General features: G+C 57.6%; 112 protein-coding genes and 3 pseudogenes (2 of these 115 cut by a window edge). 59 read left to right on the top strand and 56 right to left on the bottom strand.

Annotated features, from left to right (window positions below):
* The 4 genes in view from C1J02_RS06160 to ruvC are tightly spaced (at most 46 nt apart) and all read right to left on the bottom strand, a layout consistent with a single transcriptional unit that may run on beyond the window.
* Window positions 1-461, bottom strand: partial view of a hypothetical protein gene (locus tag C1J02_RS06160; protein WP_254693221.1) — the 5' portion only. 187 nt of this gene lie to the left of the window's left edge; 461 of the gene's 648 nt are visible here — the first part of the coding sequence; the start codon lies at window positions 459-461; the stop codon falls past the left edge of the window.
* A 10-nt stretch (window positions 462-471) separates the two neighbouring features.
* Entirely contained in the window at window positions 472-1,491 is a 1,020-nt protein-coding gene (gene ruvB, locus C1J02_RS06155; RefSeq protein ID WP_114877792.1) for a Holliday junction branch migration DNA helicase RuvB, read from the bottom strand.
* Window positions 1,492-1,537: 46 nt separating this feature from the next.
* Window positions 1,538-2,200, bottom strand: coding sequence for a Holliday junction branch migration protein RuvA (gene ruvA, locus C1J02_RS06150; protein WP_114877791.1), 663 nt, complete (start codon window positions 2,198-2,200; stop codon window positions 1,538-1,540).
* Window positions 2,197-2,703 carry a crossover junction endodeoxyribonuclease RuvC gene (ruvC, locus tag C1J02_RS06145; protein WP_114877790.1) on the bottom strand — a complete coding sequence of 169 codons (507 nt, stop codon included), beginning with the start codon at window positions 2,701-2,703 and terminating at the stop codon, window positions 2,197-2,199. Before ruvC ends, ruvA begins: the two co-directional genes overlap by 4 nt.
* Before the next feature lie 333 nt (window positions 2,704-3,036).
* On the opposite strand from ruvC, the gene C1J02_RS06140 reads away from it, so the two are divergent.
* Window positions 3,037-3,255, top strand: a complete 219-nt coding sequence (locus C1J02_RS06140; protein WP_114877789.1) for a DUF1127 domain-containing protein — start codon at window positions 3,037-3,039, stop codon at window positions 3,253-3,255.
* Window positions 3,256-3,422: 167 nt separating this feature from the next.
* On the opposite strand, the gene C1J02_RS06135 is transcribed toward C1J02_RS06140, so the two are convergent.
* The 5 genes from C1J02_RS06135 to C1J02_RS06115 all read right to left on the bottom strand — a co-directional run bounded on the left by C1J02_RS06135 (window position 3,423) and on the right by C1J02_RS06115 (window position 9,699).
* Window positions 3,423-3,767: a hypothetical protein gene (locus C1J02_RS06135; protein ID WP_114877788.1), complete on the bottom strand. Its 345-nt coding sequence runs from the start codon at window positions 3,765-3,767 to the stop codon at window positions 3,423-3,425.
* A 115-nt stretch (window positions 3,768-3,882) separates the two neighbouring features.
* Entirely contained in the window at window positions 3,883-4,755 is an 873-nt protein-coding gene (locus C1J02_RS06130; protein WP_114880410.1) for a 50S ribosomal protein L11 methyltransferase, read from the bottom strand.
* On the bottom strand, window positions 4,755-6,101 hold the full coding sequence (locus tag C1J02_RS06125; protein ID WP_254693220.1) for an MATE family efflux transporter: 1,347 nt from the start codon (window positions 6,099-6,101) through the stop codon (window positions 4,755-4,757). The genes C1J02_RS06130 and C1J02_RS06125 overlap by 1 nt, the downstream gene beginning before the upstream one ends.
* A 52-nt stretch (window positions 6,102-6,153) precedes the next feature.
* The gene (locus tag C1J02_RS06120; protein ID WP_114880408.1) at window positions 6,154-7,386 is read right to left on the bottom strand and encodes an MFS transporter; all 1,233 of its coding nucleotides are present in this window, start codon (window positions 7,384-7,386) and stop codon (window positions 6,154-6,156) included.
* A 117-nt stretch (window positions 7,387-7,503) separates the two neighbouring features.
* Window positions 7,504-9,699: a primosomal protein N' gene (locus tag C1J02_RS06115; RefSeq protein WP_114880407.1), complete on the bottom strand. Its 2,196-nt coding sequence runs from the start codon at window positions 9,697-9,699 to the stop codon at window positions 7,504-7,506.
* A 104-nt stretch (window positions 9,700-9,803) separates the two neighbouring features.
* Here C1J02_RS06115 and fsa point away from each other — a divergent pair, with 104 nt between their 5' ends.
* From fsa to C1J02_RS06100, 3 genes are all read left to right on the top strand, one after another.
* Window positions 9,804-10,457 carry a fructose-6-phosphate aldolase gene (gene fsa, locus C1J02_RS06110; RefSeq protein ID WP_114877787.1) on the top strand — a complete coding sequence of 218 codons (654 nt, stop codon included), beginning with the start codon at window positions 9,804-9,806 and terminating at the stop codon, window positions 10,455-10,457.
* Between the two features lie 189 nt (window positions 10,458-10,646).
* Window positions 10,647-11,354 (top strand): DUF484 family protein, encoded by a 708-nt coding sequence (locus tag C1J02_RS06105; RefSeq protein ID WP_114880406.1) that lies wholly within the window; start codon window positions 10,647-10,649, stop codon window positions 11,352-11,354.
* Window positions 11,351-12,304, top strand: coding sequence for a tyrosine recombinase XerC (locus C1J02_RS06100; RefSeq protein WP_254693219.1), 954 nt, complete (start codon window positions 11,351-11,353; stop codon window positions 12,302-12,304). Before C1J02_RS06105 ends, C1J02_RS06100 begins: the two co-directional genes overlap by 4 nt.
* 45 nt (window positions 12,305-12,349) lie before the next feature.
* On the opposite strand, the gene meaB is transcribed toward C1J02_RS06100, so the two are convergent.
* The gene (meaB, locus tag C1J02_RS06095) at window positions 12,350-13,321 is read right to left on the bottom strand and encodes a methylmalonyl Co-A mutase-associated GTPase MeaB (RefSeq protein ID WP_114877786.1); all 972 of its coding nucleotides are present in this window, start codon (window positions 13,319-13,321) and stop codon (window positions 12,350-12,352) included.
* Between the two features lie 81 nt (window positions 13,322-13,402).
* Between meaB and hrpB the strand changes: the two genes are divergently transcribed.
* Window positions 13,403-15,817 carry an ATP-dependent helicase HrpB gene (gene hrpB / locus C1J02_RS06090; RefSeq protein ID WP_114877785.1) on the top strand — a complete coding sequence of 805 codons (2,415 nt, stop codon included), beginning with the start codon at window positions 13,403-13,405 and terminating at the stop codon, window positions 15,815-15,817.
* A 35-nt stretch (window positions 15,818-15,852) separates the two neighbouring features.
* Here the strand turns inward: hrpB and C1J02_RS06085 are convergent, their stop codons facing one another.
* The 4 genes from C1J02_RS06085 to C1J02_RS06070 form a co-directional block, all read right to left on the bottom strand.
* A complete protein-coding gene (locus C1J02_RS06085) occupies window positions 15,853-16,350 on the bottom strand; it encodes a hypothetical protein (protein WP_114877784.1) in 498 nt (165 codons plus the stop codon).
* Window positions 16,347-17,999: a hypothetical protein gene (locus C1J02_RS06080; RefSeq protein ID WP_114877783.1), complete on the bottom strand. Its 1,653-nt coding sequence runs from the start codon at window positions 17,997-17,999 to the stop codon at window positions 16,347-16,349. The genes C1J02_RS06085 and C1J02_RS06080 overlap by 4 nt, the downstream gene beginning before the upstream one ends.
* Before the next feature lie 54 nt (window positions 18,000-18,053).
* Entirely contained in the window at window positions 18,054-19,037 is a 984-nt protein-coding gene (locus C1J02_RS06075) for a membrane dipeptidase (protein ID WP_114880404.1), read from the bottom strand.
* 107 nt (window positions 19,038-19,144) lie between these two features.
* A complete protein-coding gene (locus tag C1J02_RS06070) occupies window positions 19,145-20,374 on the bottom strand; it encodes an acyl-CoA dehydrogenase family protein (protein WP_114877782.1) in 1,230 nt (409 codons plus the stop codon).
* Window positions 20,375-20,475: 101 nt separating this feature from the next.
* Between C1J02_RS06070 and C1J02_RS06065 the strand changes: the two genes are divergently transcribed.
* From C1J02_RS06065 to C1J02_RS06045, 5 genes are read left to right on the top strand one after another with little or no spacing between them, the layout of a single operon-like run.
* Window positions 20,476-21,492, top strand: a complete 1,017-nt coding sequence (locus C1J02_RS06065; RefSeq protein WP_114877781.1) for a phosphotransferase family protein — start codon at window positions 20,476-20,478, stop codon at window positions 21,490-21,492.
* Window positions 21,485-22,162 carry a 2-hydroxychromene-2-carboxylate isomerase gene (locus C1J02_RS06060; RefSeq protein WP_114877780.1) on the top strand — a complete coding sequence of 226 codons (678 nt, stop codon included), beginning with the start codon at window positions 21,485-21,487 and terminating at the stop codon, window positions 22,160-22,162. The genes C1J02_RS06065 and C1J02_RS06060 overlap by 8 nt, the downstream gene beginning before the upstream one ends.
* Complete coding sequence (locus C1J02_RS06055) at window positions 22,159-23,361, top strand: FAD-binding oxidoreductase (protein ID WP_114877779.1); 1,203 nt, start codon at window positions 22,159-22,161, stop codon at window positions 23,359-23,361. The genes C1J02_RS06060 and C1J02_RS06055 overlap by 4 nt, the downstream gene beginning before the upstream one ends.
* Window positions 23,358-24,131, top strand: a complete 774-nt coding sequence (locus C1J02_RS06050) for an HpcH/HpaI aldolase/citrate lyase family protein (RefSeq protein WP_114877778.1) — start codon at window positions 23,358-23,360, stop codon at window positions 24,129-24,131. Before C1J02_RS06055 ends, C1J02_RS06050 begins: the two co-directional genes overlap by 4 nt.
* A gap of 24 nt (window positions 24,132-24,155) precedes the next feature.
* Window positions 24,156-24,998 carry an NAD(P)-dependent oxidoreductase gene (locus C1J02_RS06045; RefSeq protein WP_114877777.1) on the top strand — a complete coding sequence of 281 codons (843 nt, stop codon included), beginning with the start codon at window positions 24,156-24,158 and terminating at the stop codon, window positions 24,996-24,998.
* 27 nt (window positions 24,999-25,025) lie between these two features.
* Here C1J02_RS06045 and C1J02_RS06040 read toward each other — a convergent pair whose 3' ends face one another.
* From C1J02_RS06040 to C1J02_RS06030, 3 genes are all read right to left on the bottom strand, one after another.
* A complete protein-coding gene (locus tag C1J02_RS06040; RefSeq protein WP_114877776.1) occupies window positions 25,026-26,306 on the bottom strand; it encodes a glycerate kinase in 1,281 nt (426 codons plus the stop codon).
* 230 nt (window positions 26,307-26,536) lie between these two features.
* A complete protein-coding gene (locus C1J02_RS06035) occupies window positions 26,537-27,691 on the bottom strand; it encodes a Xaa-Pro peptidase family protein (RefSeq protein ID WP_114880403.1) in 1,155 nt (384 codons plus the stop codon).
* A 10-nt stretch (window positions 27,692-27,701) separates the two neighbouring features.
* Window positions 27,702-28,007 carry a cupin domain-containing protein gene (locus tag C1J02_RS06030; RefSeq protein ID WP_254693271.1) on the bottom strand — a complete coding sequence of 102 codons (306 nt, stop codon included), beginning with the start codon at window positions 28,005-28,007 and terminating at the stop codon, window positions 27,702-27,704.
* A 34-nt stretch (window positions 28,008-28,041) separates the two neighbouring features.
* On the opposite strand from C1J02_RS06030, the pseudogene C1J02_RS21135 reads away from it, so the two are divergent.
* Together C1J02_RS21135 and C1J02_RS06020 are read left to right on the top strand one after the other, a co-directional pair.
* Window positions 28,042-28,155, top strand: a pseudogene (locus C1J02_RS21135) (sugar phosphate isomerase/epimerase); the annotation flags it as partial.
* Window positions 28,155-29,318 carry a Gfo/Idh/MocA family protein gene (locus C1J02_RS06020; protein ID WP_114877774.1) on the top strand — a complete coding sequence of 388 codons (1,164 nt, stop codon included), beginning with the start codon at window positions 28,155-28,157 and terminating at the stop codon, window positions 29,316-29,318. The pseudogene C1J02_RS21135 and the gene C1J02_RS06020, both read left to right, overlap by 1 nt.
* 489 nt (window positions 29,319-29,807) lie before the next feature.
* On the opposite strand, the gene C1J02_RS06010 is transcribed toward C1J02_RS06020, so the two are convergent.
* From C1J02_RS06010 to C1J02_RS05990, 5 genes are all read right to left on the bottom strand, one after another.
* Window positions 29,808-30,047: a DUF1127 domain-containing protein gene (locus tag C1J02_RS06010; RefSeq protein WP_254693218.1), complete on the bottom strand. Its 240-nt coding sequence runs from the start codon at window positions 30,045-30,047 to the stop codon at window positions 29,808-29,810.
* Between the two features lie 279 nt (window positions 30,048-30,326).
* Window positions 30,327-31,487, bottom strand: a complete 1,161-nt coding sequence (locus C1J02_RS06005; protein WP_162798254.1) for a glycosyltransferase — start codon at window positions 31,485-31,487, stop codon at window positions 30,327-30,329.
* A 33-nt stretch (window positions 31,488-31,520) separates the two neighbouring features.
* A complete protein-coding gene (locus tag C1J02_RS06000; RefSeq protein WP_114877770.1) occupies window positions 31,521-32,609 on the bottom strand; it encodes a glycosyltransferase in 1,089 nt (362 codons plus the stop codon).
* A 79-nt stretch (window positions 32,610-32,688) separates the two neighbouring features.
* Window positions 32,689-33,420: a sulfotransferase family 2 domain-containing protein gene (locus C1J02_RS05995; RefSeq protein ID WP_162798253.1), complete on the bottom strand. Its 732-nt coding sequence runs from the start codon at window positions 33,418-33,420 to the stop codon at window positions 32,689-32,691.
* Between the two features lie 76 nt (window positions 33,421-33,496).
* A complete protein-coding gene (locus tag C1J02_RS05990; protein ID WP_114877768.1) occupies window positions 33,497-35,017 on the bottom strand; it encodes a lipopolysaccharide biosynthesis protein in 1,521 nt (506 codons plus the stop codon).
* Between the two features lie 419 nt (window positions 35,018-35,436).
* On the opposite strand from C1J02_RS05990, the gene C1J02_RS21130 reads away from it, so the two are divergent.
* The 3 genes from C1J02_RS21130 (at window position 35,437) to C1J02_RS05965 (ending at window position 40,259) form a co-directional block, all read left to right on the top strand.
* Entirely contained in the window at window positions 35,437-38,571 is a 3,135-nt protein-coding gene (locus C1J02_RS21130; RefSeq protein WP_254693217.1) for a glycosyltransferase, read from the top strand.
* 231 nt (window positions 38,572-38,802) lie between these two features.
* Complete coding sequence (locus C1J02_RS05970) at window positions 38,803-39,051, top strand: hypothetical protein (RefSeq protein WP_114877766.1); 249 nt, start codon at window positions 38,803-38,805, stop codon at window positions 39,049-39,051.
* Window positions 39,052-39,161: 110 nt separating this feature from the next.
* Complete coding sequence (locus tag C1J02_RS05965) at window positions 39,162-40,259, top strand: glycosyltransferase family 2 protein (protein ID WP_114877765.1); 1,098 nt, start codon at window positions 39,162-39,164, stop codon at window positions 40,257-40,259.
* Here the strand turns inward: C1J02_RS05965 and C1J02_RS05960 are convergent, their stop codons facing one another.
* Together C1J02_RS05960 and C1J02_RS05955 are read right to left on the bottom strand one after the other, a co-directional pair.
* Window positions 40,260-41,582: a glycosyltransferase gene (locus tag C1J02_RS05960; protein ID WP_162798252.1), complete on the bottom strand. Its 1,323-nt coding sequence runs from the start codon at window positions 41,580-41,582 to the stop codon at window positions 40,260-40,262. It lies immediately after the preceding gene.
* A gap of 72 nt (window positions 41,583-41,654) precedes the next feature.
* Window positions 41,655-42,371 (bottom strand): sugar transferase, encoded by a 717-nt coding sequence (locus C1J02_RS05955; protein WP_162798251.1) that lies wholly within the window; start codon window positions 42,369-42,371, stop codon window positions 41,655-41,657.
* Window positions 42,372-42,994: 623 nt separating this feature from the next.
* Here C1J02_RS05955 and C1J02_RS05950 point away from each other — a divergent pair.
* Window positions 42,995-44,065 carry a glycosyltransferase gene (locus C1J02_RS05950; protein ID WP_162798250.1) on the top strand — a complete coding sequence of 357 codons (1,071 nt, stop codon included), beginning with the start codon at window positions 42,995-42,997 and terminating at the stop codon, window positions 44,063-44,065.
* Window positions 44,066-44,078: 13 nt separating this feature from the next.
* Here C1J02_RS05950 and C1J02_RS05945 read toward each other — a convergent pair whose 3' ends face one another.
* From C1J02_RS05945 to C1J02_RS05920, 6 genes are all read right to left on the bottom strand, one after another.
* Window positions 44,079-45,455, bottom strand: a complete 1,377-nt coding sequence (locus C1J02_RS05945) for a polysaccharide biosynthesis/export family protein (RefSeq protein ID WP_162798249.1) — start codon at window positions 45,453-45,455, stop codon at window positions 44,079-44,081.
* Between the two features lie 28 nt (window positions 45,456-45,483).
* Window positions 45,484-47,694, bottom strand: a complete 2,211-nt coding sequence (locus C1J02_RS05940; protein ID WP_114877761.1) for a Wzz/FepE/Etk N-terminal domain-containing protein — start codon at window positions 47,692-47,694, stop codon at window positions 45,484-45,486.
* 28 nt (window positions 47,695-47,722) lie between these two features.
* On the bottom strand, window positions 47,723-49,087 hold the full coding sequence (locus C1J02_RS05935) for an O-antigen ligase (protein WP_162798248.1): 1,365 nt from the start codon (window positions 49,085-49,087) through the stop codon (window positions 47,723-47,725).
* A 307-nt stretch (window positions 49,088-49,394) separates the two neighbouring features.
* Window positions 49,395-50,147 (bottom strand): family 16 glycosylhydrolase, encoded by a 753-nt coding sequence (locus C1J02_RS05930; protein ID WP_162798247.1) that lies wholly within the window; start codon window positions 50,145-50,147, stop codon window positions 49,395-49,397.
* A 202-nt stretch (window positions 50,148-50,349) separates the two neighbouring features.
* Window positions 50,350-51,282, bottom strand: coding sequence for a sulfotransferase (locus tag C1J02_RS05925; protein ID WP_162798246.1), 933 nt, complete (start codon window positions 51,280-51,282; stop codon window positions 50,350-50,352).
* 284 nt (window positions 51,283-51,566) lie between these two features.
* Window positions 51,567-52,085: a hypothetical protein gene (locus tag C1J02_RS05920; protein ID WP_254693216.1), complete on the bottom strand. Its 519-nt coding sequence runs from the start codon at window positions 52,083-52,085 to the stop codon at window positions 51,567-51,569.
* A gap of 518 nt (window positions 52,086-52,603) precedes the next feature.
* Between C1J02_RS05920 and C1J02_RS05910 the strand changes: the two genes are divergently transcribed.
* The gene (locus tag C1J02_RS05910) at window positions 52,604-53,032 is read left to right on the top strand and encodes a YqaA family protein (protein ID WP_114877755.1); all 429 of its coding nucleotides are present in this window, start codon (window positions 52,604-52,606) and stop codon (window positions 53,030-53,032) included.
* A 63-nt stretch (window positions 53,033-53,095) separates the two neighbouring features.
* Here the strand turns inward: C1J02_RS05910 and C1J02_RS05905 are convergent, their stop codons facing one another.
* The 3 genes and pseudogenes from C1J02_RS05905 to C1J02_RS05895 all read right to left on the bottom strand — a co-directional run bounded on the left by C1J02_RS05905 (window position 53,096) and on the right by C1J02_RS05895 (window position 54,652).
* Window positions 53,096-53,632, bottom strand: coding sequence for a putative glycolipid-binding domain-containing protein (locus tag C1J02_RS05905; protein ID WP_114877754.1), 537 nt, complete (start codon window positions 53,630-53,632; stop codon window positions 53,096-53,098).
* 376 nt (window positions 53,633-54,008) lie between these two features.
* Window positions 54,009-54,557 (bottom strand): annotated as a pseudogene (locus C1J02_RS05900) (carbohydrate kinase); the annotation flags it as partial.
* The gene (locus C1J02_RS05895) at window positions 54,554-54,652 is read right to left on the bottom strand and encodes an L-rhamnose mutarotase (protein ID WP_368073767.1); all 99 of its coding nucleotides are present in this window, start codon (window positions 54,650-54,652) and stop codon (window positions 54,554-54,556) included. The pseudogene C1J02_RS05900 and the gene C1J02_RS05895, both read right to left, overlap by 4 nt.
* A gap of 36 nt (window positions 54,653-54,688) precedes the next feature.
* Here C1J02_RS05895 and C1J02_RS05890 point away from each other — a divergent pair, with 36 nt between their 5' ends.
* The 7 genes and pseudogenes from C1J02_RS05890 (at window position 54,689) to C1J02_RS05860 (ending at window position 60,313) form a co-directional block, all read left to right on the top strand.
* Entirely contained in the window at window positions 54,689-55,174 is a 486-nt protein-coding gene (locus C1J02_RS05890) for an SDR family oxidoreductase (protein ID WP_254693215.1), read from the top strand.
* A 10-nt stretch (window positions 55,175-55,184) separates the two neighbouring features.
* Window positions 55,185-56,085, top strand: a pseudogene (locus tag C1J02_RS05885) (sugar isomerase).
* A 155-nt stretch (window positions 56,086-56,240) separates the two neighbouring features.
* The gene (pth, locus tag C1J02_RS05880; protein ID WP_114877753.1) at window positions 56,241-56,915 is read left to right on the top strand and encodes an aminoacyl-tRNA hydrolase; all 675 of its coding nucleotides are present in this window, start codon (window positions 56,241-56,243) and stop codon (window positions 56,913-56,915) included.
* Window positions 56,912-57,952: a DUF2332 domain-containing protein gene (locus C1J02_RS05875; protein WP_114877752.1), complete on the top strand. Its 1,041-nt coding sequence runs from the start codon at window positions 56,912-56,914 to the stop codon at window positions 57,950-57,952. The genes pth and C1J02_RS05875 overlap by 4 nt, the downstream gene beginning before the upstream one ends.
* A 102-nt stretch (window positions 57,953-58,054) precedes the next feature.
* Window positions 58,055-59,218 (top strand): serine hydrolase, encoded by a 1,164-nt coding sequence (locus C1J02_RS05870; protein WP_114877751.1) that lies wholly within the window; start codon window positions 58,055-58,057, stop codon window positions 59,216-59,218.
* A 7-nt stretch (window positions 59,219-59,225) separates the two neighbouring features.
* Window positions 59,226-59,612, top strand: a complete 387-nt coding sequence (locus tag C1J02_RS05865; RefSeq protein ID WP_114877750.1) for a DUF2237 family protein — start codon at window positions 59,226-59,228, stop codon at window positions 59,610-59,612.
* 119 nt (window positions 59,613-59,731) lie between these two features.
* Window positions 59,732-60,313, top strand: a complete 582-nt coding sequence (locus C1J02_RS05860) for a DUF4893 domain-containing protein (protein ID WP_114877749.1) — start codon at window positions 59,732-59,734, stop codon at window positions 60,311-60,313.
* 9 nt (window positions 60,314-60,322) lie between these two features.
* Here C1J02_RS05860 and trpB read toward each other — a convergent pair whose 3' ends face one another.
* Both trpB and C1J02_RS05850 read right to left on the bottom strand, forming a co-directional pair.
* Entirely contained in the window at window positions 60,323-61,555 is a 1,233-nt protein-coding gene (gene trpB / locus C1J02_RS05855) for a tryptophan synthase subunit beta (protein ID WP_114877748.1), read from the bottom strand.
* 106 nt (window positions 61,556-61,661) lie between these two features.
* Entirely contained in the window at window positions 61,662-63,620 is a 1,959-nt protein-coding gene (locus C1J02_RS05850; protein ID WP_114877747.1) for an AsmA family protein, read from the bottom strand.
* Between the two features lie 65 nt (window positions 63,621-63,685).
* On the opposite strand from C1J02_RS05850, the gene rimO reads away from it, so the two are divergent.
* From rimO to C1J02_RS05830, 4 genes are all read left to right on the top strand, one after another.
* Window positions 63,686-65,065 (top strand): 30S ribosomal protein S12 methylthiotransferase RimO, encoded by a 1,380-nt coding sequence (gene rimO, locus C1J02_RS05845; RefSeq protein WP_114880399.1) that lies wholly within the window; start codon window positions 63,686-63,688, stop codon window positions 65,063-65,065.
* A 318-nt stretch (window positions 65,066-65,383) separates the two neighbouring features.
* Window positions 65,384-65,851, top strand: a complete 468-nt coding sequence (locus C1J02_RS05840) for a hypothetical protein (protein ID WP_162798245.1) — start codon at window positions 65,384-65,386, stop codon at window positions 65,849-65,851.
* A gap of 265 nt (window positions 65,852-66,116) precedes the next feature.
* On the top strand, window positions 66,117-66,485 hold the full coding sequence (locus C1J02_RS05835; RefSeq protein ID WP_254693213.1) for a hypothetical protein: 369 nt from the start codon (window positions 66,117-66,119) through the stop codon (window positions 66,483-66,485).
* A gap of 71 nt (window positions 66,486-66,556) precedes the next feature.
* Window positions 66,557-67,186 carry a hemolysin III family protein gene (locus tag C1J02_RS05830; RefSeq protein ID WP_114877745.1) on the top strand — a complete coding sequence of 210 codons (630 nt, stop codon included), beginning with the start codon at window positions 66,557-66,559 and terminating at the stop codon, window positions 67,184-67,186.
* Here C1J02_RS05830 and C1J02_RS05825 read toward each other — a convergent pair.
* Both C1J02_RS05825 and C1J02_RS05815 read right to left on the bottom strand, forming a co-directional pair.
* Window positions 67,174-67,527 carry a YigZ family protein gene (locus C1J02_RS05825; RefSeq protein ID WP_114880397.1) on the bottom strand — a complete coding sequence of 118 codons (354 nt, stop codon included), beginning with the start codon at window positions 67,525-67,527 and terminating at the stop codon, window positions 67,174-67,176. The two genes, C1J02_RS05830 and C1J02_RS05825, sit on opposite strands and share 13 nt — an antisense overlap.
* Before the next feature lie 290 nt (window positions 67,528-67,817).
* A complete protein-coding gene (locus C1J02_RS05815; protein ID WP_114880396.1) occupies window positions 67,818-68,546 on the bottom strand; it encodes a M48 family metallopeptidase in 729 nt (242 codons plus the stop codon).
* A gap of 127 nt (window positions 68,547-68,673) precedes the next feature.
* Here C1J02_RS05815 and C1J02_RS05810 point away from each other — a divergent pair, with 127 nt between their 5' ends.
* From C1J02_RS05810 to C1J02_RS05755, 12 genes are all read left to right on the top strand, one after another.
* Entirely contained in the window at window positions 68,674-68,904 is a 231-nt protein-coding gene (locus C1J02_RS05810; RefSeq protein ID WP_114877743.1) for a hypothetical protein, read from the top strand.
* A gap of 12 nt (window positions 68,905-68,916) precedes the next feature.
* On the top strand, window positions 68,917-69,792 hold the full coding sequence (locus tag C1J02_RS05805; protein ID WP_114877742.1) for a branched-chain amino acid aminotransferase: 876 nt from the start codon (window positions 68,917-68,919) through the stop codon (window positions 69,790-69,792).
* Window positions 69,793-69,901: 109 nt separating this feature from the next.
* Window positions 69,902-70,360 carry a universal stress protein gene (locus C1J02_RS05800; protein ID WP_114877741.1) on the top strand — a complete coding sequence of 153 codons (459 nt, stop codon included), beginning with the start codon at window positions 69,902-69,904 and terminating at the stop codon, window positions 70,358-70,360.
* A 179-nt stretch (window positions 70,361-70,539) separates the two neighbouring features.
* Window positions 70,540-71,100, top strand: coding sequence for a NifU family protein (locus tag C1J02_RS05795; RefSeq protein ID WP_114880395.1), 561 nt, complete (start codon window positions 70,540-70,542; stop codon window positions 71,098-71,100).
* Window positions 71,093-71,704 carry a tRNA (adenosine(37)-N6)-threonylcarbamoyltransferase complex dimerization subunit type 1 TsaB gene (gene tsaB, locus C1J02_RS05790; protein WP_114877740.1) on the top strand — a complete coding sequence of 204 codons (612 nt, stop codon included), beginning with the start codon at window positions 71,093-71,095 and terminating at the stop codon, window positions 71,702-71,704. The genes C1J02_RS05795 and tsaB overlap by 8 nt, the downstream gene beginning before the upstream one ends.
* Window positions 71,701-72,129 carry a GNAT family N-acetyltransferase gene (locus tag C1J02_RS05785; protein ID WP_114877739.1) on the top strand — a complete coding sequence of 143 codons (429 nt, stop codon included), beginning with the start codon at window positions 71,701-71,703 and terminating at the stop codon, window positions 72,127-72,129. The genes tsaB and C1J02_RS05785 overlap by 4 nt, the downstream gene beginning before the upstream one ends.
* 125 nt (window positions 72,130-72,254) lie before the next feature.
* Window positions 72,255-73,250 carry a BMP family protein gene (locus C1J02_RS05780; protein WP_114877738.1) on the top strand — a complete coding sequence of 332 codons (996 nt, stop codon included), beginning with the start codon at window positions 72,255-72,257 and terminating at the stop codon, window positions 73,248-73,250.
* Window positions 73,251-73,252: 2 nt separating this feature from the next.
* Window positions 73,253-74,893 carry an ABC transporter ATP-binding protein gene (locus tag C1J02_RS05775; protein ID WP_114877737.1) on the top strand — a complete coding sequence of 547 codons (1,641 nt, stop codon included), beginning with the start codon at window positions 73,253-73,255 and terminating at the stop codon, window positions 74,891-74,893.
* Window position 74,894: 1 nt separating this feature from the next.
* Window positions 74,895-76,004 carry an ABC transporter permease gene (locus C1J02_RS05770; RefSeq protein WP_114877736.1) on the top strand — a complete coding sequence of 370 codons (1,110 nt, stop codon included), beginning with the start codon at window positions 74,895-74,897 and terminating at the stop codon, window positions 76,002-76,004.
* Window positions 76,004-76,972: an ABC transporter permease gene (locus C1J02_RS05765; RefSeq protein WP_114877735.1), complete on the top strand. Its 969-nt coding sequence runs from the start codon at window positions 76,004-76,006 to the stop codon at window positions 76,970-76,972. The genes C1J02_RS05770 and C1J02_RS05765 overlap by 1 nt, the downstream gene beginning before the upstream one ends.
* Window positions 76,973-77,093: 121 nt before the next feature.
* A complete protein-coding gene (locus C1J02_RS05760; RefSeq protein WP_114880394.1) occupies window positions 77,094-78,008 on the top strand; it encodes a sulfite exporter TauE/SafE family protein in 915 nt (304 codons plus the stop codon).
* Window positions 78,008-78,766, top strand: a complete 759-nt coding sequence (locus C1J02_RS05755; RefSeq protein ID WP_114877734.1) for a TIGR02186 family protein — start codon at window positions 78,008-78,010, stop codon at window positions 78,764-78,766. Before C1J02_RS05760 ends, C1J02_RS05755 begins: the two co-directional genes overlap by 1 nt.
* On the opposite strand, the gene C1J02_RS05750 is transcribed toward C1J02_RS05755, so the two are convergent.
* The 6 genes from C1J02_RS05750 to C1J02_RS05720 all read right to left on the bottom strand — a co-directional run bounded on the left by C1J02_RS05750 (window position 78,767) and on the right by C1J02_RS05720 (window position 85,686).
* Entirely contained in the window at window positions 78,767-79,462 is a 696-nt protein-coding gene (locus C1J02_RS05750) for an SDR family oxidoreductase (RefSeq protein WP_114877733.1), read from the bottom strand.
* Window positions 79,459-80,997, bottom strand: a complete 1,539-nt coding sequence (locus C1J02_RS05745) for an ATP-dependent RecD-like DNA helicase (protein ID WP_114877732.1) — start codon at window positions 80,995-80,997, stop codon at window positions 79,459-79,461. The genes C1J02_RS05750 and C1J02_RS05745 overlap by 4 nt, the downstream gene beginning before the upstream one ends.
* 51 nt (window positions 80,998-81,048) lie before the next feature.
* The gene (locus tag C1J02_RS05740; RefSeq protein WP_114880393.1) at window positions 81,049-81,684 is read right to left on the bottom strand and encodes an acyl-homoserine-lactone synthase; all 636 of its coding nucleotides are present in this window, start codon (window positions 81,682-81,684) and stop codon (window positions 81,049-81,051) included.
* 111 nt (window positions 81,685-81,795) lie between these two features.
* Window positions 81,796-82,515: an autoinducer binding domain-containing protein gene (locus C1J02_RS05735; RefSeq protein WP_114877731.1), complete on the bottom strand. Its 720-nt coding sequence runs from the start codon at window positions 82,513-82,515 to the stop codon at window positions 81,796-81,798.
* A gap of 370 nt (window positions 82,516-82,885) precedes the next feature.
* Window positions 82,886-84,166, bottom strand: coding sequence for a crotonyl-CoA carboxylase/reductase (ccrA, locus tag C1J02_RS05725; RefSeq protein WP_114877729.1), 1,281 nt, complete (start codon window positions 84,164-84,166; stop codon window positions 82,886-82,888).
* 149 nt (window positions 84,167-84,315) lie between these two features.
* The gene (locus C1J02_RS05720) at window positions 84,316-85,686 is read right to left on the bottom strand and encodes a 1-acyl-sn-glycerol-3-phosphate acyltransferase (RefSeq protein ID WP_114877728.1); all 1,371 of its coding nucleotides are present in this window, start codon (window positions 85,684-85,686) and stop codon (window positions 84,316-84,318) included.
* Between the two features lie 205 nt (window positions 85,687-85,891).
* Between C1J02_RS05720 and C1J02_RS05715 the strand changes: the two genes are divergently transcribed.
* Both C1J02_RS05715 and C1J02_RS05710 read left to right on the top strand, forming a co-directional pair.
* Window positions 85,892-87,859, top strand: a complete 1,968-nt coding sequence (locus C1J02_RS05715) for a protein meaA (protein WP_114877727.1) — start codon at window positions 85,892-85,894, stop codon at window positions 87,857-87,859.
* Between the two features lie 83 nt (window positions 87,860-87,942).
* Window positions 87,943-88,287 (top strand): H-NS family nucleoid-associated regulatory protein, encoded by a 345-nt coding sequence (locus C1J02_RS05710; protein WP_114877726.1) that lies wholly within the window; start codon window positions 87,943-87,945, stop codon window positions 88,285-88,287.
* A 77-nt stretch (window positions 88,288-88,364) separates the two neighbouring features.
* Here the strand turns inward: C1J02_RS05710 and C1J02_RS05705 are convergent, their stop codons facing one another.
* Window positions 88,365-88,718, bottom strand: a complete 354-nt coding sequence (locus C1J02_RS05705; protein ID WP_162798244.1) for a hypothetical protein — start codon at window positions 88,716-88,718, stop codon at window positions 88,365-88,367.
* 140 nt (window positions 88,719-88,858) lie between these two features.
* On the opposite strand from C1J02_RS05705, the gene deoD reads away from it, so the two are divergent.
* Complete coding sequence (deoD, locus tag C1J02_RS05700; RefSeq protein ID WP_114877724.1) at window positions 88,859-89,563, top strand: purine-nucleoside phosphorylase; 705 nt, start codon at window positions 88,859-88,861, stop codon at window positions 89,561-89,563.
* A 7-nt stretch (window positions 89,564-89,570) separates the two neighbouring features.
* On the opposite strand, the gene C1J02_RS05695 is transcribed toward deoD, so the two are convergent.
* The 10 genes from C1J02_RS05695 to C1J02_RS05645 form a co-directional block, all read right to left on the bottom strand.
* The gene (locus tag C1J02_RS05695; RefSeq protein ID WP_205389868.1) at window positions 89,571-90,416 is read right to left on the bottom strand and encodes a DUF1989 domain-containing protein; all 846 of its coding nucleotides are present in this window, start codon (window positions 90,414-90,416) and stop codon (window positions 89,571-89,573) included.
* A gap of 350 nt (window positions 90,417-90,766) precedes the next feature.
* Window positions 90,767-91,546 (bottom strand): succinate dehydrogenase iron-sulfur subunit, encoded by a 780-nt coding sequence (locus C1J02_RS05685; RefSeq protein WP_114877722.1) that lies wholly within the window; start codon window positions 91,544-91,546, stop codon window positions 90,767-90,769.
* Window positions 91,547-91,613: 67 nt separating this feature from the next.
* Complete coding sequence (locus tag C1J02_RS05680) at window positions 91,614-92,426, bottom strand: FkbM family methyltransferase (RefSeq protein ID WP_254693212.1); 813 nt, start codon at window positions 92,424-92,426, stop codon at window positions 91,614-91,616.
* 12 nt (window positions 92,427-92,438) lie between these two features.
* On the bottom strand, window positions 92,439-92,768 hold the full coding sequence (locus C1J02_RS05675; RefSeq protein ID WP_114877720.1) for a hypothetical protein: 330 nt from the start codon (window positions 92,766-92,768) through the stop codon (window positions 92,439-92,441).
* Window positions 92,768-94,573, bottom strand: a complete 1,806-nt coding sequence (gene sdhA, locus C1J02_RS05670; RefSeq protein WP_114877719.1) for a succinate dehydrogenase flavoprotein subunit — start codon at window positions 94,571-94,573, stop codon at window positions 92,768-92,770. Before sdhA ends, C1J02_RS05675 begins: the two co-directional genes overlap by 1 nt.
* A gap of 30 nt (window positions 94,574-94,603) precedes the next feature.
* Complete coding sequence (gene sdhD, locus C1J02_RS05665; RefSeq protein ID WP_114877718.1) at window positions 94,604-94,975, bottom strand: succinate dehydrogenase, hydrophobic membrane anchor protein; 372 nt, start codon at window positions 94,973-94,975, stop codon at window positions 94,604-94,606.
* Between the two features lie 11 nt (window positions 94,976-94,986).
* Complete coding sequence (gene sdhC, locus C1J02_RS05660; RefSeq protein ID WP_114877717.1) at window positions 94,987-95,370, bottom strand: succinate dehydrogenase, cytochrome b556 subunit; 384 nt, start codon at window positions 95,368-95,370, stop codon at window positions 94,987-94,989.
* A gap of 173 nt (window positions 95,371-95,543) precedes the next feature.
* A complete protein-coding gene (locus C1J02_RS05655; RefSeq protein WP_114877716.1) occupies window positions 95,544-96,212 on the bottom strand; it encodes a DUF1194 domain-containing protein in 669 nt (222 codons plus the stop codon).
* A 122-nt stretch (window positions 96,213-96,334) separates the two neighbouring features.
* On the bottom strand, window positions 96,335-97,297 hold the full coding sequence (mdh, locus tag C1J02_RS05650; protein WP_114877715.1) for a malate dehydrogenase: 963 nt from the start codon (window positions 97,295-97,297) through the stop codon (window positions 96,335-96,337).
* Window positions 97,298-97,456: 159 nt separating this feature from the next.
* Window positions 97,457-98,362: a PRC-barrel domain-containing protein gene (locus C1J02_RS05645; RefSeq protein ID WP_114877714.1), complete on the bottom strand. Its 906-nt coding sequence runs from the start codon at window positions 98,360-98,362 to the stop codon at window positions 97,457-97,459.
* Window positions 98,363-98,480: 118 nt separating this feature from the next.
* Between C1J02_RS05645 and C1J02_RS05640 the strand changes: the two genes are divergently transcribed.
* A complete protein-coding gene (locus C1J02_RS05640; RefSeq protein WP_114877713.1) occupies window positions 98,481-99,233 on the top strand; it encodes a sulfite exporter TauE/SafE family protein in 753 nt (250 codons plus the stop codon).
* Between the two features lie 79 nt (window positions 99,234-99,312).
* Here the strand turns inward: C1J02_RS05640 and C1J02_RS05635 are convergent, their stop codons facing one another.
* Window positions 99,313-99,645 (bottom strand): hypothetical protein, encoded by a 333-nt coding sequence (locus C1J02_RS05635; RefSeq protein ID WP_114877712.1) that lies wholly within the window; start codon window positions 99,643-99,645, stop codon window positions 99,313-99,315.
* Window positions 99,646-99,974: 329 nt separating this feature from the next.
* Between C1J02_RS05635 and C1J02_RS05630 the strand changes: the two genes are divergently transcribed.
* From C1J02_RS05630 to C1J02_RS05615, 4 genes are read left to right on the top strand one after another with little or no spacing between them, the layout of a single operon-like run.
* The gene (locus C1J02_RS05630) at window positions 99,975-100,832 is read left to right on the top strand and encodes a CoA ester lyase (protein WP_114877711.1); all 858 of its coding nucleotides are present in this window, start codon (window positions 99,975-99,977) and stop codon (window positions 100,830-100,832) included.
* Between the two features lie 4 nt (window positions 100,833-100,836).
* On the top strand, window positions 100,837-101,394 hold the full coding sequence (locus C1J02_RS05625; protein WP_114877710.1) for an NnrU family protein: 558 nt from the start codon (window positions 100,837-100,839) through the stop codon (window positions 101,392-101,394).
* Window positions 101,395-101,409: 15 nt separating this feature from the next.
* A complete protein-coding gene (locus C1J02_RS05620; protein WP_114877709.1) occupies window positions 101,410-101,613 on the top strand; it encodes a DUF1737 domain-containing protein in 204 nt (67 codons plus the stop codon).
* Between the two features lies 1 nt (window position 101,614).
* The gene (locus tag C1J02_RS05615; protein ID WP_114877708.1) at window positions 101,615-102,646 is read left to right on the top strand and encodes a MaoC family dehydratase; all 1,032 of its coding nucleotides are present in this window, start codon (window positions 101,615-101,617) and stop codon (window positions 102,644-102,646) included.
* A gap of 192 nt (window positions 102,647-102,838) precedes the next feature.
* On the opposite strand, the gene C1J02_RS05610 is transcribed toward C1J02_RS05615, so the two are convergent.
* The gene (locus C1J02_RS05610) at window positions 102,839-103,372 is read right to left on the bottom strand and encodes a hypothetical protein (RefSeq protein WP_114877707.1); all 534 of its coding nucleotides are present in this window, start codon (window positions 103,370-103,372) and stop codon (window positions 102,839-102,841) included.
* Between the two features lie 357 nt (window positions 103,373-103,729).
* Here C1J02_RS05610 and sucC point away from each other — a divergent pair, with 357 nt between their 5' ends.
* The 11 genes from sucC to lpdA all read left to right on the top strand — a co-directional run.
* Window positions 103,730-104,923 (top strand): ADP-forming succinate--CoA ligase subunit beta, encoded by a 1,194-nt coding sequence (gene sucC, locus C1J02_RS05600; protein ID WP_114877705.1) that lies wholly within the window; start codon window positions 103,730-103,732, stop codon window positions 104,921-104,923.
* Window positions 104,924-105,024: 101 nt separating this feature from the next.
* The gene (locus tag C1J02_RS05595; protein WP_254693211.1) at window positions 105,025-105,522 is read left to right on the top strand and encodes a hypothetical protein; all 498 of its coding nucleotides are present in this window, start codon (window positions 105,025-105,027) and stop codon (window positions 105,520-105,522) included.
* Window positions 105,523-105,661: 139 nt separating this feature from the next.
* Window positions 105,662-106,549, top strand: a complete 888-nt coding sequence (gene sucD / locus C1J02_RS05590) for a succinate--CoA ligase subunit alpha (RefSeq protein WP_114877703.1) — start codon at window positions 105,662-105,664, stop codon at window positions 106,547-106,549.
* A 34-nt stretch (window positions 106,550-106,583) separates the two neighbouring features.
* Window positions 106,584-107,039 carry a DUF805 domain-containing protein gene (locus C1J02_RS05585; protein ID WP_114877702.1) on the top strand — a complete coding sequence of 152 codons (456 nt, stop codon included), beginning with the start codon at window positions 106,584-106,586 and terminating at the stop codon, window positions 107,037-107,039.
* Between the two features lie 32 nt (window positions 107,040-107,071).
* Entirely contained in the window at window positions 107,072-110,032 is a 2,961-nt protein-coding gene (locus C1J02_RS05580) for a 2-oxoglutarate dehydrogenase E1 component (RefSeq protein WP_114877701.1), read from the top strand.
* 2 nt (window positions 110,033-110,034) lie between these two features.
* Entirely contained in the window at window positions 110,035-111,582 is a 1,548-nt protein-coding gene (odhB, locus tag C1J02_RS05575) for a 2-oxoglutarate dehydrogenase complex dihydrolipoyllysine-residue succinyltransferase (protein WP_114877700.1), read from the top strand.
* A gap of 51 nt (window positions 111,583-111,633) precedes the next feature.
* Window positions 111,634-112,017 carry a VOC family protein gene (locus C1J02_RS05570; RefSeq protein ID WP_114877699.1) on the top strand — a complete coding sequence of 128 codons (384 nt, stop codon included), beginning with the start codon at window positions 111,634-111,636 and terminating at the stop codon, window positions 112,015-112,017.
* Between the two features lie 273 nt (window positions 112,018-112,290).
* On the top strand, window positions 112,291-112,674 hold the full coding sequence (locus tag C1J02_RS05565) for an MAPEG family protein (protein ID WP_114877698.1): 384 nt from the start codon (window positions 112,291-112,293) through the stop codon (window positions 112,672-112,674).
* Between the two features lie 12 nt (window positions 112,675-112,686).
* Window positions 112,687-112,950 carry a hypothetical protein gene (locus tag C1J02_RS05560; RefSeq protein ID WP_114877697.1) on the top strand — a complete coding sequence of 88 codons (264 nt, stop codon included), beginning with the start codon at window positions 112,687-112,689 and terminating at the stop codon, window positions 112,948-112,950.
* Window positions 112,947-113,342, top strand: a complete 396-nt coding sequence (locus C1J02_RS05555; protein WP_114877696.1) for an MAPEG family protein — start codon at window positions 112,947-112,949, stop codon at window positions 113,340-113,342. The genes C1J02_RS05560 and C1J02_RS05555 overlap by 4 nt, the downstream gene beginning before the upstream one ends.
* 130 nt (window positions 113,343-113,472) lie before the next feature.
* A protein-coding gene (gene lpdA / locus C1J02_RS05550; protein WP_114877695.1) for a dihydrolipoyl dehydrogenase crosses the window boundary here: on the top strand, window positions 113,473-114,540 show its 5' portion. Its footprint extends 321 nt past the window's final position; only the first 1,068 of its 1,389 coding nucleotides appear in the window; its start codon is at window positions 113,473-113,475; its stop codon lies beyond the right edge, outside the window.

Here is a 114,540-nt window from a genome sequence, read left to right as displayed (position 1 = left end):
GACTGCACGATTTGAGACAGGGCAAGCGTGTGCGCAGGTACCGTACTCAGATATTCATCCATCCGCAGGAAGACAAAGCACGCCTTGATTGCACCCGCCGCATCGAACCGGAAAATCCGGTACTGATTGGCATCCACTGCTTCCAGCCGCGCCACCAAAGCTGCCAAATCCGGCACCAGCCGGTCCATACCTTTGACTTCCAGCAACTCGGACCACTCCGAAAAAAAGAAAATCATCAGATTGCTGCCAAGTTCGGCATCCATCTCGCCCATCTCATGCCCGGCAAGGCTGACCATTGCTTCCAACGCGCCCTTGACCACCGCCAATGTCGCATCTTCAACCCCAAAAACCACAGGGCAAATCGCCCTGCCCCAACGCGCAAAGGCAAAGCTGCCGTCGCCGCGGGTGAACAACGCCTCGATCTGCCAAGCCTCCAGTTTCTTTTCGCCCAAAATACTCAATCCCACCCCCTCAGCCAAACAAATCACTTTGCGGTTTGGGCGGCGTCATCCCCAGATGCACCCACGCTTTTCGCGCCAGCATCCGCCCGCGCGGGGTGCGTTGGATCAATCCCTGTTGCAGCAAAAACGGCTCAATCACTTCTTCCAACGCATCACGGCTTTCTGACAGTGCAGCCGACATCGTTTCAATCCCCACCGGACCGCCTTGATAGTTTTCGGCAATCAGCCGCAGATATCGCCGGTCGGCCCCATCCAGACCCAGATGATCAACACCCAACCGTGTAAGCGCCATGTCTGCCAGTGCCCGCGTCACCGTGCCATCGCCTTCAACCACCGCGAAATCCACCACACGGCGCAGCAACCGCCCCGCAATCCGGGGTGTGCCTCGCGCCCGCTTGGCGATCTCGCGCGCGCCACCCTCATCGGCCGGCGCACCCAGTTTGCGGGCATTGCGGTCCACGATGATGAACAGCTCATCCTCGGTATAAAACTGCAACCGCGTCGGGATGCCAAAGCGGTCGCGCAGTGGCGTGGTCAAAAGCCCCATGCGTGTGGTGGCACCGACAAGGGTAAAGGGCTGCAATTCGATGCGCACGGTGCGTGCCGCAGGGCCTTCGCCGATCACCAGATCCAACTCGAAATCCTCAAGCGCGGGGTAAAGCACCTCTTCAACCGCCGGGTTGAGCCGGTGTATTTCGTCAATAAACAGCACATCGCGGGGTTCGAGATTGGTCAGGATCGCCGCCAGATCGCCGGCCTTGGCCAACACCGGTCCGGAGGTCATGCGAAACCCGACACCCAGCTCGCGCGCCATGATCTGTGCCAGCGTTGTCTTGCCCAAACCGGGCGGACCGTGAAACAAGGTGTGGTCCATCGCCTCGCCACGTTGCTTGGCAGATTGGATAAACACCCGCAGGTTCGACCGCGCCTCGGCCTGACCGACAAATTCATCCAGCAACTGCGGACGCAACGCGCGGTCAAAATCCTCGGGCAGCGGTTCGGGCCGCAATGTCGGGTCGCTGTCGTTCATGTGTTATCCAAGACAAGAAAAGGCCCATCGGGGTGATGCATATACCTTAGCCCTTTGGGGCCAATAGTTTCAACGCCGCGCGGATCAGCGCGGGCGTCTCTGCATCCGGTATCTCGCCTGCCGCCTGCGCCACTGCGCCTGCGGCATCACCGGGGCCATAGCCAAGGTTGCTTAGGGCTGAAAGCGCCTCGGATTGTGCAGACGCATTGGGGGCCGAGGCTACGGGTTTGCGGGCAATGGGAGTTTCAATGACCTGTGCAGGCACATCGCCTTGGGCCTGGGCCAGCGTGCCGCTCATTGCCATGACACCCGGTGCCTTGTCCTTGAGATCCAATACCACGCGTTGTGCGATCTTCGGCCCCACACCTTTGGCCGCCTTGACCGCATTCCAGTCGCCCAACGCAATGGCGCGGCTCACCCCATCCGGCCCCAAAGCCCCTAGAATCGCCAGCGATGCCTTGGCCCCGACCCCTTGAACGGAGGTCAGCAGGCGGTGCCATTCCTTTTCAACCAATGTCTGAAAGCCGAACAGTTGCATAAGGTCTTCGCGCACCACCAGATCGGTATAAAGGGCGACAACTTCGCCCACCCCCGGCAAAGCGGCCAATGTGCGCTCGGAACAATAGACCAGATACCCAATACCTCGCACGTCAATCAGCAGATGATCCGCTGCGCGGTACTCGATGCGACCTGTAATTTTTCCAATCATGCAGTGGCCTTTGCAACGGCTGCGGCAAGGGTGCTCGCCCCACCGTGGTGCGCATGACATATTGCGATGGCCAACGCATCCGCTGCGTCCGGGCCTGCAATCTCGATACCGGGCAGTTGCATGCGCACCATATGCGCGACCTGGCCCTTATCCGCATGTCCGACACCCACCACAGTTTTCTTGACCGTGTTGGGCGCATATTCACCTACCGTCAGTCCGGCCTGGGCTGGCACCAGCATCGCAATACCACGTGCCTGACCCAGTTTGAGAGTGCCTGCACCGTCCTTGTTCACAAAGGTCTGCTCAACTGCGGCGGCTTCGGGGCGGTAGGTGGCAAAGACCCGCGTCAGTTGCCCGTGCAATGATAACAGCCGTTGCGCCAGATCCTCGCCAACGGACACACAAACCCCATTTGCGACATGCGTAATTCTGCTGCCTGCCACGTCAATGACGCCCCAACCAAGATTGCGCAGCCCCGGATCAATGCCGATTACCCGTACCATATGTCCAGTTGCCTCAAATTGTTGCTTTTTTGTTTCACTAGCACGAAAGGCGAACATTGGCCACGCTTTTCCCATCAGCGCGTGATTGCGACCTCTGACGGGTCGCTTTTGCGCCAAAGCGGTTGAAATCGCCTTTCTCAAGTTCAAAAGCGACACTCGGAGAAACACAATTTTGCCTTACTTTACGGTGCGTTAACCACCTTCCGGACCTATGCAATGGGTGCAGATCACACATGCAATTCTGTCAATTGTGCTCTTCAAATAACCCGCCTATCTGCCCCTCAGACAGTCGGGCAAACCGGCATAACAATTCAGATATAAAGGATGGCTCAAATGGCAGCTTTCGACACCACCCGCACCGCTTATGGCTCAGTATTGGCCGTTTCTCGGATTTCTTCATTTATCGCGCATATTTTTGGCAATGTTGTTGCCTGGAACGATGCACGCGTAACACGTAACGCATTGGCAGCCTTGTCTGATCGCGAACTGGACGATATCGGCCTGATCCGCGGCGACATCGATGTTGTCGCCCAGACAGACTTCATTCGCTAAATGGCGACGGGCGCGCTGATCAGCGCACGCCTTGTCACTCCGACGCAATAAGCCACGCCTGTGAGAACAGCGCGTGGCTTTTGCTATATGATGCCCTGAGTGCGTGGGCGAAGTGACCGGTGTCGTCCGAAACGTCAAATGCCCATTTCAGGCAATGATGCCAACCCTTACCGCAAGAGCGGTACAACAATATCCGCCATCATCGCCGTGAGCGGGTCAATACCCAGAAACTTGGCACCGGCGGCCTCAACCACTGAACCGTTCTCAAGCTTGGAAAGCCGTTCTTCATAGGTTGCGGGACCAACGGATGCCAACATAAATGCCTTGAATGCAACGAAGCCGAAAACAAGCAGGAACAGCCCTCTGAAGGGAAATGAATTTCGTTTCGCTTTCGGCGTGACCTGGATCAGCCCGTCTGGACCCACTTGGGTAGAAAACCCATGCGTCATCTTCGCATGTTTGTGGCCAAGCAGGCTCAGGCGCTTGTTAAATTGGTCATGTGTCTCAGCCATGGCAATAGCCTTCTCAGATCAACGGCCCCCACCGGATCAGTTCCGAAAGACGTTAGGCCTGAAATGTGGCATTTTCTGGGCAAGTGCCTCAAATTCCCCTTAAATGGGGGTCAATTTAGGTCATTTTGCGAAGGGTCAGGGTTGTCCAATCGACAATGCTATCCCTATGGACAAGATTGATGCCAGATCGTGCATAAACGTCGATCACATCGTCGGCCTGTTCGTTCAAGATTCCTGACAGGATCGCATAGCCGCCGGGCTGCATGGCCTGCGCCATATCGGGGGCAAGTGCGACAAGAGGGCCTTTGAGGATATTGGCAAATACCAGATCAAAGGGGGCTGCCTGGGCCAGAACAGGGTGGTCAAAGCCAGCCGCCTCAACGCAATTGACACGCCCCTCCAAACCGTTGGCCATCACATTTGCCGCGGCAACTTCAACCGCAACTTCATCTATATCGCTGGCCAGCACGTTTTGCGGCCAGATACGGGCGGCGGCCATGGCCAGAACGGCTGTGCCACAGCCGATATCGACAACGTTTTGTCCTTCAAACCCGTCATCCGCCAGGCGGTCCAACGCCCGCAGACACCCCAAAGTCGTGCCGTGATGACCGGTCCCAAACGCCATCGCCGCCTCAATCAGCAAAGGTTCGCAGTCTTGCGGGACCTTGTCAGCGTCATGACTGCCATAAACAAAGAACCGACCGGCCTCGACCGGAGCGAGCTCGCGGCGCACATGAGCGACCCAATCGGTCTCAGGCACTTCTGAAACGACAAAAGGTTTGGCCCCCATTGCCACCGCCAGGACCATCAGTGCGGTCTCATCCGGGGCTGCTTCGAAATAACCACCCACTTCCCACAGGCCTGAGCCGTCTTCGACCTCAAAGACACCAACCCCTGTCGGTTCTGGCGTCAGGCCCTCCATCGCGTCGCCCAGCGCATATGCGGGATCGCGGCCCATCAGGGTGGTCAGTGCGGTAAACGTTGGCATCATCTTCTCCGATATCTGTCGGGGTTCGGGTAGGGGCGCAAGGACGGGCGGTCAAGGGGCGGCGTGTCCTCAGCCTGCAGCCGCGCAACAAAGACCCAGCCCCATACCGCCGCGACCACGCCCATCACCACACCGGCCAGTGCCTGACCAAAGATGACCCCGATCGCGCCAGAATAAAGGCTGAGCCAAGACGCCAGTGGCCAGGACAGCGCACCGTCTTTCAGCCAGTTCACCAGCGTGGATCGGCCAGGCCTGCCCAGACTGTTAAAAGCCGCGTTTGAGACAAAGAGCGCGCCAATGAAGATGAACGCGCCCACACCCACCGTGGTAAATGCCGTCAAAATCGCAGCCCCCTGACCTTGCAAGGCAAAGGCCCAGATCACATAGGGCGTTGCCAGGTACAGCAAAAGCCACGCCACCAGCGTATAAATCAGGCAAAAGATCAGCGCATTGCGATAAGTACTGCGCACCCGCGCCATCTGACCCGCGCCAAAGTTCTGGCCAAAAATACCGCCAATGGCCCCCGACAGGGCAAAAACCCCGCCAAAGACCACAACGGTCAGTCGCCCGACCACTGCCCAGGCCGCCACTGCATCATCGCCAAAAGGGGCCATGACGATGGTCAGCAGATAATTCCCGACCGGCGTGGACATTTGCGTGGCAATCGCTGGCAGGGCGATCACCATATAGGGTTTGAAAAACGCGCGCACATCCTCAACGGCAGGCCATGCAATCAGGTCATTGCGCAGCGCCGCAAAATAGATCGCAAGCGCAACCAGACAGATACGAAAGGCAAAAAGCCCGATCGCAGCGCCATCCAGCCCAAGCCCGAGCCAGACAATCAGGATCGGGTCGAGCACCATCAACAGCACACCGGAAAAAAGGGTGACATACATCGCCTGTGCACCGAACCCTTCAGCACGCAGCGCCCCCGAGCAGGTCAGCGCCACAGCCATCAGGATGAGCGAAGGCATGGTGATGGCCAGATAGCGTGCCGCAAGCCGTGCGGTTTCGCCCTCGGCCCCAGCCAGTGCAACCAGATCGTGGCGTTCCAAGATGACCAACAGTGCCACGCAGGTTTGGACCCCCGCCGCAATCACGGTCGCAGCTCCCGCCTGCCGGCGAGCCAGCGTCACAGCGCCCCTGCCGATACTGCGCGAGATCATCGCTGTTGCGGCAATCATGAAACCAACGGCGATGGACACCGAAAAAAACTGGATCGCAAAGGCAAAGCCGATGGCGGCCACCAATGTCGGATCACCCAATTGGGATATCCACAACAGCCCCGCCGCATCGACCAGAAAAACAAAGGTAATGCCCATCGCGCCGGTTGCTGTCATCCGCATCACGTGGCCCATTGTGGACCCGGTCAGGAACCGCCCCTGCGCCACCTGCGTGCTACTCCGCGGCCTGCGGCAGCCTGCCTGCAAATATCGTTTCGTTCCCCGGTGCAGGATGGCGCGGGATCAGCATTGCAAGGCAAAAAGACACAAAAGCCATGCCCGCCGCCAAAAAGAATACCGCCGCAGGTGAAACCAGCCACAAGAACCCAAGCAGCACCGGCAAAAACACAGCCGCAATATGGTTGATGGTAAAGGCCACTGCCGCTGTGGGCGCGATATCACCGGGTGACGCGATCTTTTGGAAGTAGGTCTTGAGCGCCAGTGCGAGGGCAAAGAACATATGGTCCAGCACATAAAGCACCGCCGCAACGATCACGCCCCAGCCCATGAAATAGACGCCGCCATAAGAAAGAAACACCAGTATCAGCCCGATATATTCAAACCCCAGCGCGCGCCGCTCCCCAAAGAAACCAACGGCGCGGCCCATCAACGGGGCAAAAATCATGTTGGCAATCAGATTGATCAGATAAAGCGTGGTGATTTCGTGCACTTCAAACCCAAAGCGTTCGACCATCATGAAACCGGCAAACACCATGAAGATCTGCCGCCGCGCACCGGACATGAACTGCAGCGCGTAATAAAGCCAGTAGCGCTTGCGCAGGACCATCTTTTTGATCTGCGGGGTGGGTGCCTCAAACTGCGGATAGGCGACAATCGCGAAAATCACGATCAGCACGGTGATGCCACCACCAACCATATAAACGATGTTGTAAGAGAGATTGAGTGTCTCCCAAAGTGTCATGATCGCCAGATAGGCGATCAGCGTGGCAAATGACCCTGCGGCCATCAACCACCCGAGCATCCGCGGCGCGTCTTCGATCTTAAGCCATTGCAATTGCAGCGATTGATTGACCGTTTCGTAATAGTGAAAACCGATCGAGCTGAGCATCGTAAGCGTCAGAATGCCGCCCATCGTGGGAAACCAGGCGGTGAGCATCGTCGCCACGCCAAGCAAGATCAGCGCCACCAGCCCCAGCACCTGCTCGCGCACGAAAATGATGATCGCAATCACGCCGACAGCCAGAAAACCAGGGATTTCGCGCACTGTGTGCAACAGACCAATATCGGCCCCATCAAAATCAGCGACCTCAATGACAAAATTATTCAGCAGCGCCGCCCATGTGTTGAACGCAATCGGCATGGCCAGTGCCATCAGGAACAACAATGCCACGGGGCGACGCCAAAAAGGCAGCCGTTTCGCGTCTTCGAGGGTAATAAACTGAGCCATAAAAACCCAATACGCCCCAGACGCCGCAATGGCGAGATGCAAATGCACCCGCCCCTTCACCCTTTTTGCAAATACCGCACGGGGGTCTGGGGGTGTGAAACCCCCAGTGGCCTCACCCTAGTAAAAACTCTGCGGATCTATATCGACGGCCAGACGCAAATCACCCTTCAGGCGCACCTGCGCCACCCAGCGTGCCAGCGCTTCCTGCAAGGGCGCGGATTTATCTGCCTTGACCAAGAGGCGCACCCGGTGCCGACCACGGACCCTTGCAATGGGGGCTGGTGCAGGCCCAAAGACCTGAGCGCCAACCGCGCGCAACGGTCCGTCCTGACGCGCCAACAGATTGCCCGCATCAAACACCTGTGCGATGTCCGGCCCGCTCAGGATGATCCCGGCCATGCGACCATAAGGTGGCACTCCGGCCTGTTGCCGTTCCTTGGCCTCTGCGGCCCAAAACGCTTCTTCGTCGCCCGCCAGAATTGCCCGGATCACCGGATGCTCGGGTTGATAAGTCTGCATGAGGGCGGTCCCCGGTGCCTCTGCCCGGCCCGCCCGCCCCGCCACCTGCCGCATCAGCTGAAACGTCCGCTCTGCTGCACGCAGATCGGACCCCATCAGGCCCAGATCGGCATCAATCACACCAACAAGCGTCAGATTTGGGAAATTATGCCCTTTGGCGACAAGCTGGGTCCCGATGATGATGTCGGCGGCCCCGTCACTGATCGCTGCAATCTCGGCCTTGAGCGCGCGCGCGGATCCGTACATGTCTGAACTTAAGGTGGCGATGCGGGCATCTGGCCACAATGCTGCGGCCTCTTCGCCCAGACGTTCCACTCCCGGTCCCACCGGGGCCAGCCGCCCCTCTGCTTCGCACGACGGGCATACCTCTGGCATCGGTTTGCTTTCGCCACATTGGTGACAGACGAGGCGTTTCAAAAACCGGTGCTCCACCATCCGCGCATCGCAATGATCACAGCCAATCTGATGGCCGCAGGCGCGGCAGAGCGTGATCGGCGCATAGCCACGGCGGTTGATAAACAGCATCGCCTGTTCGCCCTTTTCCAGCCGCTTGCTGACTTCGCTTTGCAAGGTCGGTGACACCCATTTGTCGCTTGGCAAGGCCTCTGCACGCATGTCGATCGCGCCCATCGTCGGCATGACTGCCGGGCCGAACCTTGAGGTCAGTTCCAGCCGCCGATATTTGCCCGCCTCTACATTGGCCCAGCTTTCCAGCGATGGGGTGGCCGAGGCCAACACCACCTGCGCCCCGCAGATTGCCGCACGCAGCACGGCCATATCTCGGGCGTTGTACAAAACGCCCTCTTCCTGCTTGTACGAGGTGTCGTGCTCTTCATCGACGACAATCAGGCCAAGGTTCTGAAATGGCAGGAACAAGGCCGACCGCGCGCCGATGACCAATTGTGCCTGTCCTTGTCCGACCATCCGCCAGATGCGGCGGCGTTCGGTCATGGTGGCCCCTGAATGCCATTCCGCAGGCTTGGCCCCAAATCGTTCCTGAACGCGGGTGAAAAACTGTTCAGTCAGGGCAATCTCGGGCAGCAATACCAGGGCCTGACGGCCGGCCCTCAACGCGGCGGCGATGGCTTCGAGGTACACTTCGGTTTTGCCCGAACCGGTAACGCCGCGCAGCAATGTGGTGCCATATGCCTGCCCAGCCACACCTTCCGCCAGCGCGCGTGCGCCCGCCGCCTGATCCTGCGTCAGTTCTTTGCTTGGCAGGTCCGGGTCCATCGGCAAGAACGGCACATCCCGTGGGCTGTCTTCTTCGAACACGGCCCCCTGACCCACCAGCCCTTTCACAACAGAAGGCGTCACCCCCGCCATTTCAGCGAGTTCTTTGAGCGTGAATGACAGATCGCCATATTCGGACAATGTCGCAAGCACACGGGTCCGCGCGTCTGTCATCCGCTCCGGCTCATTCGCCCCGCGACGATATACTTTGCGCATCGACGGCGGATCGCCCAAACCCGGCGCGCGGGTGGCCAGCCGCAGCATGGCGGGCATCGGTGTGAGCGTATAAGCCGCCGCACGCATCAAAAATTCACGCATTTCCGCCCGCATCGGTGCCGCGTCCAGCACTCTGATGACAGAGCGTATTTTGGCAATGTCATAGTCGCCCTTACCCGGCCCCCACACAACGCCAAGCACCTTGCGCGGCCCCAGGGGCACCTCAACAAAGGCACCCAAATGACAGCCGCCTTCAGGCGCCTTATAGTCCAAAGCACGTCCCAAAGGCTGCGTCGTCAGCACGGACACCAAAGTGCCGTGGTCAAAGAATTCTTGGGACGTCACCAAAAGCTCCGATTGAACAATTTCGGGATTTGAGGGTTTCAGCAGGGCCGATCATGCGGTAAAGCCAACATCAACGCTCCGTTCCTCATGCGCAAGGACAAGACATGAAATTTTTCGTAGATACCGCCGAGATTGACGCCATCGCCGAGCTGAATGATTTGGGCATGGTTGATGGGGTCACAACCAACCCATCGCTGATTCTGAAATCAGGCCGGGATATTCTGGAAGTCACCAAAGAGATTTGTGATCTGGTCGACGGCCCGGTCAGCGCCGAAGTTGTCGCCCTTGAGGCCGATGAGATGATCACCCAAGGTCGCAAACTGGCTAAAATCGCCGACAACATCGCCGTCAAAGTGCCGCTGACATGGGCGGGCCTGAAAGCCTGCAAAGTGTTGTCTGGCGAAGGCAAGATGGTCAACGTCACTTTGTGTTTCTCGGCCAATCAGGCATTGCTGGCGGCCAAGGCGGGGGCCACATTCATTTCCCCCTTCATCGGGCGTCTGGATGACATCAATCTGGATGGTCTGGACCTTATTCAGGACATCCGCACCGTCTATGACAACTATGGCTTTGACACGCAGATTTTGGCGGCCTCTATCCGCAGCGTTAACCATGTGCAGGATTGCGCGTTGATTGGGGCTGACGTGATGACGGCCCCGCCAGAGGTGATCAAGAAACTGGCCAGCCATGTATTGACCGACAAAGGGCTTGATCAGTTCATGAAAGATGCCGCCAAGGGCAACATCAAGATCGTCTGACGTAAGGGATGGGCCACGCGCCCATCTTTCAGGCATTCAGTGCGGCGTCACCTGGAAGGGTCTTTCCATCTGGCGCTGCGCATGAAGCGGTTTGGCAACACGATCCGCCCTGCATTCCGAGTTCGCAACAAGGGGGCAGATTTATTCAAAACCTCATGCTATACCACCCAAAATAATCAAGAGACGTACATGAGCAGCAGCCCCAAGATTGATGACGCCCTGCGCGAGGCGATCATTTCGAAACCCGATGTGATACTGGACGATACCGACGTCATGCAGGCGTTGATTGCGGCCAATGAAAGATCGATGGGTGGCAACATCGTCGATCTGCGCGGCATTGCGATGGAACGTCTGGAAACACGTCTGGACCGGCTGGAAGACACCCACCGCAGCGTGATTGCGGCGGCTTACGAAAACCTTGCAGGCACCAACCAGATACACCGCGCCATCCTGCGGATGCTGGACCCGGTCGAATTTGAAGCCTTTCTGCGCGATCTGGGTGGTGAGGTGGCCGAAATCCTGCGCGTTGACGCGGTCAAGCTGGTCTTGGAATCTGTTCAGAACGACAGCGATCCCGCCGTGCAGCGTCTTGGTGATGTTCTCAGCGTCGCTGAACCCGGATTTATTGACGAATACCTGACCCAGGGACGCGGCGGCGCGCCCCGGCAAGTGACATTGCGTGGCGTGCAGGGTGCTGACGAACACATCTACGGCGGCAAGGCGGAATGGATCCGGTCCGAGGCGTGTCTGAAACTGGATTTTGGGGCGGGCCGCCTGCCCGGCCTTTTGGTGATGGGTGCCGAGGATCCGCATATGTTCGGGCCCCAGCAGGGAACCGACCTGCTGACCTTTTTCACCGGGGTATTTGAGCGCGCGATGCGCCGCTGGTTGTCTTGAACCGCGCGCAACATTCTGCTGACACCGGGCTGATCAGCCCCGCCGCACGCGATGCGCTGCAAACATGGCTTGAACAACAGCGCGCCATCAAGGGGTCGGCGGACAACACGCTCACCGCGTATCAAGGCGACGTGGCGGATTTTCTGGCGTTCATGACGGTCCACAAGGGCGACAGCCAAGGGTTGGGTGCGCTGGCGCGGATCACCATTTCGGACATGCGCAGCTGGATGGCGTGCACGCGCAGCAGCGATGTCGGGCCCCGGTCGATGGCCCGCAAACTGTCTGCGGTAAAGGCATTCTATCGCTGGCTGGCAGAACGCGAAGGGTTTGAACCGACCGCGGTGCTGTCCACCCGGTCGCCAAAATTTCAGAAAAAGCTGCCTCGCCCCTTGGCGATTGATGCCGCCAAAGCGCTGATCGACTGTGTCGAGATACAAACAGACAGACCTTGGGTGGCTGCACGCGATGTGGCGGTGCTGACCCTCCTGTGGGGCTGCGGGTTGCGTATTTCAGAGGCGCTGGGGCTTAAAGGTGCTGATGCACCGCTGCCAGAGGTTTTGCGCATTGTTGGCAAGGGCGGCAAGGAACGTGTGGTGCCGGTTCTGCCTGCCGCGCGGACCGCGATTGACGCCTATCTGCGCGAATGCCCTCATCCGCACGAATCACGCGAACCGCTGTTTCGTGCCATTCGCGGCGGCGCGCTTGGGGCGCGCGCCATTGCGCAGGTGATGGCGAATGCGCGGATGCAGCTTGGCCTGCCCGCCACTGCAACGCCACACGCCATGCGCCACAGCTTTGCGACCCATCTGCTGGATGCGGGCGGTGATTTGCGGGCAATTCAAGAGCTTTTGGGCCATGCCTCTTTGTCCACGACACAAGCCTATACTGCCGTTGATACAGCGCGGCTGATGGAGGTGTACAACCGGGCCCATCCAAAGGCGGCGGGTTGATTACCGCACCGCATCGGTTCTTTTGAAGAATTCTACCCGGCGGCGCTAATGACCCAGCTTTTCCACGAATGTCTGAGCGGCGACCGCGGGGTCAACCGTGCCCTCTGCGACCTGATCGCTTAAGTCCCGCAATGCCTTGCGTGCCTGGGTTGTTTCCAACTGCGCCAGCAGGCGTTGTTTCACATCTTCAAGGAACCAGTACCGCGCCTGCGTCGCCCGTGTTTGGTCCCAATATCCATTTTCGCGCCGCCAATTGACAAGCTCAAGCAGGGCTTCCCATGTTTCATCAAGCCCCTGTTCCTGCAGGGCCGACACCATCAGTGCCTTGGGAAATCCTGCTGGGTCCTGTTCCCTTTTGCGCAGCAACCGCAGTGCGCCTGCATAATCCGCACAGGTGCGGCTGGCGGCCGCTTTGAGATCGCCATCAGCCTTGTTGACGACAATCACATCGGCCATTTCCATGATCCCGCGTTTGACACCCTGCAATTCATCGCCCCCCGCCGGGGCAAGGAGCAGCAGGAAAACATCCGACATCTCGGCCACAACCGTTTCGGATTGGCCAACGCCCACTGTCTCAATCAACACCACGTCATATCCCGCCGCCTCACAAAGCCGCACCGCCTCGCGGGTGCGGCGCGCCACACCGCCCAGATGGGTCTGGCTGGGCGAGGGCCTGATAAAGGCTTTGGGGTCCCGACTGAGCAAATCCATGCGGGTTTTGTCGCCAAGGATAGAGCCCCCCGAGCGCGATGAAGACGGATCAACAGCAAGTACCGCAACCCGCTTTCCCTGACCGGTAAGCATCATCCCGAAGCTTTCGATGAATGTGGATTTGCCCACACCGGGTGTGCCGGAAAGCCCGATGCGCAGGGCTTGCCTGTCTTGCGGCAAGGCTGCCAACAGTCGCGCGGCGCTGTCGCGGTGATCCGCGCGGCCCGATTCAACCAGCGTGATCGCCTGCGCCAATGCGCGCCGTTCGCCCGCCACCACACGTTTTGCAAGGTCATCCATATCCATGATGCATCTTTTGCGGGGTCGCCTTGAAATGTCCATCCCTTGCCCCTTGGCGCGCCCCGGTCTTTGCCAGATAAAGACCTCATGTCGTTCACCCTTCCCATTGATGCTGTGCTGCCCGAGGTGATTGCGGCGCTCGCAAGCTGCGGTCGCGTGGTGTTGCAGGCCCCGCCCGGTGCAGGCAAGACAACACGGGTTCCGCTGGCGATGCTGGATGCTGGTCTTACAACGCAAAAGATCATCATGCTTGAGCCACGCCGCCTTGCTGCGCGCGCAGCGGCGGAACGCATGGCGGCAACCTTGGGCGAGGACGTGGGAAAAACAGTCGGATACCGGGTGCGTGGTGCCTCGGCGATCAGCAGAGACACGCGGATTGAAGTGGTGACCGAAGGCATCTTGACCCGAATGTTGCAACAAGACCCGGATCTGCCCGGCATCGGAGCGGTGATCTTTGACGAATTTCACGAACGCTCGTTGAACGCGGATCTGGGGCTGGCCTTGTGTCTTGAGGTGGCGGGCGCGTTGCGCGATGACCTGATGTTGGTGGCAATGTCGGCGACATTGGACGCAGCGCCCGTGGCCACATTGATGGACGCGCCAGTTGTCACCTCACAAGGCCGCAGTTATCCGGTTGCGCAGCACTGGCTGGACCGTCCGACAGGCAAGCAGCGCTTTGATCAGGCGGTTGCTGATCTGGTGCTCAAGGCGCTGTCAGAAGCGAAAGGTTCCGCGTTGGTGTTCCTGCCGGGCGAGGGCGAAATCAGGCGGGTGGAAAGTATTTTGCGGGGCCATCTGCCGGCAGATTGTACTCTGGCACCGCTTTTTGGCGCGATGGATTTCAAGGCCCAGCGTGCGGCCATTGCCCCGGCCAAAAAGGGCCGCAAGATTGTGCTGGCAACCTCTATTGCCGAAACCTCGCTCACCATCGAAGGCATCACGATTGTTGTGGACGGTGGACTGGCGCGCCGCGCGCGGTTTGATGCATCCTCGGGCATGTCGCGGCTGGTGACAGAACGGGTAACGCGGGCCGAAGCAACCCAGAGGGCGGGCCGCGCGGGGCGGATGACCGCAGGGGTCGCTTACAAATTGTGGAGCAAGGGCGAAGAAGGCGCACTTGCCGCCTATCCGCCCGCGGAAATTGAAGTGGGTGACCTGACCGGATTCGCACTGGAACTGGCATTATGGGGCGCGCAGGCCGCTGATCTGGCTTTTGTCACGCCTCCGCATGAGGGCCGCTTGGGCGAAGCGCAAGCAGTTTTGCAGATGCTCGAGGCGCTGGATGCTGAAGGGCGCATTACCGAACACGGGCGTGCCTTGGCACGGCTGCCGCTGCATCCCCGGCTGGCGCATATGGTGGCACGCGGGGGCAAAACCGCGCCGATGTTGGCAGCACTTTTAGCAGAACGTGATCCGCTGCGCGGGGCATCGGTCGATCTGGCACTTCGGATGGACGCGGTAACCGGCAAGAAATCATCTGCTGAGGCTCATGCCCCCACCCTTACCCGCATCCGGCAAGAGGCGAAGCGCCTTGCACGCGGGCAGCAAGGGACCGGGCCTGATGGCATCGGAATGCTGGCCGCGCTGGCGTATCCTGACCGGATCGGGTTGCGCCGCAATGGCGATGCGCCTCGGTTTATCCTGTCGGGTGGCAAGGGTGCCGTGATGCCGGACCATGATCCAATGGCGGGTGAACGGCTGATCGTGGCAACCGATTTGGACGGCGATCCAACAGAGGCACGGATCAGGCAAGCCGCACGGATATCAGAGGCAGAACTGCGCGAGATCTTTGGAGCCCAGATCACGTGGCACGATGTCTGTGCATGGTCGCGCCGCGAAAGCCGGGTACTGACGCGGCAACAAGAACGGTTGGGTGCGCTTGTTCTGGACGACCGCATTTGGGCGCAATCGCCAGCAGACAAGGTGGCAATCGCGATGCTGGATGGCGTGCGCCAACTTGGCCTGATGCCGAGTGTGGCAGCGGAGCGTTTCCTGTCGCGGGTCCGGTTGATGGGTGATGGCTTTCCCGATTTTTCGCAAGCGCATCTGATGGAAACACTGGAAACATGGCTGCTGCCACACCTGAATGGTGTACGCTCCAGCGCCGATTGGAAACGTTTTGATGTTCTGCCCGCGCTCAAGGCGCGGTTGGATTGGGATCAGACACAAGCGCTGGACCGCGCAGCACCAGCGCATTTTGAGACGCCATTGGGGCGCAACGTCCCGATTGATTATTCCGGTGCCCAGCCACAGATCGCTTTGCGCCTGCAAGAAGTGTTTGGCGTCACGCAACATCCGATGATCGCAGGCAAGCCTTTGCAGATGACATTGTTGTCGCCCGCCCAACGCCCGGTTCAGGTGACAACGGATTTGCCGGGCTTCTGGGCCAGCTCTTATGCAGATGTGCGCAAAGACATGCGCGGGCGCTATCCCCGGCACCCCTGGCCCGAGGACCCGACGCAGGCTGATCCCACCTTACGGGCCAAGCGCCGCGGAACGTAAGGGCAGTGCCGCGGTATTTATAAAAAGGGTGAAGTTCAGTCGTTGTCCGTCAGACCCGCACCGGCACCATCGCGCCGCGAGGCGTCGCTTTCAGGGACCAGAATGCGTGCGGCAAGGGCGTTCATTTTATCAAACAATGTATCTGGCAATGTGAGCCGCCCAAGGGAGGCTTTGGCGGCCGGTTGCTGCACGTCAACGATGATATCCAGGACCTCACCAATCACTGTTACGCGGGCCGCGAAAGGCAGCGCGTCGGCATAACTTTGGGCAAGTGGCAACCACGCGCTTGCTTCCACCTGACCGCGCGGGGACGGGCCGCCTGTTTCCAACACGCGCGTGAATGCGACTGGAAAATCCATGATCGGCCCGTTTGGGAGAGCATCAAGCGCTCCTGACACATGGCGCACATCACGCCCGGCACAGATATGGTGCACCACGGCACGGCCAAATTCGCTGGCCTGTGCGGGCGGTGCGCCGGCACCACGGGCAGCTTTGCCCGCCAGCACCATCACCTCATTGGCAGACCGGGTCATGCGGCAAAGACCGGCAGCCACCAGTCATCCGGATTGGTGCACAGATCATCCGCCAGGGGCGCGCCCTGGCAAAGGGTGATGCGGGTCCAGCGGTCTGACTTGGGATCAAACTTCGACGCACCAAAGAACGATAGCTTGCACCGCAGCATGTCAATGGGCAGGCAGGATGTTGCAATCAGATTGTCGCGGATTTCAGCGTAGGGATATCGCGCACCAAGCTGCACCCGTGAAATGGCCAACCCATGGTCAGGATGATCTGCCAAAAAATCAGAGAGCGCGATATTGACCCCCTCAAGCGCTGTATGGAGCGCCTTGATGCGCCGACCAATGTCGAGCGGGCTTTCCAGGTCGGCACCGGGTTCGTCAAATCGCAGCCCAAGACGCGGCTCCTGCTTTGCTTCTGAGACATACCAGAACTGACCGCAGCCTGCGGGGTCATTGTAGTCTGGGGTCAGCGCCCATGCAAAATGGTCTTCAATCTCTTTTCGTAAAGCTGCAGTGTTACCGATGGGCGCATAGAACCCGCCAAAAGGGTCGCCCATGCACTCGGCCAGTCCATCCACCAGATCGCGAAACGGTTCGGTGATCAGCGCGGCCATCAATTCCTGCACGTCACAGCTTTGGCGCGCAACGGCATTCATCACACCATCAAGAGGTTCGTGACCACGCAGCGCATCCGGCGTCAGAAGACCTTTTGCAATCTCCCAACCCGCGCGCAATGTGACGATCCGTGCCTGATGGGTTGGGTCCGGCACGTTCCATTCTTGCAAGTGCCGTGCCGCGCGTTCCGCCAGGTTGGACAGGCAGGCCACTTGCGCGTCATCCAGTGCCTCAATCGCGCGGACCCGTGCCAGAGCGGTTTCGCGGACAAGCATCCAATTGTTCAGCAAAACCGGGTGGTTGACCAGAAAAGGTGCCATACCAAGGCCAGTTGAATTGCCGATCCCAAGGTGCCGCTTGAGAGTGGTATCCAGGGTGCCGCGCCCGACGTGTTCTGCCAATTCATGGGTAAAATGCCGGATCAGCCAGACGGTCAGCATTTCGGCGGCAAACGGACCTTCAAGCCCGGGGCGCGTTTCAATGACATCGCGATCTGCGATACCGAATTTGCCGTTTCCATAGACCGCTGTGGTGCGCATCAGGTATCCCACATTGCGGATCATATCGGGGTCGGGTTGACGGCCCGCACGCAATGATTGGGTGACATGGGCAAACAGACGCACTGATTTGTTGGCGCGGCTTAGAACCAGATCGCGCTCGGTGAATCGGGCAGCTTCCTGTTTGGGCGCAGCGGCGACGATCCGGGCAATTTCGGACGTGTCCGGGATGCCATCATAAAGCACATAGGCGGTGTCCCAGGCTGTTGCGATCACCCTGTCGGTGCGCATCTCGGGCGGCAGATCGGTTGACACCGCAACCAGCGAATAATCATACCCGCCAAGACGCAGGCAATAGACCGCGTGACCAAACCCTTCGGCCTCCATGTTCCAAACGGGGCGGGAAATTTTGACTTTTTCCGCTGCCAGCCGACGCATCAGGCTGCGCAAGAACGACAACCGGGTCGGAAACATTGACCCCATGCGGGCCAATCGCATCACGTCGTCCGGATCACGCAGGGGTTTCTGCGGCGGCGGTGGTTTATCAAGCATCGGTCACCTCTCGTAAACACTCTTCGACACAGAGCCATCTGGCGACATAGGGCGTCATGATTTTGCTTTGAAGCTATGGTCATAAAACCGATGCCAGTTGCCGCCCATAATCCCGTCAATTTCGGCAGGCGACATGCCAACATCGGTCAGGCCGCCCCGGATATTTCCAAAGTCGCGGTTGTCATTGAACCACGTGGGCATCGGTGGAAAGCCTGCATTGCTGGCCGACCCTTCACCATAGTCAATGCCCTTGGTCCAGCGCCCGACACGCATCCACGTGACAATCTCATCTGGCTGGTCCTGACAAAGGTCCGTCCCGATGCCGAGGTTTTCAGCACCATAACGTGTGGCCGCCTCTGCGATCATCTGGCAGAATCCATCCAAGGTACAATCAGATCCACCTGCCAGATGATGTGGATAGACCGAGAACCCCAACATGCCCCCGGCCCCGGTCAACGCCTTTAGCACCGCGTCGGATTTATTGCGCAATGCAGCGTGCCACCAATGTGGATTGGCATGGGTGATGGCAATGGGACGCGTCGAATGATCAATGGCTTCCAAGGTCGATCGATCGGCAGAATGAGACATATCCACCACCATCCCAACCCGGTTCATTTCCGTCACAACCGCGCGGCCCATGCGGGTGAGGCCAGTATCGTCATCCTCATAGCAACCCGTCGCGAGCAACGATTGATTGTTGTAGGTCAGTTGCATGAACCGGATGCCAAGCTGATGGCAAATTTCGACCAAACCAATGTCGTCCTCAATTGGACTAGGGTTCTGAAATCCAAAGAAGATGGCCGTGCGATTGGTTTGCTGGGCCTGGGTCACATCCGCTGCTGTTGTGCCTTTGAAGATCAGATCAGGGTGATCCTCGAACCAGCGGTTCCAGCGTTCCAGATTCAGCACCATTTCCCGAAAACTCTCGTGATAGGCGATGGTGACATGCACCGCATCGACCCCGCCTGCCCGCATCTGGGCAAATATTTTCGGAGAGAAGTTGGCGTATTGCAGGTTGTCTATCAAAGGGCTTTTCATGGCGGCGAGCATGCGGTGAAACAGGCAAATTCTCAATTGCTAAAAACGACGCACCGCCGGGCCAAAAAGACCATCGGTTCAGCCGTGTCAGACCTATTGTTGGGTATTCAGACCTTTTGTTGGGTATATCGTTTCAGTTCCGCCCGCGCGACCTGACGGCGGTGCACAGCGTCCGGGCCGTCGGCCAGACGCAGCGTGCGCACATGGGTCCAGGCATGTGCCAGCGGCGTGTCCTGAGATATCCCTTGCGCCCCGTGCATTTGCACTGCCTCGTCGATCACCTTTAGCGCCATACGCGGGGCAATCACCTTGATCTGGCTGATCCAGGGGGCCGCGGCGCGTTTGTCGCCCTGATCCATGAACCACGCGGCCTTGAGACACAAAAGCCGGGCCATTTCGATCTCCATCCGGCATTCTGCAATGATGTCATAATTCGCCCCCAGACTTGCCAATGGTTTGCCAAAGGCCTCGCGGTCCAATGAGCGGCGGCACATCAATTCCAGCGCTGCTTCGGCCTGACCGATGGCACGCATGCAATGATGGATACGACCGGGGCCAAGGCGGCCTTGCGCGATTTCAAACCCGCGTCCTTCGCCCAGCAGCAGGTTTTCGGCAGGCACGCGCACATTGCTAAAGCGGATGTGCATATGCCCGTGGGGCGCGTCGTCATGGCCATAGACCTGCATCGGGCGCAGGATTTCGATGCCGGGGGTCGCTGCATCGACCACAATCATTGACTGACGGTTGTGTTTGGGCAGGTCGTCAGCGCCCGTTTTGACCATGACGATATAGACCTTGCAGCGCGGATCACCCGCGCCGGAGGCCCACCATTTTTCGCCGTTCAAGACATAGTCGTCGCCATCACGCACGCAGGACATGCGGATGTTCGTCGCATCAGAGCTTGCCACATCGGGTTCTGTCATCAGATAGGCAGAGCGGATGCGGCCGTCGAGCAGTTGAGACAGCCATTTTTCTTTCATGGCTTCGGTCCCGTAGCGCTCAAATACCTCCATGTTGCCGGTGTCGGGCGCGGAGCAATTGAATACCTCGGCCCCAAGCGGCGTCTTGCCCATTTCCTCAGCAAAGAGCGCATATTCCACAGTGCTGAGCCCAAACCCTTTTTCGCTGTCGGTAAGCCAGAAATTCCACAACCCGGCGGCTTTGGCTTTGGCCTTTAGCCCTTCAAGGATATCCGCCTGCCTGTCGGTATAGGTCCAACGGTCACCCTTGTTGATTTCGGCGTGGTACGCCTCTTCAAGCGGTATCACCTCGTCGCGTATCATCGCTGTGACCCGGTCAAGCAGTTCGCGATTTTCGGGACGCATTTCGAAATTCATCTCTGTCTTCCTCTGGGTTGGCGCAATACGGGGCTTTCCCCTCCTGCGCAGACTTGCTTAGATTGCAGCAGCTTGTCCATGGGCATTGAGGGGAACGTCAGGTGCATAACTACGACCACGGTACGTTGGAGCGCTATCTGGCGGCGCATGTGCCGGGGTTTGGTGCGCTGGATGCCATTGACAAGTTTTCGGATGGCCAATCGAACCCAACCTACAAGATCACGTCCGGGACGCGCCAATTTGTGCTGCGGGCCAAGCCGCCCGGCAAATTGTTGAAATCGGCCCATGCGGTGGACCGGGAATACCGCGTCATGCAGGCATTGGCGGATACAGATGTTGCGGTGCCAGAGGTGCTGCATCTTTCCGGTGATGACAGCCCGATGGGCACGCAGTTCTTTGTCATGGACATGGTGCAGGGGCGTATTTTCTGGGATCCCGCCCTGCTGGAACTGGACAGACCTGCGCGGGCGCGGATCTATGATGCGATGAATGCGACGCTGGCGGCCCTGCATTCGGTCGATCCGGTTCAGGTGGGTCTTGGCGATTTTGGCAAACCCGGCAATTACTTTGAACGTCAGGTGGGCCGATGGTCCGGGCAATACCGCGATGCCGAAACAGATAAATTGCCAGATGCAGATTGGGTGATGGACTGGTTGGCCGCCAATATGGTGGCCGACGATGGGGCCAGCGCCATCGTGCATGGGGATTATCGCATCGATAATATGATCTTTGCGCCAGATGCCGAGAACGTCGCGGCCCTGTTGGATTGGGAGTTGTCAACGCTGGGGCATCCGCTGGCTGATCTGGCCTATCAATGTATGCATTGGCGATTGCCCCATGCCGGGCATTTTCGCGGACTGGCGGGGGTGGACCGGGCCGAGATCGGATTGCCATCTGAGGACGCTTATGTCGATCAATATTGCGAACGGCGCGGAATTGCGCGACCTCAGAATTGGAAATTCTACGTCGTGTTTTCATATTTTCGTCTGCTCGCGATCCTTCAGGGGGTCTTGAAACGAGGGCTCGATGGCAACGCATCAAACCCCAAGAACAGCGATATGATGCGGCAGGTGATTGCGCTGATGGCGCATGACGCGAGGAAACTGGCCCATGGCTAAGGACGGCATTATCGAATATTTCTATGCCGCCCATTCGGCTTATGCCTATCTGGGTGCCTGGGAATTGGCGCGGATTGCCAATCAAACCGGCTGGATCGTTCAACATCGCCCGTTTGATTTTGCGCCTGTCATGGCGGCGGCGGGTGGCAAGACATTTCGCGACCGCACCCCTAGCCACATCAACTATTTCTTTGGCCGCGAGTTGGTGCGGTGGGCCGAGTGGCGCGATCTTCCGATGATCCGGCACCGGCCCACCTATCATGACAACCCGCTGGCATTGGCCAATGGGATGATCATCGCCAGCGGTACGGATGCGGATGTTCTGAGCCAGGCCATTCTACAGGCCCATTGGCGCGATGACGCTGATATTGCTGATGAGGAAACGCTGCGGGCATTGGCCGATGGATCAGGACTGGATGGAACGGCACTTCTGGATTCGGCGATCTCGGAACCCGTTCAGACCCAGCATCGCGCCAACACGGATGAAGCCATTGGGCGAGGTGTGTTCGGATCACCGACCTATTTTGTCAGGGGTGATATGTTTTACGGTCAGGACCGGTTGCAGATGGTTGAACGCGCGATCACCACGCCCTTTGCCGTTTCAGTTTCGGTTGACAGTCCAATGCCCGAACGCGCCAATGGGCCGATTGTTAAAAAGAGATCAAAATGAGCGGACCATCAGCCAAATCTTATGATGTCGTGATTGTCGGCGGGGCGATTTATGGCTCGTCGCTGGCGTGGTGGCTGACCAACACAGCGGGTTTTGACGGGTCCATATTGGTGGTGGAACGTGACCCAAGTTACACCTTTGCCTCAACCAGCCACACAAATTCGTGCATCCGCCAGCAGTTCAGCAACCGTACCAACATCCAGATCTCGCAATTCGGGGCAGCCTTTATCAAGGATTTCCGCACCCAAATGGGCGGCGATCCGGATGTGCCACACTTGGCGCTGCAAAGCTTTGGCTATTTATATCTGGCCGACACGCCCGCGTTTGCCGCGACATTGCGCGACGCCCAGCAAATCCAATCCTCCCTTGGTGCGCATACCCGTCATATGAGCCGCGATGAAATTGCCGCCGCTTATCCGTTTTATCAGCTTGATGACATCATCGCCGCCAATCACAACACAGTAGACGAAGGCTATTTTGATGGCGGGACGATGTTTGACTGGTTCAAACGCATGGCGCGTCGAAATGGCGTTGAATACATCCATGATGAGGTCATCGGGATGACCCTGAATGCGGCCAAATCCGCGGTGGACGCGGTCACGCTGAAATCTGGCATGGTGATCAGCTGTGGCGTGGTTGCAAACTGCTCTGGCCCGCGTGCTGCAGCTACGGCGCAGATGGCGGGCATCACCCTGCCCGTGGTGGCGCGCAAAAGGTACAGTTACCTCTTTGATGCGGCCAATGCGCTCGACGGTGTCTTGCCGCTGACAATTGATCCCTCCGGAGTGCACATGCGATCAGAGGGTAAATATTACCTCGCCGGATGCCCACCCGACATTGACCCGGATGTGGTCTATGACGACTTTGAATTTGACCATGCGCTATGGCAGGAAAAGGTATGGCCGATCATTGCGACCCGCGTGCCTGCCTTTGAACAGGTCAAGGTCATGAATGAATGGGTCGGACATTACGCCTATAACACTCTGGATCAGAATGCGATTTTGGGCATGCATACGTCGGTCAAAAACTTTGCCTGTCTCAACGGGTTTTCCGGCCACGGGTTACAACAATCCCCGGCCATCGGGCGCGGCATGGCCGAGCTGATTACCTATGGTGAATACCGCGCGCTTGATCTGAGCCCGTTCAATTATGAACGGATCGAAAGGGGCGAAATGCTTGTGGAAAAGGCGGTGATATGAAGCTTGCAACAAATCGGTTTCTGGAGGCGATCAGGAAAGGCCAGCAACAGGTCGGGCTGTGGATATCACTCAGCCATGGATATGCCGCCGAAGCGGTTGCGCCCGCCGGATATGACTGGGCGCTGCTGGATATGGAACACAGTCCCAATGAGTTGGGGCCACTTTTGGGCCAACTTCAGGCCTTTGCGGCAAGTGATACAACGGCGATCGTGCGGCCCGACTGGAACGATGCGGTCAAGGTCAAGCGCCTGCTTGATCTGGGGGTGCCGGGGCTGTTGTTTCCGATGGTTCAGTCGGTCGAGGAAGCCCGTGCTGCTGTTGCTGCGTGCCGCTATCCACCACGCGGCGTGCGCGGCGTCGCAGGCACCATGCGCGGCAATAAATTTGGCCGGGTGACGGATTATTATACCGAAGTCGAAAACCAGACGGCGATCCTGATTCAGCTTGAAACAATACAGGCGGTGGAAAAAGCGGTGGATTTTGCGAGTGTTGATGGCGTGGATGGGATATTCTTTGGTCCTGCCGACATCGGCGCGGACATGGGGATACTGGGCAATCCGATGCACGCCGACATCTGGGCGCTGATCCGCCCTGCGGCGCGCAAGCTGATGGAACGGGGCATGCCGGTGGGCACCCTGGTGTCCAATCCGGATTTTGCCGCTGAATTGCTGAACGATGGGTTCAGCTTTGTGGCCTGCGGATCGGATGCAGGGCTGCTGGCGCGGGGGGCCGATACCTTGTTGTCCCATGTGCGCGGTAAATTGATTTGAAATTGCAATGGACGGAATAGAGATATGAAACTGAAGAAACTGGTTTTGACCGGGGCTGCGGGACGTTTGGGGTCATACTTGCGCGAACCACTGGCCGCGATGTGCGACGAGCTGCTTAGCACCGATATCGCCGATGATATTGGCAAACTCTATGACGGTGAGCGCTACGAAAAAGCAGACCTGGCCGAGATGGACCAGATCAAGCCGCTGCTGGAAGGCGCGGATATGGTTGTGCATTTCGGGGCCATTGTGGACGAAAAACCCTTTGAGGAATTGCTTGGGCCCAATTTCATCGGCTCCTACAACATTTGGGAAGCAGGGTATCAACACGGTGTGCGCCGCATCGTTTATGCGTCGTCGATCCACGCGGTGGGCATGCACAAAAAGGCCGATTTCATTGGCATCGACGCGCCCCATCGCCCGGATACGTTTTATGGTTTGGCGAAATGCTTTACCGAGGATCTGGGCAGCATGTACTGGGACAAGCGCCAGATGGAATCCGTGCATCTGCGCATTCTGTCAGCAGCACAGGTGAACAATTCCCGCGCCTTGGGATCGTGGTTGTCATATGATGATCTGATCCAGCTTGTGACGCGGGCGGTTGATACGCCCTCGGTTGGGTTCAGCATCATTTACGGCGTGTCCAACAATGATCGCTGCCCGGTGGACAACGCCAAGGCATCGTTTCTGGGGTATCGGCCCAAAGACAACGCCGAACAATTTGCGAATGACGTATTGGCCGAAGACGGTCCTGTCGACGTCACCGACCCCGGCCAGATGTGTCATGGCGGGCCGTTTGCCAAGGTCGATCTGGGCCAAAGCGGATTGGCACAGATGACCATAGTGAACGACAAAAAAGAAACCTGATAAGCCGGGGGCGGCCCTTGGGGGTGGTCAGGAGCCTGCGTCTTTTGATATCAGGATGGCGCGAAAATCATTGACGTTTGTCCCGGTCGGCCCCGGGACAAACAAATCGCCCAACGCATCAAACGCGCTCCATGCATCATTGGCCGACAGTATCGCCATCGGGTCCATCCCAGCGGCCAACAACCGGGGCGCTGTGGTGCCGTCGGCAAAGGCCCCGGCGTTGTCTTCGGACCCGTCTATGCCGTCGGTATCTGCGGCCATGGCCACCACCCCTGAAAGCCCGGCGATGCAACGCGCAAATGCGAGCAGAAATTCGGTGTTACGGCCCCCCTTGCCCGTGCCGCGTAACGTCACCGTGGTTTCGCCCCCTGACAGGATCGCCACAGGTTTGGCAAATGGCGTATCTTTCTGCACTACGTGCCGCGCAATGGCAGCGTGCATCAGGCCAATCTCGCGTGCTTCGCCTTCGATGGCGTCTGACAGAATGACAGGGGTATAACCTGCTTTGGCAGCAACCTGTGCGGCGGCTTTCAGCGAAAGCGCTGCAGATGCGATCACTTTCACCTCATTTTGTGCAAAACAGGCGTCATCGGGCTTTGGTGCGCGCGCCGACGGGGTGCTGATAAACGCAGCTATCCGTGGCGGCAAATCAATGCTGTAGCTCTTGACCAACGCGGCAGCCGCCAACCCATCAATTGCATCCGGCACGGTCGGTCCAGAGGCGACCTGGGCAGGATCATCACCGGGAACGTCAGACACCACCAAACTGACCACCTTTGCAGGATAGGCCGCCTGCGCCAGTCGCCCGCCTTTGATCTGACTGAAGTGTTTGCGGATCGCGTTCATCACGCCAATGGGCGCGCCTGAGGCAAGCAGGGATTTGTTGAGGTCCTGTTCATCCTCCAGCGTGAACCCATCGGGTGGTGCGGGCAACAAGGCAGAGCCGCCGCCACAGATCAGCGCGATCACCAGATCATCTTTGCCAAGGTCCGACACCGCCTTGAGGATTTCAGATGCGGCACCAACCCCAGCCTGATCGGGCACTGGATGCGACGCTTCGAGCACGCGAATGACCTTGCATGGGGCGGCGTAGCCATACCTTGTGACCACCACACCGCTGATCGGGCCATCCCACATATCCTCAAGTGCTGCGGCCAATTGTGCGACGCCTTTGCCAGCGCCGACAACCACCACACGGCCCTTGGGTTTTGCGGGCAAGTTCCCTTGCAACGCGCCGTGCGGAGCCGCAGCAAGAATTGCCGCATCAAACAGCTTTGAGAGAAGTGTCTTACTTTGCTGAAACGTCATATTTCGACATCACAGACAAAGACGCCCCCAGCCGCGCCCTTAATTTGCGCCACCAGATGCGCCCCAACGCCGAGTTGAAGGGGATGCACCAGATAGGCGTCGCTCCCCTCTGCACCCTGAAAGACCGTCCAAATGACCGTTTGAATTCATATACACATGATGGCGGATCATGGCGCACTCCTCTTGCTGGCCGCCATTGTCGCGCGATGAGCAGTGCCCAGCAAGCCCCGTTATGCCGTGCCTCCCACATTCCAGTCACGGCCTTGCGTGCCGAACATTTCGTATCCGGTCTCTGTCACGGTCAATGTGTCTTCGAGTTTGATAAAACCGCGTTTCGGATGCAGCATATGGGTCTCAGTCGACAGCACCATCCCTGACTTCAGGGGCGTGTCTGCATCGCGCCCTTCGTAAGCAACCGGATGATTGGTCAACAAGAACGGGGCTTCATGGCTGACCAGACCCATGCCATGGCCAAAGAAGTCTGTGAGATCTTTATGCGGTTGCCGCGCCAGCGCCGCCTGCCCTGCGGCAATCAGGGCGGCACCGGGTGCCCCTGCTTTCACTTTGGCAAAGGCCGCTTGTTGAATTTCCTCAATCTCACCCAGCAGATCAACCAATTCAGCGTCTGGTTCGCCTAGAACGCCCATCCGGCAGATGTCACCAATATAGCCGTCCAGATTGCCACCTGAATCAATCGACAGCACCTCGCCTTCTGCCCAGGCCTGGTCCGATCCGGCGCGATTGTGGCTGGCCCCCAGGGTCAACAGGCAATAGTCGAACTGCAGACCACGATTGGTTTCTTCGCGGTGCAGGCGTTCGATGATCTCGTGTTTGGTACTGCCCGCGCCAGATGCGGCGATGGTCGCCTGCATCGCATCGGTGATCCGCTCAGACGCCTCGCGCAGCATCGCAAGCTCTGCGGGGGATTTGACCGCGCGCAGGTTCTCCATCACCGCTGTTGCATCCAACAGCGCAGTGTTCGGCAAAGCGTCGATCAGAACTGCATGAGAATCCGACGGCAGAAACGATGGTTCGACGCCGATCCGCCCGGTGGTAAAGCCAACTTTGTTCAGATGGGCGATGGCCTGTTTGACACTGTCAACGCTGCCCCAGGCCATCGGATAAGAATGCGGGACCCAGAACGGGTCGTTGTCATGCTCGCTTTTTTCCATTGTGTTGGCAACATAGGCGGTCTTTTCCTTATCCCCCCGCAGATAGATCAGGATAGGCAGGTACCGCCCGTGGCCGATGGCATCCATGGCAGAAAAGAAGATGAATTTGTGCCCGCCCAACAGATATTGGACGTTATGTTTGGAGGTGATCATCAACGCATCAAGCCCCGCGTCCTCCATCAGGCTGTCCAAATGATCAAAGCTGTAGTTCATCGTGCCCACGTTAGTGTCCTTTGTCAGTCTTGGCTGGGATCAGATGAAAATCGGGCGCATCCCGCAAGACCTTCTCTGGACCCGTGGGCGAATACACCACGAATATTTCCATCGGTTCGGTACCTGTGTTCTGGGTCGCGTGAAACCGGCTTTCAGGAATTGAAATGGTGCATCCCGGCCCAACTTGCCGGGTCTCTGAGACGCCATTATGATCCTCTACAATCTGCTCGCCTGTGGCTTTGATGATAAATATGATCTCTTCCGCACCGGGATGATTATGGCGGGCATGCCCTTGCGTCGGTGGGGCAAATACCACCCCGGCTGAGAACTGTGTCGCGCCGTTTACCTCTGGTGCGCAGTTCGTCAAGGATCATATCATCCGGGTGACCGAAAAGGCGTTTGACGACTTCACCCAAGACGGTGCAGATGCAGGGGCAAACCGTAAAATGTTGGGGCTGGGCTGATGGCGATCACTGGAAATTCCGATCAAAACACGGGCCGCATCCGGCTTGGCATGGTGGGCGGCGGGCGCGATGCCTTTATCGGCGGGGTCCACCGCATCGCCAGCCGCATCGACGACCGTTTCGAATTGGTCGCGGGCGCATTCAGCTCGACCCCAGAAAAGTCACGTGCCAGTGCCGCTGATCTGGGCATTACGGATGACCGTGCCTATGGGCATTATGTCGAGATGGCCAAACGTGAGGCCCGCCTGAAAAACGGTATCGACGCGGTGGCCATCGTCACCCCAAATCATCTGCATTACCCGGTGGCCCGCGAGTTTCTGAAACGCGGCATTCACGTAATCTGCGACAAACCACTGACCTCAACCCTTGCCGATGCCCGCAAGCTGGTGAAAGCGGCGGAAAGGTCTGAGGCATTGTTCGTGCTGACGCATAACTACACCGGCTATCCCATGGCCCGTCAGGCCCGCGAGATGGTGGCGCATGGAGATCTGGGCGACATTCGCATGGTTCAGGCCGAATATGCGCAAGATTGGCTGACCGAAGACGAACAGAACAAACAGGCGCTGTGGCGCACGGACCCGGATCAATCTGGGGCAGGCTGCATCGGGGACATTGGTGTACACGCCTATAACCTCTCCTGTTTCGTCTCGGGTCTGGAAGTGACTGAGCTGGCCGCTGATATGCACACGTTTGTGGAAGGCCGCCGGGTTGATGACAATTGCCATGTCATGCTGCGTTGGAATGGGGGCGCAAAGGGCATGCTATGGTCGTCACAGGTCGCCCCCGGCAATGAAAATGCGCTCAAGTTGCGGATTTACGGCTCCAAGGGTGGGCTTGAATGGGCCCAGGAAAACCCCAATCAACTCTGGCACACGCCGTTCGGTGCCCCCAGACGCCTGATCACGCGCGGTGGCGCTGGATCGGGCGGTGCAGCGGGCCGCGTAACCCGCGTGCCGCCAGGCCATCCCGAAGGATATCTTGAAGGGTTCGCGAACATCTATACCGAGGCTGCAAATGCCATTACCGCACACCGGGACGGCAATGATGTGCCGGCCGACGTGCTCTTCCCAACGGTGCAGGACGGGCTGAAGGGAGTTGCCTTTATCGACGCCTGCCAACGCTCAAGTGCACGCAACGCGGCTTGGGTCAAGGTCGCGGACTAGCCATTGATCTGACAGCATAATTATTGATCGGAAAAGGGGGCCGGCATCCTTGGGGGGAGGTGAGGATGCCAGCCCTGATCATAACGGGTTCCGGGGAGGAAGGACCGTTAATCTTCAGCACGCGGAACACTCTGGGAGGAGCGTGAACCCGGTGCCTGTCAGTGCCAGCCCGCATCGGGTTGGACACTGAGTTTCGAGCGGGGCAGAACAATCTTTTGTTTCTCCCCCCAGATTCAAATTCGCCCAGTCAGCAGCCAATCAAATAGTGCGCATGTTGCGTGATATCGCGGCGCTCAACGCCGATGGCGTCAAGCTCACGGTCGCTCATTGCGCGCAAAACAGACTCCATTCTGCTGACCTGCAAGGCTGTCACGAATCGGCTCACGCCCCTGCCCAATTTCATCGTCAAACCTGCGATGCTCTGCCCAAGAGTGCTCGGCAACAAAGCGTTCCGCCGGGCGGATCGGGGCAAGGTGTTGACGGTGTCGGTCACGCGCTTGTCACCTTCATGCTTTCTTCGATAGCAAGCCGCCTGATGTATGACCGGGCAATTCCGATGTCGGCAAGGTCCCGATCGGACAGCGCGCTCAACTCGGAATAGGTTTCGCGGTATCTGGCACGGCGTGCTTTCGCGACTTTGGCTGCAATTATCAGGTCAGCAAAATACGCCTGTAGGCTGCCGGGGATGGATTTTGACCACATTTTATTCTGGGAAGTTACCATTGACATGGTGTGTTTCCTTTCTATTTGCTGCGGCGCAGTATTTATGCCGCACTGCAGAGATAGCGCTAGCGACATCACCTTCCAACCCGCAAAAAATGCATAGGGGCTATGTCAAAACGGAAAGGCAAAAACGGAAATGGATATAGCGCCCCACACCGCGGCGCAGCGATGGCCGGGTGCGTAGGGTATCAGCACACCCCGCTGAATTAGCGGACTAGGGGGCGAGCAAATGCCAGACTATGCGGGGCCCGAACATTCATTCTGACCCCGACAATATCGATCACATCACAATATGGCATTGCTCAGCCTCTGACAGCGCTCCAGCAGCTGCGCGTTTTGACGTTCTTCGTTAAAATCGCGTTCAATCTTGCGCCGCGCCGCTGCCGCCAGCACCTTCGCTTTATCGGTATCAAGTGCAAGCGCCAGAATGTTGTCGCGCAATCCCTCTGCGTCATGTTCCGCTGTAAGCAACCCGGTTTCGCCATGGGTCACAAGCTCCGGTATGCCGGAATGACGCGTTGTACATACCGGCGTCCCAAGTGCCATCGCCTCCATCAACGTGACGGGAATACCCTCTTTATCTCCGTCATGCGCGGTGACGCTGGGCACAAGAAGCACATCAGCATGTGATATTCGGTTGAGGGTATCATCATGCGACAAAACCCCCAAGAAACGGATACGGTCCTGAAGCCCGGCCAGCTCCACCTGTTGCCGCAGTTCCGTTTCCAGCGGGCCGTCACCGCCGATATCATAACACCAGTCGATTTCAGGATGGCTTTCGCGTAACAATGCAAGCGCGTCGATGGCGACATTGATCCCCTTCTTTTCCACAAGCCTGCTGACACTCAAGAGACGCAGCTGTTTGCCTGTCGCGGGCGGCGCAAAGTCATAGTGTTCGACCGGGATACCAAGGTGGTGCGTGTCGACCCGCTCTGCCGGTGCTGCACAGTCGATCAGTTGCCGGGCGAATGGCGCATTGACCGTCAGATGCAGATCCCCGTCGGCAAACAGATCACGGTACCGCGCCATTTGATCTCGCTGGTATTCCACGCTGACATCACGGCCATGAAAAACGGTCACTAAAAGCGGGCGTTTTGCCCATCCGCGTTGCGCCCTTGCCACCGCCGCACCGCGGTAGCCGAAATGCGCAATGACCACATCGCTGTCGATCTTGCGTCGCCAGGCCATACGGTCCAGCCGTGCGACCAGACGGTCAAAAATGCCGGTTGGCAAAATCCGCAGAATGGATGGTTTTTGCGGCGGCCAGACAACAATACGCACCCGATCAAGCAGGTCGCGCGCGTCGGGTGACAGAGGGGTGTCTGAATCAAAGACCTTGCAGGCAACCGTCACGTCATATCCCATCCGCACCGCATAAAGCACTTGCGACGTGACAAAGGTCTGCGAAATGGCCGGAAAGCTTGAAACGCTAAAGCATATTTTCAAATGTTGCCTCCGTGCTGACCTTGGATACAGGCATCATGCACGGCTGCGCACGTCCGGTTCTTGCACAGCGCTTTGCAGTACGGACATGAACGTCTCATGTTGCCGATGGAAATCAAGCTCTGGGCGTTTTGCATAGGCAACAGCGCGTTCAGACAGCTCTGCATAGGCGGCATCGTCGGACCACAGCTTCCTGAGCGCTGCAATCCATTCTTCAATCGGCGCGTCATGGGCAAGAACGATACCACCCGGCCCGATCGCCTGTCCCAGCCCGCCCCGGTCAGAGCCAATCACCGGAATACCACTGCAATGCGCCTCTGAGGCGACGCGCCCCCAGGCTTCCTCCCATTGGCTCGGTGCCAGCAAAATTTTCGTGCGCCCATAGATCGTCGACATATCCGATGTACGGCGCATGAAGGTCACATTTGGCAAGGTGTCCAATTCGGCCATGACCTCTTTGAACAGGCCCTCCCACAGGGTCCAGGCCTCCACAAAAAGGAACGGAATGTCCGGACAGGCACGCGCCATGTCGCGCGCCACCGCATAGCCTTTTTTGGGATGAATATTGATGAGCGTCGCAAACTCTCTTGTGGTTTCGCACCTGTATTTATCGAAGTCGATTGTCGGCGTGATCACCGTACAATCAACGCCATAGGTCTTATGATAGGTTTGTGCGGTAAAATCGGAATTGGCGATAAAACGCGCGCCTGGAATTGTGCTGACATCCCCTTCGTTCTCTTCAAATTCGACATTGCGCAAATACAGCACGACCGGCACACCAAGTTTCGCAAACTTGTGCCCCAGACCAGCAGAGCCACGAGTCTGGATGACCACAACATCGGGTTGGAAGCGTTGGACCGCTGCAGCGATCCGTTCCTCGTCAAGGGGTTCCCACGTGCGCATGACCTCATAGCCCTGAGTGCGGTCCACACTGAACAGCCGACCGGTCATCTTGCGCTGCACACGCATCCGAAAACCAAACACCCCACGACCGGAAAACCCGCAGTAAACGGCGCAATCGTGCCCCTGCGCAATGCTCTGGCGGATCAGATGATCCGTGCTGTTCTGGGTGCCTCCGCTGGCTTCGGGCAACCAGCCATTTCCACCTGCAAATAGAATACGCATGTTTAAACCCTTGGAAATTGGCGCAGTCTGACTGCGCGAGGTGACGTGTTGGTGATGCTCAGATTGGTAAACAATTTCATTATCCGAGGGCCCCGCGGTCTCTGGTGTGCAACCCGTCCACGGTATCCCAGACGTCGCAGGCTTTCGCGAACAGAGCCACATCTGCCGCGTAAAATCGATTGATCTGGTCGATAGATGCCTGCGGCAGATCAGATCTCTGCGTGCGCTTACCCGTTGTTTTATTCGCATGCGCCAAAGCTTGCGGCCGTATTCCGGCTATTCTGACCAGACCTTCGGCCATCAAATGAAACGGGATCAGATGATCAACCATAACATCCTCTCCGTCACAGATGAAATCAGACTGCCTGCGGAAATGAAAATACCCCATGGTCGTGTTCCGAAATCTATTATTCGACGAAAACTGTTCAAGAAAGATCTCGATTGGTTTTTGTCCAATCATGCGCGCACCAAAACTGCGGTCCATCTCATTGCGACCACCTGAGTTCAAAAAATCATAGGCCGATAGAAACCGGTCCACCGGATCGCGCAAGATTGCGAGTTTGGGAAGCGCTGCCCACGCCATCGGGCAGCTGTCCCTGATCTCCTGCCAGGTCCGATGGCGCACGCGGTAATCAAAAAGCGCATCCTCAACTGAGGTACCAGCGTTCTTTGGTATGTGGATCAGAATAAGACCGCGTTTCATGTAAACATCGTCAAGCGCCGGATCGGCCTTGGGGTGTGACGCCTCAATCATTCTGGCGGGCGCAAATTGCCAGCCAAGCTTTGTTTTGATGTCTCTCAAACGGCCCATTCGCATGCCTCCACCTCGGGATTTCCGCGGCAGGCGTGCGTGCGCGGGCGCGCGGCTCTGTATTTTGCGTAATGGATCATATGACGCTCTTTGTTGTGCGTTGGCGGATTTTTCTAACTGCCTTAATAAGGAGCATCTTCACATCTATGAGGATTTCGCGGCCAAACGGGCTCAGCGTCAGACAGCCAGCGAAAACGGCATAACAAAGCAGGACTCCACCCAGTAGTTTCAGCAAAGCCGGGTCGGGCAGACTGTCCCGCAGGAACAGAATGGACGCGTAGGCAACAAGCCCTGCACAAAAAACGGGCAGGATGCGTTTGCGGATGCTGCCCTGCCTGATCGGTCCTTTTCTGGTAACAAGAAGCCAAAGCGGAACGAGCTTCACTATCGTGACCGTTGCATAGGCCATCGCAAGCTCCAGAACGCCGAACTGCACGCCCCAGCCAAAGGCCGCGCAGGTGACCACCGCAGAAGCGAGGCCCCACCACGCCATTTCGGTTGTGCGTCCTTGACTCACAAAAAGCCAGCCAGTGGGGTTTGCCAGAGGTTGTGCCAGACCTGCAATGCCAAGTGCCGCGAAAATCGGTGCGCTGTCCGCCCATTGTGCGCCCAAGAGAAAAGGAACGGCGGTGTCTGCCATCGCGGTCATCGCGGCAACACCCGGCAGGATTGCAAGCTGCATCATCCCGAAGACGCGGAAAAAAGCATGGGCATACCGATGCGGTTCGTCCTGCATCCGTGACAGGACCGGCACCATCACCTGCGACAGCGGTTGTGCCACGCGGTTCAGCGGAAAAAGCAGCAGTTTATAGGCGCGGTCATAAAACCCCAGTGCCGAGCTGCCCCAGACCCGGCCAATCAGAATATTGTCGAGATTTCGTGAAAAGAAATTCGCCAGCTTGAAGCCTGTGACACCTGCACCGAAGCCGACAAGATCGGCGGTGCCGGGTGCCATTGCGGGGCGTGACGGCACCCACGGCACCCAGACCCAGACCAACACCGTGCCGATAACGCCACCCGCAACAGTGCCTGCAACAAGGGCCCAGGGCGTCGGCGAAACCAGTGCCCACAGAATTGACACCGACAGCGTACAAAGGGCCACAACGCTTGCATTTATCGCGATCCGCCCAAATACCATCTGCCGGTTAAGAAGCGCGAAATGCTGCGCGCCCAGCGCCGTGATGGTCATGTTCAGGGCCATGATACGGATCAGCCAGGTCAGATCCGGCTCTTCATAGAACAGCGCAATCAGGGGAGCCATCATGATCAGAAGGACCGTCAAGGCGAGGCTAAGACCGATGTTGATCCAGAACAACGCGTTAAGTTGTCCGTAGGTCAGCGTTTTTTTCTGTATGACAGCCTGCAGCAGGCCCATTTCCTTGAACATCGACAGAAACGCGATGACCGGCCCAATCATCGCGATCAGACCAAAATCGGTTGCCGTCAACAGCCGCGACAGGATGATGACCGACCCGATCTGACAGCCAACCATCACCCCCTGACTGAGGGCGGTAAACAGGCTGCCCCGCACCACGGTGCTGCCATAGCTATCATGGGCGACGGTTTCGACGATCTCTTGGGGTTCGCGCTGGGTCATGCGTTCTCTGCGTTGTTCCGGCCTTGTGCCGATGGAAGGACATGAACACAACGCACAGCTGTACGCCCGCCCTTTGCACACGCAGCATCTTTTTCAGCAATTTCCCGCCAACACGGCATCCCCCAAACGAACAGCTGAGACAAAATTGCACAGCGAAAGTCCGCCAGCGGCTCCACGCAAAGCAGATCGAGGGTATAGTTTCGCGGCATTATATTGCAACCTACGGTTATATCAACCTGATGGAGGGATTCTTGCTCATTCAATGGACAAAATCGGCTGACTTTCGCACCCCCAAAGCTCAAGATTTGACATTGGCCGACACACAATTCTGGCTGCGGAAGGATGGTTTGGTCAATGAAGACAGACAGTGAAGAAATAGTCAGGCCGATTGTCGGGCGCAAAGCAGGCTTGCGGCGTCGATGATGCGTGTCCTTTATCTGGCGCATGATCTTGATGACCCCGCCGTCTGGCGACGGGTTGAAATGCTGCGGCTGGGCGGTGCTGAGGTCATACTTGCCGGTTTCCGGCGCGGGTCCGGTGCCCTGCCCGAACCTGCGCTGGTGCTGGGACAGACCCACAATGCCAGAATGGGGCAGCGCGTCTTGGCGATCCTGCGACAGCGACTAAAACTTCACGCGACCTTCGCGGATCTGCCGCGTCCTGATGTCATCCTTTGCCGGAACCTTGAGATGCTTGCACTGGCCGTGCCACTGCACCGCCGCCTGCAAAACGACACACGAATTTCGCTGGTCTATGAGGTCCTTGATATCCACCGGCTGTTGATCGGGCGGACGTGGAAAGCCCGCAGCCTGCGCTGGATAGAACGTCAGCTGTGTCAGCGGATTGATAATCTCATCGTGTCTTCCCCTGCTTTTCTGCGGGCGTATTTCGAAGCTTATGGGCAATGCACTGCCTCCGCTCTGCTTGTTGAAAACAAGGTGTTGCTGACAAGCGCGCCAAGTGCCGAGACAGGGCAAAAGCCAAGCGACTTCGCGCCATCGAGGCCGTTGCGCATTGGCTGGTTCGGTATTCTCAGATGCCCCTTTTCGCTCGATTGCCTTGACCGGCTGACGCGTGCGCGCCCGGGCCGATACCGGATCACGCTGCGCGGCCGACCAGCGCTCGACGCGTTGCCAGACTTCCACACGATCGTCGACGCCAATCCCGATATGTCATTTGGGGGGGGCTATACCTATCCCGACGATCTGGCCGGGATGTACGGTGAGGTCGATCTTGCCTGGCTCGTTGATCAATACGACACTGGCAGCAATTCCAACTGGCTTTTGCCAAATCGGCTGTACGAAAGCGGGATGAACCAGGTGCCCCCGATCGCGCTTGACGGTACGGAAATTGCAACACGTCTGCGCGAGCTTGGGATTGGGGTCATACTTGAGAAAGCAAACGTGGCGATCGTAACAGATGCGCTGGCCGCGCTTGATCCCGATGCCATAGGTCGCCTGCGGCAGGCACAGATCGCGGTTGCGCCACAGACTTGGATGGTCAGCGAACAGGACGCGCGGGCGCTGGTCAACCGCATCGCACCGGACAGGCAGAAGTACCAGCATCATCTGGATCAAAGCGGTATTCTGATTGTGGTGCCAACACTGAACGAGGCGGCCCATATCGGGCAGGTTATGGATGGGCTTGCCCCCTTTCTGGCGCGGAGGCAGAAAGACGCAGCGCCAACGCGCCTTGTGGTGGTGGACGGTGGTTCGACCGACGGCACACCCGATATCGTCAAAGATCGGATCAGCGCGCTCTCGCAATTTGATATCTTGCTGCTGAACAATCCGGCGCGCCTTCAAAGTGCGGGCATCAACCTTGCCGTCGCCACCTTTGGTGCCGGCTTTGAATGGCTGGTGCGTCTGGATGCCCACTCAGACTATCCCGAAGATTACGTGGATGTTTTGCTCACAGAGGCCTGTCGAACAGGCGCAGTAAGTGTCGTTGTTTCAATGACCGCCGTCGGATCAACGCCGATGCAGCACGCCATCGCTGTGACGCAAAACTCGCGTCTGGGCAACGGCGGATCGGCCCATCGGTCTGGAACAGCAGGAAGGTTCGTCGATCATGGCCATCACGCGCTGATTCGGCTGGATGCCTTCCGATCTGTGGGGGGCTATGATGGCAGCTTTTCGCATAATGAAGATGCGGAGCTTGACCTGCGGTTGGCTCGAGATCGTTACCGGATCTGGCTGACATCCGAAACCCATCTTGACTATGTCCCGCGCAAAACCATCGCCGCCCTAGTCCGGCAGTATTTTCAGTTTGGTCGCGGACGGGCCCGGACAACCCTAAAACACGGCATCATGCCCCGCCTGCGCCAAATCGCGATGATCTCAGTTGCGCCGCTGGCGGGACTGGTTGCGCTGACACCGGTGTCACCGGTCTTTGGTATCCCTGCCGCAATCTGGTTGATGGCCTGCCTGATTGCCGCCGCAAAGCTCAGCCTGACGCGGCGCGATCCGCTCGCCTTAAGTGCCGCGCCAATTGCCGCCGCGATGCATCTTGCCTGGTCTGCCGGATTCTGGCGGCAGCTGTTTGTGAAACAAGGTGCCTCCACACCGATTGCCTTACCGCCTTCGACGCAGATACCCGTTACCGGCTTTACCGACCACGTGGCGGTCGGGGTTTGTACCTATCAGCGCCCTGTCCTGATCGACACGCTGCGCAGCCTCGAAAATCAGGTGCTTCCCGACGGCCTGCGCCTGTCGATCATCGTGGTTGATAATGACACAGCGCCCAGTGCCCGCGACATCGTCGACAAGTTTGCCGCGCAGTCGCGCCATTCGGTTGTCTATCGCCATGCGCCTGCCGCAAATATCTCGATTGCACGCAACACTGCGTTGAAAGAGGCGGACCGCCAGAAATTACCCATTTTTGCGTTCATAGATGACGACGAACTTGCGCCCGCCAACTGGCTAAACTTGCTTGTCACGCGCCTGGCGCAAGGGGATGCGGATGTTGTGGTGGGACCTGTCCGCGCAAGCTATCCCCCCGGTACACCGGGATGGATGCAACGTCTGCGCATTCACGATACCATCCCTGAAATCGGGGCGAATGGCCGACCCATCGCCGGGCACAGCTGCAACGTTATCATGGATCTGGCCAGCGCCCCTCTCAAAGGACGCAGGTTCGATTTGGACCGCGGCGTCTCGGGTGGTGAAGATACTGCTTTTTTTAAAGACGCCGTTGCGGACGGGGCCTTATTGGCATTTGCGCCAAACGCATGGCTTAATGAGACGGTTACGCAGTCTCGTGCCCGTTTTTCCTGGCTGTTCAAGCGGCGGTTCAGAATGGGTCAGACCCACGGCAGCCTCTTGCGGGGGCAAAAGGGTTCGCGTGGGCGATTGGTGCGCCTGCCCATCGCATGCGCCAAGGTTGTTTATTGCGCCTTATTTGCCGTCCTCGCATCGCCATTTCCCGCAGTGCGCAATGCAAATCTGCTGCGCGGGGCCCTTCATCTTGGCACAATCGCGTCGCTGATCGGCTTTCGTCACGTGGTTATCTACGGTCAGGGTGCCGGCACTGCGGATCAAGCGACATCCGCATAAGGCCTATTTGATGCCACATCAAAAACATTCGAAAAACGTATTACCCATTTAGTGCCTGAAAATAGATAAAGAATTAACCGTATCCCGCGCATCTTCACCGCAATAACGACTGTGCTGCCAGCAATTCAGACCCAATCGTGATCAAATTTCAATGGTCGCTGCCAGTATCTCCGCTATAAACGTTGGAATATGCGGGGGTATTACGACCTCGCTAAAGGAACTGAGGAAGCAATGCGATTTCCGTTTTTTGTTATTGGTTTTACTATTGCTGTTGTGGCGTCGGTGGTCTTTGGCCTCGCAGCCGGTTTTGAAACGGGCAAGCTGTTGGTCTTTGTCTTGGGTGTCGTGATCGTCGTGCAACTGGCCTATGTGGCTCTTGTTGCGATACTTGCCTTTCATCGAAAACGATCAACTCAACGTCGCAAAGGGATCAAGCCCAAGCCGCACTCGACCAAGGTATCACCTGAAAACGACGTCTGAACCCCCGAACAATCGCAATTGTGCATATGCGCCAGTCCAATCAGGATTAGCTGTAGGTCAGCTGGGCGCAGGACGCGCAATTTCAGCGCCGCGCAGGCGGGAGCGCGCCCATGCTTGGTCCGACCCACGCTGCAGCCTTGGTCAATTCGACGCCATCCTCTAGCCTTACCCAGAACACGGATGCGGGGTCCTTTGCCCGCTTCACAATCGGGACACCTATGACCCCAAGCGTCACAGTCATCATTGCAGCGTATAACGCGCAGGACACTCTTGCGCGGGCCATCCGGTCTGCGCTGTCGGAGCCTGAAACGGCTGAGGTCATTGTTGTGGATGATGCGTCGCGCGATAAGACGTCCGCTGTCGCCAAAGATGAGGGGCAGCGCGACCCGCGCGTGCGGGTGATCCAGTTCGATAGAAATCAGGGGCCCGGCGCGGCGCGCAATCGCGCAATCGATGCCGCGACTTCGGAATTTGTGGCGGTTCTGGATTCCGATGATTTGTTCCTTCCGGGGCGTCTTGGACGATTGCTTGGCTCCGAGGCGGGCGAAATGGTTGCAGATAACATCGCCTTTGTTGCGCCTGAAAACCTCAACGAGGTCCTGCATCAGAACTGGTCAGCAACGCGGCCAACCTTTGCGCCGCTCAGTGCGACAGAGTTTGTGCTTGGAAATTTGCGCAAAACTGGGGTCGCCCGCGGCGAGTTGGGGTTTATGAAACCCATCATGTCCCGCGCGTTTCTGAATCACCATAATCTGCGCTATGACCCGTCGCTGCGTCTTGGTGAGGATTATGACCTCTATGTCAGAATGCTGCTTGCGGGTGCGCGGCTGACCCTCACGCGCAGTCCGGGATATGCCGCAGTCGTGCGCCAGACGTCGCTCAGCGCGCAACACGGGGCGCAGGAATTGGCGCATCTGTCTGACAAGCTCAACTCACATCTTGAAATGGGCAGCCACCCTCCCGACCTCGCCCGCGCCATGCAGGCGCATCTGGACGAGGTACGCCGAAAGCGCGATCATCGGATGTTTCTGGACTTGCGCCGCGCCCAAGGATTCTGGGCCGCAATCAGGTATCTCTTTGCGGCCCGCGACCGGCTTTGGCCAATTGCGCATCAGATTGCGCGTGACAAACTCAAACTCAGCGCGATGGCAGGTGAGGCAGCACCGAAACAAGGGATCAGGCTGCTTTTGCCCATGGACCACGCTTGATCAGTGCCTGTCCGGCAAGACCTCTAGTGTGACACCCGGGGGCACAATTGCATCGCGGGCTGCGCTTGCATCCAGCAAAAGATGCGCCGTGTGCCAGCCCGGCACATACCCCAGACTGTCCAATCCATCCGGGCCTTCTGCAACGATGCTGAGCGGCGACTGGCTCGCCAACTTGGCAAGCCGGCAAGCCAGTGCGCGGTGTGAAGTGCCGCTTTCGGGTCCGACCGGGATCAAAATGGCATCCAGCGGGGCATCGATCAGGGCCATCCGGTCCGGTGACGCCAGCACTACGGTGCGTGCCAGAGGCAATGGGCGATGGTTCGCTTTGGATCTTCTGCGGCTCAGCCGATCGGCAAGACTTGCCGCCAGATCGAACAACAGGAACGGATGACGGGTGATCTGCAGCGCCGCCTTCAACGCTCTGCGTGACTTTATCGCGTTTACCAAATGCTGATACCGCAACGCCCGCACCAGATGCGTGCGACGATACGCAAGGGCGTCCGTCAAATCAGTATCATCGGCGCGTTTAACGCGCTCACGCTTTGCCATCGCGTCATGCGCGTTAATGAGGCTTTCGACCGTGGGCACCGATAGCCGATGCGAAATCGATCCGGTATGCCGCCGGTAAAGGTAAGTCGGATCGGTCAGCATCAGAAAGTTCGCACCGCTGAAAAGAAGACGGGCATAAAGGTCAAAGTCCTCTCCGATCCGAAGCGTTTCGTCATAGCGCAGCCGCCCCAGAACATCGCTGCGGATCATTGGCTTGAGGTATCCGAAAGACCCCTCCCCGGCCCCCACGGTATCACTGTAGATCAAATCAGCAGAGGTGATGCGCATCGGCTTCTCAGCCCGCACATTTTTCAACAGGGTCTGGCCTGCTGCGGTTACAGAACCAAAACTTACCAGATCATCCGCAATCATATCGACGCCCGCCATCTGGGCGGCGGCAAGCAAACGCTCAATCCGCCGGGGATGAATGAGGTCGTCCGCATCTACTATCGCAATCCATTCCCCTCGCGCGGCATCCAGCGCGGCATTTCGGGCTCTTGCGGGACCTGCATTGGCATCAAGCGCGATCAGGGTCAGCCTGTGATCGGACGCGGCCAACCGCTGCAGAATTTTCAGACTTTGATCCTTAGATGCATCGTCCACAACGATCAGTTCGAGCCGTTGGTGTGACTGTCCCAGGACCGAGGAAACGGCGGCCTCAAGAAAGGCTGAGCCATTGAAGTTCGACATGATTACCGACACCAACGGCGCGTTTTGGGTGCGCTCCGGGTGTGGCGGTGGCGCGGTCCTTACGCCACTGAGGATGGTTTCCATGTTACCGTGCATTCAAGTGCCTCGCGGCGTTTGCAAATACCGCACGGACGTGCGGTGCAGGTTTTAGTTGGATTAAGAGGTTTCGTCAGAGCGCATCGCCGCCGGAAGAGTTTGCGCCAGAATGGCGATATCAGCGGCTGTGCTGAACCGTGTGACATACGCCCGATCATATGCAATGCGGCGGTTGTAGGTCGTGTTGTTGCGACCGCTTACCTGCCACAATCCGGTAATGCCGGGCCGTGCCCTGACATAGAACCGGCTTGACCGGCCATAGCGCTGCAATTCTTCATTGGGCACGGGACGTGGACCGACAAGGCTCATATCACCCCGCAGGACGTTGATGAGTTGCGGCAATTCATCAAGACTGAATTTGCGAAGGACGTGACCAATCGGCGTGACCCGAGGATCTTCGCGCAGTTTAAAGGTTTCTTCCCATTCCCTTTGGGCTTCCGGGAATCTCTGCAAATGCCTTTGCAGGACTTCTTCGCTGTTCATCACCATGGTCCGCAACTTCAAGCAGAAAAACGAACGGTTTAGATATCCCACACGGCGATGACGGTAAAAAATCGAACCCGGTGACGTCAGATAGACCAAAAGCGCTAGCCCCAGGATGAGCGGTGAAAAGACCACAAGCATGATCAGTGCGACCGCAAAGTCCAGACTTCGTTTGGTCCAACCGCCCAGAGGGGCACCTGCATGTCTGGGATTGGCCCAAACAAGATGCCGCGGGCGGGCAATGGACGCCAGTGTGCCCTTGGCGTGGGGGGGTTCTGTTTGTATCGTTTTCATCAGACTCCATCCTCAGTTCGCATGTAGGTGAAATCGCAGACCCGCGACCTCACCCAACGAAAATGCAATGACCATCGCAGCAGAAGCGTGCTTAAAACGCCCCACGCGATTGCACCCGAACCCCCATCCAGTTTCATCGCAAATTAGTTCCCGTAATAAGGGTACGACAATTGCTGCTGATGCAAATGCCATTATTACGGCAGGCAATGCTCCGCCGATGCGGGGGTGGGCTTTCGGTTAGATTCCGCACATCGATGCTCAAAAACCGCGCATTTCTTTGTTTTCAAACCCAATTGATGCACATATCAGCCGATTGGTTCTTAAGATTCGCGCAGTCTGTTAGCGCATTCAGACGGCGTAAGATTGACGCTGTCGGTGATTCGCGTCCGTTCAAGAAAGGTGTCTGTCGCTGATCAGCATTAACCATCCGCAAAATTTTTTGATCCTACGGTTTTGTCATCGCGCAGCACGACGTGCGGTGGTCTTGGCAACGGCTCATTGCAGACGTGCGACGGGACGGGTCCGCAGAACGCTGGGTCTGACCCTGGCCACGAAACCTTTTTTATGAACGGTAGATTATGAATTCGGCGACAGACACGCCCACCCCCAACCCAGACCGGAAGATGCGTATCCTTTTTGGAAGCGCCCACCCCTATTTGCCGCAGATGTACGGGGGCGCGCAGGCCAGCACCCATGAGTTGGCCAAACGGCTGCGGGCGCGGGGGCACACCGTCGCGGTGCTGGCCGGTCTGACCGGTGAAGGCTGGCTGGGCATACGCGGGCGGCTTCTGCTCAAGCTTAGACGGCGCGGATATGTACGCGATGACAGTCTGGGATACCCCGTCTTCCGCGCCTGGTTCGCCGAAACCGTTGCGGCGCGGGTCGTTCAAGGTTTTCAGCCAGACGTTGCTGTGTTCCAATCCCGCCTTCCGGTGCCGTTGGCAAAGGCCATCGACCGCGATGTCACCCGCACTTTCATCTATCTGCGCAATGTCGAGACCCAGGACCTTGGTGGATCGCTGGTGGGGCTGACAAAGACCGGTTTCATCGCGAATTCCCATTTCACGGCTCGGAAGTTCGCCGAGACCGACGGCATATCAGCTGACGTGATCCATCCGATGATCGAGGCTGAAAAATACCGTGTCAGATCCTCGCGCGAAAATGTGACATTCATCAATCCGCACCCCAACAAGGGTGTCGACATTGCCCTAAAGATTGCCGCGGCTTGCCCTGACATTCCTTTTGTATTCGTACGCGGATGGGACCTGTCCCCGGATCAGGATGCGCATCTGATCGCCAGCATTGCCGCGCTGCCAAACGTCACTTTGCGGCCCTCTACAAACGACATGCGGACGGTCTATGATCAGGCGCGTCTCGTTCTGGTCCCAAGCCAGTGGGAAGAGGCCTTTGGGCGCGTCGCTGCCGAAGCACAGATCAGCGGCATTCCGGTGGTGGCCTCGAATATCGGCGGATTGCCGGAGGCGGTTGGGTCTGGCGGGGTGCTGTTGGACAAAGACGCCTCTGCGGATGCCTGGGCAAGCGCCGTGCGGACGCTCTGGCAGGATGAGGCGGCATATGCCGCTGCCTCACGCGCCGCTTTGGCGCATGCTGAACGGCCAGAAATGGTCCCCGACTGGCAGGTCGACAGCCTTGTGGACATTCTGCGGTCTCCGGTCGCGCCATCATCCAGCTGATCCGTTGATGTCTTCAGGTCGGCGGGATATCAGCGGTGGCTGCGGCTGGGTCCGTCTTGTCAGCGCCCGACAACGACCCCGGCAGGCTTCCCTGCTCTAAGACGCCGCTTTCCGCAGGTGACAGTCTGCGCACCGGAATACTGTCGTTGGGACTGGGAGCATCCAGCACAACTTCAAGGACATCCCGGCCTTCCAAAAGGTCATTCCGTCCCACAGCAAAGGTTGTTGGTCCTTCAGAGCCCGTTCTCGTGACCTGCAACTGGGGCGGCGACATGACCGAAAGCTCAACCAACCCGTTTCCGGTGCGCATCGCTTCGGCAAAAAGGGCGGCCTCGGTTTCCATCCTGATGCGCAACTCTCCAATCGCGGCGCGTTGATCCTGCAACCCCTGCACCCGTTCCCGGCTGCGTTCGTTCGTCAGTTTCAATCGGTCGCGGCGCGTCTCGTTGAGACGTTGTTCGGCATTCAGTCGGGCCGTATCGACTTCAAGAAGCCGGACCTGCTGATCCGCGACGTCGCGTTGCAGGTTGCTCTGACGCGCAACGGTGGTCAGGCCGCGTTCCACAAGGCCGGCGGCGTTTTCCAGTTCGTCCTCCAGCAATTTGAGTTGCTGTTGACGCAGTTCGGCCTGCACCCGCAGGCTATTGATCCGTTCCTGCAGCAAGGCTTCAAGCTCATCTATCTGCGCGAGGCTGGACGCAAAGGCGGATTTCTGGGACTGCAAAATCCGCTGCTCCTGCGCGATCAATTCAGCGCCCAGCGGTGCAGACAAAAGTTCTTTGGGCGGCATCATTTCTAATCCGGCTTCCTCGGCCTCCAACCGCGCCAGCGTTGCAAGACGTCGCAGCAATTCAAGCTCCATCACGCGGTAGGTGCCAAGAGAGTTCAGCGCACCGCGTTCACCGCGCACCAATGCCGGGCTGGCCCGGTCAACCCCGCCTGCAAGGCTGAGCGCCTGAAGCACGGTCATTTGTGGCGCATAGGGATAGGCACCCGGCGACCGCACATCCCCCGTCACATAGATCGGTGCAAAATCTGTAATGGTCACGATGGCCTGAATTTCGCCATTCAACCCCAAGCGCTCCTGCACGCGCTGCGCTATGTCTGCGCCCAGTTCATCCGGTGCCATGCCCGCGGCGGGCATGTTCCCGATCAAGGGCAGCGTCACCGTACCAGAACTGCTGATCAGGAACGCGCCTCCGACCGCCTCCCACGCGGTATAGGTTTCCTGAATGGGATCCCAGCGTCCGACCCGAATATCAATGGTCTGCTGTGGCGCGAGAATCTCAACGGCAGCAATCCCGGCCTCGGTCGAAGTCTGCGCAATAGCCTGCGTGGAAAAGACCGGATGCAAGCCAAGCGCCAACACAACGCCCAGGCCTGTAGCCATCTTTGACAAGTGCGCTGTTAACCGGGCCTTATGCATTGATCTCAAGCTCTTCGTAACTCCCAGCGCTGATGTACCGCCGCGCTGTCGCCAGCTCTGCATCTTCAAGAACCGTGGTCGCGAGACAGCTGTGGAACCTAGGGTGATCCATCAGCGCATCTGTGACGAAACCCGGCAATACCTGCCCCCAGGGCACGCGCAGTATTGTGCTGTCATAGCTCCATGAATGGGGGTCTGACCGATCTGCCAGACTAAGAGGCCGCAGGGCGACCAGGACAAAGCTGAATTCATCGCGCAGAAATTTGGCCATCATGTTCAAGTCGACATCGCTGGTCTCTGTGCCCGCTTGCTCGGACCAGCTTTCCAGTACTTTCTGCAGGAGTACGGTTTCCGGACCCTTCGCGTTCGGCCCGGGGATGGCCTCCGGCGGCAACTTCTCTTCATGAATAAGCAATACGCGCCGGGCACCGTTCTGGGACAGGTGCGCAGCCAGTGCTGTAGGCAAAGCATGGTGATCTTCCAAACCCGGTGACAGTGGCGCGACTGCGACCAGCAAGCCACCGGGCTTCTGGCGGTTTGCTTCGCATGCCTGTGCCAGCCGTTCGATGGTGCGCAGACGCGTGGGCTTCCACGCCGCGTCGTCACGGCTCTTTTCACCCGGCAACAGCCCAGCACAGTTTATGCCAACCTCCTGCCGCAAGGTGGACATCCTGCGGACCGGTTTCGGCAGCAATTCCCGTGCCGTTCCGATCAAAACACCCAGCATGCCGCCCAGCAATAGGCCCGCAAGAAGCATCGCCTTTTTGCGCGGGCTGGACGCACTTTTTGGGACTTCTGCGGGTGAGATGATCTTGATCGCAGCGATCGGGAACCCTTGCTGCTGCATCGTTACCTCAAGCCGGGCGAGGTAGTCGCGATAGACCTGAGCATAGGTTTCCGAAATTGCCTCAAGCTGTTGCAACCTGCCACGCAGGGCAAGGTTTTCGTCGGATGTACCGGTGATTGCCTGAAGATCGGTGCGCAGTGACTCTTCTCGGCTGCGCGAAATGTTGTAAGCCACGCGCGACGCTTCGGTTGCCTGTTCCAGCTCAACCTCGATGGCTTCCTTGAGCAACGCCATGCTGCCGCTGAGTTGTTGGGCCTGCGGATGCTCTGCTCCAAACTGATCGACCAGACGGCGATAGCGCAGGCGCGCATCCAGATAATCGCGGCGCAGCGCGTCGGTGTCTGCCCCGATTTGCCCGCCAACGACCGGCACCACGATAATCTCTTCTCCGTCTTTGGAACGGGCCAGCAGCGACTCCACGCTTTCAAGCCGCGCTTCGGCTTCGGCGGCATCGGCAGCTGCGGTCATCAACTTACTGGCCAGTTCCGATTGCTGTTGTTCGGTCAACAGGTTCCCGCGCACCTGCACCAGATTGTTGGCGGCGCGAAACTCATAAACGGCCGACGCCGCTTCGGTGCTTTTCTGTTCCAGCACGTCAAGACGCTCGCGAAGCCAGTCTTCGGCCTTGGCAGCGATCTCATTCGTGGTGCCAAGCTGAAAGCTCTCGTAAGCCGATCCATAGCCGCGCGCGATGAGGGCCGCCCGCCTTGGTTCAAAATCTGAAAATTTGATTTCGATGACAAGACTGCGGCCCAGACGCGAGACATTCAAACGATCACGCAAAATCTGGGCTGCGCGGTCCCGGTCAGTAACCTCCAGATCAGAGCCCAGCATCGGCACCGCGTTCTCAGCATTGTCCCCGTCGGCAGGCGTTTCCGACACCGGTGGCGCAGGTGTCAAAAGCCGCGCCAGCGGGTCGGTCAGCGACGAAACCGCACCGATTACCTGTTGCGTGGCACCCACCGGGGGCGACAGAAAGTCAGCATCCTCATCAAGGTTCAGCAGATCGACAACCTGATAGGCAAGCGCACGTGATCTGATGATCTCAATCTCGCTCTGGACAGCAGTATCGGAACGCACGGCATTTGGCAGGGGCGACACTTCGTTAAGCAAATCTGCGCGCTGTTCGTCCAGCAGCACCGTTTCAGCGGCTGTGTACCGAGGTACGGAACCTAGTATCATCAGAACCGCAATCACCAGACCGATCGCTGCAAAGATCATCACCAGACGGAACTGCCGCCGCATGGCGCGCACCATGCTGCCCACGTCCACCCGCAGTTCATCGCGGTACCCACCGAGGGGATGCACGTTGTCCTTCGTCCATGTAATGCGCCGTTCCTGAACCGGTCTTGTCATTGCAAAAACTCCGTAAGCTTGCCGGTGGTCATTGTACGACCCCGCTCAGGGTGCCCAGTGACGGATGCCGAAGCCGCCGCATGGGCCTGGACATATCCGTCACGTGACGAACGCTGTGGTTGTGATTGTGGTCAAACAGCCGCAAAAGCACGAAGGCCACCAGGAATGTGCCGGCCGTGTGCGGCGTGATGAAATCAACTTCCGCTGCGGACCTTACAAGAAACAGGATCGCCAGCCCTGACAGCAAGATCAGCGATCCAGCCCTGCCGCGCCCCAGCGCCGCGCTCAGCGGCATGACGAACAACAACAGACAAAGCCCCCCGACCAGCGCCAATCCGATCAGCCCGGTCCCAACATAGGTTTCGATAAGCAGGTTGTGAAAATGAAAACCGGTCCGGGCTGTGATATAGAACTCTTCCCAAAGCAGCTCTGCTGCGGGGCGTCCGTGGCTCCAGAAGGCGTTGTATCCAAGACCCAGAACCGGCTGCTGCTCGCCGAACTCAAGCGCCTCGCTCCACAGATAGGTGCGGCCCGTCAGGCTTGAATCCTTGCCAAAAGCGGCGAGCACCGCGTCGAATGCGCCCAAGCGATAGCTGGCAAATCCCATCGCAACACTGCCCATCAGCACCAGAAAAACAGCGGCCCGCCGAAGCCACGGTGCCAGCATCAGCACCACGCCCATGAACATGATCGCGGCGAAGGCTGCAAATGCAGACAGCAGCGAAGTCGCAGAATCTGACATCCACAACATGATCAGGCCAGCCCCGGCAGTGAGGAAGGCCAAGGGTTGCAACGCCCTTTGGCTTTGGAAGATCCAGACCAGTGACAAGGAGAACAGGATCGACAGCGTCGCAAAATAACCCAGCTGGTTCTTCGACGAGAATGCGCCGTTAAAGGCAAAATCACCGTCGATATAGTCGTAGGAATACCCCCCGTTCACCGCCGAATAGAGCAGCACAAGAAGCCCGCCAATTGTGCCGCCAAGCGCAAGGTTCGCCATGGATGTGATCCGCGCAGCAACCAGCCCGGCAAAGAATGTGATACCGTATTGGATCGCGGAACGCAGCGTGGTGGCAGGCACATCACTCCACAACAGCGACAGCGCAAAGAAGAACGGCACCGTCAAAAGCAGCAGGACCGGCCCAAACCTGCCGATCAGCACGCGTGGTGCGATCACAAAAGGCAACAACCAGCAGGCATAGAGGGCCAGAATTGAAAGCGGGCCAAAATTGACCGAATAGGCAAAGACGACCATGGAAAGCGCAATTGCTGGCACGGTGTATGCCGTGTTCTGATTTGGATCGACAATCGTGGCCTGACGCATGTTCATCTGATCTACAGTCCATACCCTGCTGTCTTCAAAGGCTGCCAGATCCAGATGCCTCGGGTCCACATCGGCTGCCTACTGACAGCAAATGCAGCACATCCTACGCTTTTTGCGCTGCTGGATGGTCGGCCTCGGCTGGCTCTGCCATATCTTTCAAGTACCCTCAGTTTAACCAGTAAAAACAAGAAGAACCAGCGATTTGGAAGCTGCGGCCTTTTGCGATGTTCAATCAGTAGGCGAAATTGCGCCCTCGACAACCCGTTCATCAAAAATTTGGAACAGCGGCGCGACCGGCGGCACTCATCCGGCCGAAAGCCTCTTACGCCCCAATCCGGCGCGGTCTGCGCCGATGCCCCATTGATATTCACAGCCGTCATTGCGCCACATCGACCCCGTCCAGACACAGCACCGATTGCTCAAACCCACATTCAGCGCCCTGTTCGGTGTAGGCCAGCCAGTCCACCGCAAGGGTCTGCGGCGCTGATCCGTGATCGAACGATCCCATCCAATCGACAAGTGTGTCGGTCGACCATAAACTGAGGTAGATCTTTTGCGGCTCATTGGGCAGCGTGCCCGCGCGCACGTCGCGGATCAACTTTCCATCAATGAACCAGCGAATGCGGTCCGGTTCCCAGATGAAGGCGTAATTGCGAAACTCGCCATCGTTCTGCATTGCCAGGAATTCCGTGTTCTCGCCATTCTTTGCCGTGTGAAAATTGGTCTGAAGTTTCGGGCCTTGCGGCGCGATAAACTCAAAATCGATCTCGTTATGCGGGCGATCCTGCGGTGCGCCAATGAAGGTGAACAGGTTCGCGTTCATCCCACTGGCAAAGGGCACTTTCATGCGTGCCTCGTATGTTCCGTATCCATAGCGCGCCTTCGTCTGTATCTCACCGCAGCTAAAAGACCGATCTTCCTTGGCATCGGCGGTGAGCGACAAAAGAAGCTTTCCGTTCGCAATCTCTACGCGATCCTTGTGCCATAAACAGCTCTGGTGCTTGCCATTGGCCCAACCGCTCGATGTGAACCATCTGGTTTTGGACAAGCGGTCAAACGGCTCAAAGAACGACGACCCGGCCTGCGCATGTGACGGCCCGGTCAGCGACACGGCAAGGGCGAGTGTCATCAAGAATAGGTGTGCTGAATGGCTTTTCATATCGCGTATGGTCCTGTTCTACAGAGGCACTTTGCCCTCAGCGAAACTATGTCCGCGCGGGGTATCAGACAAACAGCAAGCAACACCTACGCGGCAATTCGCCGAGGCAGCACAGGCGGACCATCCGTCGCATGGGCAGCGCCCAGCCAAGCTGAATTTCCGACCCCATGCGTCATTGCGAAAAACCCGGCCAGTGCTGGCTCAAATCTTGCCCCAGCAGCGCCGAAAGCCCGGCATTGCGGTCCGAAAGATGTCGGGTCAGGTATGCGCGTGTTCTTGCCTGCATTTCGGATGGCGGATGATCCTGGGTCAAAATGCGGCGCGCCACGAAGCGGAACCAGTGCTGGTACGCCTTATGCGCAATCCGCGACCAAAGCCGTACGTCCCCGCCAAAGTGTCGTTTGTACCGGTATCTGACCAGAAGTCGCCCCACACGATTCAGGCGCAGTAGCGTTTTCATCTTTGCGGGATACTTTGTTTTGTTGTGCCATGTATCGATGGCCCCAACCGAAACGGGCGCGAGCCCGAGAAAGTCCGTCACGCCGTCCATCACCTCTTGCTGGTTTGTTTTGAATTCCTCAAACAAGACGACGTGAACACGCGCCGCACCAAGCGCGTCGCGGAATTCCCGCAAGGCAGGCGCATAGGTTGATCCAAGGATAATAGACGGCTCCTGGCTCAGCGCCCTTTCGAATGACAAATGCGTACGCCCACTGCGCAAAAGATGCCAATATTGCGAAAAAGCACGCTTTACCGGATCGCGCAGCATAAAGATTATCTTTACGTTCTGATCCGCCGCCTTGATGCGGTGGGCCGCAACATCGGACATCAGATAGGTCGTTGTATCCTCGCCGATCAAACTTCCGTTCGGTGCTTCTGCAAACCGGCTTCGGTACCAATCCTGAAATGTCGGATCTTCGGGATCGCGCCATGACAAATCATTTCCGTGGACCTCAAGAAAGTCGCCATGCGCGATCGGGTCATCCATGTCAAAAAAGTACAATTCGTTTCTGGCGATCCAGATGTCCGGATGCTGGTCCAGCATTTGATGCAGAGAAGTTGTACCGCATTTCGGGGCCCCTCCGATGATAAAATCAGGTGCCAAGAATAGTTCCCATCTTTTTACCAATCGAATTTTCGCCAAATTTGCGTCTGCGTCAGGTCCGGTTGGTGGATCCATAGATTTTATGGCCACCAACCGATTATACTCTAAAATACAGAACGACTTGCAACCCTCACGAGAGGGTATAGGCGGCAGATCGCCTTTTGCGATTACGCAAAACCGTTGGTACCGTCGAAGCAACCCGAACCAATCTCAGCTTATCGTCACATATTGGTATCGATGCTGTCAGGTCGAACGGCCCCCTTCGATGCCAAACTCTTGTGAGTTCAGCTCTTGGTGTCCGTGCCGCTGGGATTGAGTTTATCCAGTCCTTCCGCAACCGAGTCCGCAAAAGAATTTACCATCGCCTCGCAAAAATCCATTTCGGAGGGAAGCACGGCAATATAGCCTTCGGGAACAATCTGATCTCCGGTATAGGCGGCGATATTGATGGGGAAGGTATACCCGCCATCTGCCCCTTCAGGACCAGTGATGCTAACCACGCCTTCCAACTCATTGAATTCTTTGGTGTCGGGCAAGATCGCGGCACCGTTCAGCGCGACCTTGCGAATATCGATCCGAATTTCAGGATCGCCCGCGTCATCGCTGGTTATCACGCGGCTGGCGACTGCTGCCTGAATGTCGGTTGTGATATCGGGGTAAAGCGCCATCGCATTGCTGCCCTCAGCCGCTGACATGGATGCTTCGACGTCAATCACAGATACTTTGTACGTTGCGTCCATGGCAAAGGCTGCACCGCCCAGAGCGATCAGGCTGACACTGGCTGCAAGAGCCGTCTTTTTCATTTTCGTAAACACATCAATGTTCCTTCGGTTTTTCAGCTGCGTTTCGGGCAAGCAGATTTTCCGCTCGTTTCACGCAGGTGTTGTCAAAACAAAGCAAATGCAGCGAAGTTCCGGGAATTATGCCCACCAGACAAAAGCGCGCAGAAATCTGCAATTGTTTGCCGCTGCAGCGCTTTAGATCGGCAAAAAGGGGACCACCTTTCGACTGCCGAGAATGATTTCCGCACCGTTCCGGGTGGGGTCGCAAACCAGTAAGACACCCGATTGTGGCATCCGCCGGCACCCGTTCCATTGTGCCCGGTGCCAAACATCATGTGCCGAATGTCCTGTTTTGCTGATTGAGACTTCATGCCTGCTGATGCTAATGAACTGAGGATCGAAGCCGAATGAGGGTGCTGTCTGTCTATCACTCCGAATAAATAGCACGAACGGCATTCACCATATCCGGGGAAAACCCGTCTCTCATTTCAAAAAATTCGACGCATTCGAGAATGCCGACAGTGGGCAGTGACTGAAACATGATCGCATATATCGGCCTTTTCAGTTCAGCCTTGGTGGCCGCGACGATCCTTCCAATGCAGTCCGAAGCGGTGCTCGTCGGGCTGTTGGTGGCTTCCGCGCACCCGGTATCGATCCTGATCCTTGTCGCCACAGCGGGAAACGTCCTGGGATCTGTCATCAATTGGTATCTCGGTCGATACCTGCTTCGCTTTCAAGACAAGCGCTGGTTTCCAAGTTCGAAGCACCAGCTTGAGCGCGCGCAGGGCTGGTATCGGCGCTATGGCCGGTGGTCCCTTTTGGGCAGTTGGCTTCCTGTCGTTGGTGATCCGCTGACCGTCGTTGCGGGCCTTATGCGAGAGCCGCTCGTCCCCTTTCTGATCCTTGTCACGATTGCAAAGGGAACCAGATACCTTGCGCTGGCGGCACTGGCATTGGCTTGGCTTTAAGAGCCGCAAAAGCCGCGCATCACCCCGCGACCATCCTGAATGCCAACATCGTCTATGGCCGCTTCAGGCCTGCGCTTTCCAATGTCCCTTATAGTCTTTTACGATGCCCTGACTGTCCACTTTCAGGTGCGCAGTGGTGCCTGTCTGCATGTTCTCGCAGTCGTATTTGTTCACATCCGTCCGGCGGTAGACAAGGCGCAGCGGCGTAAGCTGTTGGCTTTCCAGATCAAGCCGCGCCACAAGGACTTGGGCCTCTTCCCCGATGCCGAGCTTCAGACGCCGGATGGGTAATGTCATGGTCGCAGGTGTGAAGCCAAAGTCGACGTCCTGAGCACCGGCAACTTCAGGCACAGCAGTTCCATTCAGCGTCCATGTATCATCGACAGCACGGCGCACGAATATGCGGGATTTTGTGCCAATGCGCACACGCCTTGTTGTCCCGTCTTTACGGGCGCGGACACGGTATCGCAGAACATTCCAGTCGGCGTCCGTTGCCGAACCGTCAATGAGGTATCCGCCCTGGGCCTCGGCAAAACGACACGCGTCATTGCCCAGATTGCCCTGCCGGACCCAAAGGACTGCGTGAGCACCAGCTATCATTTGTCTGCCTCCCTGTTTGGAGTTGTTATACCACAGAATGCGCCCTCTGTGCGGTTGTCAACGCGTTGTCTCTAGGGGGAACTGTGCATTTGAACTATTTGAGGCCAATGCGAGAGGATACCGATCAGCAAACCACCGATCGTAAGCCCGGCCAGGACCAGGTAGGGGCGCAGATGTGTCCACACGACCCTTCGACTGCTGTGATCTTCAGGTTTCGCCCACATGCTGACGCCACTGCGATGCATAGGCGCGCCACTCTGGGCCAGTCTCCGCAATATCTGGCGAAATCGCGGGTACTGCGCCTTGCCGGATCCAAAAAGAAGTGCGGCACCAATGCTGGTGCCGGTCTCCGATTGGCTTTGAAGCACAGGTCGGCCGGTGGCCAAAGATCCGTGTGGCACCCGATTGATGCCACGTCGCTGGCGGTATTCCCCCTCAGCCGATGCCCCCAGTATTGGGGGTATGTCACGATCCGCGCGGTGCGTTCACGCAGGGTCGGATCGGTCAGAAACTGCCAATGAAATTGCGCGCCGATGTTCAATCCGCCCGCAAGGCGAGGTGATCCGGTTTGTGAGAACGGGGGCCTCATCGCATCATAAGCCGCGACAATTTCGGCCGGGAAACGATGCTCGTAGTCCAATATCGGCGCGGCAAGGCTTCCGTCCGCAGCCAGCAATGCCACACAGGCCCCATGCGTGGTGACGGAGATGGCGTCGACGCCATGGGTGCGGTGAAACTGACCCAAGGCGTCCCGCAGAAAATTCCAATGCCCCTCGACATCAAAATGCGGCCACGGCGGGCCGAGGCGTACCGTATTGGGACGGGTAACAACCGCGATTTCAGTGAGTGTCGTCAAATCAACCAGCGGCAGTTTTGCGTTGGTCTTGCCAATGTCGATCACCGCGATATGGCGTGGCTGCGTCATTGCATATGAAAGACGCGCGGCATTGGCACCGCGACAGGTTCGTCACTTGGTCCTGTTTCCATGATGTCAGCCATATGTGCCCACCATTTTTGCATGACCGGGTGTTGAGGTGAGGAAACGACGCTGGAGGTGTGGAACAAAAACATGGCGATCCTGTCGACGGGATATTTCCTTGTCAGTCGCGAGGCGTTCAAGCTTTTCAAGGTTCAGGACATCGGGGGCCTGTGGTTTTTGTCGCCTCGATAAATGGTCTCGCTGCCTCGCCCAATGCATCGGCATATTGCACAGCCAAGGCGTCAGAAATCCACCTCGCCCGGTGTCTCGCATTTGAAGGTGCGCCAATGGGCGTGCGCGTGAATGATGTGGTGAACCCGGACGCGGTGCTCAAGGGGTCCAAGATATGGCAGGGCGATTGGCTGCATAAACGGGCCGGCACCTATGGCACTGACAAGGACGGGCTTGAGGCGATGTACCGCAACCGCTTCATGCTCAAGCTTTCCGTTCTGCCGCAAGACATTGCCGAGGCGGCTTATTTTCTGGCCTCTGATCTGTCGGCCAAATCGACCGGAAACATCATCAACGTAGACGCGGGCAATGTCCAAGCGTTCACCCGCTAAGGAACAGACCATGATCCATCCTGACATCATCGCACAGCGCAACGAACTGGCCGCAGCAAGGATGCATGCCGACTGCGACGCGTTGGGCGCGCATCTGGACCGACGCGGTATCGACATCGAACAGATCAAGGCAAAGGTAGCCACATACGGCGTGGCCGTCCCAAGCTGGGGCGTCGGCACCAGGGGCACGCGGTTTGCAAGGTTCCCCGGCACGGGCGAACCCCGGGACATCTTTGATAAACTGTCAGATTGCGGATTGATCCATCAACTCACCCGCGCAACTCCTTCCGTATCGCTCCATATCCCCTGGGATGCGCAACCTGCCGCCGATCTGAACAGCAAGACCGAAGAAGTCGGGCTGGCCTTTGACGCGATGAACTCCAACACCTTTCAGGACCAGCCGGATCAGGCGCACAGCTATAAATTCGGCTCGCTCGCGCACACCGACGCTGCGACCCGGCAGCAAGCCATCGACCACAACATCGCCTGTATTGAGCTGGGTCAGCAGATTGGATCAAAAGCGCTTACCATCTGGGTCGGCGATGGGTCGAACTTTCCCGGTCAGACCAATTTCACCCGCCAGTTCGAACGCTATCTCGACGCGGCTAAACAGGTCTATAACGCCCTGCCCGACAATTGGACGCTGCTCACGGAACACAAGATGTACGAACCTGCGTTCTATTCTACGGTTGTACAGGATTGGGGCACCAGCCTGATGATTGCGCAGCAGATGGGCAACAACCACGCTCAAAGCCGGTTTCCGCACCGATGTTGAGCCAATTCTGGCAATGGCACGCCTTGAAGCCTGAGGCGCAATTGACCCCGTCGCCACCTACCGCGCGTCCGGTTACCGCCCAAAAGTTTCCACAGAACGCCCGGCCGTCAGTGGCGCAGGGGGCGGTATCGTCTAGGGTCTGAAACCATACAAGAGCCGCGAAAGCCCCAACGGTCCTAAAGCATATTCTAGCCCGCAGAGTTTGCCGTGTGCGACCTCAACGATATCCATTCCATTTCCCTCCCTGACCCCACCTGCTAAGGTCCCAAAAAAAAGCAGGAGCGACCTTGAGTGAAATTGATTGTAGGCCTTGGAAATCCGGGCGCAAAATATGCCCGTAACCGCCATAATATCGGGTTCATGGCGGTGGACCGGATAGCGGCGGATCACGGGTTTGGGCCGTGGAAGGGCAAACACCAGGGCAGCATCAGCGAGGGCCGTTTTGGGTCAGACCGGGCCGTGCTGCTGAAGCCCGAGACATTCATGAACAACTCTGGCCAATCGGTGCAGGCCGCGATGCGTTTTTACAAGGTCGAACCCGGCGACGTGATCGTGTGCCACGATGAAATTGACCTGGCCCCCGGCAAGGTCAAGTGCAAGGTCGGCGGCGGTCACGCAGGCCACAACGGCTTGCGGTCCATCCACGCGCATATCGGGCCGGATTATGCCCGCGTGCGGTTGGGTGTTGGCCATCCCGGTCACAAGGACGCGGTACCGGGATATGTGCTGCGTGATTTTCCCAAAGCCGATGAGGTGTGGCTCGATGATGTGCTGCGCGGCGTCAGCGATGGTGCGCCCTATCTGGTGGCGGGTGATCTGGCAAAATTCATGAATGCGGTCGGCCTGCGGATCTCACCGCCGCGCCCCAGCACCGGGACAAAACCCCCGCCTGCAAAGCCAGCCCCGCCAGAGCCCGCGCAAGACACCCGCAGCGCGGTGCAAAAATTGATGGATCGCTTTAAATGATCTTGCAAGACGCGTTTATGGCGCAGGCGGAGGCCTGTAGGGGCTTAGGCTCGCCCTTTATGGGGCAATTGCTTGGGATATTGGCACAGGATTGGCCCGCTGAAAGCGCGTTGGGCCAGAAATTTGCAGCCTTCACCGGCGATATCGGCCCCGGTGGCCATTCCTTGCCGTTGCGTATCGCGGGTGGGCTGCATGCGCTGGTGCTGAACAATGCAGCAGCAGACCTCAAAGCCGTCTATCCCCCCGCCCAGGCCACCGACAAGGCCTTGCGCGGTGCGATGCTGGACGCGCTCAGAACCCACGAAGCGTTCTTACTGACATGGTGCGACAGCCCGCCTCAAACCAACGAGGTGCGCCGCTCTGCTGCTTTGATCGCAGGCGCGCGCGTGGCGGTGCAGCATTTCAATTTGCCGGTCTGCCTCAGTGAACTGGGTGCCAGCGGCGGGCTGAACATGATGTGGGACCATTATGCGATTGAACTTGAGGGGCGGCGCATTGGCTCGCCAATGCCAGCGGTCATTCTCACGCCCAAATGGCAAGGCCCCCTGCCGCACGACGTGCCGGCGCGCATTGTCCAGCGCGCCGGTGTCGATCTGAACCCGCTTGATCCAAAGCGCGCGGATCATCTGTTGCGGCTCACGGCGTATCTGTGGGCGGATCAGCCTGATCGGTTGGCAATGACCCGCTCTGCCGCCTCGGTTGTGGACGCGCCCATCGCAAAGGCCGATGCAATTGACTGGCTGACCCCGCGTCTGCACAGCGCCCCGCAAGGCCAATTGCACCTGATCCAACATACCGTTGCATGGCAGTATTTTCCCAAAGAAGTGCAGGCGCGTGGACGCGCGGTGATCGAGGCCGCAGGCGCAAGCGCCACCCCAAATCGCCCCCTTGCGTGGCTGTCGATGGAAAGCGACGGCGACACAACGGGCAAACTCGGTGCGGCCCTGACCTTGCGCCTCTGGCCCGGCAACCTGCGCATTGATCTGGGGCGTGCGGATTTTCACGGACGCTGGATCAACTGGGACTACGCTGTCTGACCGGACCTGCATCCATCCCGCCTGCGATGTTGCTCTGGCACCTTGTCAGGGCATGTGATTGGATGGGACCGAGACAACAGGCATAATCAGCAGGGCAGACCCATGCGCACATTCGGAAAATGGCTTGGCCGCATTTTGTTGGCTTTGGTTGTGGCCATCGTGGTTGTCGGCCTGTGGAAGCGCGAACAGATCACCCGCCTGCTGGCCGTGAATTCGCTTTTTTCACAAGAAAAGATCGTCCAGAACTTCAGCCATATGGACGCGGCTTTCCTATCGGTGCCCGTGCCGCGCGGCGATGGCCCGACAAGTGAGCTGTTCTATGGCCCTGAAACTGATCTGCCAGCGGCGGTTGATGCGTGGATCAAGGACCGCACGGTGACCGCACTGCTGGTGCTCAAAGACGGTCAGATCGTCTATGAAAACTACTTTCAAGGCACCAGCGCCGATGACCGCAGGATCGGCTGGTCGATGGCAAAAAGCTATCTTTCCGCGTTGGTCGGCATCTTGATGGCAGAAGGCAAAATCGCCTCGCTGGATGACCCGGTCACCAAATATGCGCCCATGCTGAAGGGCGGTGCCTATGACGGAGCAAGCCTGCGCAATGTCCTGCAGATGGCCAGTGGGGTCGTCTTTGATGAGGATTACCTCGACTTCAATTCTGACATCAACCGCATGGGGCGGGTGCTGGCGCTGGGCGGCAAGATGGATGATTTCACCGCAGCGCTTAAGGCGCGTTTCGCCGAGCCGGGCCAGCAATGGCAATACGTTTCCATTGATACCCATGTCGTCGGCATGGTGGTGCGCGGGGCAACCGGGCGCGGCATCAGCGACCTGCTGAGCGAAAAGGTGATCAAACCCCTAGGGCTTGAGGCCGCGCCCTATTACCTGACCGATGGCGTCGGCACCGCTTTTGTACTGGGCGGGCTGAACATGACGACGCGCGACTACGCCCGTTTTGGCCAGATGTTCGCGCAGGGCGGTGTCTGGCAGGGCAAACGGATCGTGCCGGCCGATTGGGTGGCCGCATCCACCACGCCCAGCGCGCCCACGGCACCGGATCAAACCGGATACGGTCTGCAATGGTGGATTCCACGCGGCGCAGAGCCCGGCGTGTTCATGGCGCGCGGTATCTATGGGCAGTACATTTACATCGACACCACCCGCAATGTCGTGATCGCCACCAACGCCGCCGACCGCCAGTTCCGCGATACTGGCGTGTCTCAACAGAACGAGGATATTTTTCGCCTCATCGCATCCAGCCTGTGAGAACCCCATGACACCTGATCCAAGCCTGAATGTCCTGAACGAACCCCTGGCGCTTTGCGGCACGGACCCTGTCACCGGGTTCTTTCGCGACGGCCATTGCAACACCTGCGTTCAGGATCAGGGCAGCCATACTGTCTGTGCTGTGATGACGGCAGAATTCCTTGCCTATTCGAAATATGTCGGCAACGACCTGAGCACCTCGCGCCCTGAATTCGGCTTTGTGGGTCTCAACCCCGGCGATCCATGGTGCCTGTGCGCCAGCCGGTTTTTACAGGCCGCCGACGAAGGGTGCGGCCCCCAAGTTCATCTGGCCGCGACCCATGTGCGCGCGCTTGATGTGATCCCGCTTGAGGTTTTGCGTGCCCATGCAACTGACGCTGACCCCGATGCATAAAGAGCCGCGCCATGTTGAATAACGACACACCCATTTTTCAGTTCGCCCGCCCTTTTGGCATCCAGGTTCAGGTCTGTGGCTTGATCATCCTGCTGCGGCTGACTGGATAGGTATTGCACATGCTCTCACGGTTGATCCTCGCCCTGTGTGTGGTCCTTGGCACCGCAGCCACAGCCCAGACAACGCTGCGCCCCGAAGATGCTGCGCGGCTTGACGACTTTGCCACAGCCGCTGGCGGCGCGATTTTGCAGGCTCTTTCAGGTGGCGCGCCGGCTGATGTCAGCGCCCTGACCCAAGCGCTTTCTGGCACGCCCCAGATCGCTTTTGATGAAACACTCAACGGTGACTGGAGCTGCCGCACGATGAAGCTAGGGGGGCTGTCGCCACTGGTGGTCTATAGCCCGTTCAAATGTCGGTTTGGCATCGAGAACGATGGTTTTACCTTTGAAAAACTCACCGGATCGCAACGCACAAAAGGCAAGGTCACCTTTCGGGATGGCCGCGCTGTGTATGTCGGCGTCGGCTTTGTGGCCGGGGTGACACCGCCCGCATATGCAGACCTGCCGCCCGATTTTAGGTCGGACGGCAGCGTGCAAACCGACGTGGCAATTCTTGAACGGATCAGCCCCACACGTGCGCGGTTGATGTTTCCCTCACCCGCGGTGGAAAGCGACTTCGATATCCTCGAACTGACCCGCTAGACCTGGGCTTCAGGCAAACGCGCCCATCTCAAACCCAAGCGCTTTTGCCACGGTAAAGATGTCTTTGTCGCCACGCCCGCACATGTTCATGCAGATGATGTGGTCCTTTGGCAAATCGGGGGCAATCTTCATCACATGCGCGAGCGCATGGGACGGTTCCAGCGCGGGGATGATCCCCTCCAATTCACACGACAGCTGAAATGCCGCCAGCGCCTCCACATCGGTGATCGACACGTATTTGGCCCGGCCAATTTCGTGCAACCACGCATGCTCTGGCCCGATACCGGGATAATCGAGGCCCGCCGAGATCGAGAACCCCTCAAGGATTTGCCCGTCATCGTCCTGCAGCAGATAGGTCCGGTTGCCATGCAGCACGCCGGGCCGCCCGCCAGTCAAAGAGGCGCAATGCTCCATCTTGGCATTCACGCCCTTGCCGCCCGCCTCCACGCCAATGATGTTGACCTCTTTGTCGTCCAGAAACGGAAAGAACAGGCCCATCGCGTTGGAGCCACCGCCAATCGCGGCAATCACGGTATCGGGGAAACGCCCCTCAGCTTCGGTCATCTGTTCGCGCACTTCCTTGCCAATGATGCTTTGGAAATCGCGCACCATTGCAGGATAGGGATGCGGGCCCGCGACCGTGCCGATGCAGTAAAACGTATCACGCACGTTGGTGACCCAGTCACGCAACGCGTCGTTCATCGCGTCCTTGAGGGTGCCGCGTCCGGATGTGACCGGCACAACCTCGGCCCCCAGCAGCCGCATGCGAAACACGTTCGGTGCCTGCCGCTCCACATCATGCGCGCCCATATAGACGACGCATTTCAAACCGAACTTGGCACAGACCGTGGCCGTTGCCACCCCGTGCTGGCCCGCGCCGGTTTCCGCAATGATCCGCTTTTTGCCCATGCGCCGTGCCAGAATAATCTGACCCAGCACGTTGTTGATCTTATGCGCGCCGGTGTGGTTTAGCTCGTCACGCTTCATATAGACCTTGGCACCGCCCAGGTGATCGGTCAGGCGTTCGGCGAAATAAAGTGGGCTGGGACGGCCCACATAATGGGTCCACAGATGGTTCATCTCGGCCCAGAAACTATCGTCGGTCTTGGCCTTTTCGTATTCCTGCTCAAGCTCAAGGATCAGCGGCATCAGCGTCTCAGAGACAAACCGCCCGCCGAAATCGCCAAAACGGCCATTTTCATCGGGACCATTCATGAAAGTGTTAAAAAGATCGTTGGCCATTGGGCACGCTCCTGTCACGGGTTCCTGCCCCGTTTACCCCAGCATCACGGCCTGCGAAAGCCAAGAGTTTTGCGAAAGGCTCGCGCACAATCGCCCCGATATACTGTCAGTCAAATATCTTGAGCAACTCGCGCTTCAGCTTGTCCTCAAGCTGGTCCTTGACCGCATCCTCAACCGATTGACCATCCTGCTGTATGGTGCCCAGTTCATCCTGCAATTTTTCTTGCAGCTTTTGTTTGACCCGCTCTTCGGCCTCTTTTTTCTCAGCGTTGAAATTCAGGTCAATGGCCGCTTTCAAATCCGGCCTGATCGTCGGATCCGCCCATGGCCCGGATATCCGCACCGGCACCGCCAGCCCGCGCGCGCCGTTCACGCGCAAAGCCTTGGGCACGACCGTATAATCCAACGTCTGCGCGCCAATATTGATCTGACCGGAACCCGTGGCATTAAAGTTGGGCAGCAGCATCAGCAGGTCATCATTGCGCAGGACACCAGCCTCAATCACGAAATTTGCAACAAGGGAATCGAACACCGTAGTGCCCCCTTCGACATCAAATGATCCAAGCAGCTTATCAAGGTCGATCCCTTCAATCGCGCCACGCCCCACCTTGATTGCACCATTGCCCCTGAGCGAGCGCATGATGGCATCCACAGTGCCGCCGGCACCCAGGAACGAAACCTCGGCGTCGCCTTTGCCGCTGAACCGGGTCAGATCGGCGGTATCTCTCAGCAGGGGCTGCATCTCGACGCCCAATGCTTTCAAGCTGCCACCGACGGACAATCCATTGCGGTTGTTCATCACAAATTCGCCAGCAAATTTGCCGCCATAGGCCGCCACGTCGCGAAGCTCGAACACCATCCGCGACCGATCATTGGTCAGCAAACTGCGGGTGGCTCCCAGTTTGAGCGCACCCAGATCAATGCTATCGGCCTGCAATGCAATGGCACCGTTGAAGCTGGCAAGACCCCCGGCATCAATCGGCGCTTTTGACCAGCCGTCGATGCCACCGCTGCCTTGGCCGGTACTGCTGCCGCCTGCGCTGGATTGCGCATTGTCGTCCCCGCTCAGCGACGTCAGATCAAGGGTGCCTGCGCTCAGCGTTGCATTGACCTGCGGCACGCCATTGAGGGTCACATCCGCCGCGCCGCGCAGGGTGTTGCCGCCCAGATCCGCCACCAGCTCGCGCAGCGCCAGCCGCCTGTCAGGCGTCAGCGTCACCTGCGCCTTGATATCCGCCTTGCGGCCCAAATTCGCGGGCAAAGTCACATCGCCCAATCCCAACTCACCCAGAAACGCGCCTGTGTCGCTGGTTTTGAACCACATATCGCCCGCCACGGCCCCGTTAAGCGATCCCCGCCCGGTCAGCGTGACACCGCCGCCCTTTGCGCTCAGCCGGGCACGGATCGGCTGCACCGCGCCTGTCAGGAAACTGGCAAAGCCGTCGATCGTCGCCTCAACCGTCACCTTGTCGCGCGCCGGACGTAATGACGCGACAATATCCGCAGGCCCGGTGCTTTCGGGCCAGTCCAGGGACAGATCAACCCCCTGATAGGATACCAGATCAGCGCCTTCGGCATCATAGATCAACGTCGCATCAGTGATTTTCAGCTGTTGAATTGTGACGGCCTTGGCTTTGCGGGCGGGTGATGTCTCGGTCTCAATCTGCGCCTCACCCGTGCCATCGGTAAACTGCCAGGAGGCACGGCCATCGCGGCGCTGCTCCAGCCGGATTGTCGGGCTTTGCGCTTCAATATTGGTGATCTTGATCTCGCCCCCCAGCAAAGACCAGGCATCCACCCCAATCGACGCATTCGAGGTGCTGAGCATCGCGCCGTCTTTGGCCCAATCGGCGTTGCCAACTTCCAACTGTCCGGCGGTCACGCCCAACACAGGCCAGAACGTCATCGACACATCGCCACTGATCGACACCTCGCGCCCGGTCACCTTGCGCAATTGATCCGCTGCAATCTTGGCAATCCGGTCCTTTGGCAAAAGAAACAGAGACCCCACGGCCACCACCACAATCAGCAGCAGCACACCCAATAACCGCATGATCCATTTCATCGCCAACACTCCTCGCCTGTTGCTGGGCCTTTCCCAGACCCTTTGCTTGGCTTATAGCGCAAATGATGAGCACAAACCCACCTAATTTACGCCCCGATCTTGCACCAAAGATGCAGATCACGAACCCGTCCCGCCCCGGCCAGCCCACCATCGGGATGGTATCGCTGGGTTGCCCCAAGGCATTGGTCGACAGTGAGCGTATTCTGACCCGGCTCCGGGCCGAAGGATACGGCGTGTCCCCAGACTATGCGGGCGCGGATGCGGTCATCGTCAACACCTGCGGTTTTCTGGATTCGGCCAAGGCGGAATCGCTGGATGCCATCGGTGAAGCATTGACCGAAAATGGCCGCGTCATCGTCACCGGCTGCCTTGGCGCTGAACCCGACTACATCCGCGAACACCACCCCCGCATTCTGGCTGTCACAGGACCCCACCAATATGAGCAGGTTCTGGATGCCGTGCACAAAGCCGTACCGCCCAGCCCCGACCCATTCATTGACCTGTTGCCTGCCCAGGCGGTCAGCCTGACACCGCGCCACTACAGCTACCTGAAAATCTCGGAAGGCTGTAACCACAAGTGCAAATTCTGCATCATCCCCGACATGCGCGGCCGCCTGCAATCGCGCCCGGCCCATGCGGTGCTGCGCGAGGCGGAAAAGCTGGTGGAAAATGGCGTCAAGGAACTGCTGGTCATCTCTCAGGATACATCGGCCTACGGCGTCGATATCAAACACGCCGAGGATCGCGGCCACCGCGCCCACATCACCGATCTGGCGCGGGATTTGGGGTCTTTGGGCGCGTGGATCAGGCTGCACTACGTCTATCCCTACCCACATGTGCGCAACCTGATCCCGCTGATGGCCGACGGCTTGGTACTGCCCTACCTCGACATCCCCTTCCAACACGCACACCCCGATGTCCTCAAACGCATGGCCCGTCCGGCGGCGGCTTCGAAAACCCTCGATGAAATCGCCGCATGGCGCGATGTCTGCCCCGACATCACCCTGCGCTCGACCTTCATCGTTGGCTATCCCGGCGAGACGGAGGCGGAATTTCAGACCCTGCTCAATTGGATGGATGAGGCGCAGTTGGACCGGGTCGGATGCTTTCAGTACGAAAACGTCGACGGCGCGCGGTCAAACGCCCTGCCCGATCATGTGGCACCTGAGGTCAAACAAGACCGCTGGGATCGCTTCATGGAAAAGGCCCAAAGCATTTCCGAAGCGAAACTCGCCGCCAAAGTCGGCACCCGTATGGATGTGATCATCGACGAGATCGACGAAGACGCCGCCACCTGCCGCACCAAGGCCGACGCGCCCGAAATCGACGGCAACCTGTTCATTGATGAAGGGTTCGAGGGCTTGTCGGTTGGCGATATTGTGACGGTCGAGGTTGAGGAAGCGGGTGAGTATGATTTGTGGGGGCGGGTCGCCTCCGCCGACTAAGCTCAACCAAAGCCAGCGCGTAAGCCGGGCAGCGCCGGACCGGGGCATGGCGATTCTGCCCTTCGTGACGACCACTTTATGGTCGCCAAACACATCGCGACCCAAAAACGAAACACTCAGCCTCACCAAAACGCCAGCCCGTGGGGCTTGATTCCGGGTCGGGGTATTTTTCGACGGCAGCTATGAACCCATCGTGTTCCATATCAATCATTGCCAGTGACCACTGATTTCGACGCTCTTCATGCGAAAAGCCGGAAAATAAATCATTTGAACCGATCAATCTTTATGTACAGTTCAACAAATGGTCAGGAGAAATTCATGAAACCTTCCGTTTTCAACATAGCTCTCGTAGGTTTTTTGACCGCAAGTCCGGCTTTTGCCGAGGAACGTATCGAGATCAACAATATCTATCCGCTCAATCAGGAATACTTCCAGCTGTCGGACAGTGTATATTTTATGCAGGACAACCGAGGCTACTTTGAAGTTGTTGAAGGCCCATTGGAAGAAGGGCCTGCGCGTTGTGTTGGAGGGGGCTTCGGTGCGCAAAACGGCGAAAACTCTATACAGGGCGTCTGTGTGTTCGGAGAGGGGGAAGACACATTCACCATGCGTTGGAAAGCGGGGGAACAAGGCAAAGCGAACGATTGGTCTATTGTCGGCGGAACTGGAAAGTTCGACGGAATGACAGGCCAAGGGATCGCTACGACAGGTGCCGAAATTATGTACAAGGCAATGCCATTGAGGCAGTCGCACATTACTGGGACGGTCAACATCCCAAAGAACTAGAAACGGTGCTTGATTTCTGTCTCGTTGAACGGGGGCAAAGTCGGCACAGCACCCATTCCTGCGGGCAGTTGGGCGCAGCCTGTGTCACGTGCACAAACTGAAGCGTTAGAATCTGCAAAACCTAAGCCAATATCCGCTCATGTAGTTGCAGGAACCGCCCGGCACCCCACATCTGGTAGGTAGAGCAGAACAGGTTCATCCTTCCTCTTGCAAATGTTCCCTATATGTTCTATATATTAACAATATGAGAACAAGGAACGCTGTCATGTCCTTTCAACCCCAGTTTCCCGGCATCTTTACCCCCGCCCAAGGGGCCACACCTGTGCAGCACGATCTGCCGCTGACGCAGCCATTGGCCGCCACGGAAAAACAGATCGCCTACGCCCGTATTCTGGCCGCGAAATCCCACAGGGCCCTGCCACAGGGGATCACACAGGACCGTGCCAAATTGTCGGCATGGATCGACGCGCACAAGGCCCCCGCGCCCAAGGGCAAGTTCGACAATTATCCGTCGTCCAAGCAGGTCGCCTTTGCCGAACGCATTGCCCGGCTCAAACGCCGCGACGTGCCGCGCGAGTGTTTTCACGACAGAACCCTGATGTCGCGGTGGATTGATGGCAACAAACCGCGCTGATCCAGGCACCGACGTTTTACTGACGCTAAGTCATGCATGGTCTCTTAACCATCTGGTGCTAGCATCTGGTCATGCCCTACCCTACGACCCCAGCTGAAACTTTGGCCGACGGCACCGTGCATTTCGCGGGATTGGCGTTTGCCATTCCGGCAAGTTTTTTGTTGCTGGTGCAAGCTGCGGGCACGAACGCGCCCACGGTCGCCACGGCGATCTATGCGGGCTGCATGATTTTTGCCTTTGCCGCCTCTGCGGTCTATCACCTGATGCCGTTTGATCAGCCCCGCGCCCTGTTGGGCCGGATTGATCACGCGGCAATTTATTTCAAGATAGCAGGGACTTATACCCCACTTGTGATGATCATTGGCACCGGCTTTGCTTACGGTATCCTTGCGGTTGTCTGGATCATAGCGGTGCTTGGCGCCATTGCAAAACTGTTCTTTTGGCGCACCGATGCGCGTGGTTCACTGGCGCTTTATCTTGGTATGGGGTGGCTGTCCGTGCTGCTGGTCTGGCCGATGCTGGACAAGTTGCCGGGCATGGCCGTTGCATTGATCGGCATTGGCGGGCTGACCTATTCTGTCGGCACGATCATCTACAAACGTGACGGAATGCCCTATCAAAATGCGATCTGGCATGTGTTTGTCCTGATCGCCTCAATCTGCATTTTTTCGGCTATCAGCCTCAGTGTTCAGACCACCTGATCAAGATACATCCGCACGCAGGTCTGCACATGGCGAAACCGATCCCCACCTAAATGCTTGCCGCCAAACCATCGCGTCACAATGATCAGATGATCATGCAGTGCCTCGCGTTCCAGCATGCGCACAATCACCATCCCCGCGCCCGCCTCGCCATCATCGCCCTTAAGCGCGCCGGACGTCGACAGTAGAACCGCCCATGTATTGTGGGTCGCTTTGGCGTATGATTTGTCTCTTTTCAGCGTCTTAAGCGCCGTATCAACGCCCGCGCGGTCCTGCACAAGTCCACCCGAAACCGCGTATTTAGATCCCCGGTCAGACAGGACATGACCCAGTTTGATCAACGCTGACATATCTGCCTCTGAGCCCCGCCGTGACCTAAAAACGTGCGCTTAGCCAAGGTTTTCCGCCATAGGCGATCTCTGAACATCTGCCTAACGCGCCCAATATCCACGCGGGTGCCGAGCGGCCATTCTCTGCAGTTTTTCTCGCTTAGTCCTACCGCTTCCGATTGTGTTTTGATCAGTCCTACCGTCAGCTTCAATCTCGCCGAACCATTGATCCAGACCTTTTGGGTCTTGATGTCGCCAATCGGCATCGCCCTCGATCTAACCAAGCCGCCGCCGAAACCGATCTAAAGACCAGCAGCCGTCCGGCGCACGGTATCGAGCCGCGATGCATTGGGTGGATGCGTTCCCAAAAATCTGTCGCCCGGATCAGGGATGCGCGCAAAGAACTGCGCGCCGCGCACCGGGTCATATCCCGCCCGCTTGGTAATCACCGTGCCCAGCGCGTCGGCCTCAAGTTCAAAATTCTTGGAATAGCTGCGCGCGCCAACCTGGGCACCCGTGCGCTGAGCGGCCTCAATGGCACTGCTGTCACCGCCCAGCAAAACCGCCAGACCACCTGCGACGACAGCGCCCGCAACAGCATTCTGCTGCTGGCGGCCGATGTGACCTGCAATGTGGTGCGCCGTTTCATGACCCAGCACAAATGCCAGTTCGTCCTCATTGCGCGCATCGGCGATCAGGGCAAGCGTAAAGGCCACAATGGGGCGGCCCTGTTTGTCCAATGTCTGGAAGGCATTCGCAGGCTGCCCGGGGCGGTCATCAACAACGATGTTGAAATTGCAGTTCACCCCAGCCGTGCGCGCGCGGCATTCGCGTTCGGCCACGGGTTCAAGAGTATTGACGACATTCACAAAACTGCGCGCCGCTTGCGAGGCGGAAAGCGTTCCGGTCCTTGACTGCGGGGCAGCAGCCGGGCCAACGGGGCCTGACGGACCCGGCCCAACAGTGGTGACTTCGCAGGCTGCCAAAAAGGCGACCGCCGCGATTGTTCCAAGGGCTTTGGTAATTCTCATTTCTGTTCCTCTGGGCTGCGCCTGCTCTTTGGTGTGTTTTAGCACGCTCGCGCGCGAGGACCAGCCCGATCACAGCACTTTGAATCCGATCCTTGCAATGATCCGCTGAAAAGAACAGGTTTAGGTTATGTTTACCATCGAACACGAATTTGACGCGACTGTGATCACTTTGATTGACGAAGGCGACGCCCCATTGCGAGAGGATGTGACTGTGCATGCCTTTGCAAGCGAGATCACCTTTGAGCAATGGGATCCGCGCACCGATCAGATCAAAAAGATCACCCTGTCACCCGCTCAGTTGCGCGAGTTGACGGACGCCCTCAACCTGCCCGAAGGCATCTACCGCAGCAAGCCTTAGAGGAAACCGAACATGGCCACCGGCACCAATATCAAGACCTATTTCGACGGCACCTGGCATGACGGCGACATGTCGATCATCAAGGCGGCAGATCATGGTGCATGGCTGGGCACCACCGTGTTTGACGGCGCGCGGCTTTTTGATGGGTTGTCCCCGGATCTTGAGGCGCATTGCGCACGCATTGACCGCTCTGCGCGGGCATTGATGATCTCGCCAACGGTCCAGACCGCCGACATGGTGGCCATTGTGCGCGAAGGGCTGGCCAGCTATCCGCGCGACGCCGCCGTTTATATTCGCCCGATGTATTGGGCCTTGGCGGGTGACGAACTGGGCATCGTGCCGCGTGAAGGGGCCACAGGGTTTGCCATATCACTTGAGCAGATACCAATGGCCCCACCAGAGGCCGCGACCACCCTGACCCGCACCCGGTTTCGCCGCCCCGTGCTCGAAGACAACGTGGTCAACGCCAAGGCCGGGTGCCTTTACCCCAACAACGCCCGGATGATGGTTGAGGCACGCAGCAAAGGTTTTGGCAATGCGCTGGTTGCCGACGCGATGGGCAATGTCGCGGAATCGGCGTCAGCCAACGTGTTCATGGTCAAAGACGGTGAGGTGTTCACACCGATCCCAAATGGTACATTTCTGGCGGGCATCACCCGTGCGCGCCATATGAAAAACATGACCGCAGATGGCATGAAAGTGCACGAGGCGGTGCTTTCCTTTGACGATTTTCATGGCGCGGACGAGGTATTTTTGTCTGGCAACATGATGAAAGTCACCCCCGTCAAAGCCTTTGATGACACCCAGTATCAGATCGGTCCAAATGCAAATCCGGTGACCCGGCGGGTCCGGGAGATGTATTGGGATTGGGCCGCATCCGAGCGCTAAGCCAAAAAAGCGCCAGTCCAGTCACCCGCTCATGACCCGTCCAGACGTAGTTTGCGATTGCGCGACGCAGCTTCTGACGCCATGATCCGGGGCCAAAGGGAGACCTCTCATGCGTAAGTTCCTCGTTGTCCTTGATGACAGCACCGAATGTCTGAATGCGATGCGATTTGCGGCATTGCGCGCGGCGCACACCGGGGGCGGTGTGACGGTTTTGTCGGTCATTCCACCGGATGAATTCAACCACTGGATCGGTGTCGGCGACATCATGCGTGAAGAGGCGCGTGAACGCATTGAAGTGCATTTTGAAGTGTTTGCCAAATGGATGCGGGACAAACAAAGCGTCGATCCGGAACTGGTGATCCGCGAAGGCGTGGCCGCAGACGAGATCATCAAATATGTGATCGAGGACCCAGATGTTGGGGTGCTGGTGCTGGGTGCAAGTGCTGACAATAAAAAGGGTCCCGGCCCACTGGTAACGCAATTATCACGCAGCGCCGGAACCTTGCCAGTCCCGATCACGATTGTGCCGGGTGACCTGAGCAAGGATCGGCTTGAGGCCATCACGTAAATCAAGAGCACGACAAGCGCCTGACCTGGCGGTTCGCCGGGCGGTCATTTTGGCACGGTCTTGTGATTCTTGCGCCAGGATTGCGAACCGCGCGGCAGGTCGATTTAGAATCGTTCCAAACCTTGACTTCACGGTCCCCAAAGCGCATATCAATGCTGCGCCAAGCACAGGAAACTGCCATGTTTATTCAAACCGAATCCACACCAAACCCAGCAACACTCAAGTTCCTACCCGGACAGGCAGTGCTGGAAGTTGGCACAGCAGATTTCCCAACCCCTGATGCCGCCGGCGGCTCACCGCTGGCCACGCGCCTGTTCGCCGTAGACGGCGTCGCGGGGGTGTTCTTTGGGACGGATTTTGTGACAATCACCAAGGCCGACACGGTTGACTGGGACCATATCAAACCAGCATTGCTGGGTGCCATCATGGAGCATTTCCAATCAGGTCAGTCGGTGATGGCAGCCGATCACCAGGCCACGTCAGGCCATGCAGCGCACGATGGCGAAGACGGTGAAATTGTAAATCAGATCAAAGAGTTGCTGGACAGCCGTGTGCGCCCTGCCGTCGCGCAAGACGGTGGCGACATCACTTTTCATGGATTTGATCGGGGTGTTGTCTATCTGCATATGCAAGGCGCATGTGCGGGCTGTCCGTCGTCGACCTTGACCCTGAAAATGGGCATTGAGAACCTGCTGCGCCACTATATTCCGGAAGTGACCGAGGTGCGCCCGGTTGCCTGAGACACCACTTGTCTTGGCGTTTGATACATCGGCCGCGCATTGCGCGGCCGCTTTGCTGTTGGGTGATCAGGTGCTGCAAAGCGCGGTGGAACCCATGGCCAAGGGTCAGGCAGAGCGTTTGTTGGTGCTGTGTAGCGAGCTGATGGCCAAGGCCAATATTGAAGTTTCAGATTTGTCGGCCATCGGGGTCGGCATTGGCCCCGGCAATTTCACCGGCATTCGCATCTCTGTCTCGGCGGCGCGCGGCCTCGCGCTTGGTCTTGGGGTGCCAGCGGTTGGGGTGTCGGCCTTTGACGCATTGCGCCTTGGAACGCAGGGGCCTTGTGCTTGCGCCGTGGATGCACGACGCGACATGGTTTACCTGCAAGGCTATGAGAACCCGAACCTTTCTGATCCTGGGCAATATCCGGCATCAGAGCTGCCTGCCTTTGATGGGCCTTTGATTGGGGCCGGTGGGCACCCCCCCGTGCACCCCGTTGCAGAGGCTATTGCAAGGCTGGCAGCAACCCGCTTTCTCACTGAGACAATGCGCCCTGCGCCGCTTTACCTGCGGCCTGCGGATGCGGCACCAAGCCGTGATCCCGCCCCCGTAATTTTGTCATGACAGCAGACGAGATGGCGGCGGTGCATGCGCGCGCATTCGATCAGGAACGCGCGTGGAATGCGGCGGAATTTTCTGATCTGTTGGACAGCCCGTTTGTGCAGGCGTTTACGCATGACTTTGGTTTCGCCCTGACCCGCTCGGTGGCAGGCGAAACCGAATTATTAACGCTGGCAGTCGATCCCGGCCACCGGCGCAAAGGGATCGCGCTCAAGTTACTCCGCCGCTGGTTGGATGCGCCGACAAAATCTGCAGACACCGCGTTTCTAGAAGTTGCGGCCGACAACACAGCCGCAATCGCGCTTTATCTTGATCTGGGCTTTGCCACCATCGCCACACGCCCGGCATATTACGCCCGCAAAAACGGCTCTGTCGCTGACGCATTGATCATGCAGCGGGCCCTTACCTGCGGTCAGGTGACAGAATAACAGCCCTTGGTGTCAGAAAGCTGTTGACCCTTCCCCCCGACTACGACCAAATTTGCACCTGATCATTTGATCGCGGGCAAAAGCCGTTGCTGGCCGCGCCCCAAATAGAAACCTGGGAGATACCTATGACCCTTATGACCAAATTTATGGGCGCTGCCGCCGCTGTCGCACTGAGCGCCGGTGCCGCATTGGCAGAGCCTGCGTTGATCTTTGACCTTGGTGGCAAGTTCGACAAATCATTTAACGAAGCGGCCTTTGGTGGTGCGCAGCGTTGGGCCGAAGAGACCGGCGAGACTTTTCGCGAGATTGAATTGCAGTCCGAGGCCCAGCGTGAGCAGGCCTTGCGCCGTTTCGCTGAAGCGGGCGCAAACCCGATCATCATGACCGGCTTTGCCTTTGGTGACATCCTGAACCAGGTCGCACCGGACTATCCTGAAACAGATTTTGCGATCATCGATATGGTTGTCGATCAGCCAAACGTGCGTTCGGTTGTGTTCAACGAGCATGAAGGGTCGTATCTGGTTGGCATGATGGCCGCGATGGCGTCCAAAACCGGCACCGTTGGCTTTATCGGCGGCATGGACATCCCGCTGATCCGTAAATTCGCCTGCGGCTATGCTCAGGGTGTGAAAGCGGTCAATGCGGACGCAACCGTGATTGCCAACATGACCGGTACCACACCTGCCGCCTGGAATGACCCGGTAAAAGGCTCTGAATTGACAAAAGCACAGATCAGCCAAGGCGCTGATGTGGTTTATGCCGCTGCTGGTGGCACCGGCGTTGGGGTTCTTCAAACCGCCGCTGACGAAGGTATTCTGTCTGTTGGCGTCGACAGCAACCAAAACCACCTGCATCCGGGCAAAGTCCTGACATCGATGCTCAAGCGCGTCGACAATGCCGTTTATCAGGCCATGAAAGACGGCCCCGGCATGGAAAAAGGCTTTAACGTCATGGGTATCGCCAATGGCGGTGTGGGCTATGCGATGGATGAAAACAACGCGGAACTGGTCAACACGGACATGCTGACGACTGTTGATGCAGCATCAGCGAAAATCGCGGATGGCTCTCTGGCCGTGCATGATTACATGTCAGACGACAGCTGCCCTGCGCTGGACTTCTAAGCGTGACAGCGGAAAAAACAGCGAGGCAGCCGGAAACGGCTGCCTCATCTCTTGCACCCGCGATTGAGCTGAAAGGCATTTCCAAAGCCTTTGGGCCGGTTCAGGCCAACAAAGACATTTCGATCCGCGTCATGCCCGGCACGATCCACGGGATCATCGGTGAAAACGGTGCGGGCAAATCGACGCTGATGTCGATCCTTTACGGATTTTACAAAGCTGATAAGGGCGAGATCTTTATCGGCGGGACAAAAACCGACATCCCGGACAGCCAGGCCGCAATTGCGGCAGGCATCGGCATGGTGTTCCAGCATTTCAAGCTGGTTGAGAATTTTACGGTTCTGGAGAATATCATTCTGGGTGCCGAAGATGGCTGGAAACTGAAACCCTCACTTGCCAAGGCGCGCCAATCATTGGTGGAACTGGCCGAGGATTACGGGCTCAATGTCGACCCGGATGCGCTTGTTCAGGACATCGGTGTGGGCATGCAACAGCGCGTCGAGATCCTCAAGGCGCTCTACCGCCATGCGGATATTCTGATCCTGGATGAACCGACGGGCGTGTTGACGCCTGCCGAGGCGGATCAGTTGTTCCGCATTCTTGGCCGGCTCCGGTCTGAGGGCAAAACCATCATTCTGATCACCCACAAGCTGCGCGAGATCATGGAGATCACCGACACCGTGTCGGTGATGCGCCGTGGTGAGATGACTGCAACGGTAAAGACATCCGAGACATCGCCCGCCGAACTGGCAGAGCTGATGGTTGGACGTAAGGTCCTGTTGCGGGTGGATAAAAAACCAAGCATCCCCGGTGAGGTCGTGTTGGACGTGCGCGGCCTTCGGGTGGTTGACGACAAAGGTGTCGAACGCCTGCGCGGCATTGATTTGCAGGTGCGCGCTGGTGAAATCCTAGGCATCGCCGGGGTCGCCGGGAACGGTCAGTCAGAACTGCTTGAAGTGCTTGGCGGCTATGAGGATGGCATCGGCGAAGTCAGCGTAAATGGTCAAAAACTTGACCTAACTGGCAAATATTCCGACGCCAAATCACGGCGTGCGCGGGGCATCGCCCATGTGCCAGAGGATCGTCAGCGCGAAGGTCTGATCATGGATTTTCACGCTTGGGAGAATACCGCCTTTGGCTATCACGATGATCCCAGCTATCGCAGTGGCATGTTGATGAACAACAATGCCATTCGCGAAGATACCGCTGAAAAAATGGAACGCTTTGACGTGCGCCCGCCAAATCCCAAGCTTGAAGCGAAGAATTTTTCGGGCGGCAATCAGCAGAAAATTGTTTTGGCCCGCGAAATCGAACGCAATCCGGACCTGTTGTTGATCGGCCAGCCAACACGCGGCGTGGATATTGGTGCCATTGAATTCATTCATCAACAAATTGTCGCCCTGCGCGATCAGGGCAAGGCGATCTTGCTGGTGTCTGTTGAGCTTGAAGAAATCCTGTCGCTGTCCGACCGCATCGCTGTCATGTTTGATGGCCGGATCATGGGGATGCGCGACCCGGACCAGACCGATGAAAAAGAGCTGGGCCTGTTGATGGCCGGGATCACCGACACTGACAAACCGCACTCTGTGGCCGAGGTCGAGGCGAACCTTGCCCACGTCAGCGGCGACCCGAGAAAGGAGGTCTGAGATGGACGTGATGCCAAAGTGGGCCGAAGTGGTCCTTGTCCCGCTGATCTCGCTTGTGCTGGCGGCGATCCTGTCTGCCCTTGTCATTCTTGGCATCGGAGAAGACCCGGTGGCAGCCGTCAAGCTGATGATCACCGGGGCGCTCGGCTCTACCTATGGCTGGGGCTACACGCTTTATTATGCGACAAACTTTATCTTTACCGGCTTGGCTGTTTCGATCGCCTTTCACGCGCGGCTTTTCAACATCGGTGGTGAAGGTCAGGCGATGCTGGGCGGGCTGGGGGTTGCGATTGCGTGTCTTTACATCCCTTGGCCACACTGGTCGCTGGCGTTGATTGGTGCCGCTGTGATGGCGGGGCTATTTGGGGCTTTCTGGGCCGCGATCCCCGCGTGGTTGCAGGCCAAACGCGGCAGCCACATCGTGATTACCACAATCATGTTCAACTTTATAGCCGCCGCGCTGCTCAACTACGTACTCGTCAACATCATGCGCCCCAAAGGCAGCATGGACCCCGCCACGGCGCGTTTTCCCGAGGCGACCAACCTGCCGACACTGCATGATATTCTGGCCCCCTTTGGCATCGCCTTTTCCAAATCCGCCCCCGCAAACGTATCCTTTCTGGTGGCGATTGCCGCCTGCGTGATCTTGTGGCTGCTGATCTGGCGTACCCGTTTGGGATATGAAATTCGCGCGTATGGTCATTCGGAATCTGCCGCCAAATACGCGGGCATATCGCCCTTCAAGATCATCATGATCGCGATGATTATCTCAGGTGCTTTGGCCGGAATGATGGCGATCAACAACGTGATGGGTGAGGCTGAAAGGCTGGTGCTGAACTCAACCGAAGGGGCCGGTTTTATCGGCATCGCGGTGGCGCTGATGGGCCGTTCACATCCTTTGGGCGTGTTCATCTCCGCGATCTTGTTTGGCTTTCTCTACCAAGGGGGTGCGGAGCTTGCGCTTTGGACATCGATCCCCCGCGAATTGATCGTCGTGATTCAAGCGCTTGTGATCCTGTTCACAGGCGCGCTCGATAACATGGTGCGGATGCCGCTTGAGCGCATATTCCTCGCCTTGCGTAAATCCAAAACGGCAAAGGCGGTGAAGTGATGGATTACGCAACGCTCATCCAACTGCTCGACAGCACTGTCCGCCTTGCCACACCGTTGCTTCTGGCCTGCCTTGCGGGTCTGTTCAGTGAACGAGCGGGCATTTTCGACATTGGCCTTGAGGGCAAAATGCTGGCGGCGGCGTTCTTCTCTGCTGCCGTGGCATCGCTTTCCGGGTCCGTCTGGATTGGCTTGGCGGCTGGCATGGGCGCATCTCTGATGCTCAGCGCGCTGCATGGTGTCGCGTCGATTACCTTTCGCGGCAACCAACTGATTTCCGGCGTGGCGATCAACTTTCTGGCGGCAGGTATGACCGTGCTGATTGCGCAGGACTGGTTCAGCCAAGGCGGGCGGACGCCGTCGTTGATGGGCGGTGCCCGGTTTGAGGCGATTACCCTGCCCGGTGCGGATGCCATGGCCGATGTACCGATTATCGGACCGCTTTATGCAGAACTGATTTCAGGCCATTCGATCCTCGTCTACATGGCCTTCGCGGCGGTGCCTTTGTCATGGTGGCTGCTGTATCGCACGCGGTTTGGGCTGCGCCTGCGCGCGGTCGGCGAAAATCCCGCAGCCGTGGACACGGCTGGCGTTTCCGTGGTCGCCCTGCGCTATGCGGCGGTGGCGATTTGCGGCGTGCTTTGTGGCATCGCGGGGGCCTATCTCAGCACGGCCTTGCAGGCAGGATTTGTCAAAGACATGTCAGCTGGGCGAGGGTTTATCGCGCTTGCCGCATTGATCTTTTCCAAGTGGCGGCCGTGGTATGCGCTTTATGCGACGTTGCTCTTTGGGCTGTTTGGTGCGTTGGAAACGCGTCCAGATGTGATCGAAGCGTTGGTTGGCATCAAGGTTCAGGGCCAGTTGTTGGGGGCGCTGCCATATGTGATGACCGTCATCATTTTGGCTGGGTTCGGCGGCAAGGCCATTCCGCCCCGCGCGGGTGGCGAACCTTACGTGAAAGAACGCTGAGCCATCAGGTCAAATTATAAGGTCTGATTATAAGGCCAGTTTGACCAATGATATCGGTCCTCCTTGCTGCAAAGCAGCAAGGACAGTTGATTTAGATACAAGACCTGCGCTAATGGGGGCCATGCAAATATACCTGCCCATCGCCGAAGTTTCGGTTAACGCATTCCTCCTATTGGGGTTGGGTGGGCTTGTTGGCATTCTGTCCGGCATGTTCGGGGTAGGCGGTGGCTTCTTGATGACGCCGCTGCTTTTCTTTATCGGGATCCCCCCCGCGGTCGCAGTTGCCACCGAGGCCAACCAGATCGTTGCCTCTTCGTTTTCTGGGGTTTTGGCGCATTTCAAGCGAAAGACTGTCGATTTGAGGATGGGCACCGTCCTGCTGATCGGGGGTCTTATCGGTGCCGCCTTGGGTGTGATGGTGTTCAACTATCTCAAGGCCCAAGGTCAGGTCGATCTGCTGGTCAAGCTTTGTTACGTGATCTTTCTCGGTGTGATCGGCGGGTTGATGTTTATCGAATCGTTGAATGCGATCCGCAAAACCCGTTCCGGCAAAAAGACAGCGCGTAAAAAGCATAACTGGATCCATGGCCTGCCCTTCAAAATGCGGTTCCGGGTTTCGGGCCTTTATATTTCGGTCATTCCGCCTCTGGTCGTGGGCGTCGCGGTCGGTATCCTCGCTGCGATCATGGGTGTCGGCGGCGGATTTATCATGGTGCCTGCGATGATCTATCTTTTGGGTATGCCAACCAAAGTCGTGGTGGGGACGTCGCTCTTTCAGATCATATTTGTGACCGCCTTTACCACCATGCTGCATGCCACCACAAACTTTACCGTTGATATTGTACTGGCTGTGCTGCTGCTCATCGGCGGTGTGATCGGTGCGCAAATCGGCACCCGCATCGGCGTCAAGATGAAGGCCGAACAATTGCGCATCCTTTTGGCGCTTATGGTGCTGTTGGTCTGCGGCAAACTTGCACTGGAATTACTGTTGGAACCGGTCGAGCTTTATTCGCTCGGCGCGGCGAGCGGTCATTGATGCGCGTACTTGCATTTGCCTTCGCACTGCTCTGCGCGCTGCCCGCTCTGGCAGAAGAAGTGGTGCTTGGCCTAAGCAGTGATCAGGTGTCAATCAACACCAATTTTGATGGCTCAGAGATCCTGATATTTGGTGCGGTGAAACGTGAAGAGGCGATCCTGGACGATCCGCGCCTGCAGGTTATTGTGACCGTCGCGGGCCCCTCTAGGCCGATCACTGTTCGCCGCAAGGAAAAGCGGTTTGGCATCTGGGTCAATACTGATGCCGTTGAAGTGGATCACGCACCGAGTTTTTACGCGGTGGCGTCCAGCACGTTGTTGGGTCTTGCACTCTCCAACACCGAAGACTTGCGGTACAAAGTGTCCATACCACGCGCCATCCGATCTGTCGGGGCACCGCAAAATATCCTGGACTCAAAAAACTTTACCAACGCGCTGATCCGGATCAAATCAAAGTCCAATCAGTATCAGTTGAACGAAGGCACCGTCAGCGTCGATGAACAAACGCTGTTTCGGACGGCCATCGAATTGCCCGCTGCCCTGACCGAAGGGGACTATCTGACACGGATTTTCCTGACGCGCGGTGGCGAGGTTGTGTCAAAATATGAAACCAGCATATATGTCCGAAAAGTCGGCGTTGAGCGCTGGTTGTTCAGGTTGTCGCGTGAGAATGCCCTGATCTATGGCTTTATGTCACTGGCCATCGCGATTGCAGCTGGCTGGGGTGCCTCTGCGATCTTTAGCATTTTCCGGCGCTAGTCAGCCGCGCCCGACAAAGGGCATTTTGGTGGCCATTACCGTCAGGAACTGAACGTTTGCCTGCGCCGGCATCGCCGCCATATGCAAGACCGATGCTGCAGCATGTTTGACATCCATCGTGTCCATCTGAGGGTCTTTTTTCTTTAAATCCGCAACGATCTGGCTTTCGGCGTTGCCTATGTCAATCTGCCCACAGGCGATGTTAAAGGGCCGCCCATCAAGCGACAGCGATTTGGTCAGGCCGGTGATTGCATGTTTGGTTGTGGTATAGCAGACCGACCCCGGACGCGGCGCATGGGCGGACAGTGATCCATTGTTGATGATCCGTCCGCCGCCCTGAGTGCGCATGTGTTTGAACGCCAATTGCGCGGCGATGAACATGCCGTGCAGGTTGACCGAGAGGACCTGCTGCCAATCGTCTAATGCGATTTCGTCGATGGGCGCAGACGGGCCAAAAATACCGGCGTTGTTGAACAGGACATCCACCTGCCCAAAAGCTTTGAACGCGTCTGCCATCGCCTGTGCATCTGTCACATCTGCTGGCAGGGCAACGGCATGGGTGTGCGCCGCTGCCATATCCTCCAGCATCTCAGCACGTCGCGCGATCAGGCCAACGCGCCAATTGTTTTTTAGGAACAATTCCGCTGTGGCCCGCCCGATGCCAGAGCTTGCCCCGGTGATGATGATGGATTTCATATCGTATCCTCCGTTGTGGCATCTAGTGTAAGGGGGGCCACGGGTGCATCGCGCAAATCGTCCACCTGCAACGGTCCGCTGGGTTTTGAAAGCCGGTTGCGCACCACCCAGATCAGCCGCTCCTGCGCCCGTGTGATGGCGACATAGGCAAGCCGTTTCCACAGCGGCTGACCCGCCTCCATCCGGCCCATACGTGCGGCGGCAAACAGATCTGGGGCAAACACCTGAACGGTTTCCCACTGGCTGCCCTGCGCCTTGTGGATTGTCACAGCAGAGCCATGCAAAAACGTGGACCCCATGCGCGCGGCAAAGGGAATGAAAGGTTCCTCTTCGTCCGGTTTTTCGATTTTCACGATCGACGCCGCAGACACCTGCGGATCTTCTGCGCCCATCACATGCAGGCGGCTGAACCCCGGTTTGCGGCCCTCGCCCAGATAGATCACCTGCGCACCCTTGATCAGCCCACGCGCCTCAAGATCCAACCGTTTCTTGCGGTGCTTCAGGGGCAGTTCGATGCCATCACAAATCAGCGGTTCCCCCGCCAGCAGCGCATCCTCAGGCGCGCCATGCACGGACCGGAACGCATTGATCAAACGGATGCGCGTGGCGTTGCGCCAGACCAAAACCGGGCTGCGCGCCATCAGATCAACCTCGACCCGCTGACCCCAGATGACGCGGTCATCCTTCTTCGACGCATCCTCAATCATCCGCTCGAACTGCTCGAACCCCAGATCGGGGTCCGCCAGCGCATGTGCCAGATCAAGGATCGGATTGCCCGCGTCCTGCCGGAATATCCGGTTCAGGTTCATCACCCGCTTCTCGGGCAGTTTTTCAAACACCATGGTCCCGGATTGATTGACCGGAGCCAGCTGCGCAGGGTCACCAAAGAGCAGCAGGGTCGGAAAAATCTCTTTGAGATCCTCGAACTGCTTGTCATCCAACATTGACGATTCATCGACAAATCCGATGTCCAATGGCTCTTCGCGCCGTTTCCAGCCGGTGATGAAATCGGACCCACGCAGGCCAGCCGCAGCCAAAGCGCCGGGAATGGATTTGTTGCCCGCATAGAATGCCGCGGCCCGATCCAGTGATATTTCAGTCAGCCCCTCAATCTCGGGCCGCTCGCCGGACCCGGCCAGCCATTCGGCGATGCGTTCATATTCAGGGTCATAGACCGGCGTATAAAGAATGCGGTGTATGGTCGTCGCCGGCACCCCTTGAAGGCGCAGGACCGATGCCGCTTTGTTGGTGGGCGCAAGGATCGCAAGTGAACGTTTGTCTTTGCGTTTTCGCGATTCGTAATCACCCGAAACAATCTCTACGCCGGCCCCCTTTAGTGCCTTGTAAAGCTCTGCAAGCAAAAGTGTTTTGCCCGATCCGGCCTTGCCGGTGACGGCCATCACCTGATCTGCGCCGCCAGGGCTTGGCATCAACAGGCTGTCCTCAAGATCGATCCCGGCGCTACGCAGCATCTCGGCCACTGCATCAAAGGCTGTGGCCTGATCGTCGGAATAGGTGAGTGCAGGAATATTCATGGCGCGACCCTACGTGAGGGGCGCGCCGGGGGCCAGATGGGTTTGTCTACTTTACCCTGTTCTGGCCCATCCTCCCAGCGATGTGCTGGAAAAGCTGTGATCGAACCAGAACCGGGATTGTTCAGGCGAAATGCCCGCGCGCGCGGCGACACGCGCCTGTGCGACTGCGTCAAACGCCCAGAGGCCAACCGATATCTTTTCGCGCCCCTCGCCCTGGCTGCCCAAGACCTCAGGAGACGATCCGATCATCCGATAAATCCGTACCATGCGCGCATCAAAGACCCCGACAAAATGCTTGATGCCAAAACCTTGCATGATTTCACCGCCGCCCATCATCAAGGCCGCCGCGACCTTTGGATCAGCCCCACGGGCCAGACAAAACCGCGTACATTCCCAGATCAGCGGACTTTGGATGGGGCCGGTCGTCAGATGACCAAAATGATCATTGACCATTGCGGGCCCTGTTGTGGGCAGGAACCGCATTGAACCGCCATGACGGCCATCGGCCTGTTCCCAGATGACATAAAGTGGGTTCAGCGCATCATATTCATCGCGCTCTTCACCCGCATCATCCAATGTCACATCCCACCCCAGACGCACCTTGAACTGGTCCGCCCGGTCGCAAAACATCTGGCGTGCCAGTCGTGGATGTTGGCACAGGTCGTTTCCATAAAGATATCGTAGCACTTTAAGCCCTCCGTCCATCACAAGTATGAAAACAGAGCTAACGCACTCATTGTTAATTCAGCCAATCAGCACCGCGCGGTGCTATTGGATCGTCCGCAACAGGTGCTCGTCTCAGACAACGATCAAACCCCGGCTCAGCGCCCGCGCAACTGCATGTGTCGTATTCATCGCGCCCAGTTTGAACCGCGCACTTTCAATATAGACCCGCAGCGTATGTTCTGAGATCGACAAGGTATTGGCCACCTGCGCCCTGCTGTAACCTATGGCAAGCAATGTCATCGCATCAATCTCTCTGGGGCTCAGCGATTGGGATTGCTCTGGCGTTCTGTTGGGTTCAAATTCCAACGCTTTTTTGTTCAGGTAATGTGCGATCAGGATCAGCATGCTGCGGTGCGCTTCCGTGAAGGCGAACCAGTCATCGTCGCTGCACGAATGGTTAACGGTAAACAAGGCAAATTGACCGTTAGGGCCACGAATGGGCACGGAATAGCCTTGGTTCCCAAGACCATATTCAATCGATTCAGCCAGAAATGCCCGCGCGGGCTTGCTTGACCAATCCAGTCTTTTCCAATCGACCGGATGAAAGCGTTGATAACAGCCGATGATAACCGGATCGATCCGCAGGTAATTTTGTTCAAGATATCGCGCCTGCCAGGCCGATGAATAGGTCCCGCAGCCATATTGATCACCGGCGGAATCCACCCAGTGATATGCGATGTGATCTACGTTTAATGTGTCGCGCAACGCGACGCTGGCCGCCTGCAATTTCGCAAGCGTGTCAGCCTGCTCCAACAACTCCAGTATCGGTTCCATTTGTGTTTCGGTCACCATGCGCTTGGCCGTTGGTCCTTTCTTTAAGGGCGGCGATCTCGCTCAGCGCAACAATTGCGGTGTCATCCAACTGTTCCGCCAGGGCGGGCAAATTGTTCGACAACGCAAAGCTGCGCAGATCAACAAGAACGTCCAAAATCCAGTCACTTCGCATGTACAGACTCTCTTTAAAATGGTTAACGAAACGTTAATACAACCATAGCATGTGCCTTGGAATCGAAAATATTCGCAAATTTCAACTCCCCCGAAATGGCGAGGGGCGAGAATCCAAGTATTTGATCTAACAGGGCCATCCAAAATTCAAAAATAAACCCGCGAATCAATCCTATGATTCGCGGGCTATTGTTCAGGATGCAGAGACAATCAGGCGTCAGCCCCGGGCGTCGAGCGCGTCTTCCAAAGTGCGCAGCCCGGTTTTTGGGGCCTGTACCAGCACCGACATGTTGCCGGGTTTATGTTCGTTTCGCTGCATTTTGACGTGGGCCTGTGGCAGGTCTTCCCACGTGAACACCTCTGACATGCACGGGTCCAACCGCCGCTCCAGCATCAGTTTGTTGGCTGCCGAGGCCTGCTTGAGGTGGGCAAAGTGACTGCCCTGCAACCGCTTCTGGTGCATCCACATGTACCGCACATCAAACGTCAGGTTAAACCCGGACGTGCCGGCACAAATCACCACCATGCCGCCCTTTTTCACCACAAAAGTGGAGACCGGGAATGTTGCCTCACCGGGGTGCTCGAACACCATGTCGACGTTCACGCCCTTGCCGGTGATATCCCAGATTGCCTTGCCGAATTTGCGAGTCTCGTTGAACCACTCTTTGTATTCAGGCGTGTTCACGGTGGGCAATTGCCCCCAGCATTTGAAATCCTTGCGGTTCAGCACGCCCTTGGCCCCAAGATCGAGCACGAACTGACGTTTGCTTTCGTCGCTGATCACGCCGATGGCATTGGCACCCGCGGTGTTGATCAACTGGATCGCATAGGACCCCAGACCACCAGATGCACCCCAAACCAGCACATTCTGCCCCGGCTTCAGATCATGAGGTTCATGGCCAAACAACATCCGGTATGCGGTGGCTAGTGTCAGCGTATAACATGCGCTTTCTTCCCAGGTCAGGTGCTTGGGGCGCGGCATCAGTTGCTGTGACTGAACGCGGGTGAATTGGCTGAATGACCCATCGGGTGTCTCATAGCCCCAGATGCGTTGGCTGGGCGAATACATCGGATCGCCGCCGTTACATTCCTCGTCATCGCCATCGTCCTGATTACAGTGGATCACCACCTCGTCACCGACTTTCCAGCGTTTGACCTTGTCGCCCACCGCCCAAACAATACCCGACGCATCCGAGCCCGCGATATGATAGGGCTGTTTGTGGCCGTCAAACGGGCTGATCGGCACCCCGAGGGCGGCCCAGACGCCGTTATAGTTCACGCCCGCAGCCATCACCAAGACCAGCACGTCCTGACTGTCCAGTTCCGGCACGTCCACCACCTCTTGCAACATGGCCTTGTCAGGATCGCCATGCCGTTCACGCCGGATCGCCCAAGCATACATTTGCTTTGGCACATGTCCCATAGGCGGCATTTCACCAACCTCATAAAGGTCTTTTTCAGGTGCGTCGTATTGCGCGATGGTGGTATCGAGTGCCATGCGGGCCTCCTGTCGGTTCGTTCGGTCAATGATGCGTTTGCCGCAATGCAGAATCGCAGCGTCTCATCCTTGGAATATGGATGGATACGCAATAATGCAACCTCAGAAGCGCCTTTTTTGTAATTTTATGACCCAGCAAGTGCAGAAATTTATTTTGCTAGCGCAGCATTCCCAGGCGCAAATTGTTGGATTGAATTTGCATAAAATTGCATAATCGGCCTTTGCCCGTCGTTGATCTGCCATATCCCGTCACCTTTGCTGATCACATCGCGTCCCGCCAGCCCCGTCAACGCGCGGTCCAGTTCAGATCGCAATGTCTGAGGTTTCGGTACGCGGTTCTGCACCGGTATCTGGTCAAGCAATGATCCCACCGCATCAAACAGCGCCTCTTCGGTCAGGGGCCCGTGGGTCAACAGGGCTTGCGCAATTAATGGCACCGTCAACACCGGCATGGCCTCTGATATGCGGTTCATCAACGTCTCTGACAGATCTTCGATTGTGGTCTCTGGCCCTGCGTCACGCAAAGACAGCGGCGTGCCAAATGCCACAGCCGCCGTGCCGAACCGGGTATCCCGCCCCCGCAGCCGTTGCCAAAGCTTGCGCAGAATGAACCCGACGACAACCGAAATACGCGCACCAAAACGCCTGTCACCACGGGTGTCAGCGGCAATAAGCACCCGATCTTCCAGGACGCGGTCATAGTTGATGGCGACCGGTACGAACACCACGTCGCGTTCACCGTCCGGCTCGAACCTTTCCGTCACATAGGTCAGCAGGCCCATCTTTGGGGGTTGCAACAAACCATTTAGGCTGAGGCCACCTTCGGGATAAATAGCCTGAGTTACACCGCCTTCCGTGGCCATATGGACATACCGCGCCAGAACTTTGCGATATAGCGCCCCGCGCGATTTGCGCCGAATAAAGTAGGCTCCCATTGATTTGATCAGCCGGCTCAGCGGCCAAACCCGCGCCCATTCCCCAACAGCATAAGACAAAGCCGATGACCGCGCCGCAAGGTACGTGACCAGAACATAGTCCATATTGCTACGGTGATTCATGATGAAAATGACGGTCGCATCCTTGGGGATCGCCTCGAACGTGGCGTCGTTATTATCCGCCGTTTCTATCCGGTAAACCGAATTGGCAAGCAATTTGGCCAGCCTTATGCCAAAGCTGAAATAGGCGAATGCGGAAAAGCTGGGCACAATTTCGCGCGCATATGTACGAGCTTTTTGAAAGGCCACATTTTCTGGCACGTCATTATCACGTGCATAGTTGATAATTTCGCGACTGACTTCGGGGTCGTAGATAAGCCGCTGAATCATATCGTGCCGCCGCGCCAACTTGAACGGCTCTATCGGGCGCGATAGCCGCGCGTTCAAATGCTTGACCGCGCGTTCCAACCGCAACCGGAAAAACCAGCGCACCGACGGCAACAAGAAATGGCTTAACGCGGTGACGGCCGCAAAAAGGACAATCAGGATAAACAACCAAAGGGGCAATTGAACAGTATGTGTCATCAGCAATACCCTTGCAGTGCGGCGAACCAAGGACAATATCTAAGTGAAGCGCTGCTGGAGGAAACCCGCTCGACGTTGCTGAGTGCCGCGGATTTGCGACCCCGAGCGATAATGCCGCAACGCAGCGAATTGACATGCTCATAAAGTTTCCCGTATCTACAGCCAAACGCAAGAATATTGCCTAGATAATTCAAAGAGGCCGCCCATGTCGCACCCGCAGAAAGACCGCCCCTGGCTGATCAGGACCTATGCCGGGCATTCGACCGCCTCCGCGTCCAATGCGCTTTATCGTGACAATCTGGCCAAGGGGCAAACCGGGCTTTCCGTGGCTTTCGATCTGCCGACGCAGACCGGTTATGACAGCGACCATATCCTGTCACGCGGCGAAGTGGGCAAGGTTGGCGTGCCGGTCGGCCATCTGGGTGACATGCGGGCATTGTTCAAAGACATCCCTTTGGATCAGATGAACACCTCAATGACGATCAATGCCACAGCCCCCTGGCTTTTGTCGCTGTACATTGCCGTGGCCGAAGAACAGGGCGCTGACATTTCTGCCCTGCAAGGCACGGTGCAAAACGACTTGATCAAAGAATACCTGAGCCGGGGAACCTATATCTGCCCCCCTGCCCCATCCATGAAGATGATCGCGGATGTGGCCGAATATTGTTACACCCATGTGCCGAAATGGAACCCGATGAATGTGTGTTCCTATCACCTGCAAGAGGCCGGTGCGACACCGGAGCAGGAGCTATCATTCGCGCTCGCCACCGCCACGGCTGTTCTCGATGCCCTCAAACCGCGCGTCCCCGCAGAGGATTTTCCCGCACTGGTGGGCCGCATTTCATTCTTTGTGAACGCCGGTATCCGGTTTGTTACCGAGATGTGCAAAATGCGCGCCTTTGTCGATTTGTGGGATGAGATTTGCAAAACCCGCTATGGGGTTGAGGACGCCAAATACCGCCGTTTCCGTTATGGTGTGCAGGTCAATTCACTTGGCCTGACCGAACAGCAGCCCGAAAACAACGTCTACCGTATCTTGATAGAAATGCTCGCCGTGACGCTGTCGAAAAAGGCACGCGCGCGCGCCGTACAATTACCTACGTGGAACGAGGCATTGGGCCTGCCGCGCCCGTGGGATCAACAATGGTCCATGCGGATGCAACAGATCATGGCCTATGAAACGGACCTGCTGGAATTTGATGATCTGTTTGATGGCAACCCGGCGGTGGACGCAAAAGTCGAAGCGCTCAAAACCGGTGCGCGCGCCGAATTGGCGAATATTGACGGCATGGGCGGCGCAATCTCTGCCATCGACTATATGAAAGGCCGTCTGGTCGATAGCAACGCCCAACGCCTGGGCCGCATTGAGGCGGGCGAAACCATCGTCGTTGGTGTCAACAAATGGCAAAAGGGCGAACCCTCACCGTTGATGACGGGCGATGGCGGCATCATGGTTGTGGATCCCGCCGTCGAGGCAGAGCAGATCGACCGTCTGAATGCCTGGCGCGGGGCCCGCGATCAAGCTGCGGTTGACGCGGCACTTACTCAGTTGCGCAGCGCCGCTGCGGAGGACCGCAATATCATGCCGGCTTCTATCACGGCTGCAAAGGCAGGTGTAACAACAGGCGAATGGGCCGCCGAAATGCGCAAGGTGCACGGCGAATACCGCGGCCCCACCGGCGTTGCCGCCGGTCAGTCCAACAAGACCGAAGGGTTGGACGATTTACGCGATGCGGTGGATGCAGTCAGTGACAAACTGGGACGTCGTCTGAAATTTCTTATCGGCAAACCGGGGCTTGATGGCCATTCAAACGGTGCCGAACAGATTGCCGTGCGCGCGCGCGATTGCGGCATGGATATCGCGTATGAAGGTATCCGTCTGACCCCAACTGAAATCGTCACCGCTGCGTCTCAGGATGGGGCGCATGTTGTGGGGCTTTCGATTTTGTCCGGGTCGCACATTCCTCTGGTCGAGGATCTGATGACGCAAATGCGCGATGCCGGGCTTGGCCATATTCCCGTTATCGTTGGTGGCATTATTCCTGACGATGATGCAGATCGTCTTCGCGCAATGGGCGTTGCACGGGTCTATACGCCAAAAGATTTCGAATTGAATATGATCATGCAAGACATCGTAACACTGGCCGAGCCATCGTCAAAAGCGGCGGAATAACGCCCTGACACAAATTCGAATTTGCGAATAACATTCTATTGGTATAGCCGAATTGGGAATTTGGGAAGCTAATAGGAAGAACGATGACAATTGATCTGAAATCAATGAACAGCAAAGAGTTGGAAAAACTCTTGGGCGATGTCAAAAAGGCACTTCAATCTGCAAAAGCTCGGGACCGCCGCGCGGCCCTGAAAGCAGCAGAAAAAGCGGCGGCCGAATGGGGTTTCTCGCTGACCGACTTGGCTGATGGTGAAAAACCTGCCAAAAAAGCGCGCAATACCAAGGCCAAAACGGCCAAGCCAAAATCGAAACCTCAATTTGCAAACCCCGCAGACAAGTCACAGACCTGGACTGGCAAGGGTCGCCAGCCAAATTGGTTTCGCTCCGCAGTTGAAAAAGGAAAGTCGCCTGACGACATGCGCATCTGAATTAACAGCGCAAGAATAAAGTCTAATTCTCGCTCTAACGGAAATAGGCTGCGCTGATTGCGCAGCCTATTTTCTATTTATACGATCAATGCGCCGCGACCGAAAATAAACTTCCACCGCGCCCCATCCTGCATCACAATTTCACCACCCCCCGCATAGGGTGTTTCGTAGGTTGCCGTTCCGATGCCACGCAACCCATTATTGCAACTCACAGGGAATGTGACCGTCTTTGTTTCTGCCGCTGGCATATAGCGCCCCGAACAGGTCGTTTTTCCATTGGTCGCCTGAAACCATCCGCCTTCCAGAAAAGATGCCGTCGCCGTGCCGCGATATACCGTATTCTTTGGTCCAACCACCGCAACCGGATGTGTGACATCACAGGCAGCCAACGCGCCTGCCGCAATGGCCAGTGCACAAATCAGTCGTTTCATAACAATCCCTTTCATGAACATTGTTCAACAATATATGAACGACGTTCAAATTTTTGTCGAGTAAGGAATCTCTTACTTGCCTCTTGTTCATTTGCTGCCATGAAGGCAGGTTGTTCTCAACGACAAGAAAGGAACCATTCATGACCGTACATATTGGCGCAAAACCCGGTGACATTGCAGAAACCGTGCTGATGCCGGGCGATCCGTATCGCGCAAAATGGGCGGCGGAAACCTTTCTGAAAGACGCCAAATTGGTGAATGAAGTACGCGGAATGCTGGGCTTTACCGGAACATGGAAAGGTCAGCGCGTGACCATTCAAGGCTCCGGGATGGGCATGCCGTCCCTGTCGATTTACGCCAACGAATTGATGGCTGAATACAATGCCCAGACCCTAATCCGCATTGGCTCTTGCGGGGGCATGCAGCCCCATGTCGGTATCCGCGATGTGGTCATTGCCATGACGGCCACCACGATTACCTCCCCCTCATCCGGCATTTTCAAAGAACTGAATTTCGCCCCTTGTGCGGATTGGTCGTTGCTGAGCGCGGCGGTGAAAGCCGCGGCAAATAAAGGCTGCAAGACCCATGTTGGTGGCATCTATTCGTCTGACGTTTTTTACAGCGAACGCGCCGATCTGGACGAACAGATGGTCCGCCACGGCATTCTGGGCGTGGAGATGGAGGCAGCAGAGCTTTACATGCTTGCTGCCCGGCACAAGCGGCGTGCACTGGCAGTGCTGACTGTTTCAGATCACCTGCAAACCGGTGAAGCATTGCCCTCCGAGGACCGCGAAAAGACCTTTGGCGACATGGTTGAGATCGCATTGGAAGCGGCCTTTGCCTAAGCTCTGATCACACCCCATGTGTCCGGTCATATCCGTTGCGTGCGGGCGGTTGCCAGTTGTCCAGCGCACCCTCAGCAGGGGCAAAAACCTCAATCAAAAGCGGATAGCATGCCGCCGCGTCTGAGGAATGTTCCGATGAACAATCCCCGCCCGGGCAGGCACTTAGTGCGCCAAGCAAATCAATCTCTGCAAAGAACTCGATGTAATCACCGGGGCGCACTGGGCTGGCTTTCATAAAATACTGGCCCGTATCCCGGGTGAATCCGGTGCACATGAACACGTTCAAAACGTCATGAATGTGCGGCTCCGCTTGCGCCACCGGGATATCCAGATGCGTCGCAAGCGCGCGGGTCAGATTTGAATGACAGCAATGGTGATACTGCCCACCCTTCAAAAGGTTATGCGTATAAGGATCACAACGCGTACCGATCACGTCATGCACGGACCCGCCAAAGCCATCAATGCCGTACCACCCAAGCGTATCATGCGTAACGGTCGCCATCGGTCTTAGCCCCGGAAATGACGACCACATTCGCTGGCCGGTCGTGATGTGGGTGCCATGCAGGGCGCGGGTTTTGCCGGAATAGAACCGTTCTGTCAGGTCGTTGGCGTTCCAAAGGTTCAGGTCACCGACCTGAGACCCCTCCACCGAGGTGATCCGGAAAAAGTGGCCCGCTGGCACGTGAAACGTTGCCGCTTCGCGTGGTTGCGCAATCGCTTCATGGGTTTTGGTCAGCGTCTCACGACCCTTTTGATAGGTCGCCATATCGGGCTGCGGCAAGCTATCGACAGGATAGCAAATCACGGGCCTGACAGCGCGACGCGCGTCCGCATCTGGGGGTGAGGTGATCATCAAATTCTCCGACGCTAGAGTGTTATGGAAGCGTGGCCCATGCCGTGCCGGGTGTAAAGCCAAGGAAGCCTCACCACGGGTAAAGCATCACGCTACAATCTCGGCGACTTCAAAGCCTGCATACATTTGTCAGGCGTACCAGTGCTGCGAAATACCTCCGCCCCGCAGGTCACACAATTATATTTGACCAACGCGCCCTTGCTGCCGGCCCGGTTCTCGCGCCAGCGACAGTCGCGCGTCGGCGCAGTGCGCCGCGCGACAATTCCCACGATGATAACTGCAACGATAAGCGCAATGAGTATTGGCATCAACAACCCAAGCCTTTCTCAAACCCTGCAGTTCAAGGCGACCTAGACCGTCCGTTCCAGCATCAGCTTTTTGATGTTTGCAATCGCCTCTGCGGGGTTCAGGCCCTTGGGGCAGGTCTTGGCGCAGTTCATGATCGTGTGACAGCGATAGAGCTTGAATGGATCCTCAAGGTCATCCAACCGCTCACCCGTCGCCTCGTCGCGTGAATCAATGATCCAGCGATAGGCATGCAGCAGTGCTGCTGGCCCAAGGTAACGGTCGCCGTTCCACCAATAGCTGGGGCAAGATGTCGAACAGCAGGCACACATGATACATTCGTAAAGGCCATCCAGTTTGGTCCGGTCCTCAATCGACTGCTTCCACTCTTTGGCAGGGGCAGGCGTTTCCGTGGCCAGCCACGGCTGCACCGACGCGTGCTGGGCATAAAAATGCGTCAGGTCCGGGATCAGATCCTTGACCACAGGCATATGCGGCAGCGGATAGATTTTCACCACGCCTTTGATCTCTTCCATACCGTACGTACAGGCCAGCGTGTTGATGCCGTCGATGTTCATCGCGCAAGAACCACAAATGCCCTCGCGGCAGGACCGGCGGAAAGTCAGCGTCGGATCAATCTCGTTCTTGATCTTGATCAGCGCGTCCAGGATCATCGGACCGCAGGTGTCCATATCGACAAAGTAGGTGTCGATGGCCGGGTTCTTGCCGTCATCGGGGTTCCAGCGATACACGTGGAATTCGCGGACATTGCTGGCCCCTGATGGTTTCGGCCACGTCTTCCCGGTTGTCATACGAGAATTCTTGGGGAGCGTCAGTTGAACCATTTCGCGTCTCCTTGTCTGTCGGGCGTGTAGCCCGTTTCATCACATTTACCCATTTGAATTGGGCGTTTCATGTCGCTTTGCCCTGACGGACAAAAAGCGTATTTCCTTCGACCTGCAGCACATCCTTGAAACCACAGGCGACAATTCGGGCCACCAGGTCGGTTTCCCATGTGTCTGCATGGACGGTTTCGATCAGAATTGCATCCGGCTGCCAGGCATCGGCACCCGCATCGACCAGCGCGCCAAGGGCCGCTTCCTCGAACCCCTCCACGTCAATCTTGAGGACAGTCAGATCATGAGCCGCAGCGTCACCGACAAAATCGAGCAGCGGACGAATTGGCACCAATGTCCCGCCATCGCGCACCGGTTTCTTGATGGATTTCAAAGATGCCTGACCAAAGTTGTCGCGGCGAAAGTTCAGCACCCCTTCGCCAGTTTCAGCACCCAAGGCGCAACCCTCAATCCGGATCACGTCACCCAGATTGTTCAGACGAATGTTATGACCCAAACGTCCGATCATCGCCGGGTTCGGCTCGAACGCAATCACCCGGCTTCCCGGCCCCGCGGCAAGGCCAAGCGGCACAGCAAACGCCCCACAATTGGCCCCGACATCAAGGATCAGCGCGTTGCGCCCCTCGACCAGTTCCATCAGCGCCGTCAGTGACTTCATCTCAGGCGGTTGCCCGTCCAGCCACATGCGGCGGTCGGTGTAATTGTCGCGTGGATCGACATACATTCGGATGCCTGCAAAGGTGATCTCGGTTGGGGGCAGGATCGGCACCAGTTTCTGGCGTGTCGGTTTATCCGCATCCCGAAAAACAGCACGTAGGGCAGTCACCTGCTCTGCCTGATCAACGGCATTCAGCGTGGGATGCGCCATCACATTCATCCCTTACAATATTCCATTGCGCAAAGAGGCAGCCTGCAAACACTGCACCGTTTCCGGACGCGCCAATACATTTTTGACAGTCGCGGCTGTGGTGTCATCAACACCAACCGCCGCGGCCCGGACATACTCGCGGATTTCCAGTGCGGTGGAATTATCAATGATGCAATCGGTGAACGGCGTGATCAATTGCTTTGGCACCTGCGGGAACCGCGTCGCAAGCGTTTCTGTTACCACGCCCTTGGCCCCCTGACGTGCGGTATTGTCCACCGCCTGCTGGACCTCGACACACGCCGTCAGTGCCGTTGCAAATAAAATGACTGTCCAGATGCGCATCAGTACACCCTTGCTTTTGGCGCGATTTTCTTAAGATCAATCCCGCCTTCTTTCTGTGTGGTCAGTGGTTTGAGATGCACATCACGATAGCTCAACTTGGCCTTGTTGCCGTCAAAAGTGGCAAGGCTGTGCTTGCGCCATTCCTTGTCGTCGCGGTTCGGATAATCCTCATGGGCATGGGCACCCCGGCTTTCCTTGCGCGCCGCAGCGGCGGTGATGGTCGCGGTCGCATTGGGCATCAGGTTGGCCAGTTCCAGCGTTTCCATCAGATCAGAGTTCCACACCAGTGATCGGTCCGTGACCTTCACATCGTCCAGCTTGTCGGCAACCTCGATCATCTTGACCCGGCCTTCTTCAAGCGTCTTGTCAGTGCGAAACACCGCCGCGTCGGCCTGCATGGTCTTTTGCATTTCCAGACGCAGGTCCGCCGTCGGCACACCGCCCGACGCATTGCGCAGCCCGTCAAAGCGATCAAACGCCGCATCGACGGATTTCTGATTTGGCGTGGGCACAGCGGTTTTCGGATCGACAATCTCTGCCGCCCGGATCGCCGCGGCACGGCCAAAGACCACCAGATCAATCAGTGAATTTGAGCCCAAACGGTTGGCCCCATGCACCGACGCACAGCCCGCCTCGCCGACAGCCATGAGCCCCGGTGAAATTGCGTCTGGCTTGTCTTTCGTCGGGTTCAACACCTCACCCCAATAGTTCGTGGGGATACCGCCCATGTTGTAATGCACCGTTGGCAAGACCGGGATCGGTTCCTTGGTCAGGTCCACACCCGCAAAGATGCGCGCAGATTCAGAGATACCCGGCAGGCGCAGGTCCAGCGTTTCGGGCGGCAGGTGATTGAGGTGCAGATGGATGTGGTCCTTGTTTTCGCCCACGCCGCGGCCTTCGCGGATTTCCATCGTCATGCAACGGCTGACAACATCGCGGCTGGCAAGGTCCTTATAGGTTGGCGCATAGCGTTCCATGAACCGCTCGCCCTCAGAATTGGTCAGATACCCGCCTTCGCCCCGGGCCCCTTCGGTGATCAGGCACCCAGCGCCGTAGATACCCGTTGGGTGGAACTGGACAAACTCCATATCCTGCAATGGCAGCCCCTGACGTGCGACCATACCGCCGCCGTCACCGGTACAGGTATGCGCGGACGTGGCGCTGAAATAGGCGCGGCCATAGCCGCCCGTCGCCAGCACCACCATCTTGGCACTGAACAAATGCATGGTGCCATCGTCCAGCTTCCAACACAGCACACCCTGACAGACACCATCATCCGACATGATCAGATCAATGGCGAAATACTCGATATAGAATTCCGCGTTATTCTTGAGCGATTGGCCATAGAGCGTGTGCAAAATCGCATGGCCCGTGCGGTCGGCAGCGGCACAGGTGCGCTGCACCGGCGGGCCTTCACCGAATTCGGTTGTATGACCACCAAAGGGCCGCTGGTAAATCTTGCCCTCTTCAGTGCGCGAAAACGGCACGCCATAATGTTCAAGCTCATACACCGCCTTGGGGGCCTCGCGGGCCAAATATTCCATCGCGTCGGTATCGCCCAGCCAATCGGATCCTTTGACCGTGTCATACATATGCCACTGCCAATTATCGGGCCCCATATTCGACAGCGACGCGGCGATGCCGCCTTGAGCGGCTACAGTATGCGAGCGGGTTGGAAAAACCTTGGAGATACACGCAGTGCGCAGCCCCTGCTCTGCCATGCCAAGGGTCGCGCGCAGACCGGCACCACCGGCCCCCACGACAACCACATCATATTCGTGCGTTTCATATTCATATGCGGCCATCTTGGCGGTCTCCCGTAGGGCAGTATTGGATCAAAGTGCAAGGCGGGCGATGGCGAAAACACCCACCGCTGCGGCACCATAAGAAAGGCAGGTCATCACGATGATCGCGACTTTTTGGCTCAACCCGTGCACATAGTCCTCGATCAGGACCTGGACACCGTCGTTAAAGTGTTTGAACCCCACAAGCAGTGTCAATGCGGCGATGATCGCCGGGAAGGGACGGCTATAATAGGCGAGAATTTCCTCGTAGGTGCCGCCAAGCGCCGATCCGAATGTAAACACGAAGAACGGGATCAGAAACAAAAGTGCGACTGAGCTGACTTTCATGGCCCAGAAATGGGCGGTCCCGGTTTTTGCTGAGCCAAGACCAGCGGCACGTTTGCGGTCTGTAAGAAATGCCATGCGCGCGCCCCTTATACGATGATGACGGTGAGAAGGGTCAGAACAACGGACCCTGCGATCACCGCCCAGCCCAGCTTTTCCGCCGTGGGTATGTCGAGGGCATAGCCGTTGTCCCAGACCAGATGCCGGCAACCAGCCAGCGTGTGATACCAAAGACCCCATACCGACAGGAACATGATCAGATCACCAAACCAGCTGGTAATGAATCCGTTCACAAAGTCAAAGTATCCCGGTGATGTCGCTGCGGCCAGAAACCACCACACAATCAACAGGGCCGCGACCAGCAACGCGTTGCCGGTGATGCGCGTCAGGATCGACGTCATCGACGTCAGCTGCGGGCGGTAGATTGTCAAATGCGGGCTTAGCGGGCGATTGCCCCGGTTCACATCGGCCATTGTTCAGGTCCTTTGTCGGCTAGCGTTGCCTACTTGATAGCGCTTTTTACAGGACTGTCACGGGGGCAGATGCATCAGAACTCCGCTTTATTGCCGCAGTTGGGCAGAAAAATGCAGATACTTATCTCAATCATGGAATTTGTGATCACACGAATTGACCTGTGATCACAGGATCATTCGCCTGATGTCAGCATGCTTAATTGCTTGGTGGTTTCGCGCTGCAATTTGCGTTTGATCTGGGCCGGGTAATCCTCGAACCCATTGGCGGTGATCACAAATGCGCCTTCGCCCTCAATGACATTTTCGTAAAAGTAAGCGGTCAGATCGGCACCATCTGTCTCAATGGCCAAAGCATTTACCACGACGCCGCCATCGCGCAGCGCGGCGCGCATGTCATGCGGTTCGACCCCTTCGTTTGAGACACCATCACCCGACACATCAATCACCTTGCGGCCACATTCCGGACCTTTTGCAAAGCTTTTGATCGACAGACCCAAGACCTCTCCGATTGCCGTGGAATAATTGCGCCACTTCCGAGGATCATCCGCAATGGCGCGCGCCAGGGCATCCACATCGCCCAACGATGCGATGCGTGTCCAGGGTACGGTTTGTTCCTGACGAGATGATCCTGACCATTGGATCAAGGTCACCGCAGCCTTTTGATCGACCAACGCATCTGCAACGATGCTGTCGCGCAGGGCAAAGGCAAGCCCGTCCATTTGCACATGGTATTCATCGCGGTCGACCGACCCTGAAACATCCACGGCCAGCACCAGCGCCAATTCGCACGGCCATGCGACACTGGGCAAAAGGACAAAGAGTAAAGCAAAAAGGCGGCGCATTCTGGCAACTTAACGCGCCATGCGCGTTGTGCCACATCACTTTTTCAGGACAGGTTTTACAAAAGAAAACGCGCGCCCTGTCGTGAGACAAAGCGCGCGTATCGTCATGAGGTGCAAATGGATCAGCTCAGCGAGCTGTCAATCCCGATGCACGCCTCGACCAAACCTTTGACAGCCTTGACTGAGTTCTCGAACATCGCCTGTTCGTCCTTGTTCATCTCGATCTCGACGACCCGTTCGACGCCACCCTTGCCAATCACCGTTGGCACGCCGACATAAAAACCGTTCAACCCATAGGCACCGTCAACATAGGCTGCACATGGCAACACGCGCTTTTGGTCCTTGAGATAGCTTTCCGCCATTTCAATTGCCGATGTTGCAGGCGCATAAAACGCGGAACCGGTTTTCAACAAGCCAACAATCTCTGCTCCGCCATCGCGGGTGCGTTGTACGATCGCATCCAGTTTTTCCTGAGTTGTCCAACCCATTTTCACCAGATCCGGCAGAGGAATGCCCGCAACGGTCGAATACCGCACCAGTGGCACCATTGTGTCGCCGTGCCCCCCCAGAACAAAGGCCGTTACATCGCGCATCGATACATCGAATTCAGACGCAAGAAAGTGACGGAAGCGCGCGGAATCAAGCACACCGGCCATGCCGCAGACTTTTTCATGGGGCAGGCCCGAAAATTCGCGCAGCGCCCATACCATCGCATCAAGCGGGTTGGTGATGCAGATGACAAAGGCGTTTGGCGCATGTTTGGCAATGCCTTCGCCGACGGATTTCATCACTTTGAGGTTGATGCCCAGCAAATCATCACGGCTCATCCCCGGCTTGCGGGCAACACCGGCGGTCACGATGCACACATCCGCACCCGCGATGTCGGCATAATCGTTTGCGCCCGACATGGCCGCGTCAAATTTCGCGGATGGTCCTGATTCTGCTATATCCAGTGCCTTGCCCTGCGGGACGCCCTCTGCGATGTCGAATAAAACGACGTCGCCCAGTTCTTTGATTGCTGCAAGATGGGCAAGGGTGCCACCGATTTGCCCAGCGCCGATAAGCGCGATTTTGGGTCTGGCCATGTTCGTTTCTCCAACAAGGTTGCGTTAAGGGCGGGATAGCGAAATGCGCGGGTCCCTGCAAGTTGTGCCGTGCCGCAGCAGCAAAAACCGACGCATCTAACGAAAAAGCCGCCCTTTGCGGGGCGGCTCAATCTTAGTCCTGTCTAGAAGCTGGGAACCTTAGCCTTCATACTCTGGCAGAGTTTCCAACTTCTCTTCGGTGCTGTCCACATAGACGCGCAGATCGCTGCCGTCTTCGTTGCGAATAAGCTGAAGCTCTTCAAACGACAGTTTCACGGTGTGTTCGCCCAAGCCAAGGAACCCGCCGATGTCTGCAAGCACGTCAGTGATCTTGCCGCTGTCATCCACGATCAGCGTCTCAATCTCGCCAACGTCCTCGTCGTTCACCCCATAAAGGCGCGCACCTTCCAGATCGTCAGCGGTCATTTCTGTCCACTCAACGTCCTGATAGCCATCGCGTTGGAACGTTGGGCGTGCCAGCATTTCGCGTTCCATCGCTGTATCGGCTGCAACAACCGCTTCTTCGACCTCAGCTTCTGCATTTTCGGCCATCTCTTCGGTCTTGGCTTCTGCGTTTTCAGCCATTTCTTCAGTCTTGGCTTCAGCGTTTTCAGCCGCCTGCTCCATTTCGCCGTCCAAATCACGGTCGAATTCAGGTGCTTTTTCCAGCATCTCTTTTGATGTTGTCACAACCAGAAAACGGTCATTGCTGTCGCCTTCTTCTTTGACAACCTTGATTGCGTCCATGGACACGGAAACATCGCGCTCACCAAGGCCAAGGAAACCACCAACACCCAGAATAACAGCCGTTACCTGGCCATCCGGGCTGATGATCACGTCGTTGATTTCGCCAATGTCGTCCCATTCGGTTTCGGCCCCATCTGCGACCATCGCATCGGCGTCGACTTCGGTCTCGGAATTGTAAATCCGCATCCCGATCAGGTCAGACGCAAAGAAGTCACCCTCTTGCACCATGACGTCGCCGAAACCCGTTGCGTGGGCGTCGGCATAGGCCCCGCCAGACAATGTCAAAAGGACGGCAGTTGTGCTTAGAAAACGTTTCATAATAGATACTCCTGATGTGTCGTGAGTGTTGATCACTCAACTGTGAAGTGAACAGCGGCCTTGGCGTGCGGTTCCTGAGATTTTTGAAAAAAGAGGTTCAGTTATAAACTATGACACTCTGACCCTCGATTTATGGTTCTTTTGCGTGGCGGGACCGGCAGTGCTCTTTGCCGGTATCTCAAAGGGCGGATTTGGTTCAGGTGCCGCTTTCGCCGCGGCGTCGATCCTTGCGCTGGTCATTGAACCGGGGCTGGCGCTGGGTGTGATGCTGCCGCTTTTGATGCTGATCGACGCGAGCGCCCTGCGGCCCTATTGGCGCAAATGGAGCGGTATTGACGTCAAATTACTGTTGATCGGCGGCCTGCCGGGCATTGCAGTGGGGGCCGCACTTTACCAGGTGGCGTCACCAGATTTGTTTCGTCTGCTCATCGGTGGGGTTGCGGTGGGATTTGTCGTCTGGCATCTGGCTCTGGCGTCCGGACTGATCCGTTTGGCCCGCACGCGGATGCCCGATTTGGCCGGGGTGCTGATTGGGTCCGTCGTGGGGTTCACGACCTTTGTCAGTCACGCGGGCGGGCCGCCAGCGGCCGTGTTCTTGCTGTCGCGCGGCCTGACCAAAACCCAGTATCAGGCAACAACGGTGCTGTTGTTCTGGGTCCTCAATATCGTAAAATTTCTTCCCTATGCCGCGTTGGGCATGTTTACCGCCCAGACCTTCCTTGCGAATCTGGTCCTCGCCCCATTTGCAATCCTCGGCACCTGGATCGGCGTCCGGGCGCACCATCTGGTGCCCGAACGCCTCTTTTTTGCGCTGACTTATGTGCTTTTGTTTGTCACCGGGACCAAGCTGATTTGGGACGGCCTGACCTGACGGGTTGCTGCGATGGGTCCAAATCGATCACCACCAAAGACCTCGCATCAGGTGCAGGTATGATTAGGTGCCTTCACGTCTAAGCGTCGCTCTCGTTGACCGGCAGCGCCTCGGCCAATTCCTCAAACGCCTGGCCCGAAGCCACAAGACAGGTCAACCCGCCCGGCGCAGTCACTGTGATTGTCCAACTGCCGGTTTGATCTGACGCAAACACCTCAACAATCGCGTTGTTGGCACCGATGCCCATGGACTGGCGCGTCTCGCCGTATCCTTCGGCCAATCGGGTGACAACGGCCTCTCTTGGTCCGCAGTTTCGGCTGGTTTGGGCGGCCACATCTGTGGTTGTTGCCAAAAACAGCGCTGCAGCAGCCGTCAAAGCTGCCAAATGGAGTATCTTTACGGTCCTATTCATAGCACTTTGCCTTCACTCGAAAGGCGCGGCCCATTGCAATTTGGCCAACCCGGCATTTTACCAGCGCGGCCCGGGCAGCCCCGGTTGATCCAACTGTCAGCATCTGACCCTCATCACTCGGGTCCGGGTGCTTGGCAGAACGGCCATTCACCCGTGATGCAACAGGGACGAAACTGAGGCTCAGAGCTAAAATAATGGTTAACGCAGCGTCCGAATGCCCGTTGCATTTGATATTTGCTGCGCTGCGGCACGATTGCGCTTGAACTTTTCAGCCAAAAATGCCCCCTTGCGCGCAACAATCTTACCTTTGCCTCACACGGAGCCGCCCCATGCCAAAACTCACCCGTCCCCTACGCTCGGCTCTATATATCCCCGGCTCTAAACCTCGGGCTTTGGACAAGGCCCGCACATTGCCCTGCGATGCGATCCTCTTTGATCTTGAGGACGCGGTCAGCCCCGATGGAAAAATCGCAGCCCGCGAGACGCTGGCCCAAGCGCTGGCCACGGGCGGCTACGGCGCGCGGCTGAAAGTGATCCGCATCAATGCGCTCGACACGGCATGGGGTGTCGATGATGCCCGCGCCGCCGCCGACATGAAACCGGACGCCATCTTGCTGCCCAAGGTTGGCAACCCAGCCGACCTCGAAGCATTGGCAGAACTGGTCGGCGACATCCCGCTTTGGGCGATGATGGAAACGCCCGGCGCGATGCTGAACGCCCCTGCGATTGCCGCGCATCGGCAATTGCAGGCGATGGTCATGGGCACCAATGATCTGGCCAAGGACCTGCAAACCCGGTTCCGCGCCGACCGCTTGCCGCTGGCCACATCACTTGGCCTGTGCCTGCTTGCCGCCAAGGCGCACTGCTGCGCCATCATTGATGGAGTCTATAACGCGTTCAAAGACGAAGACGGGTTGCGTGCAGAATGCGATCAGGGCCGTGATATGGGGTTTGACGGCAAAACCCTGATCCACCCGGCGCAGCTCGACATTGCCAACACCGCATTTTCCCCGTCCGATGCAGAGGCCGACCTGGCCCGCCGTCAGATTGCCGCTTTCGAGGCCGCTGAGGCCGAGGGCCAGGGCGTCGCGGTCGTCGATGGCCGCATCGTCGAAAACCTGCATGTTGCAACTGCCCGTGAAACACTGGCAAAACTGGACGCAATTGCAGCCCTGAACGCGGAGTAGCACCATGGCACTGTTGATCATCGGTTTGGCCCTATGGGTCGGCGCACATTATTTCAAACGGCTGATGCCGCGTCAGCGGATGAAACTAGGCGATACCGGCAAAGGTCTGGTGGCGCTTAGCGTGGTTGCGGCGCTTTTGCTTATCATCTTTGGCTATCGCTGGGCACCTTTCATCCACGTCTGGTCACCGCCAGCCTTCTTCACCCATATCAACAACACACTGATGATCCTCGCGCTTTGGGTCTATGGCTCGTCGGCCGCCAAAGGGGCCAAGGCGTGGCCCGCCTACAAAACCCGGCACCCACAGCTGTTGGCCGTGAAAATCTGGGCCTTCTCGCATTTGCTGGTCAATGGGGATCTGGCGTCGATCCTGCTCTTTGGCACAATGCTGGCCTGGGCCGTTGGGTCGGTCATCCTGATCAACCGGGCAGAGCCGCATTGGGTCGCCCCCGCCCCCGCAGGCCGCGCGACCTACATTCGTCTGGCTGTGATCACTGCGGTTATCACGGTCGTGATCATCGCCATCCACGCGTGGCTGGGTGTATCGCCCTTTCCCGTCTGAACATCCGGAGCTGCCATGAAACTCTATCGTTTTCTGTCCGAAGAGGACACATCCGCCTTTTGCCACAAGGTCACTGATGCGCTTAACAAGGGCTGGGATCTGTATGGCTCTCCCACCCAGACGTGGGATCATGCTGCCGGGGTCATGCGCTGTGGGCAATCGGTGGTGAAAGAGGTCGAAGGCACCTATACCCCCGACACCAAACTGGGGGGCCACTGACATGGCCAAGACCAATTCGGGGCGCTTTTTCGAAGACTATAAAGTGGGCGAAGTAATCCACCACGCGGTGCCGCGCACTGTCAAAATGGGTGAACGCGCACTTTATCACATGCTCTATCCGGCACGGCACGCGCTCTATTCCTCGGATCAGTTTGCCCAATCATGTGGCCTGCCCTTCAGCCCGCTTGACGATATGATCGCGTTTCATGTGGTGTTTGGCAAAACCGTGCCGGATGTATCGCTGAACGCGGTGGCAAATCTGGGGTATGCGCAGGGGCGCTGGCTGATGCCAATCTGGCCCGGCGACACGTTGCGCAGCCAATCCGAAGTGATCGGCGTCAAGGAAAACTCCAGCGGCAAAACCGGCGTGGTCTATGTGCGCACCACCGGGCTGAACCAACATGATGAGGCGGTGCTGGAATATGTCCGCTGGGTTATGGTGCGCAAACGCGATGTTGATGCGCCCGCACCCAAACCGGTTGTGCCAAATCTGCCTGGTGCCCTGAGCGTCGGACAATTGCGCATCCCCAAGGGCCTTGATTTCAGCAGCTACGATTTCACCCTCGCCGGTGAACCGCACCGCTGGGGCGACTACGCAGTTGGCGAACAGATCGACCACGTCGATGGTGTGACGGTCGAAGAGGCCGAACACATGATGGCGACGCGCCTGTGGCAGAACACCGCCAAGGTCCATTTCGACACCGCCGCCCGCCCTGATGGCCGCCGCCTGATCTATGGCGGTCATGTCATTTCAATGGCGCGCGCGCTGTCGTTCAACGGTCTGGCCAATGCCCAGATGGTCGTGGGCCTGAACGGCGGTGCCCATGCCAACCCCTGCCTTGCCGGTGATACCATCCGCGCCTGGTCCGAGGTACTGGACAAGGCCGAAACCGCCGCTCCGGGTGTGGGTGCCATCCGTTTGCGCTTGGTCGCGACCAAGGGCGGCGATCCGTTCAAACTGAAGGGCGATGATGGCAAATACCTACCAGATGTCCTGCTGGATCTCGACTATTGGGCGCTGATGCCGATCTAGTTTGAAAAAGCAAAATCACAGATTTCATACACGGTCAGGGACATGCGATCGGATGCGGAACTGAGGGCATCACGGTCTAGATAGGGAAATGAGCACTATGCATGAGGGAAGGCCTGTCGGAATTTTTGGCCTCTCGCGGCTCACGTCGAAGGTCTGCTGTGCGGACAGTCCGGATGTAGTGGTAAGCATCAACTAATTGGAAAACCTTGCCCGCACTGCTTCTATGTCGAGTTGGTGTTCGGTCAAACCCTCGGCCTCCCATTCACTGCGTTCCGCCTCGAAGAAGTCGCCACCATAAACATGCAATGCTGCCGTGAGGCGGGGGATCGGGTTGGTGACAGAGTGGATAATATCCGCACCCATTGGGCATACATCACCGGTCGAAAGAGATTTTGCACCAGCCGCTTCGATCAAACCATCCGGATGATCCTTGATGCGACGCCAAAATATATTGTCCTCTCGGCCCCCATAAATACCAATGACAGCCCACATATCGTGGTTGTGAGGCGGTATGGTCGTGGATGGCTTCCAGGCAAGGTTGATTATTGTCAGCTTCGGGGATTGATAGAGTGGTGTGATGCCAGGCTCTGTCGGCTCTCCCAGCGCGTCGAGTATTTTCCAAGGATCGGACATTGCCCGGCGCACGACTTCCGCAGCCGATTTGTGAGTTGGGTCCTTTTCGACCGCCTCGCAGCAGTCAGCGATAAATCTATCGACGTCGAACATAGACGAACCTCCATTTCCTACATCATATCATAAATTGGATGATGTGTCCGGTTTGGGCTTTTTTCAGACCTCCGCAACGTTCGCGACATATCTTTCGCGCCTACCCCCCAGTGCCAAACACAAAACCAATATCCCGCTCAAAAATGAACGGACAATTGCACAGAAACGGGGATTCGCCCCCCTTCCCCCCAATTCAAACCATCCGCGCCGCAATTTTGTGATCACAGCATTTCCGGTGTGATCACAAATGTCGCTTTTGTCTGGCAATCCCCCCAATACTGCGAAAAACTGTTAACCGAGCGATAAGACTCACTCGCATACTGCGAGGTGACTTGAACAAAAACGGGACAGTTTTTTATGAACATCCACGAATATCAGGCGAAAGCCCTTCTGCGCAGCTTTGGTGCCCCTGTCTCTGATGGCCGCGTCGTGATGCGCGCCGAAGAAGCGAAATCAGCCGCCGGTGAATTAGACGGGCCCCTTTGGGTGGTCAAAGCGCAAATCCATGCAGGTGGCCGCGGCAAAGGCAAATTCAAAGAAGCTGACGCAGGCGACAAAGGCGGGGTGCGCCTGACCAAATCAGTGGAAGAAGCCGCCCAGGAAGCCAAGAAAATGCTTGGCCGCACTTTGGTCACGCACCAGACCGGGCCAGCAGGCAAACAAGTCAACCGCGTCTATATCGAAGACGGTGCCGGCATTGAAACCGAACTCTATCTGGCCCTGCTGGTGGACCGCCAGTCGTCTCGCGTCGGCTTTGTCTGTTCTACCGAAGGCGGCATGGACATCGAAGAAGTCGCGGCAAGCACGCCTGAAAAAATCATCAATTTCTCCGTTGATCCCGCGACCGGATATCAGCCGTTCCATGGCCGTCGCGTTGCGTTTGCGCTGGGCCTCGAAGGCAAAGCAGTCAAGCAATGCGTGTCTCTGATGGGTATCTTGTTCAAGGCATTCATCGAAAAAGACATGGAAATGCTCGAAATCAACCCGCTGATCGTCACCGACACCGGGGATCTCAAGGTGCTCGATGCCAAGGTCAGCTTTGATGGCAACGCCATGTATCGCCACAACGATATCGCTGAATTGCGCGATGTGACCGAAGAGGACCCCAAGGAACTTGAGGCGTCCAAATACGACCTGAACTACATTGCGCTGGACGGTGAGATTGGGTGCATGGTCAACGGCGCGGGCCTCGCAATGGCGACGATGGACATCATCAAGCTTTATGGGGCCGAGCCTGCCAACTTCCTTGATGTGGGCGGCGGCGCGACCAAGGAAAAAGTCACCGAAGCGTTCAAGATCATCACCTCTGACCCGCAGGTCAAAGGCATTCTGGTCAACATCTTTGGCGGCATCATGCGCTGTGATGTGATCGCCGAAGGCGTTGTGGCTGCTGTGAAAGAGGTCGGCCTGAAAGTACCATTGGTTGTGCGTCTGGAAGGCACCAAGGTCGCCGAGGGCAAAAAGATCATCAATGAAAGCGGTCTTGATGTGATCGCGGCCGATGACCTCAAAGACGGTGCTGAAAAAATCGTGAAGGCGGTTAAGGGGTAGTCTTAGTGCCATTCGCACCACACCTTGCTTCGTTTGGCAGGCGGGCTGACCGTAGGGTGGGTGCGTGCACGCGTGCTATGCGTGCCGCCCAGAAAAGGGCCTTGGCTTTCGCAGTCGCCGGGATGATGTTCGCCAGTCCTGCCTTTGCTTCTGACTCCGCAATCTCTGCCTTCAACACCTGGTGCTTCAAGGCTGGTCAGACAGAGGCGCAGGCGCGCGAAAATATGGGGGTAACCAACGGTGTCCCGCCCGCGTTCACCCTCACCTTCTGGGATGACAGCCTTGAGCCGCGCCCGGTGGATGCCCCGCTTGGCATCGAACGACGCTGCGAGGTGGCATTTGAGGGCGACCACACCGCCCCCGCGATCAAGGCGATGCGCATGCAGATGGCGACACCGCCGGTCTTTGGCAAAAAAATCCCCTTGCCTGATACCCACCAGCCAACCGCTGGCACAGCCCTGATCGAGGGCCGCGAACTCTTGCGTGGGCGTGTGGCCGTTGTGCATGTTGGCACCCGCAAAACCGATGATACCCTTCATACATTCATGGCAGTGGACCGTCTTTATGACGGTCTGGGCCTGCCGAAAGTCGAAGGATAATGCAGATGATGCTGTCACATCCCGCCCACAGGATCGTTCGCCCCATACCCATCCCAATATCCAATCAACGCGGTGCTGCTGCGCCGTCCACCATTACGCCGCACCTCGCGGCATCAAATACCACTCGAAGGAAATAATCATGGCCGTACTCGTAGACGAAAGCACCAAAGTCATCTGTCAGGGCCTTACCGGGTCTCAGGGCACGTTCCATACCGAACAGGCGATTGCCTATGGCACCAAAATGGTGGGCGGTGTGACCCCCGGCAAAGGCGGCCAGACCCATCTTGATCTGCCGGTGTTCAACTCGGTTCACGAGGCGAAACATGTGACGCAGGCCAACGCCTCGGTGATCTATGTCCCACCGCCTTTTGCTGCCGATTCCATCCTTGAGGCGATCGATGCCGAGATGGAACTGATCGTCTGCATCACCGAAGGCATCCCGGTTCTGGACATGATGCGCGTTCAGCGCGCGCTGCAAGGCTCAAAGTCGCGGCTGATTGGTCCAAACTGCCCCGGCGTGATCACGCCCGACGCCTGCAAAATTGGTATCATGCCCGGCCATATCCACAAACGCGGGTCCTGCGGTGTTGTCTCGCGCTCGGGCACGCTGACCTACGAGGCGGTCAAGCAGACCACCGATTTGGGTTATGGACAGTCATCGGCTGTCGGCATCGGCGGCGATCCGATCAAAGGCACCGAACATATTGACGTTTTGGAAATGTTCCTCGCCGATCCTGAGACCAAATCAATCATCATGATTGGCGAAATTGGTGGTTCGGCAGAAGAAGACGCGGCCCAGTTTCTCGCGGACGAGAAAAAAGCAGGCCGCTGGAAACCCACCGCTGGTTTCATCGCGGGCCGCACCGCCCCTCCTGGCCGCCGCATGGGCCACGCGGGTGCCATCGTTGCAGGTGGCAAAGGCGGTGCCGAAGACAAGATCGAAGCCATGCGCGCGGCAGGCATTGTCGTAGCCGACAGCCCTGCGACGCTGGGCGAGGCGGTCAAGGAAGCGATTGAGAAGGGGTAAGGGGCCAGACAACCCTTAGCACGAGGATCAGATAATGGATTTTCAGACGTCGGTAAGAACCTGCCTGACCAAAAAATACATGACCTTTCAGGGGCGTGCATCGCGGTCCGAATTCTGGTGGTTCATGCTGGCCTATATCATCGGCGCGATGGTTGTCATGTTGGTCCCGCTGCTCCCGATCCTCTACGCTTTAGCTGTGTTTCTACCGCTGCTTGCCGTCGGCTTTCGAAGAATGCAGGATATCGGCAAGCCGGGTTGGTACTTTGTCATCCCGTCTGTCTACAATCTTGCCCTGCGCAGCTTTGGCTTTGGCAGTTACGAACTTGACGAAGCAACTGGAATGCCAACGGAAATGCCATCGGTTGGCGGCGCTCTTTTTGGCGGCCTGCTCTCGATCATTGGCATTGTCATCGCTGTAGTCTTTATCTGGTGGCTGACCCGACCCTCACAACCCGAAACAAATGCCTACGGTCCGCCACCTGCGGCCTGACCCTCACGCGTGCGTCTAGAAAAGGTGCCAAAATGACCAACCAACCAGCCAACGACCAGTTCCACGCTTCGTCCTTCATGGAAGGCGAGAACGCGGAATACCTCGAACATATGTATGCCCGTTATGCCAATGACCCGAATGCGGTGGACGAAGCATGGCAGGCCTTCTTCAAGGCAATGGGCGACGATGATGGCGTGGCACAGGCCGAGGCCGCAGGCCCCTCTTGGGCGCGCTCCGATTGGCCGCCCACCCCAAATGGCGAGGTCATGGGTGCCCTCACCGGCGTTTGGCCCGAACCAACCGAGGCCAAGGCCGCAGGCGACAAGATCAAGGCAAAAGCCGCCGAGAAAGGCGTCGAAGTCTCCGATGCATCCGTCAAAGAGGCGGTGCTCGATAGCATCCGCGCTCTGATGATCATCCGCGCCTACCGTATTCGCGGCCATCTGGTTGCTGACCTTGACCCGCTGGGCATGCGCCAGACCACGCCGCACCCGGAACTTGACCCCAAATCCTACGGCTTTTCCGACGCTGACATGGACCGCCCGATCTTTATCGACAACGTCCTGGGCCTTGAGGTCGCAACGATGCGCCAGATTCTGGACATCGTGAAACGGACCTATTGCGGCACCTTTGCCTTGCAATACATGCATATCTCAAACCCCGAAGAAGCAGGTTGGTTGAAGGAACGGATCGAGGGTCTGGGCAAGGAAATCGAGTTTACCAAAAACGGGCGCAAGGCGATCCTGTCGAAACTGGTCGAGGCTGAAGGTTTCGAGAAATTCCTGCACGTCAAATACATGGGCACCAAACGCTTTGGCCTTGATGGCGGCGAAAGCCTTGTGCCGGCGATGGAACAGATCATCAAACGCGGCGGCAGCCTTGGCGTGCGCGACATCGTGATCGGCATGCCGCACCGGGGCCGCCTGTCGGTGCTGGCCAATGTCATGCAAAAACCCTACCGCGCGATTTTCAACGAATTTCAGGGTGGATCGTTCAAACCCGAAGACGTCGATGGCTCGGGCGATGTGAAATACCACCTTGGTGCCTCCAGCGACCGCGAATTTGACGGCAACAGCGTGCACCTGTCGCTGACCGCCAACCCCAGCCACCTTGAGGCGGTCAACCCCGTCGTCATTGGCAAGGTCCGCGCAAAACAGGATCAACTCAAAGACAAGGATCGCGGTGCGGTCATGCCCATACTGCTGCACGGCGATGCGGCCTTTGCCGGACAGGGCGTTGTAGCGGAATGTTTCGCGCTTTCGGGCCTGCGCGGCCACCGCACCGGCGGTACTATGCATATCGTGGTCAACAACCAGATCGGCTTTACCACCGCGCCACACTTCAGCCGCTCCTCACCCTATCCCACCGACAACGCGCTGGTGGTCGAGGCCCCGATTTTTCACGTCAACGGCGACGACCCGGAAGCGGTTGTGCATGCCGCCCGTGTCGCCACCGAATTCCGTCAAAAGTTCCACAAGGACGTGGTGATCGACATGATCTGCTACCGCCGCTTTGGTCACAACGAAGGCGACGAGCCGATGTTCACCAACCCGGTGATGTACAAAAAGATCAAACAGCACAAAACCACACTCACACTTTATACCGAACGTCTGGTCAAGGACGGGCTGATCCCCGAAGGCGAGATCGAGGACATGAAAGCCGCGTTTCAGGAACATCTGAGCGAGGAATTTGAAGCGGGCAAAGACTACCGTCCCAACAAGGCCGATTGGCTGGATGGCAAATGGTCCCATCTGGACAAGCAGGACAAGAAGTACCAGCGTGGCAAGACCGCGATCAAAAAGGAAACCATGGCGGAGGTCGGCAAGGCGCTGACCACAGCGCCCGATGGTTTTCCGCTGCACAAGACCGTCGGTCGCCTGCTCGATACCAAACGCGAAATGTTTGAAACCGGGACTGGTTTTGACTGGGCCACCGGCGAAGCACTGGCGTTCGGATCGCTGCTGACCGAAGGGTACAAAGTGCGCCTTGCCGGACAGGACAGCGCCCGTGGCACGTTCAGCCAACGCCACTCCGCGCTGATCAATCAGGAAAACGAACAACGCTATTACCCGCTGAACCACATCCGTGAGGGGCAGGCAGAATACGAAGTCATCGATTCAATGCTGTCGGAATATGCGGTGCTTGGATTTGAGTATGGCTATTCACTGGCCGAACCCAACGCGCTGACGCTATGGGAGGCGCAGTTTGGCGATTTCGCAAACGGTGCACAGATCATGTTTGATCAGTTCATCAGCTCAGGCGAAAGCAAATGGCTGCGCATGTCGGGCTTGGTGTGCCTGCTGCCCCACGGCTACGAAGGCCAGGGCCCCGAACACTCTTCTGCGCGGTTGGAACGGTTCCTGACCATGTGCGGCGGCGACAACTGGATCGTGGCCAATTGCACCACCCCCGCGAATTATTTCCACATCCTGCGCCGCCAATTGCACCGCAGCTACCGCAAGCCGCTGATCCTGATGACCCCCAAGTCCCTGCTGCGCCACAAGCTGGCCGTCAGCAAGGCCGAGGAATTCACCACAGGTTCATCGTTTCACCGGGTCCTGTGGGATGACGCACAGCAAGGCAATTCAGACACCAAGCTGGTCGCGGACGACAAGATCAAGCGGGTGGTGATGTGTTCCGGCAAGGTCTACTTCGACCTGCTAGAGGAACGCGACGCGCGCGGCATTGATGACGTCTATCTCATGCGCTTTGAACAGTTCTATCCCTTCCCCGCGCAATCAGCGGTCAAGGAACTGGAACGCTTCAAGAGTGCCGAAATGGTCTGGTGTCAGGAAGAACCCAAAAACCAGGGCGCTTGGTCGTTCATTGAACCCAACATTGAATGGGTTCTGGGCCGGATCAAAGCCAAACATGGCCGCACCGCCTATGCAGGGCGCGCCACCGCCGCGTCACCTGCAACGGGTCTGGCCTCACAACACAAAGCACAACAAGCAGCCCTCGTCGATGATGCGCTGACAGTTAAAGGAAAATAACCATGACAAGCGAAGTACGCGTACCAACGCTGGGCGAATCCGTGACAGAAGCAACAGTGGCCACATGGTTCAAGAAACCGGGCGATACCGTCGCGGTCGACGAAATGTTGTGCGAGCTGGAAACCGACAAGGTGACCGTCGAGGTCCCCAGCCCCGTGGCTGGCACATTGTCTGATATCGTCGCTGCCGAAGGGGAAACCGTTGGGGTGGATGCCCTGCTGGCCAATATTTCCGAAGGGGATTCCGGATCAGCCAAAGCCCCCAAAGGCAAAGAGGCCGCAAAAGATCCCAAAGCGGAAAGCGGTGCAGCCCGGACCGCCACCAAGGGCGACGGCGGTGGCGCATCCGTTGACGTCATGGTGCCAACCTTGGGTGAAAGCGTCACCGAGGCAACAGTCAGCACCTGGTTCAAAAAGGTTGGCGATACCGTCGCCCAAGACGAAATGCTGTGCGAATTGGAAACCGACAAGGTCAGCGTAGAGGTTCCCGCCCCTGCTGCGGGCACGCTCACCGAAATCCTCGCCGAAGAAGGCAGTACTGTTGAGGCGTCCGCCAAACTCGCGGTGATCGCATCTGGTGAGGGTGCCGCCGCATCCGCCAAGGCAGAAACATCAGCCCCGGCCCCGGCAGCCGCGCAATCCAGCGGTGGCAAAGACGTCGAAGATGCGCCATCAGCGAAAAAAGCCATGGCCGAAGCGGGTGTGTCCCGCGATGCAGTGACAGGCTCTGGGCGGGATGGGCGCGTGATGAAAGAAGACGTGGCCAAGGCGATTGCCGCTGGATCAAGCGCTGCTGCCCCTGCACCTGCCGCCGCTGCGGCCCCGCGCGCCGCCTCTGCCGCTGATGATGCAAGCCGCGAAGAACGGGTCAAGATGTCGCGCCTCAAACAAACCATGGCACGCCGTCTGAAAGAGGCCCAGAATACCGCCGCAATCCTGACCACCTTTAACGAGGTCGACATGACCGAGGTGATGGGCATCCGCAACGCCTATAAAGAACAGTTCGAAAAGAAACACGGCGTGCGCATGGGCTTCATGTCGTTCTTTACGAAAGCCTGTTGTCACGCCCTCAAAGAAATCCCAGAGGTCAACGCCGAAATCGACGGCACCGACATCATCTACAAAAACTACGTCCACATGGGGGTCGCCGCTGGCACGCCCACAGGTCTGGTTGTCCCGGTGATCCGCAACGTCGACACCATGTCCTTTGCCGAGATCGAAAAAGGCATCAACGTGATGGGCAAGAAAGCCCGCGATGGCAAACTGTCGATGGCTGACATGACCGGCGGCACCTTCACCATCTCAAACGGCGGCGTCTATGGCTCACTGATGACCGCGCCGATCCTGAACCCACCGCAATCCGGCATCCTCGGCATGGCAAAAATCCAGGACCGCGCGATGGTCGTCAGCGGCGAGATTGTCGTGCGCCCGATGATGTACATCTCGCTCAGCTATGACCACCGTATCATCGACGGCAAAGGCGCGGTCACCTTCCTTGTACGGGTCAAAGAGATGCTCGAAGACCCACGGCGGTTGCTGATGGATTTGTAGCGCCATCAATTGGGTTCCACCGACCCGGATTTGGCCCGAAAGGGAAATCTGATGTCACGGATCACATTTGACCATTGCGTCATCCATGTGGGCGATTGGGACCGTTCCACAACCTTCTACCGTGACGTCTTGCAGGCCGAAATCGTGCCTTACGGCAAAGGTGCGATGTTCCGTTTCGGAACTGTACAGTTGAACACGCACGGTCCCGAACAGATCGGCACCCCCCGCGCCCGGCTTGCGGTTATGCCGGGCGGCAGCGATCTGTGCTTCGAATGGCACGGAACTGTCACGGATGCGCAAACGCATCTTGAGGCCCACGGTGTCGAGGTCGAACTTGGGCCGGTCGAAAGGATCGGTGCCAAGGGCAGCGGCACCAGCCTCTATTTTCGCGACCCTGACGGCTCCTTGCTGGAATTCATTGTCTATTCGACATGAGGTAATGGCTTAGGCCCAAATGGGACGGGTACCATGTGTCCGCGATCCTCGCCGCATGGGAAGTTTCTTGGCAGATGGCATCTTAATAGCTCTCAAACGACACCCTTTATGGGGGCTTCGCCCCCAAAGTGCCTCCGTTGACAACTGCACGCTCTCGCATCGCAGGAATTACATCGGGCCAAGACACCAAATGCTTGAGATCAGGCATCGCAAACCATACCATCCCCAAAAGGGCAAAGTTCAGCCCGCCATCGCTGCCAAAGGAGACGTCAAATGACCGAAACAACCATCCTTGCCGTATACGGCCTGCTCGTTCTGCTCACGCTTCTGTTGCAGGTCCTCGGGGCCACACGTCAACTTTCCATGGGCTACCTGATGTCCAGCCGGGACGAGGGCCGCTCCACCACCGGTATGACTGCCCGGCTTGAACGCGCGCTTGATAATTCCGTCGTTGCAATGTCCCTCTTTGCCCCGGCGATCCTGATCCTCGTGGCTCTCGACCGCACCAGCAACGCCTCGCTGTTGGCTGCAAATGTCTTCCTGATCGCCCGGATCATCTATCTGCCGGTTTATGCACTTGGCATCCCCGCGATCCGCACGCTGGCATGGCTTGCAGGTTTTGCGGCCACGGCGGTTCTCTATGTCCTGGCTCTTTAAAGGCACAACAACATGCAAATGATCTGCCACCACGAAGTCACCGACTTCGACGCTTGGAAAACCGCGTTCGACGCGGATGATGAGGCGCGCCGCAACGCGGGCCTCACTGTGCTGCAAGTCTGGAAACACGTCGACAGCACCACGCATGCGTTTTTTTTGCTGAACGTCAACAACCGCGATAAGGCACAGGGCTGGATCGACCGCTCAAATGCGCTGCACGGCGATGATGGCAACACCGTCACGCAAGCGTCTGCTTACTTCATCGACCCCGCATGACCCCCGAACTCACAGCCCTCTCCCTCGCCACGCTTTTGCAAGTGGTGCAGTTCTTGGCTTATGCCATTCCGGCCAACCGCGAGGTCGGCCCCGGCTACACCATGTCGGCCCGCGATCACGCGCCCTCACGCCCGATGTCCGACCGCACCGCACGTTTGGGCCGCGCCTTTGACAATCATTTCGAAGGGTTGATCCTCTTTACCATCGCCGTGGGTGTGATCCAGATGTCCGGCCAGAACAGCACCTTCACTGCGATCTGCGCATGGACCTATCTGATCGCGCGTGTGGCCTATGTGCCAGCCTATGCGATGGGCCTGCGCCCGTACCGGTCTCTGATCTGGTCGATCGGGTTTCTGGCAACTCTGCTGATGCTGCTCGCCGCCCTGATCTGAATTTCTTTTCGCCTTAAATACTCAAATAATCCCCCCGCTTGCACCGAGGCGCTGCCCCCCCTACGCTGATGCAAACACACCGACAGAATACCGACGTAATACCGACGTCGAAACACCAAAGGAGACAGCCATGTCCAGCTATGACGTCATCATCATCGGTTCCGGCCCCGGCGGCTATGTTGCCGCCATCCGCTGCGCGCAACTGGGCCTGAAAACGGCGTGCGTCGAAGGACGCGACACCCTTGGCGGCACCTGCCTGAATGTGGGCTGTATCCCGTCCAAGGCGCTGTTGCATGCGTCCCATATGCTGCATGAGGCGGAACATAATTTTGCCGAAATGGGGTTAAAGGGCAAAAGCCCGTCGGTCGATTGGAAGCAAATGCTGGCCTACAAACAATCCACCATCGACACCAACACCAAAGGCATCGAATTTCTTTTCAAAAAGAACAAGATAGACTGGATCAAGGGCTGGGCCACCGTACCAGAAGCGGGCAAGGTCAAGGTTGGTGATGAGGTGCACCAGGCCAAGAATATCATCATCGCCACCGGCTCTGAGCCTGCCTCGCTGCCCGGTGTTGACGTCGACGAAAAGGTCGTTGTGACCTCAACCGGGGCGCTGGAATTGGGCAAGGTCCCCAAAAAGCTCGTGGTGATCGGCGCAGGTGTGATCGGACTGGAACTGGGCAGCGTTTACGCACGGCTGGGCTCCGAAGTGACCGTGGTGGAATTTCTTGACGCCATCACACCTGGGATGGACCCCGAGGTGCAAAAGACCTTCCAGAGAATGCTGAAAAAGCAAGGCTTTACGTTCATCATGGGGGCCGCTGTCCAGGGGACCACAGCCACCAAAACCAAGGCCAAAGTCACTTATAAACTGCGCAAAGATGACAGCGAACATACGATTGATGCGGATGTTGTGCTGGTCTCAACCGGGCGCAAACCATTCACCGATGGTTTGGGTCTGGACAAGCTGGGGCTCGAGATGACCAAACGCGGCCAGATCGTCGTGAACGACCATTGGGAAACATCCGTTAAAGGCATCTATGCGATTGGCGACGTGATCGAAGGGCCAATGTTGGCGCACAAGGCCGAAGACGAGGGCATGGCCGCCGCAGAGGTGATCGCGGGCCAGCATGGCCACGTGAATTACGGCGTGATCCCCGGTGTGATCTATACCCACCCCGAGGTCGCGAATGTC

The organism is Sulfitobacter sp. SK011 (assembly GCF_003352065.1).
Classification (GTDB): Bacteria; Pseudomonadota; Alphaproteobacteria; order Rhodobacterales; family Rhodobacteraceae; genus Sulfitobacter.
This window is presented reverse-complemented; position numbering and strand designations above follow the sequence as displayed.

Bases quoted from the DNA above. Each gene is read 5' to 3' on its own strand.
- C1J02_RS05815 (WP_114880396.1), bottom strand. From the start codon at position 68,546: ATGAGAATTACCAAAGCCCTTGGAACAATCGCGGCGGTCGCCTTTTTG.
- hrpB (WP_114877785.1), top strand. From the start codon at position 13,403: ATGTCGTTCACCCTTCCCATTGATGCTGTGCTGCCCGAGGTGATTGCG.
- C1J02_RS05630 (WP_114877711.1), top strand. From the start codon at position 99,975: ATGCCAAAACTCACCCGTCCCCTACGCTCGGCTCTATATATCCCCGGC.
- C1J02_RS05895 (WP_368073767.1), bottom strand. From the start codon at position 54,652: ATGCAAAAATGGTGGGCACATATGGCTGACATCATGGAAACAGGACCA.
- C1J02_RS05955 (WP_162798251.1), bottom strand. From the start codon at position 42,371: ATGAAAACGATACAAACAGAACCCCCCCACGCCAAGGGCACACTGGCG.
- C1J02_RS05810 (WP_114877743.1), top strand. From the start codon at position 68,674: ATGTTTACCATCGAACACGAATTTGACGCGACTGTGATCACTTTGATT.
- C1J02_RS05835 (WP_254693213.1), top strand. From the start codon at position 66,117: ATGTCCTTTCAACCCCAGTTTCCCGGCATCTTTACCCCCGCCCAAGGG.
- C1J02_RS05610 (WP_114877707.1), bottom strand. From the start codon at position 103,372: ATGTTCGACGTCGATAGATTTATCGCTGACTGCTGCGAGGCGGTCGAA.
- ruvA (WP_114877791.1), bottom strand. From the start codon at position 2,200: ATGATTGGAAAAATTACAGGTCGCATCGAGTACCGCGCAGCGGATCAT.
- ccrA (WP_114877729.1), bottom strand. From the start codon at position 84,166: ATGGCACTCGATACCACCATCGCGCAATACGACGCACCTGAAAAAGAC.
- C1J02_RS05945 (WP_162798249.1), bottom strand. From the start codon at position 45,455: ATGGCTACAGGCCTGGGCGTTGTGTTGGCGCTTGGCTTGCATCCGGTC.
- C1J02_RS05940 (WP_114877761.1), bottom strand. From the start codon at position 47,694: ATGACAAGACCGGTTCAGGAACGGCGCATTACATGGACGAAGGACAAC.
- C1J02_RS05680 (WP_254693212.1), bottom strand. From the start codon at position 92,426: ATGGCGCATCCCACGCTGAATGCCGTTGATCAGGCAGAGCAGGTGACT.
- C1J02_RS05745 (WP_114877732.1), bottom strand. From the start codon at position 80,997: ATGAATATTCCTGCACTCACCTATTCCGACGATCAGGCCACAGCCTTT.
- C1J02_RS05715 (WP_114877727.1), top strand. From the start codon at position 85,892: ATGTCGCACCCGCAGAAAGACCGCCCCTGGCTGATCAGGACCTATGCC.
- C1J02_RS05585 (WP_114877702.1), top strand. From the start codon at position 106,584: ATGGATTTTCAGACGTCGGTAAGAACCTGCCTGACCAAAAAATACATG.
- C1J02_RS05780 (WP_114877738.1), top strand. From the start codon at position 72,255: ATGACCCTTATGACCAAATTTATGGGCGCTGCCGCCGCTGTCGCACTG.
- C1J02_RS05990 (WP_114877768.1), bottom strand. From the start codon at position 35,017: ATGACCCAGCGCGAACCCCAAGAGATCGTCGAAACCGTCGCCCATGAT.
- C1J02_RS05565 (WP_114877698.1), top strand. From the start codon at position 112,291: ATGACCGAAACAACCATCCTTGCCGTATACGGCCTGCTCGTTCTGCTC.
- C1J02_RS05930 (WP_162798247.1), bottom strand. From the start codon at position 50,147: ATGACACTCGCCCTTGCCGTGTCGCTGACCGGGCCGTCACATGCGCAG.
- mdh (WP_114877715.1), bottom strand. From the start codon at position 97,297: ATGGCCAGACCCAAAATCGCGCTTATCGGCGCTGGGCAAATCGGTGGC.
- C1J02_RS06105 (WP_114880406.1), top strand. From the start codon at position 10,647: ATGAGCAGCAGCCCCAAGATTGATGACGCCCTGCGCGAGGCGATCATT.
- C1J02_RS06045 (WP_114877777.1), top strand. From the start codon at position 24,156: ATGAAACTGAAGAAACTGGTTTTGACCGGGGCTGCGGGACGTTTGGGG.
- trpB (WP_114877748.1), bottom strand. From the start codon at position 61,555: ATGGCCAACGATCTTTTTAACACTTTCATGAATGGTCCCGATGAAAAT.
- C1J02_RS05755 (WP_114877734.1), top strand. From the start codon at position 78,008: ATGCGCGTACTTGCATTTGCCTTCGCACTGCTCTGCGCGCTGCCCGCT.
- C1J02_RS05735 (WP_114877731.1), bottom strand. From the start codon at position 82,515: ATGGTGACCGAAACACAAATGGAACCGATACTGGAGTTGTTGGAGCAG.
- C1J02_RS06135 (WP_114877788.1), bottom strand. From the start codon at position 3,767: ATGGCTGAGACACATGACCAATTTAACAAGCGCCTGAGCCTGCTTGGC.
- ruvB (WP_114877792.1), bottom strand. From the start codon at position 1,491: ATGAACGACAGCGACCCGACATTGCGGCCCGAACCGCTGCCCGAGGAT.
- sdhD (WP_114877718.1), bottom strand. From the start codon at position 94,975: ATGGCATTTCTTACAGACCGCAAACGTGCCGCTGGTCTTGGCTCAGCA.
- C1J02_RS06010 (WP_254693218.1), bottom strand. From the start codon at position 30,047: ATGTCAATGGTAACTTCCCAGAATAAAATGTGGTCAAAATCCATCCCC.
- C1J02_RS05570 (WP_114877699.1), top strand. From the start codon at position 111,634: ATGTCACGGATCACATTTGACCATTGCGTCATCCATGTGGGCGATTGG.
- C1J02_RS05905 (WP_114877754.1), bottom strand. From the start codon at position 53,632: ATGATAGCTGGTGCTCACGCAGTCCTTTGGGTCCGGCAGGGCAATCTG.
- C1J02_RS05860 (WP_114877749.1), top strand. From the start codon at position 59,732: ATGCTCTCACGGTTGATCCTCGCCCTGTGTGTGGTCCTTGGCACCGCA.
- C1J02_RS05800 (WP_114877741.1), top strand. From the start codon at position 69,902: ATGCGTAAGTTCCTCGTTGTCCTTGATGACAGCACCGAATGTCTGAAT.
- C1J02_RS06055 (WP_114877779.1), top strand. From the start codon at position 22,159: ATGAGCGGACCATCAGCCAAATCTTATGATGTCGTGATTGTCGGCGGG.
- C1J02_RS05705 (WP_162798244.1), bottom strand. From the start codon at position 88,718: ATGAAACGACTGATTTGTGCACTGGCCATTGCGGCAGGCGCGTTGGCT.
- C1J02_RS05830 (WP_114877745.1), top strand. From the start codon at position 66,557: ATGCCCTACCCTACGACCCCAGCTGAAACTTTGGCCGACGGCACCGTG.
- C1J02_RS05710 (WP_114877726.1), top strand. From the start codon at position 87,943: ATGACAATTGATCTGAAATCAATGAACAGCAAAGAGTTGGAAAAACTC.
- C1J02_RS06120 (WP_114880408.1), bottom strand. From the start codon at position 7,386: ATGGCTCAGTTTATTACCCTCGAAGACGCGAAACGGCTGCCTTTTTGG.
- C1J02_RS05720 (WP_114877728.1), bottom strand. From the start codon at position 85,686: ATGACACATACTGTTCAATTGCCCCTTTGGTTGTTTATCCTGATTGTC.
- C1J02_RS05920 (WP_254693216.1), bottom strand. From the start codon at position 52,085: ATGAAAAAGACGGCTCTTGCAGCCAGTGTCAGCCTGATCGCTCTGGGC.
- C1J02_RS05805 (WP_114877742.1), top strand. From the start codon at position 68,917: ATGGCCACCGGCACCAATATCAAGACCTATTTCGACGGCACCTGGCAT.
- C1J02_RS05795 (WP_114880395.1), top strand. From the start codon at position 70,540: ATGTTTATTCAAACCGAATCCACACCAAACCCAGCAACACTCAAGTTC.
- C1J02_RS06050 (WP_114877778.1), top strand. From the start codon at position 23,358: ATGAAGCTTGCAACAAATCGGTTTCTGGAGGCGATCAGGAAAGGCCAG.
- sdhC (WP_114877717.1), bottom strand. From the start codon at position 95,370: ATGGCCGATGTGAACCGGGGCAATCGCCCGCTAAGCCCGCATTTGACA.
- C1J02_RS05910 (WP_114877755.1), top strand. From the start codon at position 52,604: ATGATCGCATATATCGGCCTTTTCAGTTCAGCCTTGGTGGCCGCGACG.
- C1J02_RS06085 (WP_114877784.1), bottom strand. From the start codon at position 16,350: ATGACCCGGTCTGCCAATGAGGTGATGGTGCTGGCGGGCAAAGCTGCC.
- C1J02_RS05560 (WP_114877697.1), top strand. From the start codon at position 112,687: ATGCAAATGATCTGCCACCACGAAGTCACCGACTTCGACGCTTGGAAA.
- C1J02_RS05870 (WP_114877751.1), top strand. From the start codon at position 58,055: ATGCGCACATTCGGAAAATGGCTTGGCCGCATTTTGTTGGCTTTGGTT.
- C1J02_RS05555 (WP_114877696.1), top strand. From the start codon at position 112,947: ATGACCCCCGAACTCACAGCCCTCTCCCTCGCCACGCTTTTGCAAGTG.
- C1J02_RS05620 (WP_114877709.1), top strand. From the start codon at position 101,410: ATGAAACTCTATCGTTTTCTGTCCGAAGAGGACACATCCGCCTTTTGC.
- deoD (WP_114877724.1), top strand. From the start codon at position 88,859: ATGACCGTACATATTGGCGCAAAACCCGGTGACATTGCAGAAACCGTG.
- sucC (WP_114877705.1), top strand. From the start codon at position 103,730: ATGAACATCCACGAATATCAGGCGAAAGCCCTTCTGCGCAGCTTTGGT.
- C1J02_RS21130 (WP_254693217.1), top strand. From the start codon at position 35,437: ATGATGCGTGTCCTTTATCTGGCGCATGATCTTGATGACCCCGCCGTC.
- C1J02_RS05970 (WP_114877766.1), top strand. From the start codon at position 38,803: ATGCGATTTCCGTTTTTTGTTATTGGTTTTACTATTGCTGTTGTGGCG.
- odhB (WP_114877700.1), top strand. From the start codon at position 110,035: ATGACAAGCGAAGTACGCGTACCAACGCTGGGCGAATCCGTGACAGAA.
- C1J02_RS06060 (WP_114877780.1), top strand. From the start codon at position 21,485: ATGGCTAAGGACGGCATTATCGAATATTTCTATGCCGCCCATTCGGCT.
- C1J02_RS06040 (WP_114877776.1), bottom strand. From the start codon at position 26,306: ATGACGTTTCAGCAAAGTAAGACACTTCTCTCAAAGCTGTTTGATGCG.
- C1J02_RS06075 (WP_114880404.1), bottom strand. From the start codon at position 19,037: ATGAAAAGCCCTTTGATAGACAACCTGCAATACGCCAACTTCTCTCCG.
- C1J02_RS05645 (WP_114877714.1), bottom strand. From the start codon at position 98,362: ATGAAACGTTTTCTAAGCACAACTGCCGTCCTTTTGACATTGTCTGGC.
- C1J02_RS05840 (WP_162798245.1), top strand. From the start codon at position 65,384: ATGAAACCTTCCGTTTTCAACATAGCTCTCGTAGGTTTTTTGACCGCA.
- C1J02_RS05760 (WP_114880394.1), top strand. From the start codon at position 77,094: ATGCAAATATACCTGCCCATCGCCGAAGTTTCGGTTAACGCATTCCTC.
- C1J02_RS05635 (WP_114877712.1), bottom strand. From the start codon at position 99,645: ATGAATAGGACCGTAAAGATACTCCATTTGGCAGCTTTGACGGCTGCT.
- C1J02_RS05750 (WP_114877733.1), bottom strand. From the start codon at position 79,462: ATGAAATCCATCATCATCACCGGGGCAAGCTCTGGCATCGGGCGGGCC.
- C1J02_RS05875 (WP_114877752.1), top strand. From the start codon at position 56,912: ATGATCTTGCAAGACGCGTTTATGGCGCAGGCGGAGGCCTGTAGGGGC.
- C1J02_RS05625 (WP_114877710.1), top strand. From the start codon at position 100,837: ATGGCACTGTTGATCATCGGTTTGGCCCTATGGGTCGGCGCACATTAT.
- C1J02_RS05865 (WP_114877750.1), top strand. From the start codon at position 59,226: ATGACACCTGATCCAAGCCTGAATGTCCTGAACGAACCCCTGGCGCTT.
- C1J02_RS06035 (WP_114880403.1), bottom strand. From the start codon at position 27,691: ATGAACTACAGCTTTGATCATTTGGACAGCCTGATGGAGGACGCGGGG.
- meaB (WP_114877786.1), bottom strand. From the start codon at position 13,321: ATGGATATGGATGACCTTGCAAAACGTGTGGTGGCGGGCGAACGGCGC.
- rimO (WP_114880399.1), top strand. From the start codon at position 63,686: ATGAGCACAAACCCACCTAATTTACGCCCCGATCTTGCACCAAAGATG.
- C1J02_RS05850 (WP_114877747.1), bottom strand. From the start codon at position 63,620: ATGAAATGGATCATGCGGTTATTGGGTGTGCTGCTGCTGATTGTGGTG.
- C1J02_RS05615 (WP_114877708.1), top strand. From the start codon at position 101,615: ATGGCCAAGACCAATTCGGGGCGCTTTTTCGAAGACTATAAAGTGGGC.
- C1J02_RS05965 (WP_114877765.1), top strand. From the start codon at position 39,162: ATGCTTGGTCCGACCCACGCTGCAGCCTTGGTCAATTCGACGCCATCC.
- fsa (WP_114877787.1), top strand. From the start codon at position 9,804: ATGAAATTTTTCGTAGATACCGCCGAGATTGACGCCATCGCCGAGCTG.
- C1J02_RS05960 (WP_162798252.1), bottom strand. From the start codon at position 41,582: ATGGAAACCATCCTCAGTGGCGTAAGGACCGCGCCACCGCCACACCCG.
- C1J02_RS06125 (WP_254693220.1), bottom strand. From the start codon at position 6,101: ATGCGGATGACAGCAACCGGCGCGATGGGCATTACCTTTGTTTTTCTG.
- C1J02_RS06130 (WP_114880410.1), bottom strand. From the start codon at position 4,755: ATGCCAACGTTTACCGCACTGACCACCCTGATGGGCCGCGATCCCGCA.
- C1J02_RS05765 (WP_114877735.1), top strand. From the start codon at position 76,004: ATGGATTACGCAACGCTCATCCAACTGCTCGACAGCACTGTCCGCCTT.
- C1J02_RS05580 (WP_114877701.1), top strand. From the start codon at position 107,072: ATGACCAACCAACCAGCCAACGACCAGTTCCACGCTTCGTCCTTCATG.
- C1J02_RS05950 (WP_162798250.1), top strand. From the start codon at position 42,995: ATGCGTATCCTTTTTGGAAGCGCCCACCCCTATTTGCCGCAGATGTAC.
- sdhA (WP_114877719.1), bottom strand. From the start codon at position 94,573: ATGGCCGCATATGAATATGAAACGCACGAATATGATGTGGTTGTCGTG.
- C1J02_RS05655 (WP_114877716.1), bottom strand. From the start codon at position 96,212: ATGCGCCGCCTTTTTGCTTTACTCTTTGTCCTTTTGCCCAGTGTCGCA.
- sucD (WP_114877703.1), top strand. From the start codon at position 105,662: ATGGCCGTACTCGTAGACGAAAGCACCAAAGTCATCTGTCAGGGCCTT.
- C1J02_RS06070 (WP_114877782.1), bottom strand. From the start codon at position 20,374: ATGAATTTCGAAATGCGTCCCGAAAATCGCGAACTGCTTGACCGGGTC.
- C1J02_RS06140 (WP_114877789.1), top strand. From the start codon at position 3,037: ATGGCAGCTTTCGACACCACCCGCACCGCTTATGGCTCAGTATTGGCC.
- ruvC (WP_114877790.1), bottom strand. From the start codon at position 2,703: ATGGTACGGGTAATCGGCATTGATCCGGGGCTGCGCAATCTTGGTTGG.
- C1J02_RS05785 (WP_114877739.1), top strand. From the start codon at position 71,701: ATGACAGCAGACGAGATGGCGGCGGTGCATGCGCGCGCATTCGATCAG.
- C1J02_RS05675 (WP_114877720.1), bottom strand. From the start codon at position 92,768: ATGCGCATCTGGACAGTCATTTTATTTGCAACGGCACTGACGGCGTGT.
- C1J02_RS05770 (WP_114877736.1), top strand. From the start codon at position 74,895: ATGGACGTGATGCCAAAGTGGGCCGAAGTGGTCCTTGTCCCGCTGATC.
- C1J02_RS06000 (WP_114877770.1), bottom strand. From the start codon at position 32,609: ATGCGTATTCTATTTGCAGGTGGAAATGGCTGGTTGCCCGAAGCCAGC.
- C1J02_RS05685 (WP_114877722.1), bottom strand. From the start codon at position 91,546: ATGGTTCAACTGACGCTCCCCAAGAATTCTCGTATGACAACCGGGAAG.
- C1J02_RS05995 (WP_162798253.1), bottom strand. From the start codon at position 33,420: ATGGGCCGTTTGAGAGACATCAAAACAAAGCTTGGCTGGCAATTTGCG.
- C1J02_RS06020 (WP_114877774.1), top strand. From the start codon at position 28,155: ATGGCGATCACTGGAAATTCCGATCAAAACACGGGCCGCATCCGGCTT.
- C1J02_RS06080 (WP_114877783.1), bottom strand. From the start codon at position 17,999: ATGCTTGATAAACCACCGCCGCCGCAGAAACCCCTGCGTGATCCGGAC.
- C1J02_RS05695 (WP_205389868.1), bottom strand. From the start codon at position 90,416: ATGATCACCTCACCCCCAGATGCGGACGCGCGTCGCGCTGTCAGGCCC.